Annotated in this window: 89 protein-coding genes, 1 tRNA gene, 1 other RNA gene and 2 pseudogenes (1 of these 93 only partly in view); 55 read left to right on the top strand and 38 right to left on the bottom strand. The window is 42.8% G+C overall.

Going from position 1 to position 86,144, the window contains the following annotated elements:
* Window positions 1–199: 199 nt before the first annotated feature.
* The 3 genes from hldE to V2H77_RS21345 form a co-directional block, all read right to left on the bottom strand.
* Entirely contained in the window at window positions 200–1,624 is a 1,425-nt protein-coding gene (gene hldE / locus V2H77_RS21355; protein WP_341500391.1) for a bifunctional D-glycero-beta-D-manno-heptose-7-phosphate kinase/D-glycero-beta-D-manno-heptose 1-phosphate adenylyltransferase HldE, read from the bottom strand.
* A gap of 86 nt (window positions 1,625–1,710) precedes the next feature.
* Window positions 1,711–4,554, bottom strand: coding sequence for a bifunctional [glutamate--ammonia ligase]-adenylyl-L-tyrosine phosphorylase/[glutamate--ammonia-ligase] adenylyltransferase (glnE, locus tag V2H77_RS21350; RefSeq protein ID WP_341500390.1), 2,844 nt, complete (start codon window positions 4,552–4,554; stop codon window positions 1,711–1,713).
* Window positions 4,555–4,586: 32 nt separating this feature from the next.
* Entirely contained in the window at window positions 4,587–5,525 is a 939-nt protein-coding gene (locus tag V2H77_RS21345; protein WP_341500389.1) for a CYTH domain-containing protein, read from the bottom strand.
* Window positions 5,526–5,787: 262 nt separating this feature from the next.
* On the opposite strand from V2H77_RS21345, the gene V2H77_RS21340 reads away from it, so the two are divergent.
* Both V2H77_RS21340 and V2H77_RS21335 read left to right on the top strand, forming a co-directional pair.
* Complete coding sequence (locus tag V2H77_RS21340; RefSeq protein ID WP_265379170.1) at window positions 5,788–6,408, top strand: TIGR04211 family SH3 domain-containing protein; 621 nt, start codon at window positions 5,788–5,790, stop codon at window positions 6,406–6,408.
* Between the two features lie 16 nt (window positions 6,409–6,424).
* On the top strand, window positions 6,425–7,690 hold the full coding sequence (locus V2H77_RS21335; RefSeq protein ID WP_341500388.1) for a multifunctional CCA addition/repair protein: 1,266 nt from the start codon (window positions 6,425–6,427) through the stop codon (window positions 7,688–7,690).
* A gap of 64 nt (window positions 7,691–7,754) precedes the next feature.
* Here V2H77_RS21335 and bacA read toward each other — a convergent pair whose 3' ends face one another.
* Both bacA and folB read right to left on the bottom strand, forming a co-directional pair.
* Window positions 7,755–8,573: an undecaprenyl-diphosphate phosphatase gene (gene bacA, locus V2H77_RS21330; protein WP_341500387.1), complete on the bottom strand. Its 819-nt coding sequence runs from the start codon at window positions 8,571–8,573 to the stop codon at window positions 7,755–7,757.
* Window positions 8,574–8,749: 176 nt separating this feature from the next.
* Window positions 8,750–9,100, bottom strand: coding sequence for a bifunctional dihydroneopterin aldolase/7,8-dihydroneopterin epimerase (gene folB / locus V2H77_RS21325; RefSeq protein ID WP_265379218.1), 351 nt, complete (start codon window positions 9,098–9,100; stop codon window positions 8,750–8,752).
* A gap of 106 nt (window positions 9,101–9,206) precedes the next feature.
* On the opposite strand from folB, the gene plsY reads away from it, so the two are divergent.
* Window positions 9,207–9,854: a glycerol-3-phosphate 1-O-acyltransferase PlsY gene (gene plsY / locus V2H77_RS21320; RefSeq protein ID WP_341500386.1), complete on the top strand. Its 648-nt coding sequence runs from the start codon at window positions 9,207–9,209 to the stop codon at window positions 9,852–9,854.
* Window positions 9,855–9,934: 80 nt separating this feature from the next.
* On the opposite strand, the gene tsaD is transcribed toward plsY, so the two are convergent.
* Entirely contained in the window at window positions 9,935–10,948 is a 1,014-nt protein-coding gene (gene tsaD, locus V2H77_RS21315; protein WP_341500385.1) for a tRNA (adenosine(37)-N6)-threonylcarbamoyltransferase complex transferase subunit TsaD, read from the bottom strand.
* 150 nt (window positions 10,949–11,098) lie between these two features.
* Between tsaD and V2H77_RS21310 the strand changes: the two genes are divergently transcribed.
* The 5 genes from V2H77_RS21310 (at window position 11,099) to V2H77_RS21290 (ending at window position 15,844) form a co-directional block, all read left to right on the top strand.
* Window positions 11,099–11,230, top strand: coding sequence for a hypothetical protein (locus V2H77_RS21310; protein ID WP_254921115.1), 132 nt, complete (start codon window positions 11,099–11,101; stop codon window positions 11,228–11,230).
* Window positions 11,231–11,242: 12 nt separating this feature from the next.
* Entirely contained in the window at window positions 11,243–11,458 is a 216-nt protein-coding gene (rpsU, locus tag V2H77_RS21305) for a 30S ribosomal protein S21 (protein ID WP_001144069.1), read from the top strand.
* A gap of 121 nt (window positions 11,459–11,579) precedes the next feature.
* Complete coding sequence (gene dnaG, locus V2H77_RS21300; RefSeq protein ID WP_341500384.1) at window positions 11,580–13,322, top strand: DNA primase; 1,743 nt, start codon at window positions 11,580–11,582, stop codon at window positions 13,320–13,322.
* A gap of 170 nt (window positions 13,323–13,492) precedes the next feature.
* Window positions 13,493–15,337 carry an RNA polymerase sigma factor RpoD gene (gene rpoD / locus V2H77_RS21295; RefSeq protein ID WP_265379176.1) on the top strand — a complete coding sequence of 615 codons (1,845 nt, stop codon included), beginning with the start codon at window positions 13,493–13,495 and terminating at the stop codon, window positions 15,335–15,337.
* A 430-nt stretch (window positions 15,338–15,767) separates the two neighbouring features.
* Window positions 15,768–15,844 (top strand) — tRNA-Ile (locus V2H77_RS21290).
* A 598-nt stretch (window positions 15,845–16,442) separates the two neighbouring features.
* On the opposite strand, the gene V2H77_RS21285 is transcribed toward V2H77_RS21290, so the two are convergent.
* Window positions 16,443–16,568 carry a BRO family protein gene (locus tag V2H77_RS21285; RefSeq protein ID WP_341500383.1) on the bottom strand — a complete coding sequence of 42 codons (126 nt, stop codon included), beginning with the start codon at window positions 16,566–16,568 and terminating at the stop codon, window positions 16,443–16,445.
* Window positions 16,569–16,936: 368 nt separating this feature from the next.
* Between V2H77_RS21285 and V2H77_RS21280 the strand changes: the two genes are divergently transcribed.
* The 3 genes from V2H77_RS21280 to V2H77_RS21270 all read left to right on the top strand — a co-directional run bounded on the left by V2H77_RS21280 (window position 16,937) and on the right by V2H77_RS21270 (window position 18,293).
* The gene (locus V2H77_RS21280; protein ID WP_341500382.1) at window positions 16,937–17,260 is read left to right on the top strand and encodes a type II toxin-antitoxin system RelE/ParE family toxin; all 324 of its coding nucleotides are present in this window, start codon (window positions 16,937–16,939) and stop codon (window positions 17,258–17,260) included.
* Between the two features lie 46 nt (window positions 17,261–17,306).
* A complete protein-coding gene (nadS, locus tag V2H77_RS21275) occupies window positions 17,307–17,603 on the top strand; it encodes a NadS family protein (protein WP_341500381.1) in 297 nt (98 codons plus the stop codon).
* A gap of 420 nt (window positions 17,604–18,023) precedes the next feature.
* The gene (locus tag V2H77_RS21270) at window positions 18,024–18,293 is read left to right on the top strand and encodes a helix-turn-helix domain-containing protein (protein ID WP_341500380.1); all 270 of its coding nucleotides are present in this window, start codon (window positions 18,024–18,026) and stop codon (window positions 18,291–18,293) included.
* 540 nt (window positions 18,294–18,833) lie between these two features.
* On the opposite strand, the gene dinQ (V2H77_RS23730) is transcribed toward V2H77_RS21270, so the two are convergent.
* Entirely contained in the window at window positions 18,834–18,905 is a 72-nt protein-coding gene (dinQ, locus tag V2H77_RS23730; RefSeq protein ID WP_369293964.1) for a damage-inducible type I toxin DinQ, read from the bottom strand.
* Window positions 18,906–19,738: 833 nt separating this feature from the next.
* The gene (gene dinQ, locus V2H77_RS23725; protein WP_369293964.1) at window positions 19,739–19,810 is read right to left on the bottom strand and encodes a damage-inducible type I toxin DinQ; all 72 of its coding nucleotides are present in this window, start codon (window positions 19,808–19,810) and stop codon (window positions 19,739–19,741) included.
* Between the two features lie 2 nt (window positions 19,811–19,812).
* On the opposite strand from dinQ (V2H77_RS23725), the gene V2H77_RS21265 reads away from it, so the two are divergent.
* Window positions 19,813–20,025 (top strand): hypothetical protein, encoded by a 213-nt coding sequence (locus tag V2H77_RS21265; protein WP_341500379.1) that lies wholly within the window; start codon window positions 19,813–19,815, stop codon window positions 20,023–20,025.
* A gap of 255 nt (window positions 20,026–20,280) precedes the next feature.
* Here the strand turns inward: V2H77_RS21265 and V2H77_RS21260 are convergent, their stop codons facing one another.
* From V2H77_RS21260 to idi, 3 genes are all read right to left on the bottom strand, one after another.
* Complete coding sequence (locus tag V2H77_RS21260; RefSeq protein WP_341500378.1) at window positions 20,281–20,478, bottom strand: hypothetical protein; 198 nt, start codon at window positions 20,476–20,478, stop codon at window positions 20,281–20,283.
* A 206-nt stretch (window positions 20,479–20,684) separates the two neighbouring features.
* Entirely contained in the window at window positions 20,685–21,629 is a 945-nt protein-coding gene (locus V2H77_RS21255) for an SAM-dependent methyltransferase (RefSeq protein WP_341500377.1), read from the bottom strand.
* Between the two features lie 136 nt (window positions 21,630–21,765).
* Window positions 21,766–22,299, bottom strand: coding sequence for an isopentenyl-diphosphate Delta-isomerase (gene idi / locus V2H77_RS21250; protein WP_341500376.1), 534 nt, complete (start codon window positions 22,297–22,299; stop codon window positions 21,766–21,768).
* 586 nt (window positions 22,300–22,885) lie between these two features.
* Here idi and V2H77_RS21245 point away from each other — a divergent pair.
* Window positions 22,886–23,812, top strand: coding sequence for a VirK/YbjX family protein (locus V2H77_RS21245; protein ID WP_341500375.1), 927 nt, complete (start codon window positions 22,886–22,888; stop codon window positions 23,810–23,812).
* A gap of 52 nt (window positions 23,813–23,864) precedes the next feature.
* On the opposite strand, the gene V2H77_RS21240 is transcribed toward V2H77_RS21245, so the two are convergent.
* Window positions 23,865–24,464, bottom strand: coding sequence for a GNAT family N-acetyltransferase (locus V2H77_RS21240; protein ID WP_341500374.1), 600 nt, complete (start codon window positions 24,462–24,464; stop codon window positions 23,865–23,867).
* Window positions 24,465–25,008: 544 nt separating this feature from the next.
* Between V2H77_RS21240 and V2H77_RS21235 the strand changes: the two genes are divergently transcribed.
* A complete protein-coding gene (locus V2H77_RS21235; RefSeq protein WP_341500373.1) occupies window positions 25,009–27,027 on the top strand; it encodes an NADPH-dependent 2,4-dienoyl-CoA reductase in 2,019 nt (672 codons plus the stop codon).
* A gap of 130 nt (window positions 27,028–27,157) precedes the next feature.
* Here V2H77_RS21235 and sstT read toward each other — a convergent pair whose 3' ends face one another.
* Together sstT and V2H77_RS21225 are read right to left on the bottom strand one after the other, a co-directional pair.
* Complete coding sequence (gene sstT, locus V2H77_RS21230; protein WP_341500372.1) at window positions 27,158–28,396, bottom strand: serine/threonine transporter SstT; 1,239 nt, start codon at window positions 28,394–28,396, stop codon at window positions 27,158–27,160.
* 291 nt (window positions 28,397–28,687) lie between these two features.
* On the bottom strand, window positions 28,688–29,650 hold the full coding sequence (locus V2H77_RS21225; protein ID WP_341500371.1) for a TerC family protein: 963 nt from the start codon (window positions 29,648–29,650) through the stop codon (window positions 28,688–28,690).
* Window positions 29,651–29,738: 88 nt separating this feature from the next.
* On the opposite strand from V2H77_RS21225, the gene V2H77_RS21220 reads away from it, so the two are divergent.
* From V2H77_RS21220 to V2H77_RS21180, 9 genes are all read left to right on the top strand, one after another.
* Window positions 29,739–29,906, top strand: coding sequence for a hypothetical protein (locus V2H77_RS21220; protein ID WP_341500370.1), 168 nt, complete (start codon window positions 29,739–29,741; stop codon window positions 29,904–29,906).
* 391 nt (window positions 29,907–30,297) lie between these two features.
* Entirely contained in the window at window positions 30,298–30,969 is a 672-nt protein-coding gene (locus V2H77_RS21215; protein WP_341500369.1) for a DedA family protein, read from the top strand.
* A gap of 194 nt (window positions 30,970–31,163) precedes the next feature.
* The gene (locus tag V2H77_RS21210) at window positions 31,164–31,469 is read left to right on the top strand and encodes a DUF883 family protein (RefSeq protein WP_046396985.1); all 306 of its coding nucleotides are present in this window, start codon (window positions 31,164–31,166) and stop codon (window positions 31,467–31,469) included.
* Between the two features lies 1 nt (window position 31,470).
* Window positions 31,471–31,872 (top strand): phage holin family protein, encoded by a 402-nt coding sequence (locus V2H77_RS21205; RefSeq protein WP_049582677.1) that lies wholly within the window; start codon window positions 31,471–31,473, stop codon window positions 31,870–31,872.
* Complete coding sequence (locus tag V2H77_RS21200; RefSeq protein ID WP_341500368.1) at window positions 31,865–32,119, top strand: YqjK-like family protein; 255 nt, start codon at window positions 31,865–31,867, stop codon at window positions 32,117–32,119. The genes V2H77_RS21205 and V2H77_RS21200 overlap by 8 nt, the downstream gene beginning before the upstream one ends.
* A gap of 224 nt (window positions 32,120–32,343) precedes the next feature.
* On the top strand, window positions 32,344–32,739 hold the full coding sequence (locus tag V2H77_RS21195) for a DoxX family protein (protein WP_341500367.1): 396 nt from the start codon (window positions 32,344–32,346) through the stop codon (window positions 32,737–32,739).
* Between the two features lie 9 nt (window positions 32,740–32,748).
* On the top strand, window positions 32,749–32,907 hold the full coding sequence (locus V2H77_RS21190; protein WP_341500366.1) for a hypothetical protein: 159 nt from the start codon (window positions 32,749–32,751) through the stop codon (window positions 32,905–32,907).
* Between the two features lie 889 nt (window positions 32,908–33,796).
* A complete protein-coding gene (locus V2H77_RS21185; RefSeq protein ID WP_265380426.1) occupies window positions 33,797–34,135 on the top strand; it encodes a hypothetical protein in 339 nt (112 codons plus the stop codon).
* A 99-nt stretch (window positions 34,136–34,234) separates the two neighbouring features.
* The gene (locus V2H77_RS21180) at window positions 34,235–35,002 is read left to right on the top strand and encodes a hypothetical protein (RefSeq protein WP_341500365.1); all 768 of its coding nucleotides are present in this window, start codon (window positions 34,235–34,237) and stop codon (window positions 35,000–35,002) included.
* Window positions 35,003–35,391: 389 nt separating this feature from the next.
* On the opposite strand, the gene V2H77_RS21175 is transcribed toward V2H77_RS21180, so the two are convergent.
* Complete coding sequence (locus tag V2H77_RS21175; protein WP_265380424.1) at window positions 35,392–36,288, bottom strand: LysR family transcriptional regulator; 897 nt, start codon at window positions 36,286–36,288, stop codon at window positions 35,392–35,394.
* Between the two features lie 110 nt (window positions 36,289–36,398).
* Here V2H77_RS21175 and V2H77_RS21170 point away from each other — a divergent pair, with 110 nt between their 5' ends.
* Window positions 36,399–37,100 carry a pirin family protein gene (locus V2H77_RS21170; protein WP_265380423.1) on the top strand — a complete coding sequence of 234 codons (702 nt, stop codon included), beginning with the start codon at window positions 36,399–36,401 and terminating at the stop codon, window positions 37,098–37,100.
* Between the two features lie 43 nt (window positions 37,101–37,143).
* Here V2H77_RS21170 and rnpB read toward each other — a convergent pair.
* Both rnpB and rsmI read right to left on the bottom strand, forming a co-directional pair.
* Window positions 37,144–37,520: RNase P RNA component class A (gene rnpB / locus V2H77_RS21165), an RNA gene on the bottom strand.
* Between the two features lie 77 nt (window positions 37,521–37,597).
* Window positions 37,598–38,464, bottom strand: a complete 867-nt coding sequence (gene rsmI, locus V2H77_RS21160) for a 16S rRNA (cytidine(1402)-2'-O)-methyltransferase (RefSeq protein ID WP_265380422.1) — start codon at window positions 38,462–38,464, stop codon at window positions 37,598–37,600.
* A 63-nt stretch (window positions 38,465–38,527) separates the two neighbouring features.
* On the opposite strand from rsmI, the gene V2H77_RS21155 reads away from it, so the two are divergent.
* The 4 genes from V2H77_RS21155 to dolP are packed head-to-tail and all read left to right on the top strand — an operon-like array spanning window position 38,528 to window position 41,910.
* Window positions 38,528–40,270, top strand: coding sequence for a penicillin-binding protein activator (locus V2H77_RS21155; RefSeq protein ID WP_341500364.1), 1,743 nt, complete (start codon window positions 38,528–38,530; stop codon window positions 40,268–40,270).
* A gap of 58 nt (window positions 40,271–40,328) precedes the next feature.
* The gene (locus V2H77_RS21150) at window positions 40,329–40,709 is read left to right on the top strand and encodes a YraN family protein (RefSeq protein WP_341500363.1); all 381 of its coding nucleotides are present in this window, start codon (window positions 40,329–40,331) and stop codon (window positions 40,707–40,709) included.
* Between the two features lie 24 nt (window positions 40,710–40,733).
* Window positions 40,734–41,324, top strand: a complete 591-nt coding sequence (gene diaA / locus V2H77_RS21145; RefSeq protein WP_265380419.1) for a DnaA initiator-associating protein DiaA — start codon at window positions 40,734–40,736, stop codon at window positions 41,322–41,324.
* A 10-nt stretch (window positions 41,325–41,334) separates the two neighbouring features.
* Entirely contained in the window at window positions 41,335–41,910 is a 576-nt protein-coding gene (gene dolP / locus V2H77_RS21140; RefSeq protein ID WP_132343622.1) for a division/outer membrane stress-associated lipid-binding lipoprotein, read from the top strand.
* Between the two features lie 132 nt (window positions 41,911–42,042).
* Here the strand turns inward: dolP and mtgA are convergent, their stop codons facing one another.
* The 3 genes from mtgA to arcB form a co-directional block, all read right to left on the bottom strand.
* Window positions 42,043–42,768 carry a monofunctional biosynthetic peptidoglycan transglycosylase gene (gene mtgA / locus V2H77_RS21135; protein WP_341500362.1) on the bottom strand — a complete coding sequence of 242 codons (726 nt, stop codon included), beginning with the start codon at window positions 42,766–42,768 and terminating at the stop codon, window positions 42,043–42,045.
* Between the two features lie 4 nt (window positions 42,769–42,772).
* Window positions 42,773–43,426, bottom strand: a complete 654-nt coding sequence (gene elbB, locus V2H77_RS21130; protein ID WP_341500361.1) for an isoprenoid biosynthesis glyoxalase ElbB — start codon at window positions 43,424–43,426, stop codon at window positions 42,773–42,775.
* A gap of 237 nt (window positions 43,427–43,663) precedes the next feature.
* Complete coding sequence (gene arcB, locus V2H77_RS21125; RefSeq protein WP_341500360.1) at window positions 43,664–46,009, bottom strand: aerobic respiration two-component sensor histidine kinase ArcB; 2,346 nt, start codon at window positions 46,007–46,009, stop codon at window positions 43,664–43,666.
* 744 nt (window positions 46,010–46,753) lie between these two features.
* Here arcB and gltB point away from each other — a divergent pair.
* The 3 genes from gltB (at window position 46,754) to V2H77_RS21110 (ending at window position 53,384) form a co-directional block, all read left to right on the top strand.
* Window positions 46,754–51,211 (top strand): glutamate synthase large subunit, encoded by a 4,458-nt coding sequence (gltB, locus tag V2H77_RS21120; protein ID WP_341500359.1) that lies wholly within the window; start codon window positions 46,754–46,756, stop codon window positions 51,209–51,211.
* A gap of 9 nt (window positions 51,212–51,220) precedes the next feature.
* Window positions 51,221–52,639 (top strand): glutamate synthase small subunit, encoded by a 1,419-nt coding sequence (locus V2H77_RS21115; protein WP_341500358.1) that lies wholly within the window; start codon window positions 51,221–51,223, stop codon window positions 52,637–52,639.
* 238 nt (window positions 52,640–52,877) lie between these two features.
* Window positions 52,878–53,384 (top strand): hypothetical protein, encoded by a 507-nt coding sequence (locus V2H77_RS21110; protein ID WP_265380412.1) that lies wholly within the window; start codon window positions 52,878–52,880, stop codon window positions 53,382–53,384.
* Between the two features lie 50 nt (window positions 53,385–53,434).
* Here V2H77_RS21110 and sspB read toward each other — a convergent pair whose 3' ends face one another.
* The 5 genes from sspB to zapE all read right to left on the bottom strand — a co-directional run bounded on the left by sspB (window position 53,435) and on the right by zapE (window position 57,308).
* Window positions 53,435–53,950 (bottom strand): ClpXP protease specificity-enhancing factor, encoded by a 516-nt coding sequence (gene sspB, locus V2H77_RS21105; protein ID WP_265380411.1) that lies wholly within the window; start codon window positions 53,948–53,950, stop codon window positions 53,435–53,437.
* A gap of 3 nt (window positions 53,951–53,953) precedes the next feature.
* On the bottom strand, window positions 53,954–54,595 hold the full coding sequence (sspA, locus tag V2H77_RS21100; protein WP_049582693.1) for a stringent starvation protein SspA: 642 nt from the start codon (window positions 54,593–54,595) through the stop codon (window positions 53,954–53,956).
* A gap of 365 nt (window positions 54,596–54,960) precedes the next feature.
* A complete protein-coding gene (gene rpsI, locus V2H77_RS21095; RefSeq protein ID WP_011148146.1) occupies window positions 54,961–55,353 on the bottom strand; it encodes a 30S ribosomal protein S9 in 393 nt (130 codons plus the stop codon).
* Window positions 55,354–55,368: 15 nt separating this feature from the next.
* Window positions 55,369–55,797, bottom strand: a complete 429-nt coding sequence (gene rplM / locus V2H77_RS21090) for a 50S ribosomal protein L13 (protein WP_011148147.1) — start codon at window positions 55,795–55,797, stop codon at window positions 55,369–55,371.
* Between the two features lie 380 nt (window positions 55,798–56,177).
* Window positions 56,178–57,308 (bottom strand): cell division protein ZapE, encoded by a 1,131-nt coding sequence (gene zapE, locus V2H77_RS21085; protein ID WP_341500357.1) that lies wholly within the window; start codon window positions 57,306–57,308, stop codon window positions 56,178–56,180.
* A 218-nt stretch (window positions 57,309–57,526) separates the two neighbouring features.
* Between zapE and zapG the strand changes: the two genes are divergently transcribed.
* From zapG to V2H77_RS21030, 11 genes and pseudogenes are all read left to right on the top strand, one after another.
* Complete coding sequence (zapG, locus tag V2H77_RS21080; RefSeq protein ID WP_265381347.1) at window positions 57,527–57,931, top strand: Z-ring associated protein ZapG; 405 nt, start codon at window positions 57,527–57,529, stop codon at window positions 57,929–57,931.
* 238 nt (window positions 57,932–58,169) lie between these two features.
* Window positions 58,170–59,546, top strand: a complete 1,377-nt coding sequence (gene degQ / locus V2H77_RS21075; RefSeq protein ID WP_341500356.1) for a serine endoprotease DegQ — start codon at window positions 58,170–58,172, stop codon at window positions 59,544–59,546.
* Window positions 59,547–59,688: 142 nt separating this feature from the next.
* A pseudogene (locus V2H77_RS21070) lies at window positions 59,689–59,829 on the top strand (type II toxin-antitoxin system VapB family antitoxin); the annotation flags it as partial.
* Between the two features lie 1,802 nt (window positions 59,830–61,631).
* On the top strand, window positions 61,632–62,693 hold the full coding sequence (gene degS / locus V2H77_RS21065; protein ID WP_341500355.1) for an outer membrane-stress sensor serine endopeptidase DegS: 1,062 nt from the start codon (window positions 61,632–61,634) through the stop codon (window positions 62,691–62,693).
* 400 nt (window positions 62,694–63,093) lie between these two features.
* Window positions 63,094–63,261: a hypothetical protein gene (locus V2H77_RS21060; protein WP_341500354.1), complete on the top strand. Its 168-nt coding sequence runs from the start codon at window positions 63,094–63,096 to the stop codon at window positions 63,259–63,261.
* A gap of 15 nt (window positions 63,262–63,276) precedes the next feature.
* Window positions 63,277–63,651 (top strand): hypothetical protein, encoded by a 375-nt coding sequence (locus tag V2H77_RS21055; protein WP_341500353.1) that lies wholly within the window; start codon window positions 63,277–63,279, stop codon window positions 63,649–63,651.
* Window positions 63,652–64,069: 418 nt separating this feature from the next.
* Window positions 64,070–65,158, top strand: a complete 1,089-nt coding sequence (locus V2H77_RS21050; RefSeq protein WP_341500352.1) for an AAA family ATPase — start codon at window positions 64,070–64,072, stop codon at window positions 65,156–65,158.
* Window positions 65,119–65,805: a DUF4276 family protein gene (locus V2H77_RS21045; RefSeq protein WP_341500351.1), complete on the top strand. Its 687-nt coding sequence runs from the start codon at window positions 65,119–65,121 to the stop codon at window positions 65,803–65,805. The genes V2H77_RS21050 and V2H77_RS21045 overlap by 40 nt, the downstream gene beginning before the upstream one ends.
* A gap of 215 nt (window positions 65,806–66,020) precedes the next feature.
* The gene (locus V2H77_RS21040; protein WP_341500393.1) at window positions 66,021–66,254 is read left to right on the top strand and encodes a UvrD-helicase domain-containing protein; all 234 of its coding nucleotides are present in this window, start codon (window positions 66,021–66,023) and stop codon (window positions 66,252–66,254) included.
* A 221-nt stretch (window positions 66,255–66,475) separates the two neighbouring features.
* A complete protein-coding gene (locus V2H77_RS21035) occupies window positions 66,476–67,237 on the top strand; it encodes an HNH/ENDO VII family nuclease (RefSeq protein ID WP_341500350.1) in 762 nt (253 codons plus the stop codon).
* Window positions 67,215–67,481: pseudogene (locus tag V2H77_RS21030) on the top strand (helix-turn-helix domain-containing protein); the annotation flags it as partial. The gene V2H77_RS21035 and the pseudogene V2H77_RS21030, both read left to right, overlap by 23 nt.
* Before the next feature lie 96 nt (window positions 67,482–67,577).
* Here V2H77_RS21030 and murA read toward each other — a convergent pair.
* From murA to mlaF, 7 genes are all read right to left on the bottom strand, one after another.
* Window positions 67,578–68,843, bottom strand: a complete 1,266-nt coding sequence (murA, locus tag V2H77_RS21025) for a UDP-N-acetylglucosamine 1-carboxyvinyltransferase (RefSeq protein ID WP_049582698.1) — start codon at window positions 68,841–68,843, stop codon at window positions 67,578–67,580.
* Window positions 68,844–68,894: 51 nt separating this feature from the next.
* On the bottom strand, window positions 68,895–69,149 hold the full coding sequence (gene ibaG / locus V2H77_RS21020) for a BolA family iron metabolism protein IbaG (RefSeq protein WP_011148158.1): 255 nt from the start codon (window positions 69,147–69,149) through the stop codon (window positions 68,895–68,897).
* 395 nt (window positions 69,150–69,544) lie between these two features.
* Window positions 69,545–69,838, bottom strand: coding sequence for a lipid asymmetry maintenance protein MlaB (gene mlaB / locus V2H77_RS21015; protein WP_341500349.1), 294 nt, complete (start codon window positions 69,836–69,838; stop codon window positions 69,545–69,547).
* A 1-nt stretch (window position 69,839) separates the two neighbouring features.
* Entirely contained in the window at window positions 69,840–70,469 is a 630-nt protein-coding gene (gene mlaC, locus V2H77_RS21010; protein ID WP_265380095.1) for a phospholipid-binding protein MlaC, read from the bottom strand.
* Between the two features lie 33 nt (window positions 70,470–70,502).
* Window positions 70,503–71,009 (bottom strand): outer membrane lipid asymmetry maintenance protein MlaD, encoded by a 507-nt coding sequence (mlaD, locus tag V2H77_RS21005; RefSeq protein ID WP_341500348.1) that lies wholly within the window; start codon window positions 71,007–71,009, stop codon window positions 70,503–70,505.
* Window positions 71,010–71,013: 4 nt separating this feature from the next.
* Window positions 71,014–71,796: a lipid asymmetry maintenance ABC transporter permease subunit MlaE gene (mlaE, locus tag V2H77_RS21000; protein ID WP_049582836.1), complete on the bottom strand. Its 783-nt coding sequence runs from the start codon at window positions 71,794–71,796 to the stop codon at window positions 71,014–71,016.
* A gap of 10 nt (window positions 71,797–71,806) precedes the next feature.
* Window positions 71,807–72,610 carry a phospholipid ABC transporter ATP-binding protein MlaF gene (mlaF, locus tag V2H77_RS20995; protein WP_049582702.1) on the bottom strand — a complete coding sequence of 268 codons (804 nt, stop codon included), beginning with the start codon at window positions 72,608–72,610 and terminating at the stop codon, window positions 71,807–71,809.
* Window positions 72,611–72,838: 228 nt separating this feature from the next.
* Here mlaF and V2H77_RS20990 point away from each other — a divergent pair, with 228 nt between their 5' ends.
* From V2H77_RS20990 to rnk, 12 genes are all read left to right on the top strand, one after another.
* Window positions 72,839–73,813 carry a calcium/sodium antiporter gene (locus tag V2H77_RS20990; protein WP_049582703.1) on the top strand — a complete coding sequence of 325 codons (975 nt, stop codon included), beginning with the start codon at window positions 72,839–72,841 and terminating at the stop codon, window positions 73,811–73,813.
* A 23-nt stretch (window positions 73,814–73,836) separates the two neighbouring features.
* On the top strand, window positions 73,837–74,805 hold the full coding sequence (gene kdsD, locus V2H77_RS20985; protein WP_265380098.1) for an arabinose-5-phosphate isomerase KdsD: 969 nt from the start codon (window positions 73,837–73,839) through the stop codon (window positions 74,803–74,805).
* Between the two features lie 17 nt (window positions 74,806–74,822).
* Complete coding sequence (gene kdsC / locus V2H77_RS20980; protein WP_265380099.1) at window positions 74,823–75,386, top strand: 3-deoxy-manno-octulosonate-8-phosphatase KdsC; 564 nt, start codon at window positions 74,823–74,825, stop codon at window positions 75,384–75,386.
* Window positions 75,387–75,406: 20 nt separating this feature from the next.
* Complete coding sequence (lptC, locus tag V2H77_RS20975) at window positions 75,407–75,985, top strand: LPS export ABC transporter periplasmic protein LptC (RefSeq protein WP_049582706.1); 579 nt, start codon at window positions 75,407–75,409, stop codon at window positions 75,983–75,985.
* Window positions 75,966–76,499 (top strand): lipopolysaccharide ABC transporter substrate-binding protein LptA, encoded by a 534-nt coding sequence (gene lptA / locus V2H77_RS20970; RefSeq protein WP_341500347.1) that lies wholly within the window; start codon window positions 75,966–75,968, stop codon window positions 76,497–76,499. Before lptC ends, lptA begins: the two co-directional genes overlap by 20 nt.
* Window positions 76,500–76,505: 6 nt before the next feature.
* Complete coding sequence (lptB, locus tag V2H77_RS20965; RefSeq protein ID WP_088373735.1) at window positions 76,506–77,231, top strand: LPS export ABC transporter ATP-binding protein; 726 nt, start codon at window positions 76,506–76,508, stop codon at window positions 77,229–77,231.
* 27 nt (window positions 77,232–77,258) lie between these two features.
* On the top strand, window positions 77,259–78,698 hold the full coding sequence (rpoN, locus tag V2H77_RS20960) for an RNA polymerase factor sigma-54 (RefSeq protein WP_265380101.1): 1,440 nt from the start codon (window positions 77,259–77,261) through the stop codon (window positions 78,696–78,698).
* Between the two features lie 23 nt (window positions 78,699–78,721).
* Window positions 78,722–79,009: a ribosome hibernation promoting factor gene (gene hpf, locus V2H77_RS20955; RefSeq protein ID WP_036775988.1), complete on the top strand. Its 288-nt coding sequence runs from the start codon at window positions 78,722–78,724 to the stop codon at window positions 79,007–79,009.
* A 125-nt stretch (window positions 79,010–79,134) separates the two neighbouring features.
* Complete coding sequence (gene ptsN, locus V2H77_RS20950; RefSeq protein ID WP_139656348.1) at window positions 79,135–79,602, top strand: PTS IIA-like nitrogen regulatory protein PtsN; 468 nt, start codon at window positions 79,135–79,137, stop codon at window positions 79,600–79,602.
* A gap of 74 nt (window positions 79,603–79,676) precedes the next feature.
* Window positions 79,677–80,528 carry an RNase adapter RapZ gene (gene rapZ, locus V2H77_RS20945; protein WP_265380103.1) on the top strand — a complete coding sequence of 284 codons (852 nt, stop codon included), beginning with the start codon at window positions 79,677–79,679 and terminating at the stop codon, window positions 80,526–80,528.
* 3 nt (window positions 80,529–80,531) lie between these two features.
* A complete protein-coding gene (gene npr, locus V2H77_RS20940) occupies window positions 80,532–80,804 on the top strand; it encodes a PTS phosphocarrier protein NPr (protein WP_088373738.1) in 273 nt (90 codons plus the stop codon).
* 188 nt (window positions 80,805–80,992) lie between these two features.
* Complete coding sequence (gene rnk / locus V2H77_RS20935; RefSeq protein WP_049582713.1) at window positions 80,993–81,403, top strand: nucleoside diphosphate kinase regulator; 411 nt, start codon at window positions 80,993–80,995, stop codon at window positions 81,401–81,403.
* A gap of 53 nt (window positions 81,404–81,456) precedes the next feature.
* On the opposite strand, the gene pmbA is transcribed toward rnk, so the two are convergent.
* Complete coding sequence (gene pmbA / locus V2H77_RS20930) at window positions 81,457–82,797, bottom strand: metalloprotease PmbA (RefSeq protein WP_088373739.1); 1,341 nt, start codon at window positions 82,795–82,797, stop codon at window positions 81,457–81,459.
* 200 nt (window positions 82,798–82,997) lie between these two features.
* Between pmbA and yjgA the strand changes: the two genes are divergently transcribed.
* Complete coding sequence (gene yjgA, locus V2H77_RS20925) at window positions 82,998–83,537, top strand: ribosome biogenesis factor YjgA (protein ID WP_088373740.1); 540 nt, start codon at window positions 82,998–83,000, stop codon at window positions 83,535–83,537.
* Window positions 83,538–83,567: 30 nt separating this feature from the next.
* On the opposite strand, the gene V2H77_RS20920 is transcribed toward yjgA, so the two are convergent.
* The 4 genes in view from V2H77_RS20920 to nit1 are tightly spaced (at most 42 nt apart) and all read right to left on the bottom strand, a layout consistent with a single transcriptional unit that may run on beyond the window.
* The gene (locus V2H77_RS20920; protein WP_049582716.1) at window positions 83,568–83,837 is read right to left on the bottom strand and encodes a barstar family protein; all 270 of its coding nucleotides are present in this window, start codon (window positions 83,835–83,837) and stop codon (window positions 83,568–83,570) included.
* Between the two features lie 4 nt (window positions 83,838–83,841).
* Window positions 83,842–84,306 carry a ribonuclease domain-containing protein gene (locus V2H77_RS20915; RefSeq protein WP_088373741.1) on the bottom strand — a complete coding sequence of 155 codons (465 nt, stop codon included), beginning with the start codon at window positions 84,304–84,306 and terminating at the stop codon, window positions 83,842–83,844.
* A gap of 42 nt (window positions 84,307–84,348) precedes the next feature.
* Entirely contained in the window at window positions 84,349–85,794 is a 1,446-nt protein-coding gene (gene tldD, locus V2H77_RS20910; RefSeq protein WP_341500346.1) for a metalloprotease TldD, read from the bottom strand.
* Between the two features lie 5 nt (window positions 85,795–85,799).
* Window positions 85,800–86,144: the 3' end of a deaminated glutathione amidase gene (nit1, locus tag V2H77_RS20905; protein ID WP_265380106.1), read on the bottom strand. The gene runs 513 nt beyond the window's last position; only the last 345 of its 858 coding nucleotides appear in the window; the start codon falls outside the window, past its right edge; it ends in the stop codon at window positions 85,800–85,802.

The raw sequence follows: 86,144 nt of genomic DNA, 5'->3' as shown, positions 1-86,144 counted from the left end.
ATCAAATATACCCTATGGATTTCAAGATGCATCGCGACGGCAAGGGAGCGAATCCCCGGGAGCATAGATAACTATGTGACCGGGGTGAGTGAGTGCAGCCAACAAAGAGGCAACTTGAAAGATGACGGGTATAAATAATCTACAGCGTTCAATTCAGTAATATCTTCCAGCTGTTTCCAATGACAAACTAAAGCATTATTTACTGATTTTTAATCACCTTGATGATATTGGTTGTTGAAATACCATCTTCAAAGTTCAGCACTTTAACTTCTCCACCCGCTGCCCAAACTTCTTCACTGCCAGCAATCTCTTCCGGTTTATAATCTCCGCCTTTTACCAATACATCCGGCAAAACATCCGCAATCAATCGCTGTGGCGTATCCTCTTCAAACGGCACAACCCAATCCACAGCGCCCAGAGCAGATAACACAACCATTCGTTGTTCTAATGGATTAACAGGGCGGCTCTCGCCTTTCAGCCGTTTAGTTGATGCATCACTGTTAACAGCAACAATTAACCGATCACCCAGTTTACGCGCGTTTTCCAGATAAGAAACATGGCCTGCATGCAGAATGTCAAAACAGCCATTGGTCATCACAATCCTTTCACCACGTTGACGCGCATCAGTAACAGCCTGTTTAAGCTGAAATTCGGTCATCATTCCGAAACCCGTTTCAGCACGACCACGGATAGCATTCTCCAATTCAATCGGCGAAACCGTCGACGTTCCCAATTTACCAACGACCACGCCCGCAGCAGCATTCGCCAAGAAACAGGCTTCATGCAATGGCTTTCCAGCCGCAATCGCCGTTGCCAATACACCAATAACTGTATCGCCAGCACCCGTCACATCAAACACTTCCTGCGCCTGCGTAGGCAAATGCAACGGCGGCTGATCAACACTCAACAAACTCATTCCCTGTTCAGAACGGGTGATCAGTAATGCCTTAAGTTCCAAATCGTTAACTAGCCGAGTCCCTTTCTCAACCAATTCATTGTCATCTTTACAGTGCCCCACTACTGCTTCAAATTCAGACAGATTCGGCGTTAACAAAGTTGCGCCACGATAACGCTCAAAATCATTGCCTTTCGGATCGATTAATACCGGGACTTTGGCAGCATTCGCCAGTTTGATCATGTTCTGAACCTGACTCAGCGCACCTTTAGCGTAGTCAGATAAAACTAATGCCCCGATATGGGGTAATGCCTGTTCAATCCGCTCAAATATCGGCTGCGCATCGACGTTATCGAAACCTTCTTCAAAATCTAAGCGAATTAACTGCTGGTTACGGGAAAGCACCCTCAGTTTGGTAATTGTCGGATGTGTCGGCACAGAAACAAAATCACAACGCACCTTAACACTGCTCAGTTTCTCACTCAGCGCATGTGCCGCGTCATCAATCCCAGTCAAACCGATTAAATGTGAATTCGCCCCAAGAGCCGCAATATTCATAGCAACGTTAGCAGCGCCTCCCGGACGTTCCTCAATAGTATTGACTTTTACTACAGGCACCGGCGCTTCCGGTGAAATCCGGCTGGTTGGTCCATACCAATAGCGGTCTAACATAACATCACCGACGACTAAAACTTCTGCACAGTGAAAATCAGGGAGTGTCATTTTCATTCCCTTGCTCCAAATATTAGATATCAAATGAGTGCCAAATATTATCATACGCCCGTAAGATCCCTACACCAAACCGATAAAACCCGTTATTGTTCCCCCAACCACTGTTGCCAGCTATGATGTATCAATTCCTGCTGTTGGCTGAAACAATGGGGTGATACCTGACTGGAAAGCGCCTGTAACGCCAGATGATGTAGTTCATCGCGCATAGAAACGTAAGCCTGTGTTAATGCGGCGGCTTCATCTTCGTCCATAATTCCATAGTTCGCCATTAATCCAAAAATCCGCACATTATCCGACCAATACACCAAACGCTCATTTTCAGCCGCGTAACGAAGCACCAGATATTGAGCGATAAATTCGATATCTGTGATACCTCCCGGATCAGCTTTAATATCAAATTGATCTGAACGGTGACTGCCTAAATGTTTATGCATCTTTTCCCGCATTTCCCTTACCTGCTGGCGTAACACAGCGGGGTCTCGTCGTGTACATAACGTCTGATGGCGTATCCGCTCAAAATCCCGATGCAAGTTTTCATCACCAAATACCATACGGGCGCGAACCAATGCCTGATGTTCCCAAGTCCACGCTTGATTTTGCTGATAATCAGCAAATGCTTCAACGGTACTGACTAACATGCCGGATTCGCCAGAAGGACGCAGGCGGACATCCACGTCATACAACACACCAGAGGAAGTTCGAGCACTGAACAAGTGCATAATCCGTTGGGCCAGACGCAAATAAAATTGCCGGGCATCAATCGATCGATCGCCATCGGTCATCACATCCATCGGGCAATCAAGCAGGAAAACTAAATCAAGATCAGAGCCGTAACCCAATTCCCAACCGCCCAATTTGCCATAACCAATCACAGCAAATCCCAATCCCTGCCGCTGGCTCAGATGTGATGGAACACCATAACGTTTTGCCATTTGGCCCCACGCCTGTTGAACGACTGCTTCAATAATCGCTTCTGCCAAATAAGTGAGATGATCACTGACTTTCATCACCGGCAACACGCCAGTAATATCCTCCGCCGCAATTCTTAGTAATTGCGCCTGCTTAAACTGGCGGAGAGCCTCTAATTGCTGCTCTTCATCATCTTCAGGTATCCGCAACAAATATTGTCGCAATTCATCCTTATAGGCATTCAGTGGCAAAGGTTCATACAGAAATTGTGGATCAAGCAGTTCATCCAGCAACAATGGATGACAGGCAAGCTGAGTCGCGATCATCGGTGAAGCTGCACACAGCCGGATAACATGCGTCAGTACAGCTTCTGATTCCAATATCAGTTCCAGGTAAGTTGTACGGCTGACGATACTTAACAACAGCGGAGTAATCCTCTCCAACACTATATTGACATCTTGTCGCAAACAGACTTTTGCCAACAGACGTGGCATCAAGTGATCGAGTACATCACGCCCACGAGGGCCAATGGTTCTCTTGCCCACGTCATGACGGAACACAGAAATGACATGCAATATCTGCTGTGCAACCAGCCCATCTAAGTGCGGAGCGAGTACAATTAACTCTTCTTTTTCGAGATTTTCCAGCCACAGACTTTTAAATGGCACATGATCAGGTTCCTCTTCACCATTATCACTGTCATCGCCAATTAATTGCGTAAAAATAGCCCGAACAGCGCCCATCTTGTTGCTCAATTCAATTATTAAAGCATCCCAACTTTCAAATCCCATGCCCCACGCCAGTCGTGAACGATTCAATTCATCTTCTGGCAAAGTCTGAGTTTGCTGATCGTTAATTGACTGTAAAAGATTCTCTAACCGCCGCAAAAAGAGGTAACCATCAGCAAGTTGTTTCACCTGCAATGGTTGCAAAAGCGCCAACTGCGCTATTATTTGCAGAGTCGGCAACAACGCCTGAGATTGCAAACACAGTTCACGCCCACCACGAATCAGTTGAAACACTTGGGCGATAAACTCTATTTCACGGATACCACCAGCACCCAGTTTGATATTGTCTTTCAAGCCACGTCGACGCACTTCCCGTTCTATCATGCCCTTCATATTTCTCAGGGATCGAATCACACTGAAATCAATGTAACGGCGAAAGATAAACGGTCTCAACATTCGGCGTAGCTCTTCACCATACGCTTGGTTGCCCGAACCCATAATCCGCGCTTTCACCATCGCATAACGTTCCCAATCACGCCCTTGCTCTTGATAGTAATCTTCCAATGCAACAAAGCTGAACACCAATGGGCCACTATCACCGAACGGACGCAAACGCATATCCACCCGATACACAAAACCATCCGCAGTTTGCTGATCGAGCACTTTGATAAGACGCTGCCCCAAACGGGTAAAAAACTGAGCGTTATCCATTTCACGCCAGCCGCCTTGGGTAAGACCGTTTTCAGGATAGACAAAAATCAGATCAATATCAGAAGAGAAATTCAGCTCGCCACCACCGAGTTTTCCCATACCGAGAATTAACAGCGGTTGTGGTTCGCCCTGCTCATTGCAAGGGGTTCCCCAATCCTGACAACAACGCTGATATAACCAGTCACGCGCCGCAATAATCAACGTTTCAGCTAACATACTGAGTTGTTGCAGCGTCTCCTGCGTCGTAATGCTATACAGTGCCTGCAACCAAGCTATTCTCACCAAAATCTTATTACGAAACTGACGTAAAACCCGCATCAGGGTATTTTCATCCTCTACTGATGCAAGTAACTGTTGCAACCATTCAGCATATTGATGCCACTCCTGCGCTCCAGGTGGATGTTGACGGATCTCGGCTAACCATTCAGGATGAGTTTGCAAGTTTTCAACAACAAAATCACTCAGTGACAATATGACCTGTTCATGAGCAGCAAACGGCTCAATATTCAAAGTCAGTTGCTGAAAATGTTCAGTCACACGTTGTAACTGAGCCAGAAGCGGAGTTGAAAGTGGCAACATAGAGAATTCCTGTTATTTAATCGGAGAGATTTTTAACCACATAGATTTATTAGCCACATAGTCAGCGCCAACTTACATTGCAAATAGAGCGCGTTATAACATAGCGTTTCAGCTTCTGTTTCCGTATCCAATAATTTCTGGTTGATAGCAACTAATTGGTTATTCAACGGTTCTGGCTCACTAGAATATTCGATCGTCTGCTGAATCAAAGTCAGTACTTGTTTTAAACCACCCCGACCATCCGATAAACCGGACAACCAACGCTCCTCTTGTTCTTGCCAATGAGTTAACATTGACGTGAGTACCGAAGGTAATGACTGCTGCATATCAATTTCTACCTGAGTTGAAAGTAAAGCTGCTTTCGTTTTCCCCTGCGCTAACTGATAACCACGGGCCGCTTTACTTTTATTTTCTTGCCGCAAGCCGTTTGATTTTGCCAACTCAATCGCCAATGCTAATACATCGGCTATAGTTCCTTGCTTTAACTCCAGTTCAAACTCACAAATTGGCTCCTTGCGATTGGTTGCAATAATTTCTCCCTGATCAAGCACCACTTCAATCTCACTTTGTCCATAAGTTACCATCCACTTCTCACGCATAAAGTCAGTACTGAATAACGCATTTAAGCGAGATTGCAACGCTTCCACATCACAGTTGTCAGGCCAGATGTGCGGTGGAAACAGAGTCAATGCCAATTCCGGCTTTGCCAATGGCACGTTATATTCTGGTCGCTGATGCAAACCTCCAACCACTTTACCGGCTGTTTTGATCGTCATCTCATACTGGTCATCAAAACCACGGACCCGCAACCCCATATCAAGACCGCGCAGTTGGTTATCCGGCGTTTCAAAATAGATATTGGTCAACTTTTGGGGAGAAAAATAGTGATGAGGAAATAACAGTAACTGCTGACGAATTGCAGGAATAGCTTGTGGTCTGGCGATAAGTTTTAATTCGATTTCTACACTCATATCTGCACCATTGATGACAATCTTTGCCTTTCATCTTACCCTGATTTAGCTTTTTTCCACGATGAGTAAGAAGAAAATTAAAATTTCCCTTTCTTGTAAGTTATGATAGTAATTAGCAGGAAATGTTTCGTTCAACAGACAACAAGCCTTGTATTCAATCGATTAGAAAAGTGTCATTTTGGTTTACCGATTGCTCTAGCAAACTTAACTCTTTACTATCAAATTCTAAACTCACCATAGATAAAGAACAGTTGAAATCACAATGCGAAAACTACATTTACTTCTTACGGCGCTAATAAGCCTCAGCTTTTCGCTCACTACCCATGCGGAAGGAAAGCGCTATGTATCTGATGAGTTATCTACCTACACACACGCCGGGCCGGGTAACCAGTATCGTATTGCCGGCACACTGAATGCCGGTGATGAAGTCACATTGATAAGCATCAATCGCGATAGTAATTACGCTCAAGTCAAAGATGATAAAGGCCGTCTTGTCTGGCTGCCAGTTAACCAGCTTAGTAATAAACCTAGCCTGCGCACCCGCCTCCCGGAGCTAGAACAGGAAGTGAAAACATTGACGGATAAGTTAGCCAATATAGACAATAACTGGAATCAGCGCACTGCCGATATGCAACTGAAGGTTGCCAATAGCAGTAACATTATTACAGAGTTGAAAAAAGAGAATGAGAAGTTGAAAAACAAACTGACGGTGGCAGAAAAAAAGCTTGATGCCGCAAATCTGCAACTTGATGACAAACAACGCAATATCATTCTGCAATGGTTTATGTACGGTGGTGGTGTTGCAGGCGCTGGTTTAATCTTTGGGCTATTACTGCCACATATGATTCCACGCCGTAAGCGTAATGACCGTTGGATGAGCTGATAAAGGAACATATTAGGTGAAAGTCTATCTGGTTGGCGGCGCAGTACGTGATCGCCTGCTAAATTTTCCTGTGAACGAGCGGGATTGGGTGGTTGTGGGTGGAACGCCAGAAGAATTGCTATCCCAAGGATATCAGCAAGTTGGCAAAGATTTTCCAGTGTTCCTGCATCCCAAAACCCACGAAGAGTATGCACTGGCACGCACCGAGAGAAAATCCGGCCAGGGATATACAGGTTTTACTTGCTATGCTGCGTCAGATGTCACACTGGAAGACGATTTGCAGCGCCGTGATCTGACAATTAATGCGATCGCTCAAACCCCCGCAGGTGAACTTGTCGATCCTTATCATGGTGTTGATGATTTAAACAATCGCATCCTACGCCATGTTTCTGATGCTTTCTTTGAAGATCCGCTAAGGGTATTACGAGTGGCTCGTTTCGCCGCTCGTTTCGCCCATTTAGGGTTTACCATCGCGCCAGAAACACAGGCATTAATGTCAAATATGGCAATTAACGGCGAGCTATCAGCACTCACACCAGAACGTGTCTGGAAAGAGACCGAAAAAGCGCTTACCACCCATTCCCCTCAGGTCTTTTTTCAGGTTTTACGTGATTGTGGCGCATTGGCAGTATTGTTTCCTGAAATTGATAATTTGTTTGGCGTTCCCGCGCCAGAGAAGTGGCATCCTGAGATTGATACCGGTATTCATACGTTAATGGTGCTGAAAGTAGCGACTGAATTAACAGATGAAGTCGATAGCCGTTTTGCTGCTCTATGCCATGATCTTGGTAAAGGGCTGACTCCGCCAGAACAGTGGCCTCACCATTATGGACATGGGCCAGCCGGCGTTAGGTTAGTTGCTCAATTGTGCCAACGTCTGCGCGTTCCTAATTCCGCCCGTGATTTGGCAAAACTGGCTGCTCAATATCATGATTTAGTGCATACCGTCGCTCAACTGCGGCCAAAAACATTACTTAAGTTGTTTGATGCCGTTGATGCATGGCGTAAACCTCAACGAATAGAACACTTGATTACCATCAGTGAAGCCGATGCACGGGGTCGTACTGGTTTTGAAGATACGCCATATCCACAAGGTGATTATCTGCGACAGGCATTCAAAGTTGCTAGTCAGGTGCAAGTGAAAAACATTGTAGACAGTGGATTACGCGGTGCTGACATTGGTCATGAGTTACGACGTCAACGTCAGCACGCATTGGCGGAATGGAAACAACAAGACAATATAGTTCAAGGCAATACAGTTCAAAACAATACTGTTACCTGAAACATCCCCTGATATCAAACATTGGGCAATATTCGAATTAAATTGATATCAGGGGAACCATTCACTACATAAATACCCAGTAAACAGCAGCAGCCACAATAAAGCGGTAGATAGCAAATGGGATAAAAGATATACGCTTAATCAATGCCAGAAAAGTTTTAATGGCGACTAACGCGACAACAAATGCAGTAATAAAACCAACAGCAAACATTGGGATATCAGAAGCGCTCAAAAAGTGCAGGCTCTTATATAAATCTAATCCACTTGCCCCCATCATCATCGGTACAGCCAGAATAAACGAGAATTCTGATGCAGTATAACGATTAACTCCCATCAGCATTCCACCAGAAATTGTCGCGCCTGAACGGGAAAATCCCGGCCACAGCGCCAGACACTGAAAACAGCCAATCATAAAAGCCTGACGATAAGTAATATCATCCAGCCCTTCTGCTCTCGGTGTTCTAGGTTTCAAGATTTCTGCTGTGATCAGCAACACACCACCAATAACCAAAGCGTACATCACACTTTGTGGATTAAACAACGACTTGATGACATCGTGGAATAACAACCCAAGCGTTACCGCAGGTAACATTGCCAAAATAATATGGCTCAATTTCAGTTTGCCATTGGTTTTACCTTCGTGGGGAACTTCACCAAAGTGGATGCCAATGAGCCCAAACAAACGACGCCAAAACACCGCTACCACAGCAAGGATAGATCCTAGCTGGATAATAACTTCAAATGTTTCAGCTTTATCGCCGGTAAATCCCAACATATGGCCAACGATAATCATATGGCCGGTAGAGGAAACAGGAAGAAATTCAGTTAGCCCTTCAACAACACCAAGAATAGCTGCATGAAACAAGGTAGAAAGGTCAGTCATATAGAAAGATCGCCCATAAATAAATATCCGAAACAAGTAGCATGGAATAAATTCAGCTACCATTATTCCCATTGTCATTAATCAATTGACATAATTATCAAGCCTGGCACCACTGCATGCCAGTCTATGTAAGAACAATGACAATAATATGGCAGCCGAATTCACTACTGATCAGATTATTTTTTTCTTTCAATAATAACACCAACTTGACGAGCCTGCGCGACAGCACCCGGTTTACTGACTTTTATCCGTACCCACGGCGAATTAAAACGTTTTAACAGCAGAGCCGCTACCTCTTCAGCCACTCTTTCAACCAGAGCAAAATTCTGATTTTCTACATGATTGATGATCGATTCGCTAACTTTGGCATAATCCAGACAATATTCGACATCATCACTGGAAGATGCACGTTCATTATCCCATCCCATTTCGATATCGAACACTAACTTCTGTTTAATGGTCTGTTCCCAGTCGTAAACACCAATTGTAGTAATAACGACTAACTCCTCAATAAATACGATATCCATCACGTCATTTTCCTGTTTTTCAATTTGTCGGATACCACTTCCGACTAAATATGCGTATTATCCATGACTAGGCTAAGAAAACGACCATTATTATTGGGGAGACATTATGAGTGCTATCGCGCTTAGTATGATCATCTTCGCGTATCTTTGCGGTTCAATCTCCAGCGCAATACTTATTTGCCGTCTGGCTGGGCTACCTGATCCTCGTCAACATGGCTCAGGCAACCCAGGAGCGACAAATGTACTGCGAATTGGCGGCCGCAGTACCGCGGCAATAGTACTAATTTGTGATGTTCTAAAAGGGATGATCCCGGTCTGGTTGGCTTATCAACTCTATGTTCCCCCTTTCTATTTAGGGATTACAGCAATGGCAGCTTGTCTCGGTCATATTTACCCGATCTTTTTCCAATTTAAAGGCGGTAAGGGTGTCGCAACTGCTTTTGGAGCTATCGCGGTAATCGGTTGGGATCTAACAGGTTTGATGATGGGTACCTGGCTGCTAACTATATTACTAAGCGGCTATTCCTCTTTAGGGGCAATTATCAGTGCCTTGATAGCGCCGTTCTATGTCTGGTGGTTTAAACCTGAATTTACTTTCCCCGTCGCCATGCTCTGCTGTCTGGTGTTACTACGTCACCATGATAATATCCAGCGTCTGTGGCGCGGCCAGGAAAGTCGTATTTGGAACAAATTCAAAAAGAAAAAAGAGATGACCGAAAAAGAAAAAAACCAAACAGAAAAAGAGCAAAGATAAAGAAGATTTATAATAGAATCGGATAAAAACCAGCAACTCATTGAGTTACTGGTCTTTTATTTTTATTATATTAAGAAGATTTATAATGCGGGTAATTCCGACAATGGCCAGCGGGCTTTGACTGTCACGCCAAGTGAGTCACTCACCTCCCCTTTTAGGCGAATCATGCCGGCAAGCGCAATCATGGCGCCATTATCTGTACAGAATTCAGGGCGCGCATAAAATACTTCGCCACCCAATTTTGCCATGACCTCTTCCATCTTGGTGCGCAATGTTCGGTTGGCGCTGACACCACCAGCCATTACCAATCGCTTGAATCCGGTCTGTTCAAGCGCTCTTTTGCATTTAATCGCTAATGTATCAACTACCGCATCTTCAAAAGCACGGGCAATATCCGCTCTGGTCTGCTCATCATCGCTGTTGCTACGAATAGTATTGGAAGCAAAAGTTTTCAATCCTGAAAAACTGAAATCCAGCCCAGGACGATCTGTCATCGGGCGAGGAAATACAAAACGCCCAGCTTCTCCTTTTTGAGCCATCCTGGAGAGGACCGGCCCCCCGGGATAATCCAATCCCAGTAGCTTAGCTGTTTTATCAAACGCTTCACCAGCGGCATCATCTATTGATTCACCAAGCAGCTCATACTTACCAATACCCGTTACACTAATGAGCTGTGTATGACCACCAGACACCAGCAGAGCCACAAATGGGAATTCAGGACTGTTATCTTCCAACATCGGAGCGAGTAAATGCCCTTCCATATGATGAACAGGAATCGCAGGAACATCCCAGGCAAACGCCAGAGAACGGCCAATCGTCGCCCCCACCAGCAACGCGCCAACCAAACCAGGACCTGCTGTATAAGCCACCGCATCAATATCTTTACGGGTTAATCCAGCCTCTTTCAAAGCAGCTTGAATCAAGGGTACTGTTTTGCGGATATGGTCACGTGAAGCCAATTCAGGCACGACTCCACCGTAATCAGCATGCAGTTTAATCTGACTGTATAATTGATTTGCCAATAAACCGGCTTTGTCGTCATAAATTGCGATCCCGGTTTCATCGCAGGACGTTTCTATACCTAAAACTCGCATTACACTACCTATATTCCACGGAAGAGGGCCAGTTTATCATTAATAAGATAATTTGCGCGGCTTACATGCTGACTATTTTGGCTGTTTAGTCTATAATCACCCTCCTACGTAAAACTCCTGTGTGGTTATCGTCAATATTACGGAACTGATTTGCAGATCGCCGTCGTGATGTTGTTGTTTCAATTTGCTGCGGCGCTTTACAAAGCCGTGTTCATTGAAGTAAAATTCCGCACCATTTTAAGATGGCTGGCATCCCACGCCAGCAAGACCGATTTCTATTGAGGTGAGAGGCACATGCCGGTAATTAAAGTACGTGAAAACGAGCCATTCGACGTAGCATTGCGTCGCTTTAAGCGTTCCTGCGAAAAAGCAGGTGTATTAGCAGAAGTTCGCCGTCGTGAATTCTATGAAAAACCAACGACTGAACGTAAACGCGCTAAAGCTTCTGCTGTAAAACGTCACGCTAAGAAGCTGGCTCGTGAAAACGCACGCCGCACTCGTCTGTACTAATCCTTGCGGTTGATCCGCATAGTGATTGAATTTGCAGACAACAGTAGTTGCAGATAAAGGCCGTGCTTTCCGAAAGGGAGCGCGGCTTATTGTCGTTCATCAACAGGCGTAAAAAGGGCTTATGGCTGGACGAATTCCGCGCGCATTTATCAATGATTTATTAGCTCGTACCGATATCATCGATCTGATCGATGTTCGTGTGCCGCTTAAAAAGCAAGGTAAAAATCACCACGCGTGCTGTCCGTTTCATAACGAAAAGACACCCTCGTTTACGGTTAATGGCGATAAACAGTTTTATCATTGTTTTGGTTGCGGCGCTCACGGTAACGCCATCGATTTTCTGATGAATTACGACAGACTAGAATTTGTCGAATCCATCGAAGAATTGGCTTCTATGCATGGCCTGGAAGTCCCTTATGAAGCAGGTTCCGGCAGCAGTCAGATAGAACGTCACCAAAGACAAAATCTTTATCAACTGATGGATAAGCTCAACAGCTTCTATCAAAATGCATTAAATACCTCCGCTGCACAACCAGCCCGGCAATATCTGGTTCAACGGGGGCTTAGTGAAGAAATTATTCACCGTTTCTCGATTGGTTTCGCCCCCGCTGGTTGGGATAACACCTTGAAGCGGTTTGCCCATAATGCGGAAGATCGTCGACAGTTAAATGACGCAGGGATGTTGGTCGCAAATGATAATGGCCGTACCTATGACCGCTTCCGCGAACGAATAATGTTTCCAATCCGTGACCGCAGAGGGCGCGTGATTGCCTTTGGTGGACGTGTTTTGGGAGATGCGCTCCCAAAATATCTCAACTCACCAGAGACTGAAATTTTCCATAAAGGCCGTCAGCTATACGGCCTCTATGAAGCACAACAAAATCACAGTGACCTTTCACGGTTATTAGTGGTTGAAGGTTATATGGATGTGGTAGCACTGGCGCAGTTTGGTATTGATTATGCTGTTGCCTCACTAGGTACTTCCACTACATCGGAACATATTCAATTACTTTTCCGCGCTACTGATAACGTCATCTGCTGTTACGATGGCGACAGAGCCGGGCGTGATGCAGCATGGCGAGCATTGGAAACAGCGCTACCTTATCTGAATGATGGTAGGCAGTTACGTTTTATGTTTTTGCCTGATGGCGAAGATCCTGATTCACTAGTCCGTAAGGAAGGCCGAAAAGCATTTGAACAAAGAACGGAACAGTCTCATACATTGTCTGAATTTCTGTTCGAATCATTACTGCCGCAAGTTGACTTGAGTAATCCTGAAGGCAAAACAAAGCTCAGTTCACTTTCTGTTCCATTGATTAACCAGATTCCTGGAGAAACTTTGCGTCTCTATATGAGACAAGAACTTGGCAATATGATAGGCATTCCTGATGCAGTACAGTTGGAGCGTTTATTACCGCAGCGTCTGGAAAGTGGGAATAATTATCAGATGCCGCAGCTAAAACCGACAACTATGCGTATACTTATAGGACTGTTGGTACAAAACCCACACTTAGCCGCTTTAGTTCCCCTACAGGGAATTATGCAGGCCAAAATCGCAGGCTTACCGTTATTTATGGAGCTTGTGGAGGTTTGTCTTACTCAGCCAGGGCTGACAACTGGACAACTGCTAGAGCAATATCGTGATAATAAATTTAGTAAACAACTTGAAAAATTAGCTACATGGAACGATATACAAGTAGAAGAAATAGCAGAAAATACATTTCGTGACGCATTGGATCATCTCGTTGATTCAGCGTTAGAAGAACGTTTAAACATTCTTATCGCCAGGGCAAGAACCGAAGGCCTGACACCGGAAGAGCGCGAAGAAGTTCGCTTGATTAACGAATCCCGTGCCAGAAAGTAAACACTGAATTCACGGCTTAAATGCCGCATTAGGTAGGGAAATAACCCTACATTTTGCCGCTATAAGTGGGCAGCGGCAATATAACGAAAACGCCCTTAAAAGTTATTGTTGGCAGATTAGTTTCGCCGACCGACACCAACCCAAATACTCTGAAGTGTGGATACCGTCTTATGGAGCAAAACCCGCAGTCACAGCTAAAGCTACTTGTCACCCGTGGTAAGGAGCAAGGCTATCTGACCTATGCTGAGGTCAATGACCATCTGCCGGAAGATATCGTCGATTCCGATCAGATCGAAGATATCATCCAGATGATCAATGACATGGGCATTCAGGTAATGGAAGAAGCACCTGATGCCGATGATCTGATGCTAGCAGAAACCGCTAACGACACAGATGAAGACGCTGTGGAAGCTGCTGCGCAAGTCCTGTCTAGTGTTGAATCTGAAATCGGTCGCACCACCGACCCGGTACGTATGTACATGCGTGAAATGGGTACCGTTGAGTTATTGACCCGGGAAGGTGAAATTGACATTGCTAAACGCATTGAAGATGGCATCAATCAGGTACAGTGCTCTGTTGCTGAATACCCTGAAGCAATCACCTATTTACTGGAACAATATGACCGTGTGGAAGCAGGTGAGGCTCGCCTGTCAGATCTTATCACTGGTTTCGTTGACCCGAACGCAGAAGAAGAACTTGCGCCTACTGCCACTCACGTTGGTTCTGAGCTTCCACAGGAAGAACTTGATGATGACGAAGACGATGATGATGAAGACAGTGATGACGATGGTGATGATGACAACAGCATCGATCCAGAATTAGCGCGCCAGAAATTCCAAGAACTGCGACAACAGTATGACATCACCCGTCAGGAAATAAAGGAAAACGGTCGCAACCATCCAAATACTGCGGCCGAGATTTTAAAACTTTCAGAAGTTTTCAAACAGTTCCGTCTGGTACCAAAGCAGTTTGACTATCTGGTCAATAACATGCGTTCTATGATGGATCGCGTTCGTCTTCAAGAACGCCAAATCATGAAAATGTGTGTTGAACAGTGCAAAATGCCGAAAAAGAACTTCATCACTTTGTTCTCCGGCAATGAAACCAGCGACATTTGGTTTACTGCTGCAAAAGCAATGAACAAACCGTGGTCTGAAAAACTACTTGAGGTGGAAGAAGAAGTACAGCGCAGCCTGCAAAAACTTCGTCAGATTGAGGAAGAAACTGGTTTAACCATTGAACAAGTGAAAGATATCAACCGTCGCATGTCCATCGGTGAAGCAAAAGCCCGCCGAGCGAAAAAAGAGATGGTTGAAGCCAACTTACGTTTGGTTATTTCAATTGCCAAAAAATACACCAACCGTGGCCTGCAATTCTTGGATCTGATCCAGGAAGGCAACATCGGCCTGATGAAAGCGGTTGATAAATTTGAATATCGTCGTGGTTATAAGTTCTCAACTTACGCTACGTGGTGGATACGTCAGGCAATTACACGTTCAATTGCCGACCAAGCTCGTACCATTCGTATACCCGTTCATATGATTGAGACAATCAACAAACTCAATCGTATTTCCCGCCAAATGTTGCAGGAAATGGGGCGCGAACCAACACCGGAAGAGCTGGCAGAACGTATGTTAATGCCGGAAGATAAGATCCGTAAAGTACTGAAAATCGCCAAAGAGCCTATCTCAATGGAAACGCCAATTGGTGATGATGAAGATTCACATTTAGGTGATTTTATTGAAGATACTACGCTGGAACTGCCTCTGGATTCTGCAACCTCAGAAAGCCTGCGTTCAGCAACCCACGATGTTTTAGCGGGCTTGACCGCGCGTGAAGCAAAAGTACTGCGTATGCGTTTTGGTATTGATATGAATACTGACCATACGTTGGAAGAAGTCGGTAAACAGTTTGACGTTACCCGTGAACGTATCCGCCAGATCGAGGCGAAAGCACTACGTAAACTGCGTCATCCAAGCCGTTCCGAAGTTCTACGTAGCTTCCTTGATGAATAATCAGAAATTTTATTCATTCTGACTGAAAAGCGTCTGCTCCGGTAGACGCTTTTGTCTTTTATATCGGAAATCTCATTACAAACTCTTCTGATATATAGCTTAATTAATATTCTCTCCAGACGATAAATAAAAAAGTGTTTTCCATTTGATGATTAAAGAGAAATGAAAGGGATATGATTATCATTAAAATAATCACGTATAAAATAGACCTTCATCGGAATAATAATATAACCAGATGACGCAAAAATGCTTATAAAAAATAAATCCAGGTGACGGATAAAAACGTCAAATGGGCTATAAAAACAACTAGTATATATCGCTCCCTATTCTCACTACTGACTAAAAATGCAATTTTGCACATAAAACGATCATATAGATTTACAAAGCTAGACCGCGAGCAAAACTGTACGTATAATCCCTCCCATCCAACGGCCCCTTAGCTCAGTTGGTCAGAGCAGGCGACTCATAATCGCTTGGTCACTGGTTCAAGTCCAGTAGGGGCCACCAGATTTTATCTGTGAAAACAGATAGATAGACCACTCAACAACGAGTGGTTTTTTTATGCCTATAGCAAAGTGTCGCACGAGATTTTCGAACGGTCTCCGCTCCTATTCTTTTTTGTGCCTTATTTCTACTCGCAATGGAGCCAAATAAAAAAAATTTCAGGCAGTAAAAATAAATTTACCAATTCTATTAATTTCAGTTTCCAAATGACTGCAAGACCTTGTCATTACTGCTCGTTGTAGCCTTACTATGTGATCTTACTTCTCACGTAAAATAGAATTTTCTCTTTATTATCATGATATTGAATTTATCTCTGTGATCCGCTCTTGATCCAAAAACTGAAATTTCCTGAAAATCTTTTCAAACCTTTCAGTTTGTGATTTCTCTCACACCGCCAGTTCTGGTGCGGTTTGGCAGTTTGACTTGTAGGATTTTAAAACTGAAAAAATTTTTTGATCCAAAACGTGCAGGCGGGTGCGGTGTAGTGCCGTTAGCGTCACGACAACGGAGCATCAAAGTATACATTCCTGATTCATTGATAATGTTGACCTTACCTTGACGCCCTAAGTTTAACTTATACCGTTCTTCTTCATCTAATGCCTTACGGATTGCTCAGATTTAAGACATTACAAATATCCTCAGCAACAAACCAAGGATCGCCATTTTTAACTAATGTACGTACTTGCTGATTTTCAAAAATGAATGGTGTTACGGATAGACTAGCCATTACTGACTCCTTGCATTTTCTTTGAGAGTTTGAAGCGCCATGTAAGTATATGGCGTCGGGAGGCTCAAAACGGCTGCAAGCACCGCGGACGTATTCCCCTTACGGGAGTTATATTAGTCGCCCTCCCGACATTGAATCGGGGAAAGATGATAGCCAAATAGCTACCATTAAAATTTAAGCATAAAAAATCCAACACTGACGGGGTTGGCTGTATCCGCTTGTAAGAGGTTTTGAGTCCTCGCGCCTAGAACGGGAGGTCAACTACAATTTTCCATGTGCATTAGGATCTAGTCCCCAGTACGATTTGATCTTGATTATCGTACCGTGTACGAATACCATATTTCCATCTATAGGCAAGGATGTTTTTTATGGAGTATCTGGTCTTTATCGAAACTCCCGTATTTAGTAGGGAACGAGCAGAACTGTTAACCGATGATGAATTTAGGCTATTACAGGAGCACTTACTAAAGAATCACGAACAGGGTAGTACCATCAGCGCTACTGGAGGATGTAAAAAGATTCGTTGGCAGCGAGAAAGAATAGGGAAACGTGGCGGAGTAAGAATTATCTACTACACCATAACCAAAACTGGAAGGCTCTATCTCCTTTTGATTTACCCTAAAAATAAAAAAGATGACTTAACCCCAAAAGAAAAAGAAGTACTTAAAGCCATCAGTAGTAAATTGCAATAATCAACGCCGCGTAGATACGCGGTAATGTTCATACAGTGGAGAAACTATGGACAAAAAACTTTTTGACGATCTGGTTGAAAGCATGAATCAGATGGTAGCGATTGAAAAAGGAGAGCTTTCTGTTCCTGCTGAAAATATTCATCGCCATCGTCTGCCTGATGTAAAAAACCTACGCGAAACCTTTGGGTTAAAGCAAAGTGAATTTGCTGAAGCTGTTGGCGTTTCTGCATCCCTAATTCAAAGCTGGGAACAACACCGCCGCATTCCTTCTGGTTCATCACTGAAACTACTTAAGATGCTTGAACGTAATCCTGCGCTTATTAATGAATTAAGCACACTTTAATACTTTCATTTTCTCCTTGTCGTAATGCAAAAGGAGAAAATAATTTCAGTTCTGTATATCCTGTAAAGCCGCGCTCTATCTGATTTCTATGATAAAGCACGGCTTTCCATCGTGATTTTATTTTTTACGCAAAATATAATTTTTTATTTAATATCAATGCATTGAATGTTTTTCCGTGATCCTCTTTTGATCCAAAAACTGGAATTTCCTGAAAATCTTTTCAATCATTTCAGTTTGCTGCTTCTCTCACAATGCCAGTGCTGGCACGGTTTGGCCGTTCGATTCGTAGGATTTTAAAACTGAAAAAATTTTTTGATCCAAAACGTGCAGGCAGAGGAGGCTATAGCCTCGTCGAATTGGATGTTCTCCGGTACTGCGAACCCTGTTTGAATCGCCACCACCAAAGAGGTAAGCAGGAATATGAAAAAAGACTGGCATACCGCCGATATTATCGCTGCGATACGTAAGAAAAATAAGACGCTGGCATCATTGTCCAGAGAGCACGGTTTAAACTCTTCAACATTAGCCAATGCTTTAACGCGACCCTGGCCTAAAGGGGAATTGTTGATCGCTCAGGAAATTGGTGTAACCCCTGCTGAGATATGGCCTAGTCGGTATTTTGATGAAAATGAGCTGCCTATCAAACGAACTGTTCGAAATGATTTACCAAACAATTCTGATATCACATAAGTTATTTCTATATCCGAAAAAGTAACGACAACGTTTAAACCATTAAACTAATACAGTACTCTGAATTATCAGTTTCTTATTACACTCATTGCCCATTCTTTAATATCAGAATTGTATTCAAGCTCTATGAAGGTGTAAAAAAGCCCGTATGTTGTGGGCGAGATAATTGTGTTTCAGACCATCAGAATACGAACCCGCAGCGTTGATTGATACCGCATTTAAAAAGGCGTTCCAGTGTTATTACGTATATGACTCACGGTAAACTACACTAATCTGCTAGCTATCCTCCCATGCTACCGGAGCAATAATCGCTTGAGCACGGGTTTCCAGTAGGGATTACCAAATTTAAGCTGTTAGATCAGTATATTGGGCTACTTAAACAAGAGTAGCTTAGCAGGTTTATGAATGAATGACGCTACATGCATCTGGTTGCTTTTTATGAAGGGTAGAAATTATAAAGCACAGCGGCTTGATCAAAAGCGGTAAATGTTAAAGGCCACCGGGAGGTTACCCCGATGGCCTTAGCTACGTTTCCGTTATCTATTTCAGAAATGCACGGATCAGCTCTAAAAGCGCGATTAACGCTTTGAGAACGATGATAGCAGTATCAATAAATGCTTTCACCCGTTTGCTCCTGTTAAGAGCACGACTTAACCAGCCATTGCCTTTACATTGCCTGTCCGGCCGGTTCTCATCAATGTTAGTTGAAGTGGATCGCGCTCCGACCGAGGCTCTGAATCAGCACCACCTGTATTCAGCCAGGACTTACGAAAACTTGCGTAAGAGATACACAGGCCAAAACGCTCCTCAACTAACAGCCGTTGATTATAAGTTTATTTAGATATGATTCAATGAATTAATAGATAGATAAAAACAAAAAACCAGCTGGTGAGGCTGGTTTTTTGTTTTTATCTTTAAAGCAGGACCTCTATTTTTGTACTCTTAACCGGGTTGGTAGCCTCAGCCCGAGCGCGATCCACTTCAACTAACATAAGAATTCTAATGCCTAGAACCGGAAATATCAACCTATAACATGACTATAAAACAAACAAAACAAGAAGATTAAAAGTTAACCAATCACTGACAAATATTTCTGTTTCCTCCCCTCCGATTTATAGACTATGTTCCTAATGGCACTGGCATTCTCCGGCGATCCTGTGTTGTGGTGCGTATGCGCGGCGGTCAGCTCAACTAATCCCATACTACCGGAGCAATAATCGCTTAAGCACGGGTTTCCAGTAGGGATTACCAAGTTTAAACTGTTAGATCAGTATATTAGGCCACTTAAACAAGAGTAGCTTAGTAGGTTGATGAATGACGCTACATACATCTGGTTGCTTTTTATGAAGGGTAAAAATTATAAAGCACAGCGGCTTGATCAAAAGCGGTAAATGTTAAAGGCCGCCGGGAGGTTACCCCGATGGCCTTAGCTACGTTTCCGTTATTTATTTCAGAAATGCACGGATCAGCTCTAAAAGCGCGATTAACGCTTTGAGAACGATGATAGCAGTGTCAATAAATGCTTTCACCTGCTTTCACCCGTTTGCTCCAGTTAGGAGCACGACTTAACCAGCCATTGCCTTTACGCTGCCTGTCCGGCTGGCCTTCATCTGTGTTAGCAGGAGAATATCGCGCTCTGGCCGAGGCACTGAATCAGCACCACCTGTACTCAGCCAGGACTTACGAAAACTTGCGTCAGAGATACACAAGCCAGAACGCTACCCCAAACTAACAGCCGTTGATTATAGGTTTATTTTCAGATGATTCAATCAATTAAAACGATGAGTAGATAAAAATAAAAAACCAACTGGTGAGGTTGGTTTTTTATTTTTACCCTTGGATAGGGCGGTTTGTCTTTGTGCTATACGAGATTGGTAGCCTCGGTTTTAGCGCGACATTCTCCTGCTAACACAATCAGTCTACACCTTAAAAAAGGTGTTATCAACCTATAGCATAGCGTAAAAATCTAACACAAATGGCATGATATTCACCCAATCACCGGCAAATATTTCTGTTTCAACCCGGCCGATTTATAGGCCGTATTCCTTATTGCGCTGGCGTTCTCTGGCGTGCCTGTGTTGTCGTGCGTATGCGCGGCGGTCAGTTCAACTAATTCCTTAACCACATCCAGCGTCTCTAACATCAAGGTCATGACGTTGATTTGCTGGCTGCCCACCCAAACCACAGATGTGTAAGGCCCAAAAACTGAAATTTATTGAAAACTTTTCATTTTCAGTTGGCGATTTCTATCGCGTCATCAATGCTAGCGCGATCTGATGAGGCTACTCCGCAAAAAGTGGCTTTTCCATTTCCAACGGTCAGTAACAACAAAACGGCGACAAAGATTTTCTTAACAGCTTTACTCTTAACCCAAGAAAACAAAGCTGTTTGCTAATTTTTCTGTGCAATAACACTATAAGTCGATGCATAGTTTTTCACCAGAGCTACCGAAAAGTTTTCAGCCAGTACTCTCAACTCTTCCAGAGGACCACTAACACCTTCAGGAAAGCTTCGTTCGATATTGGCCTTAACATCCAACAACCAATGCACAACATCAATATTAGATGGCAACACCCTCATATCTTTGATAATAAAGCCACTTTCTTCCAACACTTGTCTGAAATAGCCAGGTGTTTTTCGGTTAGCACAAGCTAAGCGATCAATGATGTCAGGAATATCCGATTTATAGCTATCCAACGCCACATTATAGAGGTTGTCAGAAATAATCACCTGACCACCAGCGCTCATCCGTTTGAACAATCCATTCATGGCCTTTTCATACAACGAATTCGGAAAATGCGAAATGACACCACGGATAATCACCAGATCATAAAGCTCTTGTGGATCAGGTAAGCGATCAATATCCTGTGCATTGCACAGATACAGATTGATACGCTCAGAAAGTCCATGTTGTGCGTGAAATTCAGCACAATACCGCAACTGCTGCTCGCTGATATTTACGCCATCCAAACGTTTGCATTCAGGAAAACGCTCAGCCAAATATTTCAGGATATAACCCCAACCACAACCAACATCTAAGACACGTCGAACCGCTGGTCGCTCAACTTTTGTTTCCAAACCAGCTAAAAGCAATTGACGATCAAAATAACGAATACCTGACTCATCCAATGAAATTGGCGGTTTTGAAGCTGGATCATCGTAAACACCAAACTGGAATAACAGCGTATCACCAATCACCTTACGCCAGCGTTCTGGATCTTCGCAATAAGCTTGTATCACTTTACCTTCGTAATCGTTGGTAGTTTCCCCTCGGATGATGTGATAGGGCGGGACAGGCTCAACATCAGTGCAAAACACATTATTAAAGCTACTCATGAGCTTTTCCTTATTAAAAGTCTTTAAAAGCGTCGCCCCCCTAAGTTGTCAGGATTTGCGGCGTCTTGGTAAATCTCAATAAAATATTCATATCTAATTAATTCAATGCCGTGGCTACTAATAAATTACACTATTATCAGATCTGTCTTTGCCACTCCTCAATATCTTGATACGAAAGGCCATCAATGATTTTTTTGAACCAAACCGTATACACATCAGGGGTATTATTAATTAGCTCCCTCAATTTCAGTGAATTAACCCATTTGTAATCGGACACCTCATCGGAGTTAATTATCGGTTCTTTATCAAACCGCCCGATAAAAACATGATCATATTCGTATTCAATCAAATCATTAGGCAGTCTCGCATGATAAATAAATGACGAAACCTTTTTCAATGGGCAATCAAAACCCATCTCTTCGCCAAGACGCCGGTGCGCGGCGTCTTCCAAAGCTTCACCAACCCTGGGGTGACCACAACAGCTATTAGTCCAAAGTCCCTCTGAATGATATTTGGTTGCAGCTCGCTTCTGTAGGAGTAAATTTCCTTCATTATCAAAAATAAAGATAGAAAAGGCCCGATGTAACATACCCTTCCGATGAATATCAGCTTTTCCCGCTGAGCCAATGGGATTGTCATATTTATCAACAAGAACAAGTATTTCATCCATTATTAATAGCCTTTGTGTGTATTGAATAACATAAAACCATAAAACTTACTTAACAATAAAATATAATCCATATTCTGCAAGTACTAAATTAATTTTAAAAGAATAAGAAAACTTCTCGTAATAATATGATATAAATCACAATATAAAAATATCTCATCCATTCCATTTTGACATTAATGAAAAAATAAAACAAATTAACACAATAATTATTAATGTTTTAATTAAACGGATTCAAAAAAGAATATATTCAATCTTAATCATTTACCATCAATACTCACCTGCTAAATTTGCTACAGATACAGATCATAACCTCGGGTATCACACCAAAGCCATAGCCGTTTCTCTCATCTTTTTGGATGTGCTTTTACAACCAGAAAACATCACAAAAAACTAAACGAATAGTAAACAAACAAGAAAAAATCCCCTTGATAACTAAACATTCATTAAACAACTGTTGATTTTTTATCTTAAAAAAACATAAATAAACATTCGTTGAAGTTTTGTTTAATACCAAAGGAGTATACTCACTGCTTGCAAATCTTCTTCCCTCCAGTATTTTTTAGAACTAGATAAAGAAATGGAATATATGTATCAACCTGCCAACTCAGGAATTCGACTGTTCACAGACTTAGTCGGAAAAAAAATCAGCCCAAGTCCCCATTGGTATTCTGCCCAGAATCGCACTAAATTTGCCTTACGCAGCGCTCTGATGCCGATATCGACACTAAAACTATTAAACCAAATAGTTAATACACCGTTTTATCTGGATATTTTGAAGAAACAACCTTGTTTGCCTTCTAAATTACATCGCCCTTATCTAAGTATTAACTTTAATAGAGCGCAGACGTTACGTGCAATAAATGAACATTACCAGCTATTATTTACTGGTTTGAATCAGTCTATTGTTAATAAAATATTTCGTTCCAATGCATATCCATTAGCAGTTATCAGCGGTAAGAGTGGAACTTATACTATTTTTTTAGATTCTATGGACTGTTTTAATAAAGAAGGTGAGCTTGCTCTATTTATTGCAACAGAAGATCATAAAACTTTAGCGAGATGCGCTTTCACATTACTCACCATTGCCGGTAAAAAAACACTGTTCATCGGTGGGCTACAAGGTTCCAAAGGAGACGCAACCCTTGAAATTATCCGCGATGCAACGAAAGATTGTTATGGATTATTTCCCAAACGCTTACTCATTGAATCCATTTGCCGTCTTGCTGCCCACTTTGAATGCCAACAAATTCTGGCAGCCAGCAATGATACTCACATCTATAAGAGCCTACGCTATTGGCATAAAAAGAAAGATAAATTAGTCGCTGATTACGACTCTTTCTGGGAATCATTAGGTGGAGAAAAAGGAAAAAATAAAGATTTCCATCTGCCATTATCCATTGAAAGAAAACCGCTTGAAGATATAGCCAGTAAAAAACGGTCGGAATATCGTCGCCGTTATCAATTATTGGATGAACTGGATAATGGAATGAGAGATTCTCTGCCTTCAGATTAAATCAGAATCAGGCCGCTACCTTTCACAGGACGGCCTAATTTTGAGATAGCTCTTACCTCGGTTTAACCATCTGCCATTCAAGATGCATCTTAACCGCAGGCCATTCGCAACTGATAATACTGTAAACACAAGTATCCCTAATACTGCCATCTTTAGATACAGCATGACTACGCAGAATCCCATCAAGTTTTGCGCCTAGTCGCTCTATCGCTTTCCGGCTCTGATGATTAAAAAAATGAGTGCGAAACTCCACTGCGATACATCCCAATTCTTCAAAAGCGTATTTCAATAAGAGATATTTTACTTCCGTATTAATATGTGTCCGCTGAACAGAACGTGCATACCAGGTATAACCGATTTCTACCCTGCGAGCACCAGAATCAATATTCATATAAGTGGTCATGCCAACCGCTTTACCTGTTCGATGATCAACAATAGCAAAAGGCAGCATAGTACCTTTTTCATGTAGCAATAAACGGCGTTCAATCTCGTTACCTAGCTCAGCCGGCGAAGGGACACTGGTATACCACAATTTATGCAGTTCACCCTCTTCAATGACCTGTAAAAATTCATCATGCCGTTGATGTGTCAGAGGTTCTAAAGTCACCCCTTTTCCTGCCAAAGTTACCCATTCAGTCATCTGTTTTTTCATAATAACCACTAATGCTATAAATTAAGTCAGATATAAAAGAGATCACCCTATTCCGGGGTCAAAACCGGAATCAAGTTAATATATGAAAAATTAATCTCCCATTAAAGCAAAACCGCACCTTTAACATTTCCGGCAACTGTCGCATCATTCAGAAAGAAATACTAAAACTAGGTAAACAAATCGCCTGACTGAATTAGTCATATTCTCTCTATGTAAGAATGCAAAGCTATTCCACAAATCATTCGGAAAAGTGAACGACTGAAAATCAATTATGGCCCATATTGTGGTCTGGTTAACCTTTCTGATACAAATTAATCAACAAGGAGTACATCAATAACTTTTGCATTCTGATTCTTTATCACTAACTCTATGACAGGACCTGATTTCATGACCTTCATCACATTCATTTAACATTTTTTTCCCAATTAACTTTATTCCATCTAAATTTGAACTAACACTCATCCGACCACTTATGGTTTTAACCGGTGGTTTAGGACACAATAATAATCTGGTTATGATTGACAAACACCCGATGGAGATTGCAATGAGCCATTATCCTCACCTGTTCGCCCCTCTAGACCTGGGGTTCACCACTCTGAAAAACCGCATTTTGATGGGATCAATGCACACTGGGCTAGAGGAACATCCCGATTCCCAGAGACTTGCCCGCTTTTACGCTGAACGGGCAGCCGGAGGCGTGGCATTGATTGTAACAGGCGGAATTTCGCCAAATAAACAAGGTGTTATAGGGAAAGGCACTGCATTCCTGGTAGATGAGAAAGATCTTATTCACCATAAAGTTATTACAGACGCAGTTCATCAGGCTGGTGGAAAAATTGCAATGCAAATCCTACATACCGGCCGTTACAGCTATCAACCAAACCTTGTCGCTCCTACTGCCATTCAAGCGCCGATTAATCCATTCATGCCTCGTGCAATGACAGAAGAAGAAATTCAGCAAACTATTGCTGACTTCGCTCATTGTGCTCAACTGGCACAACAAGCCGGTTATGATGGCGTAGAAATCATGGGTTCTGAAGGTTATCTGATTAACCAGTTCCTAACTGCTCGTACCAACCACCGCCAGGATAAATGGGGCGGAAGTTTCGAAAATCGAATGCGTTTTGCCGTAGAGATTGTTGAAGCAGTCCGTCAGGCAACAGGGAGAGAGTTTATTCTAATCTACCGGCTTTCGATGTTGGATTTAGTCGAGGATGGTTCTAATTGGCAGGAAATCGAGCAACTCGCTGTTGCCATTGAGCAAGCAGGAGCATCTATCATCAATACCGGTATCGGCTGGCATGAAGCTCGAATCCCAACGATTGCCACTATGGTTCCCCGCGCTGGATTCAGTTGGGTAACACAAAAGCTGATGGGGAAAGTTTCTATCCCATTGATCACAACAAACAGAATTAACGATCCCAACATTGCAGAACAAGTGCTCGCACAAGGTTGTGCCGATATGGTTTCTATGGCGCGACCTTTTCTGGCTGATGCTGAATTTGTTATGAAAGCCCAACAGGGGCGAATTGATGAGATTAACACTTGTATTGGCTGTAATCAGGCATGTCTGGATCAGATTTTTGTCGGTGAAATCGCCTCTTGTTTAGTTAATCCTCGCGCCTGCCACGAAACAGAAATGGCCTCTAAGCCTGTTTCCATGCCTAAAAAACTGGCGGTTGTTGGCTCAGGGCCTGCCGGATTGTCATTTGCAGTGACCGCTGCCAGTCGTGGTCATCACGTCACTCTGTTTGAGCGTGACGGACAGATTGGAGGACAATTTAATATTGCTAAACAGATCCCAGGTAAAGAAGAATTCCATGAAACATTACGTTATTTTCAGCGTCAGTTAGCAATCCATCATGTTGATGTACGGTTGAACCAGACCGCCACAACAGAAGCACTTTCTGATTTTGATGAGGTGATTATCGCCAGCGGTATCATACCTCGCCAACTCACAATCGAGGGTATCCATCACGAAAAGGTACTGAGCTACTTAGATGTATTAAGGGATAAGAAAAATGTCGGTCAACGTGTCGCTATCATTGGCGCAGGCGGTATCGGTTTTGATACCGCAGAATATCTGAGCCAATCAGGAAAAAGTACAAGTCTTGATAGCACCGATTTCAGCGAAAAATGGGGTATTGACCATAATCTGGCGCATCGTGGTGGCTTATCTCCTGAAGGCCCTAAACCAAAACCTTCTCCCCGAAAAATTTATCTATTACAACGTAAACCGACAAAAGTGGGTGAAGGATTAGGTAAAACAACAGGTTGGGTGCACAGAACCAATCTACACTTGCGTGGTGTGAAAATGCTCAACAATATGCAATATTTGAAAATAGATGATCAAGGATTACATATTAGCAGCAATGGGGAACAGCGTTGTCTTGCCGTAGATAACATCGTTATTTGCGCAGGGCAAGAGCCACTGAGAGAATTGTATCAGCCGTTACAGCAAGCGGGAAAAACTGTGCATCTTATTGGTGGGGCAGATGTTGCTGCCGAATTGGATGCTCGACGGGCTATCGATCAAGGTACTCGGTTAGGTCTTAAAATTTGATGATGAATAATAGCAGTCACAGACAAGTTGTAAAAACAGAGTAAATCCTCAAGCCGCGCCATTCCTGGCGCGGAAATTTTACGCTTTCTTCTAACCAATTTTTTAAACCTAAACACTTTAATTAATTACGTTAAGTTAGCTGATCCGACGACAGACGCTCATCCTCAGCCTGACAAACAGCAGCAGTGAACAATACATCGGTAGAAGAGTTCAGGCTGGTTTCCGCGGAATCTTGTAATATGCCGATAATAAAACCAACTGCCACAACCTGCATAGCCATCTCATTGGAAATCCCAAACATGCTACAGGCCAGAGGGATCAACAATAAGGACCCTCCTGCCACACCAGAAGCGCCACAGGCACAAATTGCAGCAACCACGCTCAGTAACAATGCAGTAGGCAGATCAACCGACATACCAAGCGTATTGACCGCTGCCAGAGTCAATACCGTAATAGTCACCGCAGCGCCCTCCATATTAATGGTTGCTCCCAATGGGATAGAAACCGAATAAGTATCTTCATGCAGATTCATACGGCGGCACATCGCCATATTCACCGGAATATTGGCTGCCGAACTGCGAGTGAAAAATGCCGTTACGCCACTTTCACGCAGGCAAGCAAATACCAGTGGATAAGGATTACGACGAATTTTCCAGTAAACAATCAATGGATTTACAATGAGTGCCATAACCAACATACAACCCAGTAATACAACCAGCAATTGGACATATCTCAGTAAGGCGCTCAATCCCGTTTCTGCAATAGTTGAAGACACCAGACCGAAAATACCAACCGGCGCCAAACGAATGACCACTCGAACAATCTGAGTAACCGCTTCAGACATATCATGAATCAGAGATTTAGTTGAATCTGTTGCATGACGCAAGGCGATACCCAAACCAACAGCCCAGGCAAGAATACCGATATAGTTACCATTCAGTAACGCGTTTACTGGATTAGCAACGACATTGACCAATACCCCTTTAATCACCTCCATAATATTTTCAGGTGGAGACATCTGAGCATCATTGACAGCTAGCACCAATTGTAACGGGAACATAAAGCTACCGACTACGGCAACCAACGCAGCAAAAAAAGTACCCAAGATATAAAGGATAAGAATTGGACGAATATTGGTTTTCTGACCTTTTTTATGGTTAGCAATAGAAGACATGACCAGAATCCAAACCAACACCGGGGCTACTGCTTTCAAGGCGCCAACGAACAACGTCCCAAGCAAACCGACTGATTTGGCAACCGAAGGCGTCAACCACGCTAACAGTATCCCTGCAATTAAACCTACCAAGATTTGTTTAACCAGGCTCCCTTGTACCATGTAATACACGAAGCCACGTTTTTGTTTTTCCATAGCTGATCCATTTTATTAACAGTTCTATTAAGCCTATATTTTTCTGTGTTTGCTTCCTCAGTATAGGGAAGCCAAGAGTAGTGAAAAGCGGCGATAGTTAAAATATACAACCTCGCCAGCACTTATTAACAATACATTCACATTTGTGTGATCAAAACGGCAATTTACACATTTACAAAGCACAATTATTTGTTTTTATGTTTAACCATTTCGCAGCAATTTAAGACAAGAAGAAACCATATCTTCCCATTCAAGAAAGATATGGTTATCTGTTAAAAGATAGTTACCTAATTACTGGATCTCTTTAGTTTTGTACTTGTTTACCCAAACATTAATAATCATTGTTATTGTCAAAATACTCGCCACAGTTCCCAGAGAAATCCCCATAGGAATATGATAAAAATCCATTATTAGCATTTTAATACCGATAAATATTAGAATGACTGATAAGCCATATTTCAGCATTGTAAATTTCTCTGCCACACCTGCCAGTAAAAAATACATTGCACGTAATCCTAAAATAGCGAAAAGATTAGAGGTCAAAACAATAAAAGGATCTGTAGTCACGGCAAAAATAGCAGGAATACTGTCTACCGCAAAAATAACGTCGCTAATTTCAACCAAAATTAGCACTAAGATTAGTGGAGTCGCATATAACAAACCTTTTTCTTTCACAAAGAAACGTTCTCCGTGAAGATTATCAGTGATACGAATATGCGCTTTTAGCCAACGGACAAAAGGTTTATCGCCTATCGGGGAATCATCCTCTTTCGCCAACGCCATCTTAACGCCGGTAATCAGCAGAAAGATGCCGAACAGATAGAGTATCCAACTAAATTGAGAAACCAGCCAACTCCCTGCAAAGATCATCACGGTACGCAGCACAATTGCGCCTAAGACACCATAAATGAGCACCCGACGTTGCAAATCTGCCGGAATAGCAAAATAGCTAAATAACATCAGCCAGACAAATACATTATCAACAGCAAGTGCTTTCTCAAGTAAATACCCGGTAAGGAAAGCCATTGCCTGACTATTAGCAACAGCTTCCCCTACGGTTTCTCTGCAATACCACCATAATCCTAATGCAAATAAGAGCGACAAACTTACCCAAATTACACTCCAGACAGCAGCTTGGCAAAACGACATTGCTTGCTCTTTTTTGCGTCCCTGTAAGGATAGATCCAGCAACAACATAATCGTAATTAAGACAGCGAAACTTCCCCATAACAGAGGATTACCCACAGAGTTCATTTTCTTTCTCTCACAAACAAAAACGGCTGAAGTCTCAGAAGACGCCAGCCGCTGCTATATTTCTCCCCACATCGTGGAGATGGATGTATTGCAAGCAACCCTCGCCTTCTGGCAAGGTCTCACTTACAACACAGAAAATGTACCTTCAGGTATAAATTCAAGGTTGCCCGGCTACCGGATGCTGCTGCATCGTAATGACGATAAACCGGCAAGGAAGTTACTCCCCTTTGCTGTGGTGAAAAATAAATCAAATTGATACAATAATCAATCTACCACTGAAAAAATATTGACTCGTGGTCAGTGGTCAGTGGTCAGTGGTCAGTGGTCAGTGGTCAGTGGTCAGTGGTCAGTAGACCATAAGCGAATAAAATGGCAGGTCAAACAGCAACTCATTTAAATCAAGAAACCTGGCAAACTATCCTCATAAACCCATTTCTTACCCCATTTTAATGAACGTTCAATTGGTCACCAAAATTTTCTGTTTAGTCCCCCCTGATTTTGTTACAGTGACGCAGGCTGATTTATTTGCCTTTTTCAACGATGAAAAGACATTAAAACCAGCCAAATAACGTAAAATAGGATGTAATTTAATCGGTTTAGCCTCATGTTTTCAGGATGAACGAACAAAGGCATTTTAGGAACACCTGATGGAAATAGTAAAAGAACTTATATATGCACTTTGGTACCAGGATTATGAAACTCTGGCTAACCCATCCCTATTATGGGCCATTTATATCATGCTATTTTTGATCCTCTTCCTTGAAAATGGCCTCCTTCCTGCCGCATTCCTACCAGGAGACAGCCTGCTTATACTCGTTGGCGTATTGATTGCCAAAGGCGCAATGAGTTTCCCTCTAACAATTGTAATATTAACTGCCGGAGCAAGCTTAGGTTGCTGGATCGGTTATCTACAGGGAAAATGGCTAGGAAATACCAAAATAGTGCAAGGCTGGCTTTCTCACCTCCCAGCCTACTACCACCAAAGAGCTTACAGTCTTTTTCATCGTCACGGCCTGTCTGCTTTACTTCTCGGCCGCTTCCTCGCATTTGTTAGAACCCTTCTACCAACACTTGCAGGTCTGACAGGTCTACAAAACAGCCGTTTCCAGTTTTTTAACTGGCTCAGTGGCTTCCTGTGGGTCATGATCCTTACCTCTTTAGGTTATGCACTTGGTAAGACCCCCATTTTCCGTCAGTATGAAGACTTGGTAATGAATTTCCTGATATTACTGCCACTTGTTTTACTCATTATTGGTTTTAGCGGCAGTTTGTTAGTTGTGTGGCGTAAAAAAACCTGCCAATCCCCTCAAAAAAAGTAATTAATTCCAATAAAACTTCATCTCCCTCCCTGCTGTAGATAGATGTATCGTTTGCAGCAGAACAGTAAAATATCTCTAATGTTTTTTATTCACCTTTCCAAATATAAGCTATATTTAAGGATAGTCTTTTCCGGCATCAGGAAAAGCGACTAACTAAGTCAAATATACACACCTTACATCGAGGAGTAATCTACATGTCACAGATGAAAAATACTGAAGATCTACGCATTGAACTGAAATCACTCGCAGAAACACTGGAAGAAGTGATCAAAAGCTCTGGCGATAAATCCAAAGTAGAGTTGGAAGAACTTCGCAACAAAGTAGAGGAAGTCATCAAAGATACTCGTTTTAAACTCGGTAATGCCAGCGATATGGTTGTTAAGAAAACAAAAGATATGGCGGGCCGTGCCGATCTCTATGTTCATGATAAGCCATGGACAAGCATCGGTATAGGTACTGTGGTCGGTGCCGTATTAGGTGTATTATTAGCTAAACGCTAATATGAGTAACTCATCCAAATCTCAAGGCCCCGGTAAAGGGGTCCTTGATATTCTCCAACGTATTGCCACTGTTGTTGTCGAGATAGTCGAAACTCGTTTGCAACTCATCGTTGTAGAGTTGGAAAAAGAAAAAGCCACTTTGATACAGCTGATAGTCATAGCCAGCTTGACATTACTGCTCACCGCTTTCGGCCTCATGTGTCTACTTGTTATGATTTTTTGGGCTATCGATCCCAACTGGCGTTTTACCGTATTAGCAAGTACCACCGGCACACTACTCGTTCTGGCGCTGATTGGCCTGATATGGACCATCAGGAAAGCGAGGAGTTCAACATTACTCAGCGCTACTCGAGAGCAACTCAAGATCGACCGAGAAATGCTGGAAGATTACAGTAATGAGTAAACAACGTCAGGAAAAAAAGCTGAAAAAACAGCAGCTACTCAGAAATATCCAGCTACAACGACTTGAACTTTCCCACAATACACAGCTCTGGAAGAACTTCACTGAACCTTATGACAAAAGCTGGCAAAAGCTTTTGTCATTAAAACCCTATCTGCGACCCGCAATCCATGCGATCTCTTTATATAGCCTCCGCCATCCTGTGAAATTTTATCATTTGTCGCGCTATATCATTCGACTATTGAAATAAAAATGGTAATAATTCTTCATAATATCCCTCGTTGATGATCACTCTGGTTGCTTATATTCAAAAACTTTGTATAAAATTGTTAATAATCCTTGCTTACAACTAAGTCCATCTCTCTTTAGTATACATTCCATCCGTTAATGATTAACAAATTGTGCTGTCTTCGGTTGGTAAAAGTTAATCATCAAACAAATTATTATTACTTTTCTGTGCCTTAGGAGTTGTTAATGAAAAAATTTGAAGATAGTGCTCTGTTACTAGCCCGCATTTTGATGCCGATTCTGTTTATCGTTGCAGGTTATGGAAAATTAGGTGATTCCTACGCGGATACTCAACAATATATGAATGCTATGGGTGTTCCTAGCTTTCTATTACCACTGACGATCTTACTTGAATTGGGTGGTGGTCTGGCAGTTTTATTGGGTTTCTTAACTCGTACTACCGCGTTATTTACCTTTGGTTTCTGTGTCTTAACGGCCATACTCTTCCACAGCAATTTTGCTGAAGGCATGAACCAGACTATGTTTCTCAAAAATCTGACCATCGGTGGAGGTTATCTGTTATTGTCTATCACAGGTCCGGGTAAATTCAGTATCGACCGCCTGATGAAGAGAAACTGGTAATATCCTGCTGTGATTGTTCTAAATCTGAAAAATAACAGTTTTCAGGTAAAAGGGGAAACGATCAAAATCCCACTTTCTCTCAAGGATTTTATCAGCCCGGTATCCGATATTCAGAAAGTGAATAGCAAGCCGAAAGATCTCGCAGATCTTTCGGCTTACTTTAATTAATAAGCCAAACTTCTATTGAATCACAGTAACTCTGATAAAATGGTTATTTTATCAAAACAAATAACCATCTTACTTTTCGGCGAGAAATAATAAAATCCATTTTCGATAATAAACCAAATTAATATTTTGAAAACATTATTAAGAATTTAATATAAAGAACATAGGTTTATCAATGTAAATCCAACTAATATCCACAGCACTAACTTAAATAAATAACAATAATTAATTTCAATATATTTAAAGGTTACTTTATCCAATCCAATTTTTTATCACAATAATCAATTCATGTAAAACATAGTAAAAAACGCAAAAACTAATTATAATAACTTCATAAAACAACAGTAAAAACACGATATTAATTGATTATATTAAACCACACCACAATATAATTATTCAAATTTATGATTAACATCTTTCCTCCTACAATTATCCACTCTTATATTCAAAGCTAATGAAAAAATAAAAAACAAACCTCATAAACTTAAATTAAAAACCATTTCAATAATAGGAATAATTCTTATATTATAAAAACAAAAATTAGAGATAAATATTAAAAATATCTACTTTAAAGATACGGCTAATTTTTTCAAAATTATAGAAAAGATTAAAAAGCCAGGATAGTTGAATGAAATAAAATAACAACACGTGTTTATAATGATAAATAACAGTATCAATCGACATAAAAAAACAGAACAAAAAAACAGCTTGACACATAACAGTGTGTATTAGAAAATTATTTAAGCAATATAAAATTTATTAAAAACATGGATAATAACATAAGATAATAGTCAATATTATAAATTGAATGATTCTATTTTCATTTCACAAGAAATGCTTATGCCAGATAATTCGCAGAATTCTTCACATAACAAACGAATGGGGAAGGAAAATGAAATATAAATCAATTATTTATACCATAATTTATTTAATGCCGTTTTATACCATTGGAGCCGGAAAATTAAAAGATGTTTGCGATGGAGAATTAATCCTTAATACATCTATAAGCAGTATAAATATTACAAGCAACCAAAATGGAAATGGGCCCGCCATGAATATATTAGTCGAAGGACAGTGGTATGATACATATCTAAGCCCTGGAATTGTAGAAGGTAACGGTATTTATGGGCTTTATGATATGATTAACACCGCTTATCTCAATGGATTAGAAGTTAACGTTTGCGTAAGGCTTGGTAATTTAAGAGGCATTGAATTAATTTATAGACCATAAATTTCTAGCCTAAAAAAATAGAATTAATATTAATCAACATATTTATAATGCACTGTTGAATTAATATTTAATTTCTACAGAATCAATAACGGAGGATTTATGACTATTTATGGTAAAAAAATACAGATAAATTTAACAAAAAGCTCTCCAGACCAACTATCTGTAAGTGATTTAAAAGCACAATTGACTGCTATTGGATTATCGTGTGAACTTGCCGATGAAAACTTACTTGAACAATATATTGAGGAAGTAAGAGAAGAAATAATTACAGGAAATACACAAGCATTTACAATTGGGGAGTATAATAATGGCAATTTCGTTCATACATCCAACGCTAATTGGCAACCTGAAGAAAGCGCTTTAGGGCTTAAAGAGCAATTAATTTATATTGGCGAATGGGAGCATTTTAAATGGTTAAGTGATAATTATAGTACATTTGCTGGAAATGTGGATAATCCACCATCCACAAAAGAAAAATACGATACCTTAGATGCAATAAAAAAAGCCTTTGTCCAGATTGCAGAAGGAGCTTCTGAAACTTTAGTCACACCTATGGATAAAGGAGATATGGAATCTGCGCTAACAAACCTTCTAAGCTCAGTTAATAATGACAATATCCAAAACTATGACTCCTTTTTCAGAACAAAATTATTCCTATTAATACAAAATTTCGATGCAACAAAAGATAAAGGTGATGGAGTTGGAGTATTAGGCGTAGAGTGGAGACTGAAAATACAAGATTATAAGCAGAAAAAGCAGAGTACCCAACATGATACACAAATTTTCCTAAGAAGCTGGTCTGTCACATATGATAATACCGATGATCTTATCAAGCAATATAACGCAGTGAAAGCTCATTTCAGCTAAAAATAATAAATGGAGACGGATTCGACTAATAATAAATACAATTTTTCAGAAAGTCGGCAGTTGCTATAGTGGCATCTTTCTTGCCAAAGAAAAATGCACTATGGCCTGGCCTATTTGTTGCCACTGATAAAGAAAAGATGCTCTATAATAATCCCGTCAAGAACAGTTAACGAATGCTCCGGGACGAAAGAAATTAAATTCTGAGTAAATAAACTCACTTTTCTTACAAGTGTTATGAGATACAACCAACCAGACAATCTGCTGTACTGGCTGGCACTATTTATGAATATTAGATTCGTTACGCCATAATTCCATACTTCGCTAAGCAATCATCGAATCATGTTTTTTTACAGCCTGTCTTCTAATTTGATTGTTCACATCACTTCTACTTACCGGCTAACAAACAATTTAGGGATTTCCCGCAAACACCAAGACTTAGCTTCCCCCATACTGTCTCGTCGCCATGCCATAATGACATTGGTATCATGACTGTATTCGGAGCTAATCACCTGCAAACGGCCCTCAATAATATCTTGTTCCACCATAGGATAAGGCATGGTAGCAACGCCTAGCCCAGCTAAGAGAGCACGGCGTTTATCTTCCAGAGAACTGACTGTCAAACGCTGTTGCTTATCTAACAATTGAACCGTCAGTACTGGGCGCTCCCTCGCTGTATCTGCTACAGCAATACCACGGTACTTCACCCTAGTGACATCAGACAAAGGTTCCGGTTCTTGATGTATAGGATGATCAGGGCTAGCGACATAAACATTGGTAATGCTGTAAAGCTGACGTGAATTAATTTCTGCCGATGCGCGAAAATGCATATCTGGCGCAATAACAATATCCGCCCGACCCGTTTCCAGCCTCTCCCATGCGCCAGCCAAAACCTCCGTCAACAAAGAGAGCTGAGTATTCGATTTTTGAGCAAGTTTGCCCACTAACGGGAATAATGAAGAAGCCGGAACCAACGCTTCACAAACAATTGTCATGTGAGTTTCCCAACCTCTCGCTAATGCTTCTGCATCAGCGGTTAATTTATCAGCAGCTTCAAGTAATTGACGTCCACGCTCAAGCAACATACGACCAACATTGGTGAATTTAGTTCTGTGACCCGAACGGTCAAACAGTACTACATCCAACTCCTCTTCTAATTTTTGCATCGTATAGCTAAGTGCAGAAGGAACACGGCCAAGCTCATCAGCCGCCGCAGCAAAACTTCCCCGCCGGTCAATCGCATCCATGACCCGGAGAGATTCCAGTGTAAGCGCTCGTTCTTTGCTCATATTTTTCTCAATCAGGAAATTTGAATATGGTGACCAGATTAACTGGCTAACATTTCGCCGTCCAGATAATTACTATTCTTAGTGTGTGTTTTTTTAAGGTAACCGCCATCATGATTATAAATAGAACAGCAAAACAATGTGGGAAAGCTGACTATGGTTGGCTACAGGCTCGTTATACATTTTCATTTGGTCACTATTTTGACCCAAAATTTTTAAGTTATGGCGCGCTGCGTGTACTCAATCAAGAAGTCATCGCCCCCAAAGCCGCTTTCCAACCGAAATCCTATCCACATGTGGATATATTGAATATTATTCTACAAGGTGAAGCGGAATACCGTGACAGCGAAGGCAACTACATCAGAGCCCGCAAGGGAGAATGTTTACTATTTTCTACCCGTCAAGGCATCAGTTACAGTGAACATAATGCCAGTACTAACAAACCACTGACGCGCTTGCAGCTTTGGCTGAATGCCTTTCCTCAGCAGGAAAGCTTACCATTGCAACGAATGGAGTTACCAGAACAGCCATTGTCTATGCTAGCTTCCCCAACCGCAGAAGACGGCAGTATGCAATTACGTCAGAAAGTGTGGGTAAATCATATTTTCCTTACTAAAAATCAATCTCATCATCTGCAATTAAAAGGAAAAAATGCCTATCTGCAATCCCTAAACGGCAATATAAAAATAAGAGGCAATTCCAAGGATAATACTTTGATTAAATGCGGAGATGGCGCTTTTATTCATGAAGAAAGTCGCCTGGTTTTGAAAGCAGATACTGAATTTCAAGGGCTGTTAATTGATCTGGCTGCTTGAAAAAGCGAAAGCCCCATCAGATTCAAATCTAATGGGGCCAAATTTTTGAAGTTGACCGATAAGCCGGGTTCTGTCGTGGACAGTCATTCATCTAGGCCAGCACTTACGCACTGGCTCAAGCAGCCTACCCGGGTTCGATACGGGCCGTACCTAATGAACCCCTATTTGGCCTTGCTCCGGGTGGAGTTTACCGTGCCACGGACTGTTACCAGCCGCGCGGTGCGCTCTTACCGCACCCTTTCACCCTTACCTGATCCTACATTAAGTAGGCCATCGGCGGTTTGCTCTCTGTTGCACTGGTCGTGGGCTTTCACCCCCCAGACGTTATCTGGCACCCTGCCCTGTGGAGCCCGGACTTTCCTCTCCTCTATCCATCATCCAAAGGATTAATGATAAAGCAGCGACTGTCTAGTCAACTCCGCGGCGGATTATAAGGGGTTTACCTAACGATGTATAGGCGTTTACTGATTATCTGCCTTGTTTATCAGCAATTACCATTATTCTTCATTCTGTCCCAACCCATGACGATAAAGTGCATTTTTCTTCACACCATGAATCTCTGCCGCCAATGCAGCCGCTTTTTTCAATGGCAATTCTTGTTGAAGAAGCGCCAGTGTTCTTAATGCCTCTGGAGGCAAAACATCGTCATCCAGTTTTTTATAGCCTTCAACGATCAATACCATTTCACCACGGCGACGGGTTTCATCTTCCTTAACCCACGCCAAAAGTTCACCTACCGGCATCCCCTGAATGGATTCCCAAGTCTTTGTCAATTCCCGCGCCAAAACGACGTAACGCTCAGCCCCCCACACTTCAACCATATCTTCCAAACTTTCGATCAGACGATGAGTGGATTCATAAAAAATTAATGTGCGCGACTCCTTTTCCAAAGCCCGCAAAGTATCACTTCGGCTCTTACGTTTTGCAGGCAAAAACCCTTCGTAACAGAAACGATCTGATGGCAAACCCGCAGCAGACAAGGCGGTTATCGCCGCACAAGGCCCTGGAAGCGGGACAACATGAATACCGGCTTCACGGCAACGGCGAACCAGATGATAACCAGGATCATTAATCAGGGGCGTTCCTGCATCAGAGACTAATGCAATACTTTGCCCTTGTTGAAGTTTTGTAATTAATTGATCTGCTTTCTGCTGTTCATTATGATCATGAAGTGCGAACATGCGCGCATTAATGGCAAAATGTTGAAGCAACAAGCCAGTATGTCGCGTATCTTCGGCAGCAATCAGATCGACATGCTCAAGAACTTCAAGCGCACGCTGAGTGATATCACCCAAGTTTCCAATGGGGGTTGGCACAACATATAGCGTGGATGTCGTAACCACTGCTCGATTAGGTTGATTCATTGTTTCATCCGAATGGCCGATTTAAAATTGAGCATCTTTGAAAAAAACATCGCTGGATACAGTATGCTTTCCTCAATTTTTGTGCGTATCAAAACTGGTTTAGTCTGTTCAGCTATGCTGGCAGTTATGATCATCGCAGGATGTACCGTGCCTGACCAACAGGGGCAACAACCTTTGCAAACTCAGGACAAAATCAGTACAGAAATCGCCCGTTATCAATCCATCATTGATGCCGCTCATGGCGAACCTTCTCTTGATGTTATCCGGGCTTATATCGCTCAGGAATCACTTATGAAAGAGAGTGCGGCTCATCAAAAAAATATTGATGATACCTGGCAAATGCTGACCCGTCTTTCACCACAAGAACGCCGTGGGTTAGTCATCAACGCTGATGAAAATATTCTGCAAGGCTGGCTGGACTTACTCAGTGCCTATCAGGATAACAAACAGGACTCTGACAAACTACAGGCGGCTATCCATGACTGGAAAATTCGTTATCCACAAAACCCTGCCGCACTGTCACTTCCAACTCAGTTACAACAAGCAGCCATCCAACCGCAAGATACGAATATCCGTATTGCTCTGTTCCTGCCATTAAGTGGTCAAGCAAAAGTATTCGGCGAAGCCATTCGCCAAGGTTTTCTTGATGCTCAAGCCGGTTTACCAAATACATCATTGCCAACAGAAAACCCGGAAAATTTATCTATAACAGACAGAGATAGCGCGTCAGATGGCGTGGTTTCTACTGATATGTCCCCCAGCGAAGTGGTGTCCATAGAATCAGCAACACCAACCATTCAGACAACTCCTGTCATAGCCAATGCGCCGATTAATACACAACAGGTCAAAATCTATGACACAGCAAGCCAGCCATTGGAAAACTTATTAATTCAAGCTAAGCAGGACGGCGTGAATTTAGTTGTCGGACCGTTGCTGAAACCCGATGTGGTTAAACTCGTTCAGACAAATACTTCATTAAATATGCTAGTACTCAACGAGTTAGATAATGCTCAACCACAGCCTAATATCTGCTATTTCTCTTTATCGCCAGAAGATGAAGCGAAAAATGCCGCGGAACACATTTGGCAGCAACAGAAACAGAATCCTCTGATTTTGGTCCCAAGAGGGACTTTTGGCGACCGCATTGCCAAAGCCTTTGCACAGGAATGGCAAAAACAAGGGGGACATACTGTTCTGCAACAAACCTTTGGCTCTTCCGCCGAACTGAAACAATTAATTAATAGAGGTACGGGTATTCGCCTGACAGGAACAGCCGTCAATGTCACAAGCAATCAACCTACATCAATCGCCATTGGCGATCTGGAAATCCCTCAGATAAACACCAATGTCGTTCCTGCCTCTACTGGCGGATCAGTGGATGCAGTTTATGTTGTTTCTACCCTGGATGAACTGACGCTGATTAAGACAATGATCGATATGGCAATCAGCTCCCGCGATAAACCCGCCCTTTACGCAAGTTCCCGTAGTAATCAGGCGGGCGTCGGTCCCGATTTCCGCCTGGAGATGGAAGGAATGCAATTCAGTGATATTCCCTTAATCGCCGGTGCTAACCTGCCGCTGATGCAACAAGCAGCCAGTAAATTTGCAAATGATTACTCCTTGATGCGCCTTTACGCTATGGGTATTGATGCCTGGTCATTAGCAAATCAATTCAATCAGGTTCAGCTTCAAAGTGATTTCCATCTCAATGGTGCTTCCGGGGTGCTATCCGTTCAGGAAAATTGCACCATTTTCCGACAGCTCTCATGGATGAAATATCATCAAGGCCAAATCACGGCTATTTAATTGAGTAATTTGCCGCTTGTCACCAAGCGGCATTTCAATTCAAATGACTCATTTCAGAATGAAAATAAAAAAACTGACAAGTTATTTGCTAGGACGTCACTATGAAACGCAGGCAAAGTTGTTTTTACAAAAACAAGGATTATCTTTTATCGCCACAAATGTGAAAGTTCGCGGTGGTGAAATTGACCTGATTATGAAAGACAAGCAAACTTGGGTTTTTATTGAAGTCCGTTTCCGCAAATCAGGGCAACATGGAGATGCACTAGAGACAGTCACCCATAGCAAGCGTAAAAAATTATTACACGCTGCCGCAATATGGCTGTTTCAACGGGGAGAATGTTTTGAAACCTCTTCTTGTCGCTTTGATATTTGTGCTATTACTGGTCAACAATTTGAATGGTTGCAAAATGCCTTCAATCAAAATGAGTTCACTCGTTAAAATGATACTGAGTAGGTTATAAACGTGCTGGATAGAATTAAAGTCTGTTTTACAGAAAGTATTCAAACTCAGATTGCCGCCGCAGAAGCATTACCTGATGCTATTTCGCGAGCGGCAATGATGATGGTTCAATCATTACTGAATGGTAACAAAATGCTTTGCTGCGGCAACGGCGGCTCAGCCGCAACAGCTCAACGGTTTGCCGCCAATATGATCAACCGGTTTGAGACTGAACGTCCAAGCCTGCCTGCATTGTCGCTTAACGCAGACAATGTGGTCATCACCGCAATTTCAAGCAATAAACAGCATGATGAAATTTATGCTAAACAGGTACGGGCATTAGGTCAGCCAGGCGATGTGTTATTAGCGATTTCCACGCATGGCAATAGCCGTGATATTGTTAAAGCCGTTGAAGCCGCGGTAACCCGCGATATGACGATTGTCGCCCTTACTGGCTACGACGGCGGCGAGCTTGCCGGCTTACTCGGGCCACAAGATGTAGAGATTCGTATTCCATCTCATCGTAGTGCCAGAATTCAAGAAGTTCATATGCTAACAGTTAACTGCTTATGTGACTTAATCGATAATACACTCTTTCCCCATCAGGATGACTAAGGAGCCAATAATGCGATTTTTCTCCCTATTAGCTACGATTTGCACTGCTGTGATGTTACAGGGGTGTATTGGCGCAGTCGTGGTAGGCTCTGCCGCCGTAGCGACTAAAACAGCAACCGATCCTCGAACAATTGGTCAACAAGTTGATGATAGTACCCTCGAAGCCCGTGTCAGTAATGCGCTTAACAAAGATAAGCAACTCAAAGAGCAAACCCGTATTATTACCACCGCCTATCAAGGAAAAGTTTTACTGACAGGTCAAAGCCCAGATTCAAACCTTTCAGACCGAGCTAAACAGATAGCATCGCGGGTTGATGGAGCACACACTGTTTACAATGAAATTCGTCAGGGGAAACCGGTTGCATTAAGTACTGCTTCTAAAGATACCTGGATTACAACCAAAGTACGCTCAAAAATCTTGGCTAGTGACTCGGTTAAATCTTCTAACATAAAAGTCGTTACAGAAAACGGGGAAGTCTTTTTACTAGGCATTCTGACTAAACAAGAAGGTAACGCCGCAGCGAAAATCGCCAGCGAAACTAACGGTGCTAAGCGGGTAACAACCGCATTCACTTATTTGAATTAAACATATTGATTGAAGATGATGACACGATAAATCTGTCAAACATCCAGGTATTAGGCCGCGTCATTTTTTGGCGCCGGCGTTTTACCCTTTTCATCATCCAACGTTAAACCGAATAATCTGCCGATTCTTCCCTCAATCATTTTTCATTAACCCATTTTTCTCCAGATAACTCACCCCGCCCAACAACCGCATTTGCCGCAAAATCCATTGTTGCCGCCGTAAAACATAAGCCGAAGGCGCGTTAACTTTATAGCGGTGTGGATTAGGCAATACAGCAGCAAGTAAAGCAGCTTCTGATGCCGTCAATTTACTGGCTGATTTATGAAAATAGTGCCTGGATGCCTCTTCAACACCAAAAATTCCATCACCAAATTCTGCTATGTTAAGGTAAACAGTCAGAATTCTACTTTTTGACCATCCCAGTTCTATGATAAAAGTCATCCCGGCTTCCAACCCTTTTCTTAACCAGCTACGTCCATCCCACAAAAATAAATTCTTAGCCGTTTGCTGAGAAATCGTTGAAGCCCCTCGGAGTCTTCCAGAATTATTTTGATTACGTTCAAGTACACTTTCGATAGCATCAAAGTCAAATCCCCAATGCTGTGGAAATTTTTGATCTTCCGCAGCAATAACAGCCAATGCGATATTTGGCGATATTTGTCCCTGCCCTACCCAGTCAGAATGAGATACATAAGAAAAATTAACTGATAACCAAGCGCTAATCTGGCGCTCAACCATAACCATAGAAAACGGCACTGGCAAAAATGAAAATGCAACAACAGAAACTATCCATAAGATAATAACTGAGATTACGATTTTTTTAAGCCAGTACCATAAAAATTGAAAAGGATTTCGCATCCAGTTACTCAGTCATTTCCAATACTTTTCTGACAAGTTTATCAATCCCCACTTCTGCCTGAGAAATAGATTCAGCAAGCATGTAGGCTGGTGTTGTCACGATTTTGCTTTCTAAATCAACAACAACATTATTTACCTCACAAACTATATGCGTACCTCCCATTGCCTCTACTTGAGCAACCGTTTCAGGATCATTGCCGACAGTTAGTTTCACCGGTTTATTAAGTAGTTTTGGCAACATAATAGGCGCAATGCACATAAATCCCATTGGTTTATGTTGCTGATGCATAGCCCTTACCAAACTTAATAAATCCTTATTTATTTCGCAATCAACTGCCTTAACGGCAAAGTCACATAAATTCTTCGCAACACCAAATCCCCCAGGAATTATCAGGGCATCAAATTCATCTGCATTTGCTTGTGATAAAGGCTTAATTTTTCCCCGCGAAATACGGGCTGATTCCTGTAGGACGTTACGTTCTTCCCCCATTTCTTCACCGTTAATATGATTAATAACATGAAGTTGTGGTACGTCAGGTGCAAAAAAGCTCGTTTTAACACCTAAACGGTCTAAAGAAAGCATAGTTAATACTGACTCATGAATTTCGCTACCATCGAAGACACCACATCCACTTAAGACAACCGCAACTGATTTCATACCTCACTCCATTTGTAGTAGATTATTGCTTAACCCTTTAGGGGGTTAAACACCAATCTTCATCACAGATTTTAATGAATCTTGTAACAAAAAATCTTATCTTTGCTATGTTGGTACTTGTATGATGTACGGAGAATTCCCCATTTACTCGCCGCAACCAAAGATCTATCAGATAGGCGTGTAAAAAGTTTTCCCTGGTGTTGGCGCAGTATTCGCGCACCCCAACCTCGGTTGGGGTTATTTTTTTTCAGCGTCCGCCAACCATTCTCTTAAAATTTCCGTATCGTTTCTCCATTCTTGCTTTAACTCATCAACCCATTCCTGAACATTGTCCCACCATGCAGGTAAATCAGGTGATTGAATCTGCTGAGCCAATTGCTGTAAATGACGCAATCCAACCGATCCCGCAGCACCTTTTATCTTATGCGCTTCCTCGGTAATACCTTTCTGGTCTTTAGCTGTCATGTTCGAGTCAAGAACAGACAAGTAACCTGGCATCATCTTTTCAAACACATTCAGACTACTGCTAATCAATTGTGGCCCAACGAGCTCGATGTATTGGTTAAGCATTTCTGTATCCAGTAAATCTTCATCTTTTTTCATCAATCCTGGCTCCTCTTCTTCTAGCTGCATATGATGCACAGACTGCTCCCCCCAATATTGTTCAATAATGGCGGTTAACGCATTCACAGAAAGGGGCTTACTTAACACACCATTCATACCTGCATCCAGATACTCTTTTTTGTCTTTTAAGACATTTGCCGTCAGCGCAATCAGGGGAGGAAGATCTTTTTTGGCATATCGCTGACGTAATTCACGGGCAATATCTAATCCAGTCATATCGGGTAACTGAATATCCAGCAATACCAAATCGAACTCTTCTGGCTTAAACATTTCTAGCGCATCTTTACCATTCATGGCGACTTCTACGCTGTTACCCAATTTCTCCAGTACAGAGCGAGCAACAATCACATTTAACTCAATATCTTCTACTAATAAGATATGCAAAGCCGGAAGCGGGCAATCTTCTGTATCTTCTTCGCATAGAGGACTCTCCTCCATAGCAGGCGCTATGATAGACAGTGTAAATCGAGAACCTTGTCCCGGCTCACTTTCCACCACAATATCCCCTCCCATACTTTGGGCTAAACGCTTAGATACCGCCAATCCAATACCGGTTCCCGTTGCCGGGCAACCACCATGACTGCCTTTCACTTGATAATACATCGCAAAAATCTTCTCTTGCTCATCATATGGGATACCAATCCCCGTATCTGTGACTTCAAACAGCAGGCGTTCCCCTTCTTCGTACCAGATCCGAACATTAATCTCCCCTTTTTGGGTAAATTTCACTGCATTGCCAATCAAGTTCCACAGAATTTGGCGCAAACGAGTACCATCAGTCACGATTCTGTCAGGCAGCGGCAGTTCTGGATTCATTACAAATTTAATATCTTTCGGTTGCACCAGCAGCCCAGAGAGGTTTTCTAGATCGGATATAAAACCGGTAAAATCAATTGGCTGATTATCAATCTGCACTTTACGCCGTTCAATTTTATCCATTTCAATAATGTCATTGAAAATATTACCAAGCGTTATCGCACTGACATGTATCGTTTTCAGATAGTTATTTTGCTCAGACGTCAACTCAGTATCGAGCAGAATACGGCTCAAACCAACAATGCCATTTAAAGGCGTACGAAGCTCATGGCTAATCGTTGAGATAAAAGTGGTCTTATCCCTACTTGCATTCTCCAAAGCATCCTGATAGCGCTTACGTTCCGTTATATCGCGCCCAAATCCCATAAGCCCGTGTCTTTTTCCCACGCGATCATAAAAAGGGACTTTCCGAAGCTCAAAACAGGCTTTTCGACCATCGGGATAAACCAGCCATTGCTCATAAGTGAGTGCAACATTATGACGGAACACTTTTTCATCGGTTTTCATCACCTTGCGAGCAACTTCTTTGTCATAAACGTCGTTTGGCGTCAGCCCGACAAGTTGCTTCTGACTTTTCCCCGTCAGCAACTCCATCGCCCGATTACAACCAGAAAACTTATTATTTTCATTGCGGTAATAGACTAAATCAGGGGAGGCATCGAGAAAAGATTTCAGCAATATAGATTGCTGTTCCAATTCAATCTGCGTCTGCTCACGGTGTTTCATCTCTTCTTTGAGTTTATCCAACAATATCAGATGCGCCTGCTCGGCTTTTTCCCTGACAGAGATCTCCTGATTAAGCTTAATAATGTTATCTTTTAATTGCTGATTAAGTTCCCGATCACGCTGACGCATAACTTCCAACTTTTCAACTAACTTGGATAATCGTTGGCGAGACTCTTCAAGCTGTTCAACAACAACCGAAAGAAAATAGACTGCCCAAGGCGTAATCAACAAACCAAAAAAGATTGAACGAACTAAATCAATACTTTGCACTCCTCCTTGAAGCAGAAAAGTGACCACCATCTGTACACCCATAGCAAGAACAACTAATGCGGATGCAAGCAGTAATGAAAAGCGCACTAACCCCAATTTCATCATTAAATCAACATAATATTGGGCCAGGCCCCTGAGCAGCTTCATTTCATAAAGACTCCCGTAAAATATGACCATTCCAGATCATACCGTAAAAGACCCGCCGGTTCGTTGAAGGAATAACAGAAATTGTTGACCTGGTAAAACAATAGTATTATTTAATAGTTTTAGTTATGACTTCCCAAACATTATTCTGGCTTTTTACTCCTGCCGGTCTTTTCGCACAAGCCAAATATGAATAAATAATCGAATACATTGATAAAATAAGCATAAAATTCTTTTTTACTCTTCTAATACCCCCAAAAAGATAAAACTTTATTCTTATAAAGAAACAAAAATACATATTTATTTGGCAAAGTTTACATTGGTAAGACTTTAAATCTAATAAATAAAAGTTTAACAGCATATATAAAACAGATATTACACTAATATTAGTGATATAAATCACATTAAAATCCTAACATGATCTATATCACACAACTCTAATGTTAATTTTTTTGCTTATAAATCATAATATTAACTTTACTTACCACCTATCCTTATCTTATACCGGTAATATTTGACCTGATTTATATTTCTAGTTAACTTGGAAAGTCACTGGAAATCATCTGTCAGATTCTCATCTGAACCATAATTATGCAGTGACACAATATCATTTAAGTCACCACCTGTTTATCACAAATAAACAAGTGGTGGTTGACTGAGGGCGCAATTCAGACGCCAGTAAAAATATTAATCTCACAAATGTCTGTGAGTTTCTGTGAGAGTCGGACAGAACCTCGGGAGGTTCATATGCTATATAACAAATCTCAAGAAAAGGATAACTGTGGCTTTGGATTGATAGCCCATATTGAGGGGGAGCCAAGCCACAAAGTAGTACGTACCGCTATCCATGCCTTGGCAAGAATGCAACATCGTGGGGCAATCCTGGCAGATGGCAAAACCGGTGATGGTTGTGGTTTATTGTTGCAAAAACCTGACCGTTTTTTTCGAATGGTCGCACAGGAGCAAGAGTGGCATTTAGCCCGCAATTACGCCGTTGGTATGCTCTTTCTTAGCCAAGATCATCAGGTTGCGCAAAACTGCCGGGAAATCGTCGAACAAGAGCTACAAAATGAAACTCTGTCAGTCGTCGGCTGGCGTGAAGTCCCCATCAACAGTGATATTCTGGGCGAAATAGCCCTTTCAAGCCTCCCACGTATCGAACAGATTTTTGTTAACGCTCCGGCAGGCTGGCGTGCACGTGATTTGGAACGCCGTTTGTTCGTTGCTCGCCGCCGAATAGAAAAACGCATTAACGACAACGATTTTTATGTTTGCAGTTTGTCCAATCTGGTGACTATTTATAAAGGGCTGTGCATGGCGGCAGATTTGCCCCGTTTCTATCCCGATCTGGCTGATTTACGTTTGGAATCAGCAATTTGCCTATTCCACCAGCGCTTCTCAACCAATACCGTCCCACGCTGGCCATTGGCGCAACCTTTCCGCTATCTTGCCCATAACGGCGAAATAAACACCATCACCGGTAACCGCCAGTGGGCACGAGCAAGAGCCTATAAATTCAAAACACCGCTCATTCCCGATCTGCAAACTGCCGCCCCTTTTGTAAACGAAACAGGATCAGATTCCAGCTCGCTGGATAACATGCTGGAACTGTTTCTCAACGGCGGAATGGATTTAATCCGTGCTATGCGATTATTGGTTCCTCCCGCATGGCAAAACAACCCTGATATGGATGAGGATCTGCGGGCTTTTTTTGATTTCAACTCCATGCATATGGAGCCGTGGGATGGCCCTGCGGGTATCGTTATGTCAGATGGACGTTACGCTGCCTGTAATCTGGATCGTAACGGCTTGCGCCCGGCCCGCTATGTCATCACCAAAGATAAGCTGATCACCTGTGCTTCTGAGATCGGCATCTGGGATTATCAACCGGATGAAGTGGTGGAAAAAGGGCGAGTTGGTCCCGGTGAGCTTATCGTGATTGATACCCGCCAAGGCCGCATACTTCATGCAGAAGAAACAGACAACGACTTGAAAAGCCGCCATCCCTATAAAGAATGGATGGATAAAAACGTCAAGCGCCTGACCCCATTTGAAGAATTATTGGAAGATCAAGCGGGTCACCGGGATCTGAACGATCAATCCTTAGCGGTTTATCACAAACAATTTGCCTACAGCAACGAAGAGTTAGATCAAATCATCCGTGTCCTGGGAGAGAATGGTCAGGAAGCAACGGGTTCAATGGGGGATGATACACCGTTTGCCGTTCTTTCCAGCCGTCCACGGATTATTTATGACTATTTCCGTCAGCAATTCGCTCAAGTCACTAATCCGCCAATCGACCCACTACGCGAAGCACATGTTATGTCTCTCACCACCTGTATTGGGCGGGAGATGAACGTATTTTGTGAAGCAGAGGGGCAGGCACACCGATTAAGTTTTAAATCCCCTATTCTGCTCTACTCTGATTTTCATCAATTAATAACGCAACAAAGTCCACACTATCGCGCAGAACGATTAGACCTAACTTTCAATCCACAAGAGACCAGTCTGCAAAATGCCCTGTTTGCATTGTGCGACCAGGCTGAACAACTCGCCAGAGACGGCGCGGTATTGTTGGTATTATCTGACCGCAACATTACTTCGGAAAAGCTACCTATACCAGCGCCTATGGCCGTTGGCGCTATTCAACACCGTTTGGTGGAAAAAAACCTACGCTGTGATACCAACCTGATAGTAGAAACAGCGAGCGCCCGTGATCCACACCATTTCACTGTACTACTAGGATTTGGCGCAACAGCGATTTATCCCTACCTGGCTTATGAATCACTGGCCAAAATGGTCGATAATGGCACCATTAATAAACCCTATGCTGATGTCATGCTCAACTACCGCAATGGTATTAATAAAGGGTTATATAAAATCATGTCGAAAATGGGCATCTCGACTATCGCCTCCTATCGCTGCTCTAAACTATTTGAAGCTGTCGGCTTACACTCCGAATTAACTGAATTTTGCTTCAATGGTGTCGTCAGCCGAATTGGCGGTGCTAATTTCAGCGATTTTGAGCAAGATCTGCGAAACTTATCTAAACGTGCATGGCTTGCTCGTCAACCACTCGATCAGGGCGGATTGCTGAAATATGTTCATAACGGCGAATACCACGCTTATAACCCAGATGTTGTCAGCACTTTACAGGCTGCGGTTCATAGTGGCGAATATAACGATTACTTGAAATATTCTCGTCTGGTCAATCAACGCCCAGTTACCACAATCCGTGATTTACTGGCGCTAAAAACAAAAGATGAACCGATACCTATTGAAGAAGTAGAACCTGCCGAGGAGCTGTTTAAACGCTTTGATACCGCTGCGATGTCGATTGGCGCATTAAGCCCCGAAGCACACGAAGCTCTGGCGGAAGCCATGAATACGCTAGGTGGTTTTTCCAATTCCGGCGAAGGTGGAGAAGATCCCGCACGTTATGGAACAAAAAAGGTCTCCCGCATCAAACAAGTCGCTTCCGGCCGCTTTGGCGTAACACCTGCTTATCTGGTCAATGCTGATGTGATTCAGATTAAAGTCGCGCAAGGCGCTAAACCTGGAGAAGGCGGGCAATTACCGGGTGATAAGGTAACGCCGTATATTGCAAAACTGCGTTATTCCGTACCCGGCGTAACACTTATTTCTCCACCACCACATCACGATATTTACTCTATTGAAGATTTGGCTCAGTTGATTTTCGATCTAAAACAGATCAACCCCAATGCGCTGATCTCAGTAAAACTGGTTTCAGAACCCGGTGTTGGTACTGTTGCCACTGGCGTTGCCAAAGCTTATGCCGATTTAATTACTATCGCAGGTTATGATGGCGGTACTGGAGCCAGTCCATTGTCATCGGTGAAGTATGCCGGGTGCCCTTGGGAATTGGGGCTGGTGGAAACCCAACAAGCGCTAGTTGCTAACGGATTACGCCATAAGATCCGCTTACAAGTTGACGGCGGTTTGAAAACAGGCGTAGATATTATTAAAGCAGCCATTCTTGGCGCTGAAAGTTTCGGTTTCGGTACCGGCCCAATGGTTGCTCTTGGATGCAAATATCTGCGCATTTGCCATCTCAATAATTGTGCAACTGGGGTTGCCACTCAGGATGAGAAATTACGTCGCGACCACTACCACGGATTACCTGAACGAGTAATGAATTATTTCCGCTTCATCGCCCGTGAAACCAGAGAGATTATGGCGGCATTGGGTGTCAAAAAGCTAACTGATTTAATAGGCCGAACTGACCTGCTTGAAGTACTGGAAGGTATTTCAGCGAAACAGAGCAAACTAAATCTTGATCCGCTCTTGGCAACCGCAGAACCCCATCAAGGCAAAACATTATATTGCACCGAAAACAATCCGCCATTCGATAATGGGGCATTGAATAAAAACTTACTGGCTCAAGCCGCTAGCTATATTGAGAACCAACACAGTAAAACTTTCTATTTCGATATCCGTAATACTGATCGTTCAGTGGGCGCTTCCCTTTCCGGTTTTATCGCTGCTCGATATGGTAATCAGGGGATCGCCGCGGCGCCAATAAAAATTCATTTCAATGGAACTGCCGGTCAAAGTTTTGGTGTCTGGAATGCCGGCGGTCTGGAGCTGACACTTATCGGCGATGCCAATGATTATGTCGGTAAAGGTATGGCTGGCGGCCGCATTGTCATACACCCACCAGTGGGTTCTGCCTTCAAAAGCCATCAGGCGACTATCATTGGCAACACATGTCTCTACGGCGCAACCGGGGGCAAACTATTTGCTGCCGGACGAGCAGGAGAGCGCTTCGCCGTTCGTAATTCAGGGGCGATTACGGTTGTAGAAGGCATCGGAGATAACGGCTGTGAATATATGACAGGAGGTATCGTCTGTATTCTCGGACGCACTGGCATAAATTTTGGCGCAGGAATGACTGGCGGCTTTGCTTATGTCCTGGATGAAAATGATGATTTCCGCAAACGGGTTAACCCAGAGTTAGTCGAAGTACTGGCAGTAGCTACCTTAGCTATCCACGAAGAACACTTGCGAGGGCTTATCACTGAGCACGTCCTCCTGACTGGCTCCCAGCGCGGTGAAGATATTCTTGCTAACTGGCAACAATGGCTGAGCAAATTCGCGCTTGTGAAACCAAAATCCAGTGATGTGAAAGCCCTACTGGGACATCGCAGTCGTTCTTCCGCAGAGTTGCGAATTCAAGCGCAATAAGGAGCCAAGATGAGCCAGAATGTATATCAATTTATCGACTTACAACGTGTCGATCCGCCTAAAAAGCCGCTGAAAATCCGCAAAATAGAATTTGTGGAAATCTATGAGCCATTTTCAGCAATTCAGGCACAGACACAGGCAGATCGCTGCCTTTCTTGCGGTAATCCTTATTGCGAATGGAAATGTCCCGTCCATAACTACATTCCCAATTGGCTTAAACTTGCCAATGAAGGACGTATTATGGAAGCGGCTGATTTATCCCATCAAACAAACAGCCTGCCGGAAGTTTGTGGTCGTGTTTGTCCACAGGATCGCCTGTGTGAAGGCGCTTGTACTCTGAATGATGAGTTCGGCGCAGTGACGATTGGTAATATTGAACGTTACATCAATGATAAAGCTATTGCTATGGGCTGGAAGCCCGATATGTCACAAGTTCAGCCAACGGGCAAACAGGTTGCGATTATTGGCGCAGGCCCTGCGGGGCTAGCTTGTGCCGATGTATTAACCCGTAATGGCGTACAAGCCGTTGTTTTTGATCGTCATCCAGAAATCGGTGGATTACTCACCTTTGGCATACCGGCATTTAAACTAGAAAAAGAGGTCATGATACGCCGCCGTGAAATTTTCTCTGAAATGGGAATTGAATTCCGGCTTAATACTGAAATAGGCAAAGATATTGCTTTATCCGAACTGACTAAGCAGTTTGATGCGGTGTTCCTTGGTGTAGGAACCTATCAGTCAATGCATGGGGGGCTGGCAAATGAAGATGCTGATGGTGTTTATGATGCTCTGCCATTTCTGACTGCCAATACCCGGCGCTTGATGGGTTATCCTGCCCTACAATCGCAACCTTTCATCAATATGCAAGGTAAACGGGTCGTGGTGCTTGGCGGCGGTGATACTGCAATGGATTGCGTCAGAACCGCTATTCGCCAAAAAGCGGCTTCGGTGACTTGTGCTTATCGTCGTGACGAAATCAACATGCCAGGCTCCCAACGCGAAGTCAAAAATGCCAAGGAAGAAGGTGTAGAATTTCTGTTCAATCTGCAACCTGTCAATATTGAGATCAACCATTCAGGTCAAGTTTGCGGCATAAAAATGGTACGGACCCAATTAGGTCAACCTGATGAGAACGGACGTCGCCAAGCTGAAATTATCGCCGGCTCGGAATACCTGCTTAAAGCCGATGCAGTGATCATGGCATTCGGCTTTAAACCACATACAATGAACTGGCTAAGTGATCATCAAGTAACCTTGGATAAACAGGGACGCATTGTCGCACCAGAGTACTCAGATATTCCTTTCCAAACCAGCAATCCACAAATATTTGCCGGCGGGGATGCCGTTCGTGGCTCAGATCTAGTTGTCACTGCAATTGCCGAGGGGCGTAAAGCCGCGCAAGGCATTCTTGATTATCTCAACATCTAATCAACCAAGGGAGCTTTTTAGCTCCCATCTCTTTCTATTATCAATTCGATAACTTATATTAATTGGATTCCACTTAGACAAAAAAGTAAGTGAATTTAATGAACATTCCACATTTATTACTGTCATACATAATATTTTGGAATATTCTTTCTCATTAAGATGAGTATTAAATAAAGTATTCCAACTAACCAACACAAATATCACGATGCTTATTCAACTATAAATACTGGAAATATTAATGCAGCTAATAAAAACCCTAATTTTATTATCTCCAATGCTGTTTATCAGCCACACGGCACTTGCTTTATCACAGCCCTTGACCCCGGAAAACATTACTAAAGAAATTATAAACAGAGGTACCAATTCTGTAGCGGCAGAATTAGGGGAAATGGGGGCCAGACAAGAAATCACTCACAACATCACTACTGGTGACAGCAACTGGATCAAACTGGCTTTTAAATTAACGCAAAGCACGCACCTGGGTTTTGCCAAAGAGATACGCTACGCATTATCCCTGGCATTAATTAATAATCCTGTTGAGGTCCTTGCTAACGCAGATCAAGAAAACAATATATCATTAGCTGATATTTGCACAATTCCACCAGAACTGGGGACCAGAGAGAATAAAATAGAATTTATAGATAAGGTCAAAAAAAGCTTAGGCGCTATCACAGATAGCGAAGCTAAAAGCAGAGCTGAAGATTGTTTCTGGGCATTAGAAAAAGCCTACAATTCAGAATTCTAATCAATAAATTTGAAAAAAATAAGGAGGCAAATCGCCCCCTCTTTTAACGCTTATTTTACTACCCGTAAAGCAGGGCGCCCTCTCGTCGGTTTAGGTGGCTCATCATCAGGTGAAGTTCCACTATCATCTTCAACATCGGGCAATGTATCTGTAACTAATACTAGATTATCTGCCGCGGATGTAGAGGCATCGGCCCTATCCTGATCTGAAGCGGATTTAAAAAGATATTCATCTTTATAAGCTGCTTCAGGCTCAAACATCATTCCCGCCCCATTTTCACGGCCATAGATCGCTATAACTGCCGCCATCGGTACATTAACCCGACGGGGAACGCCGCCAAAACGGGCATTGAAGCGTACTTCATCATTGGTTAACTCAAGATTACCAACAGCTCTCGGCGCTATATTCAGCACAATTTGTCCATCGCGGGCATATTCCATTGGTACATTAACTCCACGTAAAGTCACGTCTATAACCAGATGCGGAGTCATATCATTATCGAGTAACCACTCGTAGTGAGCACGCAACAAATAAGGACGACGGGGAGACATTTGAGATAGCTCCATAAATCAGCTCCTGGATTGCAAGCGCATTTCACGTTCAACTTCGGTTAATGAAGCCAAAAATGCATCACGCTCAAAGACACGCTGCATGTAAATTTGTAAATCTTTAGTACCCGAACTCGGTAACTCTATCCCCAATACCGGTAAACGCCATAGTAAAGGAGCAAGATAACAATCAACCAAACTGAATTCTTCGCTCATAAAGAATGGCATCTCTTTAAATATTGGCGTCACTGCTAGCAACTCTTCTGCTAATCGTTTACGGGCAGCATTGGCTTCTTGAGAATTGCCTTCCTCAATAGTATACATCAGGGAGTACCAGTCTTTTTCGATGCGGTACATCATCAAACGACTGGAAGCACGGGCAACCGGATACACAGGCATTAATGGCGGATGAGGAAAGCGTTCATCCAGATATTCCATAATGATGCGGGAATCATATAGCGTCAGCTCACGATCAACCAAAGTCGGAACTGTCTGATAAGGGTTCAGATCGATAAGGTCCTGTGGCAGGTTACCTGCCTCAACCTGCTCAACTTCAACGCTGACACCTTTTTCCGCCAATACAATTCGCACTTGATGGCTAAAAATGTCGGCCGGGCCTGAAAACAGAGTCATTACCGAACGTTTGTTGGCAGCGACAGCCATGAAAACCTCCAAGTTTATCTAAAAAAGGAATGAATAGCCCCACACGACCACGACTATTCTTACTCATTCATTCTCACCCCTTATGTTTCTGCGCCGCAACGGTGAATACGGAATGCGCTACTCAACACAATGACTATCGTTTCAACGCAATTACCGTTTCAACACATATTACCGTTTCAACACAATTAATACCGTTTCAACGCAATTACTATCGTTCAGATAGTCGGCAGACAAATGGATGAGGCAAAAATTGGCGCTAGTTTACCAGATTTTGTACATTTTGGGGGAAGTGTATGGATAATTAAGTAAAAAACCCGCCGCAAAGACGGGTTTGCACATTAAATAATTGCCATAAAGACAAAAAATTAACGCTTGGAGAACTGTGGACGACGACGTGCTTTACGCAGACCAACTTTCTTACGTTCAACTTCACGAGCATCGCGGGTAACGAAGCCAGCTTTACGAAGATCAGAACGCAGAGTTTCGTCATACGCCATCAGTGCGCGGGTGATACCGTGACGGATTGCACCTGCTTGACCAGAAATACCACCACCTTTAACGGTGATGTACAGATCCAGTTTACCCAACATATCAACCAATTCCAGCGGCTGACGAACAACCATACGCGCTGTTTCACGGCCGAAGTAAACTTCAAGGCTGCGTTTGTTGATGACGATATTGCCGCTACCTGGCTTAATAAAGACACGTGCGGAAGAGCTTTTGCGGCGACCAGTGCCGTAGTATTGATTTTCAGCCATTGCCTATAATCCCGATTAAATGTCCAGAACTTGCGGTTGCTGTGCCGCATGGTTGTGCTCGCTACCGGCGTAAACTTTCAGTTTACGGTACATTGCACGGCCCAGTGGCCCTTTTGGCAGCATGCCTTTAACCGCGATTTCAATTACACGCTCAGGACGGCGAGCAATCATCTCTTCAAAGGTCGCTTGCTTGATACCACCGATATGACCGGTGTGGTGATAGTAAATTTTATCAGAACGCTTGTTGCCGGTGACTGCAACTTTTTCTGCATTAACGATGATGATGTAATCACCGGTATCAACATGCGGAGTATATTCCGCTTTATGCTTGCCGCGCAGACGACGAGCCACTTCAGTTGCAAGACGGCCTAAAGTTTTGCCATCTGCGTCAACAACATACCAGTCGCGTTTTACGGTTTCTGGTTTAGCTGTAAAAGTTTTCATTAAAGCTTACCCAATAATAAGTTACACGTTGGTGAACACTCAAGGTTCAGAAACTTGCTGAGGTTCACACGACTCTTGTCCAGCAAACCTACCCCTTCGAATAGCCTATGCCGGCACTATATACCCTTCATCTTTCAAGCTGCTGCTTTGTTGGCTGCTTTCACTCACCCCAGTCACATCGTTATCTATGCTCCTGGGGATTCGTTCACTTGCCACCGCGCTGCAACTCGAAATCTATTAGGTATATGCAAGTTTTTTGGGAAAAAAAACATTGCTGTAACGTGGGGTCGCAAGATTATAGAGAAGTCAAAAATAAAAATCGACCCCAATTTAAATATTTCAAACCAGTTTTGAGTCTGAAATATACGGGAAACACAAAATTAAGGTAAATGAGGTAATTTCAGATACTCTTCGCTTTGCATCTCTTGCAAACGGGATAAGCAACGCTGATATTCGAAAGTCAACAACGCCCCTTGGTAAATTTGCTCCATCGGCACCGCCGCATTAATGATCAGTTTTACTCGACGTTCATAAAACTCATCAACCAACGCCAGAAAACGACGAGCGGCATTTTCATTACCCGGCATTATCGCTGGAACCTGATATAACAAAACAGTGTGATAAAGTTTTGATAAAACAATGTAGTCCATCTGACTGCGCGCATCTTCACACAAAACTTTAAATCCAATTGCCAATACACCGTCAGCGTTACGAATCGCCGGCATCTGCCGATGGTTAATTTCCAATACCGAAGCTTGTTCACTACTGTTACCGGTCAAAAGAATAAACATTCGATCCATCTCTCGTTCATTATCTTCATTCAGCGGTTCGAAATAGAGATGAGCTTGTGTCAATGTGCGCAACCGATAGTCAATACCCGAATCCACATTCATAACATCACAATATTTTTTGATCTGCTCAATAGCAGGTAAAAAGCGAGCTCTCTGTAAGCCATTACGATAGAGTTCATCAGGAGGAATATTGGACGTTGCAATCAAGGTAATCCCCCTGGCAAACAGCGCTTCCAACAATGTACCAAGAATCATAGCATCAGTAATATCGGAGACGAAAAATTCATCAAAGCAAAGCACATCTGTTTCCGCTTTAAAACTATCCGCCACAATATCCAGTGGATTTTCATGCCCTTGCAATGTCTTTAACTCTTCATGCACCCGCAGCATAAAACGATGGAAATGCAAACGTAATTTTCTTTTACCGGGTAAACTTTGGTAAAACATATCCATTAACCAAGTTTTCCCTCTACCAACGCCTCCCCACATATAAAGCCCTTGAGCAGGTGTACAGCTCATTGAAACCTGCTTTCCTAACAGTTTACTTAGACGCCCTCTCAAGCCTTGGCGTCTCACCGGATTGCAGAAAGAAGTATTAATCAGAGCATGGTGTATAGTATCCAATTGAGCAACGACTTGACGCTGAACATCATCGGGTTGGTATTTACCCTCGGAAAGGGCTTTTTGATAGTATGATGAAGGGGTAATCAATGATGGCATGACAATAACAATCCTTAAAATAATCGCCCATTTTTTATCGTTTTTATGATTCAGATTGACCTTATCACCGGATCAATTGTCTACAATAAGGTTCAGAATAAGATCTACAAACAAATGTAAATCATGATCAATATTCCACTCTAACTAGATTAACGGTTATAGTGGCGATAATTAAGTGAAACATTCTGCGGAACAACGATGTTGATGAAGGAGTAGCTATGACTTGGGAGTATGCACTGATTGGATTGGCAGTTGGTTTTGTTATCGGAGCGTTAGTTATGCGCTTTGGCAACACTAAGCTGCGCCAGCAGAAAGCCTTACAAACTGAACTGGAGAATAATAAATCAGAACTGGAAGAATACCGTAAAGAATTAGTTGGTCATTTTGCCCACAGTGCAGAATTACTCGACAACATGGCTCGCGATTATCGTCAGTTATATCAGCATATGGCTAAAAGCTCTCATGAACTGATGCCGAATATGCCAGTACAAGACAATCCATTTAATTATCGATTAACTGAATCAGAGGCGGATAATGATCAAGCTCCGGTTAAAATGCCACCAAAAGATTATTCCGATGGCGCTTCCGGCCTGTTTCGTCCGATGAATGAAAAAAACCAGTAAAAACTCTCGCTGTGGCATGCTCTGTGCCACAGCATTAATTCAAATGTAAAACCTATTATCTACCCGCGAGTTTTGTTTTTTTATTTTTCAATCATGTAAATCCCTGTAAAGAATCATGCAAAATCTGTTTGCCAGATGAACTTTATTTAATAATTAACAGTCATAGAGTAATCATGGCTGCTTGCCGGAATTAACTTCATTGGCCTTCTGGCTTAGGTATACAAGAGAACAAAATTAGATGAAAAGAAAACACTTACTTCTTAGTGCGTTAGCAATCAGTATCGGATTGTCTACAATTTCAATCCCTGCTACCAGTAGCGCTGCTTTACCTGCTGCTATCGCCGGTCAGGCGTTGCCAAGCCTCGCGCCGATGCTTGAGAAAGTCCTGCCAGCCGTTGTCAGCGTGCATGTTTCCGGTACGCAGGTACAACAGGAACAGAGTATACCTGAAGAATTCAGATTCTTCTTTGGCCCCAACCTACCAATGGGCCGTGAAAGTACCCGCCCATTCCAAGGGCTTGGCTCAGGTGTCATCATTGACGCTGCCAAAGGTTATATATTAACCAACAATCACGTTATTGAGAATGCAGATAAAATCCGTGTCCAATTGAATGATGGACGTGAATATGAAGCCAGATTATTAGGCCGCGATCCTCAGACGGATATTGCCCTGCTGCAACTGAAAGATGCTAAGAATTTAACTGCAATTACTATGGCCGATTCTGATAAACTGCGAGTTGGCGATTTTGCGGTTGCGGTTGGTAACCCATTCGGCCTTGGTCAAACTGCAACCTCCGGCATTATCTCTGCGTTAGGGCGTAGCGGTCTGAACCTGGAAGGATTAGAAAATTTCATCCAAACGGACGCCTCTATTAACCGTGGCAACTCCGGTGGCGCACTGGTTAATTTGAATGGTGAATTAATCGGTATCAATACCGCTATTCTGGCCCCAGGCGGCGGTAACATCGGTATCGGCTTTGCAATCCCAAGTAATATGGCAAAAACCCTGAGTGAGCAGCTTATCGCTCATGGTGAAGTTAAGCGCGGTATTCTCGGTATTAAAGGCACTGAAATGAATTCCGATATCGCTAAGGCATTCAATATCGATGCCCAGCGCGGAGCATTTGTCAGTGAAGTATTACCAAAATCCGCGGCAGCGAAAGCAGGTATTAAATCCGGCGATATTTTAGTTTCCGTTGACGGCAAGAAGATTAATAGCTTTGCTGAACTGAAAGCCAAAATCGGCACAACAATACCAGGTAAAGAAGTTAAAATTGGCTTATTGCGTAAAGGTAAACCAATGGAGGTTTCTGTTACGCTAGAAAACAGTGAAGGCCAAACAACTAAAGCGGGAAATTTGACCCTTGCCCTGCAAGGCGCAACCCTGAGTAATGGTGAAGTGAAAGGGACTTACGGTGTGAAAATCGATAGTGTCGCCCAAAATTCACCGGCGGCATTATCTGGCTTACAGAAAAATGACCTGATTGTCGGGATCAATAATGAACGGGTACAGAATATTAATGAACTGCGCAAAGTTATTGATTCTAAACCGCCAGTCATAGCGCTGAATATTCTTCGCGGTGAAGAAAGTATCTATCTGTTGCTGAGAAATTAATACTTTTAGTAAAAATCGATCCGATTCCATTTAAGGCACAGCGTAATGCTGTGTCTTATGGTGCTGATCAACCTATTTAAAATAATGAGGTTTGTTTTTCCACTAGTAAAAATGTTTTATACTTGTCTACCTCAATTTCTAAGGAGTGAATGTATTGGAAATTATTCGTGAAGGCGATACCATTATTTTGCAACCAGCTAAACCCAGTTGGAATTCCTTTTTGCAACAAGAAAAAGCTGACTTTGACTTTTTAATCGAACGACTGGATATTGTGGAAGAATGATGTATTAAGTTATGAAAAAATATAAACCATTGTTTTAACCGCTGCTTTTAATCGGCATCAGGTTTTAAACGTTGTTTTTACCACTTTTAACACCTGATTTTTATTAAGTTTAATCATCATGGCATATCGTATTTTACATTTAACCAACGTTAATCACATCCGCTTTTTTATCTTTTCTGATACTGTTTACTCTCAATCCTGAGAACTTTTTATAGGCCGCCAACCTTTATTTTTCCGCATAAATTATGCCAGTAAATAACCTGATGATGTTAAAGATACCCCTTTATATTTTTTCAGATAATTAACTTTCTGTTTAGCAGTTAAATCCTACCACATTAACCGTTTTATCCCTCTTTTTATTGCGTTATGCTTATAATTTTCTCAGTAAAATAACGATTAGAAAACACTTTAATATCAACATGCTGAATAATATTCTTTTACCTGATGATTTCTTTTCAACTTTCTGTTAATGATTAATAGCATTTGATTAAATATAATTAACTGCACTTATAAAAAGTGCATCTTTGAGTTAAATCTGCCTTCTCCTTTTATATAAAATCTCTAATTTCTCTATATACTCACTCTTAAATGATCATAGTAAGGAATAAACCATCTTTATTCACTCTGTACTTTTTAAAAAACTGGCATTAATAGAATACCTACCTTTTAACCCTTAGCTGAGTTAATTACCGATAAAAAAGCGCTTGCGATCGTTAAAAACGAAGAATACAAGTAAAAAGAGCAGGTTAACCAGGTTAAAAAGATGGAACCTGTAAAACGATTCTCATTTTTAGAGTTTTCCTATTTTTTTAATCAAGAATGCATCCAATAGATAATTTTCATTAAGCAGTTTTTATAAACCTAATGTTCTTTCGTTTCCTGCTAAATAGTTAACTTCCTCTTTTCCATTAAACTGATGATTAAGTTTTCTCTTTTTCTTATGTTTAATTTTTTAGTTTTAAAACCAGAGCAGATAACAGATATACTAATAATATCAGGGTTAATTCCTACCTATTTAATCATTTTCAATGCTGATAATCTAACTAACTTAAAGGTTTATCGTTTCTATTTAATGATTGTCTCCGATTTTTCGAAAACTCCTTACAGGCCATGTAAAATCTCTTATTTAAAAAATTAACTTAATACGGTTAATCCTGTTAAATATCTTTATTCTTATTGTTGGATTAACTCTGTCACTTTGTTAATCAATTTAAAACCGGTTTTTCCTGATGTTTTCTCTTCCAATATCAGTATAACATTGAATTTTTTACCCGTTTTAAAAAAGCCTTAATCACTTATTTTTACCTTTAATGATTAAAGCTTTCACCTGTTCTTTCATAATACGCTTACTATTTTTTCCAAATTTTAAAACTACACTGACAGACCATAAACAGCTTTTTAACTACCGTTTTATCATATTCAGATAAAGCGTATCTCATCTTACCTGAATGAGTGGAAGTTTCTTTCACTCCTTGCTTTCAGATGACATAAAAAACGCCTCCACACATGATTTAATCTGAGAGAAACTCAACGTTGTTAAGTAAATAAAAAACGCTAAAACGAAAAGTTAAAGACAGTAAAAACAGCGTTAAAATCCCCCCGATTTTAGCAAAATGCGATAAAAAAGAGTTTAATCCCCATGCAAACTATCAGTACAAATTTTTTCGTTTTATTATTAATGAAAACTCAATAGTGATAATCGAAGCGCTAAAAGCTAGCGATCCGAGATACAGCACAATGCGGTGTCTGTTCATTTCTATGCTATCCTGCAATGACTCATTAACTCACACCGAATAATACCCATGATTGCCAAGTTGCTGCGCTCTGCCTTTTTAGGATTACTTGTAGCTGTAATTTTACTGATTACCATTCCATCACTGCGCCCTGGCGGGTTGATATCTGCAATTACCAGCAACAGTAATGATGAAGCTCCATTCAGCTTTAATAAAGGCGTCCGTAGGGCGGCGCCCGCCGTAGTCAACGTTTACAGCAGCAACATGGGAAGTTTTTCCCATCAAGGCCGGGAAAACCATACCCTTGGTTCTGGCGTCATTATGAGTGATAAAGGTTATATCCTTACGAATAAACACGTCATTAATAATGCAGGACAAATTATTGTCGCACTGCAAGACGGTCATTTTTATGAAGCTCTGGTCATAGGTTCTGATAGCTTAACGGATCTTGCCGTCCTGAAAATTGATGCCGAGAATTTGCCTGTCATTACGATTAACCCAAATAGAGTGGCTCATGTGGGAGATGTCGTTTTAGCCATTGGTAACCCTTACAACTTGGGGCAAACCATTACTCAAGGGATTATTAGCGCTACCGGTCGCGTTGGATTAAGCCCGACCCGCCGGCAAAACTTCCTCCAAACCGATGCTTCCATTAATCAAGGTAACTCTGGCGGTGCATTAATTAACACCCTTGGCGAACTGGTGGGTATCAACACATTATCATTCGATAAAAGTGAAAATGGTGAAACTCCAGAAGGATTGGGGTTTGCTATTCCAACTGAACTCGCCACCAAGATTATGCAGAAACTTATCCGTGACGGACGGGTTATCCGAGGTTTTATCGGTATAACATCACAAGAGCTGCCGCATATTCGCTCTTCTAACGGCAATATCAACCAGCTTCAAGGGTTACGAGTATTTCAGGTGACTGCAAACGGGCCAGCGCAAAAAGCCGGTATTAAAGTGGGTGATATCATTACCAGTGTCAATAATAAACCCGCTATTTCTGCGGTTGAAACAATGGATCAAGTGGCTGAAATACGCCCCGGCAGCGTTGTTCCTGTCACTTTATTGCGCGATGGGAAAATATTATCTCTGCAAGTGACAATTGAAGAATATGATGAATATTAATTAATCTTAACTTCACTTAAATCGGATTTTTGGTGAGCGCCGCTGATTAAAAAACTTGGGATTTATGTCACATTTATTAAGTTAATCAAATATTAATCACACAAACAGGCGGGACAACATGAATTTTTTATTATATGTTCTTGATTGGATATTAAACAAATAAAACTACTTATCAGTTCGGTTATCTTAACAACAATAGAATATCCCCGATGTTGCCTGTTCAATACAGGTTATCAATAAGACTATCAGCAACAGACTGCTAGCACTCTCATAGTTCGATGTGCTTTACCCGAGGCTTTTTAACCTTTGGATGATTTATTTATCACTACGCGCCGCAATTAACGCTGTCGGACAACTGTGCCGTACGTTGTAAACCCTCAGAAATGATAAAGGAAGCGTGATGTCATTCCAAAAAAAACCATTCAAACGATTTAGCACCGAACAAATCTCTGGCCGCCTGAATATTCAAAGCGCCGACGGGCTAACATGTAACATGCCCCCAACCCAACTAAAACAGATACTCACCATGATGACCTCATTTCATCCCTATCTGAGTGATGAACCATAATGGCCGGGAGGGGTCATGAGCATATTGATGATGGCCTGGCTGGGGGCCGGCGCCGCACAGCGCACAACCAGAACCGGTACAGAACCGGCGGATAATGCGCCCCCGCAGACCGAAAGCAGCGCTTCGGCCGATACGGTGCTGAATTATCTGGAAAGTGAGGATTTTCAGCATCATTCTCTGGCGGCCGCGATAACGTATGCCGCCGCAGTGGGCGGCGCTCACGCCGTCCTCCCGCTGGTCGCCGGGGTGGCCGCCGGGAAACCGGGGGCGCAGATAGGCAATGATATCGGCGACAGCCTGACGCATGGCGTGATGGGTTTTTTCGGCCAGAGCACGGTCGCCGCCGAAGGCCAGGCCCCGGCCCGGGGATGCGATTGCCCACCAGAATAAAAGCCTGGGATTATGGGGTAATACTCCGGTGAACTCACCTTGTTCTTCCTCTCCAGCCCCTGCACGCTATAGCTTCCTTATCTTCACCTGGAGACTGACGCCATTAGCCGTCGCCGATATACCCCGGAGCCTTACAGATAATCCCTAGATGTTTTTATGCACCGTGCAGAGGCATGGTTTTTCAGTGGTGCGAATCTCGCCCAGCAACTTTCGTTCCATCCAGTAGCAATTAGAGCAGTCGTGGCGGTAACAAAGCGTGGTGTATTAGGAGGATCATTTTAATGATAATGTATTCCACTAAGGAAAAATTTTTAGAGGAAGAACTGGACGCAAACCTGGCAATCAAGATAATACTTAACCTATTATTTGCCCTAACATAGGGCATATTTGAGCCGCATAATGCTGAAAAGGCAAAATTATGAAACCAGTAACCAACAATAATTTCTTAAGAAAAATTAATATAAAAGGCTACAAATCTATCTCAGAATGTGATTTACAAATGGGATGTCTAAATGTACTCATTGGCGCCAATGGTGCTGGGAAATCCAATTTCATCAGTTTCTTTCGCCTAATCGCCGTTGTACTTGATCATCGTTTACAATCTCTTGTTGGCAAAATGGGTGGCCCCGACACATTATTGCATTTTGGTCGTAAAAAAACTGAGTCTATGAGCACTGAGCTTTATTTTGGTCACAATGGTTATAAGTTTGAACTAGAACCCACAAATGATAACCGTATGATGTTCCAACATGAATCACTCTTTTTGGACACCAAAGGGGATTATAATATTGGTGCTGGACACTTTGAATCTCAGATCGTTCAGCATCATAACATTGAGGATTACGCATTACTTACTATGCTCCGATGGAGGGTTTACCATTTCCATGATACGGGTGATAATGCTAGAGTTAAACAAACTCATCGTATTAATGATAATGACTATTTACGGGAAGATGGTGCTAATTTAGCGGCATTCTTATATCGTCTGCAAAAAAATCATATTCTGCATTACAAACGCATTGTCAAAACCGTTCAAATGGTTGCACCATTTTTTGGTGATTTTTACTTGCGGCCCACCCCGGATAATACTGATTACATTCAACTCGAATGGACAGAGAAAGAGCAGGATATTCCCTTTAAAGCGAGTGAATTGTCCGATGGTTCTTTACGATTTATTTTATTGACTACCGTGTTACTGCAACCCGAAGACTATATGCCAAGTTCAATTATTATTGATGAACCAGAGCTTGGACTCCACCCCTATGCTATTAATGTACTGGCTGGTTTGATCAAAAACGCCAGCAGTAAGCATCAACTGATTATTTCTACCCAGTCAGTCGAACTGGTTAATCAATTTGATGCTGATGATTTGATTATCGTTGACAAACAACAAGGGGCATCTACCTTTAAGCGTCTGAATAGTGACTTTCTTTCTGAATGGCTTGAAGACTATAGCCTTGGTGAATTATGGAAGAAAAACTTACTCGGCGGGAGGCCACAGCGATGATCCGTATCAATGTTTTTGTAGAGGGGCAAACGGAGGAAACTTTTGTGCGGGATGTGTTAGCTCCCTATTTTGTAGCACAGCAAATCTATCTGACGCCAATATTAGCTCAGACGAGTACCAGTCAGAAAGGCGGTATTACAAGTTATGGTAAGGTAAAATATCAAATTACTCGCTTATGTCGACAAGATCCCAGTGCATTCGTCACAACATTAATTGACTACTATGGCTTGCCTACTAATTTCCCTGATTATAATGAACAACAGGATAATGCAGCTAAAGAACGGGTAGTTAAGCTAGAGCAAGCTTTCGCTAATGATATTGGGCAAACTAACTTTATTCCCAACCTGTTATTACATGAATTTGAAGCACTGTTGTTTTGCCAACCTGAAAAATTTGCGGATTGGCTTGATGACAACGCCCCCATTTCAGCATTACAAACCATCAAAGCTCAATTTGATAGCCCTGAAGATATTAATAATAGCCCACAAACTGCACCATCTAAGCGTATTTTGGCGATATTACCCAATTACCATAAGACTTTACACGGCCCACTCATCGCCGGTGATATTGGATTAGATATAATTCGTTCCCAATGCCCACATTTCAATCAGTGGTTAAATAGGCTAACTAACTTGAATTCTGGATAAATTAGTTGAACATTTCTTCGAGTGTAATGAACTCATTTCAACCACTTAAAAGCTGTGCCAAAATTGAGACGTGGGGGGAGGGAGCCTCACACAGATTTCCGATAATAATATTAGGTGAAGATGATTTGATCGGCCCGGCACGGATGTGGAATACAATTGCCTTGAATGTGGGCAGATGATTACTTATATAACCTCAGTTTTGTTTAAGGAAACCGATAGTTTTCGAATCCGATTCAGCTCACGATCCCCAGCCCAATTGGTTAACTCGAAATCCTGAATTTGTAGAATTTATAGAGGAGTACGAAACAGCGCTGAGACACATGGGACTTATCGATTTCGATGACATGCATCTCATTGCTTTCCTTATGATCAAGAAACATCAGTGGATTCGAAATGTTTTACGAGCCCGCTACCCAGCCCTGTTTATTAATGAATACCAAGATTTTTGATAATTTTAGTACTCGAAGTACATGTATCTTAATAATGGAAGTCTCTCAAGTTGGTAGTTATTCATAGCTGATTATACTTACACTAGTATGCCCGATTTGCTTATGAACGTTAGAGAATATTTATGGAATCGAACAACAAATAATCGGATGAAAAAGACGCTGGCTATCTTCTATCGTATTTAGATGATGTCCTAATTCCTGCATCTGAAGAGTTTTTTAGCTTGCTCAGCGAAAATAGTGTGAATCTGCATCATGTTTTTTCGTTTAACGCGATTTTAGCCCATGCTGTTGACTATATGCTGTTCATTGCAAAGAAAAAGACCAGTACCAATAGAAAGTGTTTCATAAAAAGCTTCGATGAGCGATATGCAATAGATGGATGCAGCCACATAAACAATAAATTTGCACTTCTGGATGCGGTCAACAATTCATTTAAGCACGTCGAACTAGATAAGAATAGATATAAGCATCTCACAGAGCGGTATGAAGATCTTTCTTTCCATAGCTTTAAGCCTGATCAAGGGAAGGTATTTTTTGACATGCCATCATACAGGTTTGACTATTCAAGGGTGGTTCTAAGACCTATTGCTGCAATTTTCAACGCACCTTTGGGAAGTACCCATACTGTTTACCAGCAAGCTATTGATTGGGATCTGCCTGTTAATACAAGAAATGGAATAAAAACAAATCTTGATTTGGCATTAGAGGGTAAAAGTCCTTTTGTTGTTAAGAACGGTAAATATTCACAGATAAATTTACATCACTCCAAACAAAACGGATTAGGATCATTATTTGAGCTTTCGGCTGATACTCATCGGAAATATTATGGAACTAAAGCGCTTCATCCACATTTACCAAATGCGCATCCAATTAACCCTGTTAATCGAGATCAATTTAATATATGTCCGTGCTCATTGAAACTGCTTGATTTCCGCCCAAATGAGGTTCAGGGTATCCGTTATGAAAATATTCATTACCGATGAACAAAAAGCCGAACTTGAACACCGCCATCACACCTGCCGTGATAAGAGGGAGTGTGATCGCATCAAAGCGGTCCTGCTGGCCTCTGAGGGCTGGAATTCTGTCATGATCGCTCAGGCCCTGCGTCTGCATGAAACGACGGTTAATCGTCATATCAGCGATTACCTTAATCACCGCAAACTGAAGCCCGAAAATGGCGGCTCTCAAAGCCGCCTCAGCGAAACACAGACACAGGAACTGTTCAATCGGTAAGGCTCCGGTGAACTCAGCTTGTCCTTTCCCTCCGGCCCCTGCACGCTATAGCTTCCTTATCTTCACCGAAGCCTTACTAAGAAAACAAAATTACTTTCCCGTTGATTTCACTCGTTCAATGTTTGCGCCAAGTCCACGCAACTTATCTTCGATGTGTTCATAACCCCGGTCAATATGATAAATACGGTCAACAACCGTTACTCCTTCGGCAATACAACCTGCCAGAACCAAACTTGCCGATGCGCGTAAATCCGTCGCCATGACCTGAGCACTGGATAATTTCTTAACGCCATGACAAAGCACAGTATTACTTTCAATTTCCGCATGAGCCCCCATCCGAATTAATTCAGGGATATGCATGAAACGGTTTTCGAAAATAGTTTCGGTGATCATACCAGCACCTTCAGCAACCAAATTCAGCAAGCTGAACTGTGCCTGCATATCGGTCGGGAAACCGGGGTGCGGAGCAGTACGTAATGTCACAGCTTTAGGGCGTTTACCGTGCATATCGAGGCTTATCCAGTCTTTACCAATTTCAATATCCGCACCCGCCTCACGCAATTTAGCCAATACCGCATCCAGCGTATTAGGCTGAGCATGACGGCAAACTACCTTGCCGCCAGATATCGCCGCCGCAACAAGAAATGTCCCCGTTTCAATCCGATCAGGTAGTACACGGTATACACCACCACCAAGGCGTTCTACACCTTCTATGATGATATGGTCAGTGCCCGCCCCGGTGATTTTTGCGCCCAAGGTATTGAGAAAATTAGCCGTATCTTCGATTTCAGGTTCACGTGCTGCGTTCTCAATAACGGTTGTCCCTTCAGCCAACGTTGCCGCGGTCATAATTGTGACTGTCGCCCCAACGCTGACTTTATCCATCACAATGCACGCCCCTTTCAGACGCCCATTAACGGAAGCCTTAACGTAGCCCTCTTCCAGCACAATTTCAGCACCGAGTTGTTCCAAACCACTGATATGCAGATCAACCGGGCGTGCGCCAATCGCACAACCACCCGGCAAAGAGACTTGTCCCTGACCAAAACGCGCAACCAAAGGACCTAACGCCCAAATAGATGCACGCATGGTTTTCACTAGCTCATAAGGCGCACAATATTGATTCACATCGCGGGCATCCACAAATACAGAACCATTACGTTCAACTTTGGTCCCAAGGCGATTCAATAATTTGATAGTGGTATCAATATCTTTCAATTCTGGAACATTTTGCAACTCAACAGGCTCTTCAGCCAACAACGCGGCGAACAGGATTGGCAGTGCAGCATTTTTTGCCCCGGAAATAGTAACCTCACCCGACAGACGAGTGGGCCCTTTCACACGAAATTTATCCATCTGTGACGACTCTCTTTATATAATTTGCTGTTCGCGGCGAGGCAAACAACATTAAAAACCGTTGAGCTTGCGATCTCGTTTCCAGTCATCCGGTGTGTAAGCTTTGATTGACAGGGCATGAATACGATTATCAGCAATGTATTCCATCAAAGGCGCATAAACGGCTTGCTGCTGTTTTACCCGGCTCATACCGGCAAACATTTCACCAACCACAATAACCTGGAAATGGCTGCCATCTCCGTTAACAATGACTTCATCCAGTGCTAATTTATCCATCAGCACTTGCTTAATCTCATTAGTATCCATAATTGCTCAATGTTCTGTAGTTATACCCGTTATCTTTCAAGTTGCCTCTTTGTTGGCTGCACTCGCTCACCCCGGTCACATAGTTCGCTATGCTCCCAGGGATTCACTCCCTTGCCGCCGCGATGCATCTTGAAATCCATAGGGTATAGAAATAATAGACAGCCATCTATCCTAATAGAATCCTGCTTATTCTTAAACTATGAAAACGCCCTTGTAATATTTCTGCTTACAAGGGCGCTGATTATACCCGTCATCTTTCAAGTTGCCTCTTTGTTGGCTGCACTCACTCACCCCAGTCACATAGTTATCTATGCTCCCCGGGGATTCGTTCCCTTGCCGTCGCGATGCATCTTGAAATCCATAGGGTATGTACAGATAATTAATCAGATTATCAGTTAGCTATCAATGATCATTGTTTGCAGATCATAGAGTGTAATCAGGGTATTAAGTCGTTCATTGATGCCAGAAAAACGCAATTTATCCCCTCTCTTTTGCATATGATGTTTGAAACGGACTAAAAGAGCTAACCCGGTAGAATCCACATATTCAAGTTGTGATACATTGATGCTGTTGATATCAGACAACAATTTCTCTTTTTGCTGCCAAAGAGGAAGCAAACTATCACGATCCAAAGTGCCCTTGAGAATCAATGTTTGCCCTGTTTTTTCCCAGATCAGACTCTCACCCATCTTATTTTTTCTCTTCCAGTGTGATTGGCTGACGGGCACTGATTTCAAGCTGCTTAGTCAGGCCAGCAACACCTTGCTGACGCAAGATAGAAGCCCATTCACCCTGTTTAGTCGTAATCATACTGACGCCTTCAGCAATCATATCGTATGCCTGCCAGTAGCCAGTTTTGCTGTTTTTGCGCCACTGGAAATCAAGACGGATAGGAGGACGGCCATTCGGATCGATAATGGTGACACGAATAGCGACAACATCACTGTCCCCCAACGGCCTTTCAGGGTCAATCTGGTAAGTTTGATTGTGATACATTGCTAAAGCCTGCCCATAAGCCTGCTCAAGATAAGATTCAAATGCAGCAAAATAAACCTTGCGCTGCTCTGGCGTCGTATCTTTATAGTATTTCCCCAGAACCAATGCGCCAGCATATTTAATATGGACATAAGGCAGTAGTTCTTCTTTCACCACTTGACGCAGATAATCTGGATTTTGACGAATTTGTGATTGGCTGTTTTTCAAACGAGTAAATGTCTTTTCCGCCGCATCCTGCATCAACTTATAAGGATTCGTCTGATCAACCGCGCTCGCTAATGGCGCAACAACTAACAGCGCCACCATTAATAATCTCTTCAACATAATGGATTCCTCTTAATGATATTCAATTGCTGGCTAAGGTGTCGGCTTATGTTCCGCCCCACTTTGGGCATTATCGCCACTCTTATACAAGAACTGGCCGATAAGATCCTCAAGCACCATTGCTGATTTGGTATCCTGTACACGGTCACCCTCTTTCAGAATACGGGTGTCCATATCGGGATCTTCAAACCCTATATTCAGGGCAATATATTGTTCACCTAATAGGCCAGAAGTACGAATGGAAAGAGAACTGGTATCAGGGATATGGTCATACTGCTTCATAATATCCAGCGCCACTTGCGGTGTATAAGTTTTTTCATCAAGAGAGATACTTGCAACTCGGCCAATCACCACCCCCCCAATTTTTACCGGCGAGCGTACTTTCAGACCGCCAATATTGTCAAAAGTTGCATACAAACGGTAAGTCGGCTGGTTGCCTACCGATTTAATGTCTGCCACTTTTAGGCATAAAAAGACGATTGCAGCCAGTGCAATCAAGACAAAAAACCCAACCCAAATTTCACTTTTCTTGCTTTGCATTGACTTAGTTCCCGAACATAAGTGCTGTCAGCACAAAATCCAAACCTAAAACTGCTAACGACGCATGAACCACCGTTCTGGTCGTCGCTCGGCTGATCCCTTCTGAGGTAGGGATCGCATCATAACCATTGAATAAGGCAATCCAGGTCACAGTAATGGCGAAAACGACACTTTTAATAAAACAATTCAGCAAATCTTTCTGCCATTCGATAGCAGACTGCATTGAAGACCAGAAGAAGCCACTGTCAATCCCCTTCCAATCAACACCCACCATCGCACCTCCCCAAATACCTACCGCCACAAAAATCAAAGATAATAGCGGCATACTGATAAACCCTGCCCAGAAACGGGGAGCTATCACACGACGTAATGGATCTACCGCCATCATCTCCAGGCTGGAAATTTGTTCCGTAGCTTTCATCAAACCGATTTCTGCGGTCAAGGCTGATCCGGCACGGCCAGCAAACAACAGCGCCGTAACCACCGGCCCTAATTCACGCAACAGAGATATCGCCACCATCATACCAAGACTGGCTTCTGCGCTGTATGTTGTCAGTACCAGATACCCCTGTAGGCCAAGTACCATGCCAATAAACAGCCCTGAAACCATAATAATCAACAATGACCGAACACCCACGCTATAAAGTTGCTGTCGGAGTAACGGCCACTGTCTGGCAGGTTCTGGCCTGCCAATTATCGCGCGGAAAAGCATAAAACCTGCACGGCCAAAAGAGGCAAATACCTCAATGGCCCGTCGGCCAAGTGCCGCCAGCGCCTGTGTTAACATAAACATCCCATTATCCTAATAACTCAGTTTTATAATCTCCGGCCGGGAAACGGAAAGGTACCGGCCCGTCAGCAATACCATCAAGAAATTGCCGTACTCGCCTATCAGAATTAGAGTGCAACTGTTGAGCTGTGCCCTCAGCAATAACCTGTTGTTCAGCGATAATATAAGCGTAATCTGCAATGCTTAAAACTTCCGGCACATCGTGGGAAACCACCACACAAGTCACACCAAGCGCCTTATTCAGTTCATCAATCAACTTCACCAAAACCCCCATCGTAATCGGGTCCTGGCCAACAAAAGGTTCATCAAACATGATCAGATCAGGATCAAGCGCAATAGCACGAGCCAGAGCCGCACGCCTTGCCATACCGCCGGAAAGTTCGGAAGGCATCAAATTGGCAGCGCCACGCAACCCTACAGCCTCTAATTTCATCATTACAGTCGTCTGTATAATTTCCTCAGGCAGGTTCGTATGTTCACGCAGCGGAAAAGCGACGTTCTCAAAGACACTGAGATCAGTGAATAACGCCCCAGATTGAAACAGCATACTCATCTTCTTGCGAGCAGCATACAAGCGAGAGCGGGATAAAGCAGGAATATTGTCGCCATCAAACCAGATTTCTCCGCGTTCAGGACGTAACTGACCGCCAATCAATCGTAATAGTGTCGTTTTCCCTATCCCAGAAGGCCCCATAATTGCAGTGACTTTCCCTCTAGGCACAACTAGATTAATATCAGCAAAAATCGAACGGTTACCACGGGTAAAATACATACCACGGATCTCGATGAGATTTGCTGTCTGTTGGTTCATTATTGATAGCCCTTAACGGTTAATAAATTGGCTTTAATATTTGGTTCACATATTAATCACATATACTACAAAAAAACTGGGGAATTTTCGCCATTAATGTGATGACAAATTTTACTTTTCTATCCGTCGCCGTCAGAATATACCCCATCTAACTGGGCAGGCAGTTTTTGTTTAGAAAATCAACCGGCGTTAATATTAATTCGGAATATACCTTACAAAGGACGCTTCATGCTTCTGACCTTTTTACTTTTAATTACCGGATTGATTTTACTGGTATATGGTTCCGATAGATTAGTATACGGCGCTGCAATTTTTGCCCGTACTCTGGGGCTGCCTCCATTTATTATTGGTATTACCATTGTCGGCATTGGAACTTCCCTGCCCGAATTAATGGTTTCAGTTACTGCAATGCTAGATAGTCAACCTGATATGGCGGTGGGTAATGTTATTGGTTCTAACATTACTAATCTGCTATTGATAACCGGTGCTGCCGCATTTATTCGCCCAATGGAAGTAAAATCAGGTATTCTACGGCAGGAGCTGTTGTTGATGCTACTGCTCACCGCCTTCTGTGGTTATTTGATGAGTGATTACTATCTCAGCCGGATGGATGGGTTGGTATTACTCACTTCCGCCATAGTGTATATTTTATTGATGATAAAAATGGTTGCTCTACCACACCGTGCCGAAACAGATATTTACACGCAAGAACAGGCTGCCGAATTACCGGTAGAAGGCAATAAACACATTGCCCTACTTTGGATTCTATTAGGGTTACTTATTTTACCTATGGCAACCCGCATGGTTATTGATAATGCAACGGTTATTGCCCGTATTTATGGCATCAGTGAATTAGTTATCGGGCTTACGGTACTTGCGGTCGGTACCAGCCTGCCAGAATTAGCAACCTCTATTGCCGCCGCATTCAAAGGCGAAGACAACATTGCATTCGGGAATATTATAGGCTCGAATATATTCAATATATCAACTGTTTTGGGCCTTCCCGCATTACTCTCACCAGCAGCCATTTCACCTGAATCTTTCCATCGCGACTTTTGGGTAATGATGGTAGCCAGCATAATATTTACTGCATTTTGTTTGGGTCGTAAACACCGATTAAACCGATTTAAAGGTGTCCTGTTATTAAGCTGCTTTATCGCTTATTTTATCGTACTGTTTATTTCTAATTACAGCATTGAATAAACACAAATAAGTAGGAAAAAGAAATGCCTAAGATTGATTTTCAGCAAGCGGGTAAAAAAGTATTACGCATAGAACGTGATGGATTGACAGAACTTGAACAACATATAAACGAAGATTTTGACCGTATATGTGAATTGATATTCAACTGCGAAGGTAAAGTGATTGTCATGGGGATGGGTAAATCCGGCCATATTGGGTGTAAAATTGCTGCAACTTTCGCCAGCACCGGTACACCATCCTTTTTCGTTCATCCGGGAGAAGCCAGCCACGGCGACCTCGGCATGATTACGCCTAAAGATATTGTTTTAGCCATCTCAAATTCAGGTGAATCCAGTGAAATTTTGTCTCTGATCCCGGCATTAAAACGCCAAAAAATTCCGCTTATCTGCATGACTAACAATTACCACAGTAATATGGGGAAAGCCGCAGATATCCACCTGTGTATCAAAGTTCCACAGGAAGCCTGTCCGCTAGGTTTGGCTCCGACAACCAGTACCACGGCAACACTGGTTATGGGCGATGCTTTAGCAGTTGCATTGCTCCAGGCGCGTGGCTTTACCGCTGAAGATTTCGCCCTATCACATCCAGGAGGCACTCTTGGACGCAAACTTTTGCTGCTAGTGAGTGATTTGATGAATACAGGCAATGATATTCCAAAGGTTAATCGTGATGCATCCTTACGCGAAGCACTACTCGAAATCACCCGGCAAAAATTGGGTATGACCGTCATTTGCGATGAAAATATGTATATTGATGGTATTTTTACTGATGGTGACTTACGGCGAGTGTTTGATATGGGCGTCGATTTGTACAATGTCAAAATTTCAGATGTTATGACAACAGGTGGTATCCGTATCAAACCGAATGCCCTTGCCGTTGATGCGTTGAACTTAATGCAGTCACACCATATCACCTCGCTACTGGTCGCAGAGGAAAATAAATTACTTGGTGTATTACATATGCATGACCTGCTACAAGCGGGTGTGGTTTAACCGGAGAAAACGCCTTAATGAACCAATTAGTTTATCTGGACACCTGTTATGGTCCAGTTAGTAAAGATGTTATTGAAAAAGCCCGTAAAATCCGCTTGTTGATTTGCGACGTTGACGGCGTTCTATCCGATGGCTTGATATATATGGGCAATAACGGTGAAGAGCTAAAAACATTTAATGTCCGAGATGGCTATGGAATTCGCTGCTTAATTACTTCAGGAATCGAAGTCGCTATTATTACCGGCCGTAAAGCGAAATTGCTGGAAGATCGAGCAAACACACTAGGGATTACACATCTTTACCAAGGACAAAGTGATAAGGTTTTGGCGTACAAAGAATTGTTAGATAAACTGGGATTAAAACCAGAACAGGTTGCTTACATCGGTGATGATCTGATTGATTGGCCGGTCATGGAACAAGTGGGTTTATCTGTCGCTGTGGCAGATGCACATCCATTACTCTTACCAAAAGCGCATTATGTCACCCAAATTGCAGGGGGACGCGGTGCGGTAAGGGAACTTTGTGATTTGGTGCTTTTTGCTCAGAATAAGCTAGAAGAGGCCAAAGGATTATCAATATAGTAGGTTGAAGTGAAACGAGAATGGATAGAATCAAATCCTGGTTGGTGATAACTCTGGTATTAATCATCCTGGCGCTAATTGGCTGGAACTTGTCTGATTCAGATGGGATTAAATCATCTTCTGCTACAGATAACAGTCAGCCAACCTATCAAAGTCAGGATACCATAACTTTTGTTTATGACCCTACGGGGAAACTGACGTATAAACTGGTCGCTGATGACGTCCAAAACTATGCAGAGTCAAAACTTACCTGGTTTACCAAACCAGTGTTAATTACCTATGACTCAAATGCCATTGCTACATGGACAGTTCGTGCTAACAAAGCCAAACTGACTAACGACAAAATGCTCTATCTTTACGGAGACGTACAGGTTGACAGTCTGACTAATACGTCACAATTACAACGTATTACCACAGAGAACGCTATTATCAACTTGGTAACTCAGGATGTTTCATCTGACGATCAGGTCACACTGATTGGTGTCGGGCTAAAATCCGTCGGTATGAAAATGCGTGGCAATCTGCGGAACAAAACCGCTGAACTGATTGAAAAGGTTAACACCTACTATGAAATCCAACATGAAAAACAGAATCCGTAATGCCTTTATCGCCAGCGCCATCTTTGCGGTCAGCCTTCCCGCTCTGGCACTGAAAGATGACACACAGAAACCCATTTCTATCGATTCTGTTAAACAGGCCCTTGACATGACAGGGAACACTGCCACATTTACAGAAGATGTGATCGTTAAACAGGGTTCTATTGATATCCGCGCTAACAAGGTTGTTGTGACTCGTCCAGATAGCGATTCTAAAAAAATGATTATTGAAGCATTTGGTAATCCGGTCACTTTCTATCAGCTACAGGACAATGGCAAACCAATCAAGGGCCGCGGTTCTAAAATGCGTTACGAAATGGATAAAGAGCTAGTTACACTCACTGGCAATGCCTATTTGGAACAGTTAGACAGCAATATAAAAGGCGATCGTATCACCTACCTAGTCCCAACTCAGCAGATGGAAGCGTTTAGTGACAAAGGTAAACGAGTGACAACTGTCCTGCTGCCTTCTCAATTACAAGAAGAAGGCACTGGGGTTAATAACAAGAGTAAATAACGATATATGGCAATACTAAACGCAGAAAACCTGGCAAAAGCTTACAAAGGCCGTAAGGTCGTTGAAAATGTCAGCCTAAACGTGAACTCCGGTGAAATTGTCGGCCTGCTTGGTCCGAACGGCGCAGGGAAAACGACAACTTTCTATATGGTCGTCGGTATCGTTTCACGAGATGCCGGAACAATTACCATTGATAATGAAGATATCAGCCTACTGCCGCTTCACGAACGGGCGCGCCGTGGTATTGGTTATTTGCCTCAGGAAGCGTCTATTTTCCGCCGTCTAAGCGTATTCGACAACCTGATGGCTGTATTGGAGATCCGCCGTGATCTGACTCAAGAACAACGAAAAGAGCGTGCCGAAGAGCTGATGGAAGAGTTCCATATCAGCCATCTACGCGACAGTCTTGGTCAATCGCTTTCCGGCGGTGAGCGCCGCCGCGTAGAGATTGCCAGAGCGCTGGCGGCCAATCCTAAATTTATTTTGCTGGATGAACCTTTTGCCGGCGTAGATCCTATCTCAGTTATCGATATCAAGAAGATCATTCAGCATTTGAGAGATTATGGACTAGGGGTCCTGATCACCGACCACAATGTCCGTGAAACATTGGATGTATGCGAACGTGCTTATATTGTCAGCCAAGGGCAACTGATTGCTCACGGCACACCTAATGATATTCTTAATAATGAACAGGTGAAGCGCGTCTATTTAGGCGAAGGTTTCCGGCTCTAATTTAGCCAGGAGAATTGATTTAACGCTATGAAGCAAAGTTTGCAACTCAGGTTTAGTCAGCAACTGGCTATGACACCACAGCTCCAACAAGCTATTCGTTTGTTGCAACTTTCTACGCTTGAACTGCAACAGGAAATACAACAAGCGTTAGAAATGAACCCTTTGCTTGAACAGGACGAAGATCATCAGGAAATCGGCAATCAGGAACTTCCCGATAACGAAACGGAAGCTATGGATACGCTTGATGCCTTGCAACAAAAGGATATGCCAGACGAGTTACCCCTGGATGCCAGTTGGGATGAAATTTACACCGCTGGCACACCTTCCGGGACACGTAGTGACTATAATGACGACGAACTGCCGCTTTACCAAGGTGAAACTGTTCAAACCCTGCAAGACTATTTGATGTGGCAGGCAGAACTCACCCCTTTCACGGAAACAGATGCCGCCATTGCGACATCAATCATTGACGCCGTAGATGACACCGGCTATCTCACTGTGCCATTAGAAGATATTCTTGCCAGTATTGGTCACGATCAACTCACTCTGGCAGAAGTGGAAGCGGTGTTAAAACAGATACAACATTTCGATCCTATCGGTGTCGCTGCTCGTGATTTAAAAGATTGTCTACTGGTCCAACTATCAATGTTTCCGCCAGAAACACCTTATCTGAAAGAGGCAAAACTGATCGTTTGCGAACATCTGGAGCTATTAGGTCATCGGGATTTCCGCAACTTAACCCGCCTTAGTTGTTTGAAAGAAGATGAACTGAAAGAAGTCATAAATTTAATCCAGTCACTTGAACCGAAGCCCGGTCTGGCAATAAACACCAGCGAATCAGAATATGTCATCCCCGATGTACTGGTTCGAAAAGAGAGCGAACACTGGCAAGTAGAATTAAATACAGATAGTATCCCCCGTTTACACATTAATCAGCATTATGCAGAGCTTGGGCAACATACGCGCAATGAAAGTGACGGTCAGTTTATCCGTAATAACTTACAAGAGGCTAAATGGCTTATCAAAAGCCTGGAAAGCCGAAATGATACTCTGCTGAAAGTTGCGCGTTGCATTGTAGAGCAACAACAGGAATTTTTTGAACATGGTGAAGAACATATGAAACCTATGGTTTTGGCAGACATTGCTTTCCAGGTTGATATGCATGAATCTACCATTTCCAGGGTGACTACCCAGAAATTCCTGCACAGCTCACGTGGTATTTTTGAATTGAAGTATTTTTTCTCCAGCCATGTCAATACAGAAAGTGGAGGCGAAGCCTCTTCAACTGCAATACGGGCTTTGGTGAAAAAACTGGTAGCAGCGGAGAATCCCGCCAAACCATTAAGTGACAGTAAACTGACGAGCATGATAGCCGATCAAGGCATCATGATTGCCCGACGGACTGTCGCAAAATATCGAGAGTCGTTATCCATTCCGCCATCAAACCAACGTAAGCGTCTGGTTTGAAATGAACAGATAAGGAAGACAATATGCAACTCAAAATAACCGGCCACAATATTGAAATTACTGATGCATTACGCGACATTATCACTGCAAAATGCAGCAAACTCGATCAATATTTCGATAGGATCAACCTGACTCAGGTAATCCTCCGAGTGGAAAAGGTACAACAAATCGCCGAAGCTACTGTACACATTAACGGAGGTGAGTTGCACGCATCATCAGAACATGAAGATATGTATGCAGCAATTGATGGACTGGTTGATAAACTAGCGCGTCAATTAACCAAACATAAAGATAAACTGAGACATCATTAACAGTCATTTAACAAAAAATGTAGTAACAACAGCGAAGTTTTGCTGTAAAACAGTGCGCAAATACCGGATGCCACAGATAACCTATGGCATCCGGTATCAATGAGGCACCTAAGTGAATAGAAAAAATGAACAATCAAGCAGATTTACTACTAAGTTCTGTGCTTTCTCTCGCATGTACCCGCAATAATGTACATTGTTCGAGCAAAAAACGGGCTTTAGAGATTATCAGTGAGCTAGCATCTCAGCAGCTTAAGTTACCAGAAAATGTCGTATTCGAAGCAATATTAACCAGAGAAAAAGTAGGTACTACTGGAATTGGCAGTGGTATTGCTATCCCTCACGGTAAGTTAGATGCAGAAAGCTCAGATCAAGCAGTCGGCGTTTTCCTAAACCTGGAACAGCCCATTGCTTTTGATGCGATTGATAATCAACCAGTTGATTTGCTGTTTGCTTTACTGGTTCCAAATGATCAATGCCAGACACACTTACACACATTGTCATTGATCGCCAAACGTCTTGCAGATAAAAACCTCTGCCGCCGTTTAAGATCGGCACAAAGTGATGAAGAATTGTACTCAATTATCACTAAATAACTGTTGCAGTGCATGGAGAGCAACAGATAAGAGTGGCTCATAATAACCACTGAGAAATTAAGGGGAGTCGCCTCATGGTGCTGATGATAGTCAGTGGCCGTTCCGGTTCAGGTAAATCCGTTGCCTTGCGCGCACTGGAAGACATGGGTTTTTATTGTGTAGACAACTTGCCGGTAGTATTACTACCGGAATTAGCAAATACGTTAGCTGAGCGCGATATTTCTGCCGCGGTTAGTATTGATGTAAGAAACATGCCGGAATCCCCTGAGGTTTTCGAAGAAGCCTTGACTAAACTACCCGCGAGTTTCTCACCGCAATTACTATTTCTTGACGCTGACCGTAACACCTTGATCCGCCGTTATAGCGACACCCGCCGTCTGCATCCGCTGTCAAGCAAAAACCTTTCTCTGGAAAGCGCGATTGATCAAGAAAGCGATCTGCTGGAACCCCTTCGTTCAAAAGCAGATCTGATTATCGACACTTCCGAAATGTCAGTCCATGAATTGGCTGAGATGCTAAGAACGCGTCTGCTAGGCAAACGGGAGCGTGAGTTGACAATGGTCTTTGAGTCTTTCGGCTTCAAGCATGGCATTCCTATTGATGCCGACTATGTTTTTGATGTACGTTTCCTACCAAACCCACACTGGGACCCTAAATTACGGCCAATGACCGGCCTTGATCGTCCTGTAGCCGCTTTCCTCGACCGTCATACGGAAGTGCATAACTTTATCTATCAAACCCGCAGTTATCTTGAACTCTGGCTGCCTATGCTTGAAACCAATAACCGCAGCTATCTGACCGTTGCTATTGGCTGCACTGGCGGTAAACATCGTTCTGTTTACGTGGCAGAACAGTTGGCCGATTATTTCCGCTCCCGAGGCAAAAACGTACAGTCTCGCCACCGTACTCTCGAAAAGCGAAAATAAATAATGACTGTCAAGCAGAAGCTTGAAATCAAGAATCGACTGGGAATGCACGCCCGGCCAGCAATGAAGCTGTATGATCTAGTACAGCTCTTTGAATCTCATGTTGTTTTACGCAATGATAGCCATGTTGAAGCCGAAGCCAGCAGTGTCATTGCTATGCTGATGCTGGATTCAGAAAAAGGCAGCTATATTGAAGTTGAAGCCAGCGGCCCAGATGAAGAACAGGCTCTTGCCGCCATTATTAGTCTATTTAATTCGGGATTTGACGAAGAATAACGTCGCTCACTCACCTGTGGATTATCATGTTCTTTACTGTTTTCATTAGCGACACAAAACAGTTCGTGATCATGATCTCTTTCTTTTCCAGTAAGAACAGCCTACTATCAAGTTAATCATTTTAAATAACACCCCCCTCCTCATGGTGCGGGGTGTTATTTTGTGTTGGAATCCATTTGGAGTGTGGTATGACTAAACCAGCAATTATCATCAACGAATTAGACGCAGAACGTTTAGATTCCCTGTTGGAACAGCCAGCGTTTGCAGATACTAGTATCGCTGACGCTTTGAATGAGGAGCTGGATCGTGCAGAAATTGTACCTCCAGCAGAAATTCCATCAGATGTTGTAACCATGAACAGCCGGGTCCGTTTTCTTGACCTGACAAGCAATGAAGAGCGGGTACGTACTTTAGTTTATCCCGCATCACTGCAAGACAGTTCAGATCAGCTTTCTGTTATGGCTCCTTTAGGAGCTGCATTGTTGGGCCTTCGTATCGGTGACGAAATCAGTTGGGAATTGCCAAACGGCGAAGAAACCCGAGTCAAAGTACTAGAATTACTTTACCAACCAGAAGCTGCCGGTGAGCTCCACCGTTAATTCAGCCAGCCCATTTGTCCGGGCTGACTAAAATAATCGGAAACGAGTATCTCTTATTGCCCAGCGATACTCATTTCCGGTAGTAAGACTGAACCGCACTGGATATTACTGCGAGTTTCAATATCATTCCCGATAGTAACCATATTGGCCCACATATCTTTTAGATTGCCCGCAATAGTAATTTCACTGACAGGATACTGAATCTCACCATTTTCTACCCAAAAACCCGCGGCGCCACGGGAATAGTCGCCGGTTACTGCACTGACGCCCTGCCCCATCAGTTCAGTGACCACTAACCCTGTTCCCATCTGACGCAGCAAACCTGCAAAGTCCTGACCTTGCCCTGCAATGCACCAGTTATGAATCCCACCTGCATGGCCGGTACTTGCCATTCCTAACTTACGGGCAGAATAACTTGTCAGAAGCCAAGTCTGTAATACGCCATCCTTGATAATATCCCGATTACTGGTAGAAACACCTTCGCTATCAAATGGAGAAGATGCTAAACCTGCCAGCAAATGTGGCCGTTCTTCAATTGTCAACCATGATGGCAGGATTTGTTTGCCCAGATGATCAAGTAAGAAAGAGGATTTCCGGTAAATACTGCTACCACTGATAGCGCCAACCAGATGACCGAAAAGACCTGTTGCAACTTCCGCAGCAAACAATACCGGCGCTTTCATAGTTGGTAATTTACGTGGCGACAAACGAGATAACGCACGGCGAGCACATTCCTGCCCAACCCATTCCGGCGATTTTAAATCTTCAAAACGACGACTAATGGTATACGCATAGTCCCGCTCCATATCGCCATCAAGTTCAGCAATCACACAACTCGACATAGAGTGACGACTCGAACAATAGCTTTGCAGCATACCGTGACTGTTACCAAACACTCTGATGCCATAATGGCTGTTAAAACTGCCGCCTTCGGTATTGGTAATACGCTTATCTGCCTGTAATGCAGCTTGTTCTGCACGAGCAGCTAGTTCAATCGCGTTATCAGCATCCAATTCTGTTGGATGAAACAGATCAAGATCTGGCGCTTCAAACGCCAGTAGCGCTTTATCTGCCGGGCCAGCACATGGGTCCTGAGAGGTATAACGAGCGATATCAATCGCAGCCTGAACAGTACGGGCAATGGCATCCGGGCTTAAATCTGTTGATGATGCGCTTCCTTTACGTTGCTGATGGTATACGGTAATTCCCAACGCGCCATCACTATTGAATTCTACATTTTCTATTTCACCAAAGCGGGTACTGACACTAATACCCGTTGTTTTATTAACCGCAACCTCCGCAGCATCACAACCCGCTTTTGCCAGCTCTAGTGCCTGTGAAACTGCATTTTCCAGTTGTTTGCGTTGTTCCGCAATTTGATCCGTGATTTTCATTAATTACCCGCAATTTGATGAATAAAGGGAAAATCTGTCGGGAAAACAGGGCCGTTTCATCCACACAATCAATGCCGAGTGGTAATCAGGCGTTTTTCCCAGTTACAATACACAATATTAGGATGTTAACACCCACCGGGCTACAGGTCATGCACCAAAATCAACCTAGCAGCTCCGGCCTTTTTAAAAGGAAAACCACTATGGCAAAGCAGCCTGAAGATTGGCTCAATGATTATCCTGCTGAAGAGGAAGAAGAAGAGATAATTTGGGTCAGTAAAAGTGAGATTAAACGTGATGCCGAAGCATTGAAAAAGCTGGGTACAGAATTGGTTGAGCTCAGCAAAAGTGCGCTTGAACGCGTTCCGTTAGATGAGGATCTGCTGACCGCCATTGAACTTGCACAGAAGATAAAAAGAGAGGGACGCCGTCGCCAATTACAATTTATTGGCAAATTGTTGCGTACCCGGGATGTCGAACCCATTACCACCGCGCTTGATAAACTGAAAAATCGTCATAATCAGCAAATCACTCTGCTCCATAAATTGGAAGAATTACGTGATAAATTGATCGATGGCAATGATGATGTTATTGATGAGGTTGTGACGTTATTCCCACAAACTGATCGCCAGCAATTGCGTACCTTGATCCGCAATGCTAAAAAAGAAAAGGCGGCAAATAAGCCACCTAAATCTTATCGTCAGATTTTCCAGTATCTTAAAGATATGGCCGAATCCGATTAACAATCTAAAACTCATAAAGTTCTAATTCTGTTAGGGGAAAATATTAAAACTAAGTTCCCCTTCCAGCTCTTCTTCAGCTTCTTCAAACAAGAGTACTAATGAAGCAAAATCGTGTCTTTTCTGCTGCGTAAAATGGATAAAATTGACCTCTACAGGTAAATCAATTCCTCCTGTCACAACATCCCACAGAGCATCCAGATTACTACCAAACTCGTCTCCTAACTCAAATTGCTCAGAAAACTGCTGATAGAACATTTTCAGATCAGGGATACGGTCAAAATCAAACTCCACTTTATGCATAGAATTACTCCATTAAGGTAAAACTTCTGTAATGATCCAACGTCAGATAAATCAGACCATCAGATGAATAAAGCAATCTGTCACTCCCTCTGTGCCCACAACGGTAGTTAACATCTGCTTCAAACCACTGACGTTTCGGTTTCATTGGTAGCTTCTTTTCACGATTAGTAAATTTGTCACCACCAATCGCCCTACCCGGCAGAACCTGACATAAATTTCCCTGTTTTGCATTCCAGCCAAGGTCGCGGGCCTGCATCTTAGTAATATAAATATCGGGCAATTTATTATTCTGTCGTAAGTAAGCCACCACATTATTCTGTTCAGTTAGCCCTTCAATCCGTTGTATTGCTGAGGTATTCCTACCTGTTTCTGGAGCCTGCAACAGTGTCTTATCAACACCTTTAGCAAAAGTACCACAAGTCACAGCCAAAACAGTCAGTAACACACCTGCTAGCCAAGTCTTCTTCATGACTATCCTTATAATGATCTATCTCGGATAAACAGCCAAAAATCAGGCTGTTCCTCCAACGGTCAAGTTGTCCAGTTTCAAAGTAGGCTGACCAACACCAACAGGTACGCTCTGGCCCTCTTTGCCACAAACTCCGACACCTTTATCTAGATCAAGATCGTTTCCTACCATAGAGATCTGCTGCATAGCCTCAATACCGGAACCGATAAGAGTTGCACCTTTCACTGGTTTGGTAATTTTACCGTTCTCAATCAGATAAGCCTCAGATGTCGAGAACACGAATTTACCGGAAGTGATATCCACTTGACCACCACCAAAATTTGGCGCATATAAACCATTTTTCACACTACCGATGATCTCTTCCGGTGTGGAATGGCCTGCCAGCAAATATGTATTAGTCATACGAGGCATTGGCAGATGAGCATAAGATTCACGGCGACCATTGCCAGTCGGCGCGACACCCATCAGACGCGCATTCATTTTGTCTTGCATGTAACCTTTCAGAATGCCATTTTCAATCAATACATTGTATTGCCCAGGAACGCCTTCATCATCAATTGTCAATGACCCACGGCGACCTTTTATCGTGCCATCATCAACCACAGTGCAGAGTTCAGACGCGACCTTCTCACCAATCTGACCCGAAAACACCGAAGTACCACGACGGTTAAAATCACCTTCCAACCCATGACCAACAGCTTCATGCAGCAATACTCCCGGCCAACCAGCCCCAAGAACAACCGGCATAGTACCAGCAGGCGCAGCAACAGCGGAAAGATTCACCAGCGCCATACGAACAGCTTCACGCGCAAATTGTTCTGCACGGATCTGACCACTAACCACTTCCAGAAAATATTCATAACCGTAACGACCACCACCACCGCTGGAGCCATGTTCACGTTTGCCATTATCTTCCACCAGCACCGTGACAGATAAGCGAATGAGAGGACGAATATCAGCCGCCAAAGTCCCATCGGTCGCCGCGACCAACACCCGTTCATAGATCCCTGTCAGACTGGCATTGACTTCCTGTACTCTTGGATCTTCCGCGCGAGCTACCTGATCCACACGCTGCAATAACGCGATCTTTTCTTCACGGGAAAAACTTTGCAGCGGATCAATTGCCGCATAAAGCGGAGAATAGGCCACTTCGCCAAAGGTATGGACTTTACCATTTCCTTTTTCATGGACGATGCTACGGGCAGCCAGCGCACTTTGTTGCAGCGCATTCAACGTGATCTGGTCTGCATAAGCAAAACCCGTTTTTTCACCACTGATTGCCCTAACGCCAACTCCTTGATCAATATTATAGGAGCCATCCTTAATAATCCGATCTTCCAACACCCAAGATTCATGGTAACTGGACTGAAAATAGAGATCGGCATAATCCAACTGACGTTCAGTCAGTTGACCGAGTACTGAAAACAGATCTTGATGGCTTAATTTATTTGCAGCCAGTAAGTGTTCACTGACAGAAGTTAAACTCATAATTGCTACTCTTTAATTTGCGGTATTTTTTCAATCAAGGAAGTCAACTGCGGCCGGAAGCGGTTATGTTTCACCACTTTCATCTGCTCACGCATAACCTTCAAACTATCTGCCCTGACATTCAGTTGCAAGGCACTAACTGCATCGGGGTTTTTCTTAATTACTTTCCCCCAACCGTCTACTGCCATTGAGTGACCCCACGTCTGACGGGTTCCATGTACACCAACCTGAGCCGGCGCTAACAGAATACATTGGTTTTCAATAGCACGGGCTCGTAACAGTGGCTCCCAATGTGCTTTTCCTGTCAAACGAGTAAATGCCGCAGGAACAGATATCAACTCAGCGCCCTG

This window comes from Photorhabdus sp. P32 (assembly GCF_038085095.1).
GTDB classification, from domain to species: Bacteria; Pseudomonadota; Gammaproteobacteria; order Enterobacterales; family Enterobacteriaceae; genus Photorhabdus; species Photorhabdus luminescens.
The sequence above is the reverse complement of the archived record's forward strand: the minus strand, read 5'-3'. Positions and strand labels throughout refer to the sequence as shown.

Excerpts from the sequence above, each read along its gene's own strand:
- hldE (WP_341500391.1), bottom strand. The coding sequence starts at position 1,624 with ATGAAAATGACACTCCCTGATTTTCACTGTGCAGAAGTTTTAGTCGTC.
- glnE (WP_341500390.1), bottom strand. The coding sequence starts at position 4,554 with ATGTTGCCACTTTCAACTCCGCTTCTGGCTCAGTTACAACGTGTGACT.
- V2H77_RS21345 (WP_341500389.1), bottom strand. The coding sequence starts at position 5,525 with ATGAGTGTAGAAATCGAATTAAAACTTATCGCCAGACCACAAGCTATT.
- V2H77_RS21340 (WP_265379170.1), top strand. The coding sequence starts at position 5,788 with ATGCGAAAACTACATTTACTTCTTACGGCGCTAATAAGCCTCAGCTTT.
- bacA (WP_341500387.1), bottom strand. The coding sequence starts at position 8,573 with ATGACTGACCTTTCTACCTTGTTTCATGCAGCTATTCTTGGTGTTGTT.
- folB (WP_265379218.1), bottom strand. The coding sequence starts at position 9,100 with ATGGATATCGTATTTATTGAGGAGTTAGTCGTTATTACTACAATTGGT.
- plsY (WP_341500386.1), top strand. The coding sequence starts at position 9,207 with ATGAGTGCTATCGCGCTTAGTATGATCATCTTCGCGTATCTTTGCGGT.
- tsaD (WP_341500385.1), bottom strand. The coding sequence starts at position 10,948 with ATGCGAGTTTTAGGTATAGAAACGTCCTGCGATGAAACCGGGATCGCA.
- rpsU (WP_001144069.1), top strand. The coding sequence starts at position 11,243 with ATGCCGGTAATTAAAGTACGTGAAAACGAGCCATTCGACGTAGCATTG.
- dnaG (WP_341500384.1), top strand. The coding sequence starts at position 11,580 with ATGGCTGGACGAATTCCGCGCGCATTTATCAATGATTTATTAGCTCGT.
- rpoD (WP_265379176.1), top strand. The coding sequence starts at position 13,493 with ATGGAGCAAAACCCGCAGTCACAGCTAAAGCTACTTGTCACCCGTGGT.
- V2H77_RS21285 (WP_341500383.1), bottom strand. The coding sequence starts at position 16,568 with ATGGCTAGTCTATCCGTAACACCATTCATTTTTGAAAATCAGCAAGTA.
- V2H77_RS21280 (WP_341500382.1), top strand. The coding sequence starts at position 16,937 with ATGGAGTATCTGGTCTTTATCGAAACTCCCGTATTTAGTAGGGAACGA.
- nadS (WP_341500381.1), top strand. The coding sequence starts at position 17,307 with ATGGACAAAAAACTTTTTGACGATCTGGTTGAAAGCATGAATCAGATG.
- V2H77_RS21270 (WP_341500380.1), top strand. The coding sequence starts at position 18,024 with ATGAAAAAAGACTGGCATACCGCCGATATTATCGCTGCGATACGTAAG.
- V2H77_RS21265 (WP_341500379.1), top strand. The coding sequence starts at position 19,813 with ATGCTTTCACCTGCTTTCACCCGTTTGCTCCAGTTAGGAGCACGACTT.
- V2H77_RS21255 (WP_341500377.1), bottom strand. The coding sequence starts at position 21,629 with ATGAGTAGCTTTAATAATGTGTTTTGCACTGATGTTGAGCCTGTCCCG.
- idi (WP_341500376.1), bottom strand. The coding sequence starts at position 22,299 with ATGGATGAAATACTTGTTCTTGTTGATAAATATGACAATCCCATTGGC.
- V2H77_RS21245 (WP_341500375.1), top strand. The coding sequence starts at position 22,886 with ATGTATCAACCTGCCAACTCAGGAATTCGACTGTTCACAGACTTAGTC.
- V2H77_RS21240 (WP_341500374.1), bottom strand. The coding sequence starts at position 24,464 with ATGAAAAAACAGATGACTGAATGGGTAACTTTGGCAGGAAAAGGGGTG.
- V2H77_RS21235 (WP_341500373.1), top strand. The coding sequence starts at position 25,009 with ATGAGCCATTATCCTCACCTGTTCGCCCCTCTAGACCTGGGGTTCACC.
- sstT (WP_341500372.1), bottom strand. The coding sequence starts at position 28,396 with ATGGAAAAACAAAAACGTGGCTTCGTGTATTACATGGTACAAGGGAGC.
- V2H77_RS21225 (WP_341500371.1), bottom strand. The coding sequence starts at position 29,650 with ATGAACTCTGTGGGTAATCCTCTGTTATGGGGAAGTTTCGCTGTCTTA.
- V2H77_RS21215 (WP_341500369.1), top strand. The coding sequence starts at position 30,298 with ATGGAAATAGTAAAAGAACTTATATATGCACTTTGGTACCAGGATTAT.
- V2H77_RS21210 (WP_046396985.1), top strand. The coding sequence starts at position 31,164 with ATGTCACAGATGAAAAATACTGAAGATCTACGCATTGAACTGAAATCA.
- V2H77_RS21205 (WP_049582677.1), top strand. The coding sequence starts at position 31,471 with ATGAGTAACTCATCCAAATCTCAAGGCCCCGGTAAAGGGGTCCTTGAT.
- V2H77_RS21200 (WP_341500368.1), top strand. The coding sequence starts at position 31,865 with ATGAGTAAACAACGTCAGGAAAAAAAGCTGAAAAAACAGCAGCTACTC.
- V2H77_RS21195 (WP_341500367.1), top strand. The coding sequence starts at position 32,344 with ATGAAAAAATTTGAAGATAGTGCTCTGTTACTAGCCCGCATTTTGATG.
- V2H77_RS21185 (WP_265380426.1), top strand. The coding sequence starts at position 33,797 with ATGAAATATAAATCAATTATTTATACCATAATTTATTTAATGCCGTTT.
- V2H77_RS21180 (WP_341500365.1), top strand. The coding sequence starts at position 34,235 with ATGACTATTTATGGTAAAAAAATACAGATAAATTTAACAAAAAGCTCT.
- V2H77_RS21175 (WP_265380424.1), bottom strand. The coding sequence starts at position 36,288 with ATGAGCAAAGAACGAGCGCTTACACTGGAATCTCTCCGGGTCATGGAT.
- V2H77_RS21170 (WP_265380423.1), top strand. The coding sequence starts at position 36,399 with ATGATTATAAATAGAACAGCAAAACAATGTGGGAAAGCTGACTATGGT.
- rsmI (WP_265380422.1), bottom strand. The coding sequence starts at position 38,464 with ATGAATCAACCTAATCGAGCAGTGGTTACGACATCCACGCTATATGTT.
- V2H77_RS21155 (WP_341500364.1), top strand. The coding sequence starts at position 38,528 with ATGCTTTCCTCAATTTTTGTGCGTATCAAAACTGGTTTAGTCTGTTCA.
- V2H77_RS21150 (WP_341500363.1), top strand. The coding sequence starts at position 40,329 with ATGAAAATAAAAAAACTGACAAGTTATTTGCTAGGACGTCACTATGAA.
- dolP (WP_132343622.1), top strand. The coding sequence starts at position 41,335 with ATGCGATTTTTCTCCCTATTAGCTACGATTTGCACTGCTGTGATGTTA.
- mtgA (WP_341500362.1), bottom strand. The coding sequence starts at position 42,768 with ATGCGAAATCCTTTTCAATTTTTATGGTACTGGCTTAAAAAAATCGTA.
- elbB (WP_341500361.1), bottom strand. The coding sequence starts at position 43,426 with ATGAAATCAGTTGCGGTTGTCTTAAGTGGATGTGGTGTCTTCGATGGT.
- arcB (WP_341500360.1), bottom strand. The coding sequence starts at position 46,009 with ATGAAGCTGCTCAGGGGCCTGGCCCAATATTATGTTGATTTAATGATG.
- gltB (WP_341500359.1), top strand. The coding sequence starts at position 46,754 with ATGCTATATAACAAATCTCAAGAAAAGGATAACTGTGGCTTTGGATTG.
- V2H77_RS21115 (WP_341500358.1), top strand. The coding sequence starts at position 51,221 with ATGAGCCAGAATGTATATCAATTTATCGACTTACAACGTGTCGATCCG.
- V2H77_RS21110 (WP_265380412.1), top strand. The coding sequence starts at position 52,878 with ATGCAGCTAATAAAAACCCTAATTTTATTATCTCCAATGCTGTTTATC.
- sspB (WP_265380411.1), bottom strand. The coding sequence starts at position 53,950 with ATGGAGCTATCTCAAATGTCTCCCCGTCGTCCTTATTTGTTGCGTGCT.
- sspA (WP_049582693.1), bottom strand. The coding sequence starts at position 54,595 with ATGGCTGTCGCTGCCAACAAACGTTCGGTAATGACTCTGTTTTCAGGC.
- rpsI (WP_011148146.1), bottom strand. The coding sequence starts at position 55,353 with ATGGCTGAAAATCAATACTACGGCACTGGTCGCCGCAAAAGCTCTTCC.
- rplM (WP_011148147.1), bottom strand. The coding sequence starts at position 55,797 with ATGAAAACTTTTACAGCTAAACCAGAAACCGTAAAACGCGACTGGTAT.
- zapE (WP_341500357.1), bottom strand. The coding sequence starts at position 57,308 with ATGCCATCATTGATTACCCCTTCATCATACTATCAAAAAGCCCTTTCC.
- zapG (WP_265381347.1), top strand. The coding sequence starts at position 57,527 with ATGACTTGGGAGTATGCACTGATTGGATTGGCAGTTGGTTTTGTTATC.
- degQ (WP_341500356.1), top strand. The coding sequence starts at position 58,170 with ATGAAAAGAAAACACTTACTTCTTAGTGCGTTAGCAATCAGTATCGGA.
- degS (WP_341500355.1), top strand. The coding sequence starts at position 61,632 with ATGATTGCCAAGTTGCTGCGCTCTGCCTTTTTAGGATTACTTGTAGCT.
- V2H77_RS21060 (WP_341500354.1), top strand. The coding sequence starts at position 63,094 with ATGTCATTCCAAAAAAAACCATTCAAACGATTTAGCACCGAACAAATC.
- V2H77_RS21055 (WP_341500353.1), top strand. The coding sequence starts at position 63,277 with ATGAGCATATTGATGATGGCCTGGCTGGGGGCCGGCGCCGCACAGCGC.
- V2H77_RS21050 (WP_341500352.1), top strand. The coding sequence starts at position 64,070 with ATGAAACCAGTAACCAACAATAATTTCTTAAGAAAAATTAATATAAAA.
- V2H77_RS21045 (WP_341500351.1), top strand. The coding sequence starts at position 65,119 with ATGGAAGAAAAACTTACTCGGCGGGAGGCCACAGCGATGATCCGTATC.
- murA (WP_049582698.1), bottom strand. The coding sequence starts at position 68,843 with ATGGATAAATTTCGTGTGAAAGGGCCCACTCGTCTGTCGGGTGAGGTT.
- ibaG (WP_011148158.1), bottom strand. The coding sequence starts at position 69,149 with ATGGATACTAATGAGATTAAGCAAGTGCTGATGGATAAATTAGCACTG.
- mlaB (WP_341500349.1), bottom strand. The coding sequence starts at position 69,838 with ATGGGTGAGAGTCTGATCTGGGAAAAAACAGGGCAAACATTGATTCTC.
- mlaC (WP_265380095.1), bottom strand. The coding sequence starts at position 70,469 with ATGTTGAAGAGATTATTAATGGTGGCGCTGTTAGTTGTTGCGCCATTA.
- mlaD (WP_341500348.1), bottom strand. The coding sequence starts at position 71,009 with ATGCAAAGCAAGAAAAGTGAAATTTGGGTTGGGTTTTTTGTCTTGATT.
- mlaE (WP_049582836.1), bottom strand. The coding sequence starts at position 71,796 with ATGTTAACACAGGCGCTGGCGGCACTTGGCCGACGGGCCATTGAGGTA.
- mlaF (WP_049582702.1), bottom strand. The coding sequence starts at position 72,610 with ATGAACCAACAGACAGCAAATCTCATCGAGATCCGTGGTATGTATTTT.
- V2H77_RS20990 (WP_049582703.1), top strand. The coding sequence starts at position 72,839 with ATGCTTCTGACCTTTTTACTTTTAATTACCGGATTGATTTTACTGGTA.
- kdsD (WP_265380098.1), top strand. The coding sequence starts at position 73,837 with ATGCCTAAGATTGATTTTCAGCAAGCGGGTAAAAAAGTATTACGCATA.
- kdsC (WP_265380099.1), top strand. The coding sequence starts at position 74,823 with ATGAACCAATTAGTTTATCTGGACACCTGTTATGGTCCAGTTAGTAAA.
- lptC (WP_049582706.1), top strand. The coding sequence starts at position 75,407 with ATGGATAGAATCAAATCCTGGTTGGTGATAACTCTGGTATTAATCATC.
- lptA (WP_341500347.1), top strand. The coding sequence starts at position 75,966 with ATGAAAAACAGAATCCGTAATGCCTTTATCGCCAGCGCCATCTTTGCG.
- lptB (WP_088373735.1), top strand. The coding sequence starts at position 76,506 with ATGGCAATACTAAACGCAGAAAACCTGGCAAAAGCTTACAAAGGCCGT.
- rpoN (WP_265380101.1), top strand. The coding sequence starts at position 77,259 with ATGAAGCAAAGTTTGCAACTCAGGTTTAGTCAGCAACTGGCTATGACA.
- hpf (WP_036775988.1), top strand. The coding sequence starts at position 78,722 with ATGCAACTCAAAATAACCGGCCACAATATTGAAATTACTGATGCATTA.
- ptsN (WP_139656348.1), top strand. The coding sequence starts at position 79,135 with ATGAACAATCAAGCAGATTTACTACTAAGTTCTGTGCTTTCTCTCGCA.
- rapZ (WP_265380103.1), top strand. The coding sequence starts at position 79,677 with ATGGTGCTGATGATAGTCAGTGGCCGTTCCGGTTCAGGTAAATCCGTT.
- npr (WP_088373738.1), top strand. The coding sequence starts at position 80,532 with ATGACTGTCAAGCAGAAGCTTGAAATCAAGAATCGACTGGGAATGCAC.
- rnk (WP_049582713.1), top strand. The coding sequence starts at position 80,993 with ATGACTAAACCAGCAATTATCATCAACGAATTAGACGCAGAACGTTTA.
- pmbA (WP_088373739.1), bottom strand. The coding sequence starts at position 82,797 with ATGAAAATCACGGATCAAATTGCGGAACAACGCAAACAACTGGAAAAT.
- yjgA (WP_088373740.1), top strand. The coding sequence starts at position 82,998 with ATGGCAAAGCAGCCTGAAGATTGGCTCAATGATTATCCTGCTGAAGAG.
- V2H77_RS20920 (WP_049582716.1), bottom strand. The coding sequence starts at position 83,837 with ATGCATAAAGTGGAGTTTGATTTTGACCGTATCCCTGATCTGAAAATG.
- V2H77_RS20915 (WP_088373741.1), bottom strand. The coding sequence starts at position 84,306 with ATGAAGAAGACTTGGCTAGCAGGTGTGTTACTGACTGTTTTGGCTGTG.
- tldD (WP_341500346.1), bottom strand. The coding sequence starts at position 85,794 with ATGAGTTTAACTTCTGTCAGTGAACACTTACTGGCTGCAAATAAATTA.